General features: G+C 42.3%; 38 protein-coding genes (1 of these 38 cut by a window edge). 26 read left to right on the forward strand and 12 right to left on the reverse strand.

The window, feature by feature from the left end; translation table 11 throughout:
* From VB694_RS06140 to VB694_RS06150, 3 genes are all read right to left on the reverse strand, one after another.
* Nucleotides 1–315, reverse strand: partial view of a type II toxin-antitoxin system RelE/ParE family toxin gene (locus VB694_RS06140; protein WP_323359428.1) — the 5' portion only. It extends 15 nt beyond the left edge of the window; the window shows 315 of its 330 coding nt (coding positions 1–315); its start codon is at nucleotides 313–315; its stop codon lies off the left edge, out of view.
* A complete protein-coding gene (locus tag VB694_RS06145) occupies nucleotides 299–562 on the reverse strand; it encodes a hypothetical protein (protein WP_323359429.1) in 264 nt (87 codons plus the stop codon). The genes VB694_RS06140 and VB694_RS06145 overlap by 17 nt, the downstream gene beginning before the upstream one ends.
* Nucleotides 563–625: 63 nt before the next feature.
* Nucleotides 626–1,162, reverse strand: a complete 537-nt coding sequence (locus VB694_RS06150; protein WP_323359430.1) for a Uma2 family endonuclease — start codon at nucleotides 1,160–1,162, stop codon at nucleotides 626–628.
* Nucleotides 1,163–1,792: 630 nt separating this feature from the next.
* Between VB694_RS06150 and cysE the strand changes: the two genes are divergently transcribed.
* From cysE to VB694_RS06195, 9 genes are all read left to right on the forward strand, one after another.
* Nucleotides 1,793–2,524 (forward strand): serine O-acetyltransferase, encoded by a 732-nt coding sequence (gene cysE, locus VB694_RS06155; protein WP_323359431.1) that lies wholly within the window; start codon nucleotides 1,793–1,795, stop codon nucleotides 2,522–2,524.
* Nucleotides 2,525–2,527: 3 nt separating this feature from the next.
* The gene (locus VB694_RS06160) at nucleotides 2,528–2,764 is read left to right on the forward strand and encodes an Asr1405/Asl0597 family protein (RefSeq protein WP_323359432.1); all 237 of its coding nucleotides are present in this window, start codon (nucleotides 2,528–2,530) and stop codon (nucleotides 2,762–2,764) included.
* A 300-nt stretch (nucleotides 2,765–3,064) separates the two neighbouring features.
* Nucleotides 3,065–3,262 carry a DUF2949 domain-containing protein gene (locus tag VB694_RS06165; protein ID WP_323359433.1) on the forward strand — a complete coding sequence of 66 codons (198 nt, stop codon included), beginning with the start codon at nucleotides 3,065–3,067 and terminating at the stop codon, nucleotides 3,260–3,262.
* 464 nt (nucleotides 3,263–3,726) lie between these two features.
* Entirely contained in the window at nucleotides 3,727–4,860 is a 1,134-nt protein-coding gene (gene nifV, locus VB694_RS06170; protein ID WP_323359434.1) for a homocitrate synthase, read from the forward strand.
* Nucleotides 4,847–5,134, forward strand: coding sequence for a nitrogen fixation protein NifZ (locus VB694_RS06175; RefSeq protein WP_323359435.1), 288 nt, complete (start codon nucleotides 4,847–4,849; stop codon nucleotides 5,132–5,134). Before nifV ends, VB694_RS06175 begins: the two co-directional genes overlap by 14 nt.
* Nucleotides 5,109–5,312, forward strand: coding sequence for a putative nitrogen fixation protein NifT (gene nifT, locus VB694_RS06180; protein ID WP_323359436.1), 204 nt, complete (start codon nucleotides 5,109–5,111; stop codon nucleotides 5,310–5,312). The genes VB694_RS06175 and nifT overlap by 26 nt, the downstream gene beginning before the upstream one ends.
* Nucleotides 5,313–5,457: 145 nt before the next feature.
* The gene (locus VB694_RS06185; protein ID WP_323359437.1) at nucleotides 5,458–5,994 is read left to right on the forward strand and encodes a (2Fe-2S) ferredoxin domain-containing protein; all 537 of its coding nucleotides are present in this window, start codon (nucleotides 5,458–5,460) and stop codon (nucleotides 5,992–5,994) included.
* Between the two features lie 432 nt (nucleotides 5,995–6,426).
* A complete protein-coding gene (locus tag VB694_RS06190; protein WP_323359438.1) occupies nucleotides 6,427–7,560 on the forward strand; it encodes a hypothetical protein in 1,134 nt (377 codons plus the stop codon).
* 32 nt (nucleotides 7,561–7,592) lie between these two features.
* The gene (locus VB694_RS06195) at nucleotides 7,593–8,357 is read left to right on the forward strand and encodes a hypothetical protein (RefSeq protein WP_323359439.1); all 765 of its coding nucleotides are present in this window, start codon (nucleotides 7,593–7,595) and stop codon (nucleotides 8,355–8,357) included.
* A 279-nt stretch (nucleotides 8,358–8,636) separates the two neighbouring features.
* Here the strand turns inward: VB694_RS06195 and VB694_RS06200 are convergent, their stop codons facing one another.
* Nucleotides 8,637–9,866 (reverse strand): transposase, encoded by a 1,230-nt coding sequence (locus VB694_RS06200; protein ID WP_323359440.1) that lies wholly within the window; start codon nucleotides 9,864–9,866, stop codon nucleotides 8,637–8,639.
* Nucleotides 9,867–9,926: 60 nt separating this feature from the next.
* Here VB694_RS06200 and VB694_RS06205 point away from each other — a divergent pair, with 60 nt between their 5' ends.
* Nucleotides 9,927–10,121, forward strand: a complete 195-nt coding sequence (locus VB694_RS06205; RefSeq protein WP_323359441.1) for a hypothetical protein — start codon at nucleotides 9,927–9,929, stop codon at nucleotides 10,119–10,121.
* A gap of 285 nt (nucleotides 10,122–10,406) precedes the next feature.
* On the opposite strand, the gene mnmA is transcribed toward VB694_RS06205, so the two are convergent.
* A complete protein-coding gene (gene mnmA / locus VB694_RS06210; protein ID WP_323359442.1) occupies nucleotides 10,407–11,462 on the reverse strand; it encodes a tRNA 2-thiouridine(34) synthase MnmA in 1,056 nt (351 codons plus the stop codon).
* A 364-nt stretch (nucleotides 11,463–11,826) separates the two neighbouring features.
* On the opposite strand from mnmA, the gene VB694_RS06215 reads away from it, so the two are divergent.
* The 6 genes from VB694_RS06215 (at nucleotide 11,827) to VB694_RS06240 (ending at nucleotide 15,789) form a co-directional block, all read left to right on the forward strand.
* A complete protein-coding gene (locus tag VB694_RS06215) occupies nucleotides 11,827–12,597 on the forward strand; it encodes a hypothetical protein (protein ID WP_323359443.1) in 771 nt (256 codons plus the stop codon).
* Between the two features lie 63 nt (nucleotides 12,598–12,660).
* The gene (locus VB694_RS06220) at nucleotides 12,661–14,184 is read left to right on the forward strand and encodes an NAD(P)H-hydrate dehydratase (RefSeq protein WP_323359444.1); all 1,524 of its coding nucleotides are present in this window, start codon (nucleotides 12,661–12,663) and stop codon (nucleotides 14,182–14,184) included.
* A 108-nt stretch (nucleotides 14,185–14,292) separates the two neighbouring features.
* On the forward strand, nucleotides 14,293–14,748 hold the full coding sequence (locus VB694_RS06225) for a DUF29 domain-containing protein (protein ID WP_323359445.1): 456 nt from the start codon (nucleotides 14,293–14,295) through the stop codon (nucleotides 14,746–14,748).
* Nucleotides 14,749–14,771: 23 nt separating this feature from the next.
* On the forward strand, nucleotides 14,772–14,996 hold the full coding sequence (locus tag VB694_RS06230; protein WP_323359446.1) for a type II toxin-antitoxin system HicB family antitoxin: 225 nt from the start codon (nucleotides 14,772–14,774) through the stop codon (nucleotides 14,994–14,996).
* Nucleotides 14,997–15,157: 161 nt separating this feature from the next.
* Nucleotides 15,158–15,370: a type II toxin-antitoxin system HicB family antitoxin gene (locus VB694_RS06235; protein WP_323359447.1), complete on the forward strand. Its 213-nt coding sequence runs from the start codon at nucleotides 15,158–15,160 to the stop codon at nucleotides 15,368–15,370.
* Nucleotides 15,371–15,576: 206 nt separating this feature from the next.
* Nucleotides 15,577–15,789: a type II toxin-antitoxin system HicA family toxin gene (locus VB694_RS06240; protein WP_323359448.1), complete on the forward strand. Its 213-nt coding sequence runs from the start codon at nucleotides 15,577–15,579 to the stop codon at nucleotides 15,787–15,789.
* A gap of 296 nt (nucleotides 15,790–16,085) precedes the next feature.
* On the opposite strand, the gene VB694_RS06245 is transcribed toward VB694_RS06240, so the two are convergent.
* The gene (locus VB694_RS06245) at nucleotides 16,086–16,421 is read right to left on the reverse strand and encodes a hypothetical protein (RefSeq protein WP_323359449.1); all 336 of its coding nucleotides are present in this window, start codon (nucleotides 16,419–16,421) and stop codon (nucleotides 16,086–16,088) included.
* A gap of 299 nt (nucleotides 16,422–16,720) precedes the next feature.
* On the opposite strand from VB694_RS06245, the gene VB694_RS06250 reads away from it, so the two are divergent.
* The 10 genes from VB694_RS06250 (at nucleotide 16,721) to VB694_RS06295 (ending at nucleotide 23,532) form a co-directional block, all read left to right on the forward strand.
* On the forward strand, nucleotides 16,721–17,035 hold the full coding sequence (locus VB694_RS06250; protein ID WP_323359450.1) for a DUF4258 domain-containing protein: 315 nt from the start codon (nucleotides 16,721–16,723) through the stop codon (nucleotides 17,033–17,035).
* Between the two features lie 87 nt (nucleotides 17,036–17,122).
* The gene (locus VB694_RS06255) at nucleotides 17,123–17,365 is read left to right on the forward strand and encodes a YgiT-type zinc finger protein (RefSeq protein WP_323359451.1); all 243 of its coding nucleotides are present in this window, start codon (nucleotides 17,123–17,125) and stop codon (nucleotides 17,363–17,365) included.
* A gap of 68 nt (nucleotides 17,366–17,433) precedes the next feature.
* Complete coding sequence (locus VB694_RS06260) at nucleotides 17,434–17,895, forward strand: DUF29 domain-containing protein (RefSeq protein ID WP_323359452.1); 462 nt, start codon at nucleotides 17,434–17,436, stop codon at nucleotides 17,893–17,895.
* Nucleotides 17,896–17,987: 92 nt separating this feature from the next.
* On the forward strand, nucleotides 17,988–18,206 hold the full coding sequence (locus VB694_RS06265) for a hypothetical protein (RefSeq protein ID WP_323359453.1): 219 nt from the start codon (nucleotides 17,988–17,990) through the stop codon (nucleotides 18,204–18,206).
* Nucleotides 18,207–18,447: 241 nt separating this feature from the next.
* Nucleotides 18,448–18,735 (forward strand): DUF5132 domain-containing protein, encoded by a 288-nt coding sequence (locus tag VB694_RS06270; RefSeq protein WP_323359454.1) that lies wholly within the window; start codon nucleotides 18,448–18,450, stop codon nucleotides 18,733–18,735.
* Nucleotides 18,736–18,799: 64 nt separating this feature from the next.
* Complete coding sequence (locus tag VB694_RS06275; RefSeq protein ID WP_323359455.1) at nucleotides 18,800–19,336, forward strand: HMA2 domain-containing protein; 537 nt, start codon at nucleotides 18,800–18,802, stop codon at nucleotides 19,334–19,336.
* A 100-nt stretch (nucleotides 19,337–19,436) separates the two neighbouring features.
* Nucleotides 19,437–20,510, forward strand: coding sequence for a dihydroxyacetone kinase subunit DhaK (gene dhaK / locus VB694_RS06280; RefSeq protein WP_323359456.1), 1,074 nt, complete (start codon nucleotides 19,437–19,439; stop codon nucleotides 20,508–20,510).
* A gap of 1 nt (nucleotide 20,511) precedes the next feature.
* The gene (gene dhaL, locus VB694_RS06285) at nucleotides 20,512–21,141 is read left to right on the forward strand and encodes a dihydroxyacetone kinase subunit DhaL (protein WP_323359457.1); all 630 of its coding nucleotides are present in this window, start codon (nucleotides 20,512–20,514) and stop codon (nucleotides 21,139–21,141) included.
* 64 nt (nucleotides 21,142–21,205) lie between these two features.
* The gene (locus tag VB694_RS06290) at nucleotides 21,206–22,549 is read left to right on the forward strand and encodes a condensation domain-containing protein (RefSeq protein WP_323359458.1); all 1,344 of its coding nucleotides are present in this window, start codon (nucleotides 21,206–21,208) and stop codon (nucleotides 22,547–22,549) included.
* A 167-nt stretch (nucleotides 22,550–22,716) separates the two neighbouring features.
* Nucleotides 22,717–23,532, forward strand: coding sequence for an SAM-dependent methyltransferase (locus VB694_RS06295; RefSeq protein WP_323359459.1), 816 nt, complete (start codon nucleotides 22,717–22,719; stop codon nucleotides 23,530–23,532).
* A 317-nt stretch (nucleotides 23,533–23,849) separates the two neighbouring features.
* On the opposite strand, the gene VB694_RS06300 is transcribed toward VB694_RS06295, so the two are convergent.
* The 6 genes from VB694_RS06300 to VB694_RS06325 form a co-directional block, all read right to left on the reverse strand.
* Nucleotides 23,850–24,746: a phytanoyl-CoA dioxygenase family protein gene (locus VB694_RS06300; protein WP_323359460.1), complete on the reverse strand. Its 897-nt coding sequence runs from the start codon at nucleotides 24,744–24,746 to the stop codon at nucleotides 23,850–23,852.
* A gap of 13 nt (nucleotides 24,747–24,759) precedes the next feature.
* Nucleotides 24,760–25,692 carry a phytanoyl-CoA dioxygenase family protein gene (locus tag VB694_RS06305; RefSeq protein ID WP_323359461.1) on the reverse strand — a complete coding sequence of 311 codons (933 nt, stop codon included), beginning with the start codon at nucleotides 25,690–25,692 and terminating at the stop codon, nucleotides 24,760–24,762.
* A gap of 52 nt (nucleotides 25,693–25,744) precedes the next feature.
* Nucleotides 25,745–27,121, reverse strand: coding sequence for a cytochrome P450 (locus tag VB694_RS06310; RefSeq protein WP_323359462.1), 1,377 nt, complete (start codon nucleotides 27,119–27,121; stop codon nucleotides 25,745–25,747).
* A 166-nt stretch (nucleotides 27,122–27,287) separates the two neighbouring features.
* Complete coding sequence (locus tag VB694_RS06315; protein ID WP_323359463.1) at nucleotides 27,288–51,161, reverse strand: SDR family NAD(P)-dependent oxidoreductase; 23,874 nt, start codon at nucleotides 51,159–51,161, stop codon at nucleotides 27,288–27,290.
* Nucleotides 51,162–51,224: 63 nt separating this feature from the next.
* Nucleotides 51,225–82,238, reverse strand: coding sequence for an SDR family NAD(P)-dependent oxidoreductase (locus tag VB694_RS06320; RefSeq protein WP_323359464.1), 31,014 nt, complete (start codon nucleotides 82,236–82,238; stop codon nucleotides 51,225–51,227).
* 66 nt (nucleotides 82,239–82,304) lie between these two features.
* Nucleotides 82,305–95,729 carry an SDR family NAD(P)-dependent oxidoreductase gene (locus VB694_RS06325; RefSeq protein WP_323359465.1) on the reverse strand — a complete coding sequence of 4,475 codons (13,425 nt, stop codon included), beginning with the start codon at nucleotides 95,727–95,729 and terminating at the stop codon, nucleotides 82,305–82,307.
* Nucleotides 95,730–95,811: the final 82 nt, after the last annotated feature.

Here is a 95,811-nt window from a genome sequence, read left to right on the forward strand (position 1 = left end):
TAAATCATCCACAGTCATAGGTGCTTGAGCAGCATGACGAACATATAAAACAGATACTATCGTGTCTCGAATTGTAAATAGAACTCTATAAATATTCTTAGATTTGCCATAAAGCAATTGACGGACTTCTTCTGGAAAAATCTCATGTTCAACTGCTAAAGCACAACGCTGGGGTTTATCTTGTAAGGTAGCAATAGCATTCATCAATCCTCGAAACCAGGTATCAGCAAATTCAGGATTACGTTCTCGATACCAAAGATATGTTTGCTCAATCTGCTTTTCAGCAATTGGAGTAATTTCAACTTGAAATGTCATATTTCTGTTGCATTTCCTGAATAAAATCTGAAAGAGGACGAGTTTGTCCACTGTTGAGTTCTTCAAAACCCTGCTGAATACCAGCAATAGTTTCCAAATGCTCAATTAATTGACGTATCTTGCTAGGATCAATTTTACCAGGATCGAGAAAAGTAATGAGAACCTGGGTACTATTATTGACATTTTCGGGAATTTCGGTAAATTCAATCTGTCCGTCTCGATAAATACCTTCGACTGTTTTTAGCATAAGTCTTTTGGTGTTTATTATTTTTTAGATTATACCACGATTATTAATACATCTGTTAATAAATCATCTTTGCTGAGTCATTGCCATCACATTTGCAACAGTTAATTCTAAAATATTACCAAGGCTAGGGAGTATATCATTATCAGCATAAATAAGAGGTAATTCTTGATTTTCCCATACCCAAATTTGCTTTCTTTGAATATCAATCAACCAAGCAAGTTTTGTATCATTACTCAAACAATGCAGGATTTTGTGTTGTATATCTAAGGTACTTTGATCAGGAGAACGAATTTCAATTAACCAGTCCGGTGAACCTTGTAGGAGTCCATCTTCATTAGAAAGACGCTCACTCTTAACAACCGAAATATCAGGTACAGGAGACATGGGAGGTACAATACACCGCAATTCTTGAATAGCTTCGTAGGCGGTAGTTTGCCTGTTGATGGCGTTAACAAGGTTACGTTGGAGGCGGGAATGAAACAGCGTTAGCATGGGTTTTTGCTGGGCTTTTCCCTGGATAAACTCCCAAGCAGGAGAAGCTTCAATATTGGGTTGCTGAAGAAAATTGTCTAATGGGTTGGTGAGGGTAGTAAATTGCATAGTTGCTGTTATTTATTATTCACATTTTTGGGTATTTCAGTAAATTCAATCTTTCCTTTTCAATAAATTTAAAATGGAATATTCTCATCCTGTAAATCCTTTAATCCTGGACATCCTGATTCAGACAAAAATTATAACACAAGATAACTCAATAACATCCATCTCCCTATATTTCTATTTTGTATTCCCACATACAGCAAACAAAATCATAAAACAAAATAAAGAAATCGGTTTTTTAACTACCAAAACTCTACACTAATAATAGTAACAGCAAATACATAAAAACTATATTTCCTGTCATTAATGCGACGTTTCTGAGCATCAGAGTACAACTTAATATATCTCAAAAAATCTTGCCTAAATCGCTACTAGTCTTACAGGTAAATGGATTTATCATGAGTACAAAAAAGCTCAAACCCTACCCTAAAAATACCAGTACCTCTATCATAAAAAACTAGAACCCCTCACCCTACAGAAAATGTAAAGTTCTGTTAAATAGTGGTTTAAACCTATTGAGTACAATCGTAATAAATTCAATAAATTTAATCGGTATCTGTGGTTTTGTCTGCTTTCGAGTCACCTGATATAAGCAGAAAAATACAACATGGCTCTTTTAACCAGACAGTACCGATGCAACAGTCTTTAGACAGTACCAAAACCCAAACTGCAAATACAGACTCGCGGAAAAATCAACGTTCTGGCGGTTTTTTTGAGCCATTAATGAGTGATTTTCGGATCATATTTGAGCGTGATCCAGCCGCACGTAATTGGTTGGAGGTTATATTTTGTTATCCTGGATTTCATGCTCTTTGTTTCCATCGTCTTGCACACTGGTTACACATCCGTAAAGTGGGTTTTATCCCTCGCTTAATTTCCCATTTGGGACGATTTTTAACAGGTATTGAAATTCATCCAGGTGCAAAAATTGGTAAAGGTGTATTTATCGATCACGGTATGGGAGTTGTCATTGGTGAAACTGCCATAGTTGGCGATTATACACTCATTTATCAAGGTGTAACTCTCGGTGGAACTGGGAAAGAAAGCGGTAAACGTCATCCTACCTTGGGTAATAACGTTGTTGTGGGTGCGGGTGCGAAAGTGTTGGGAAATATTCAAATTAGCGATCGCGTGCGGATTGGTGCAGGTTCAATTGTCTTGGGTGATGTTCCTCCAGATTCCACCGTAGTTGGTATTCCTGGCCGCATTATTTCCCATAAACAAAGCAAACGTCTTTCTCCTTTAGAACATGGAAAACTACCCGATGTGGAAGCAGGTATAATTCGTTCCTTGCTTTCCCGAATTGAAAAACTTGAACAACAACTGCAAACCATGAATAGTCATCAGCAGAACGAGGAACATTAAATTATGTTCTCACTAGGTGAACAAGTTTTGCAGATTCCTTTAAGTGATAGATGGCAAATTTATCACCGTTTGCAAGAATTGATGATCGCTTGTTCCTGTCCTCCAGATGGTTCTTTACGCGTGCAAGTAAATAGTTTACAAGAAGCAATTCTTGTCCGCAGTGCAGTCATGCAATTTTTAGCTTCGCGTTGTGAGTTAGTGCAATGGTTAGAAGTTTGTTGGAGTCATAGTATTGAGTGAAAAGTGCATAACTGACTACAATTTACAACTTCTCAAATGTCTAATCAATACAATATCAGAGCAGAATCCATGATGCAATCTTGATTTATCATCTCCAAAAGTCGAAGTTATTGTTTACTCACAATTTAGCTTGCGGACTGAAGGAAATTAACCTAAGCTTAGGTTTCACTCTCTCTACCAAATCTGCTAAATCTCATATTTCTCTGACATATTCTATTCCTGAACAGAGTGAAATTAGCAGTTAAATCTGGGGATAGCATTTTGTCATCTTGTCTAGCTTGATATTTTCAAATTTAAATTATGGTACACCGTAACAACGATAGGAAATTACTACAATTTTTGCATCATGAACTGGAACTTTCAAAAGCCGATATTGCTGTTGCTTTGCGACATCGTGAGTTTGATAAAGGACCTATTCCTATGTTGCTTTGGCAGTATGGTTTTATCGACTTAGAACAGTTAGACAAGATTTTTGATTGGTTAGCGGATCATGCTTAATCAATGAAAAAATCAATATTAAAATTGAAAAAATCTGAGAAATATTTATAAGTATTCTGACTCCTCTATAGACATTCCACCATAATGTCTTCACTAACTCCTGAATTCTTCCCAATGAGGTAAATACTATGATTGCTAGTTTAATTGCTGGATTGAGTATCTTATTAATTACGGGACTTGCTAATAGCTATATTAGTTACTGGCTATTTGTAGAGCATCCCCATCATGGCAGAAAAAACTCTTCTTAAATTATACCAAAATTTGGTTTCATATCATACAGATGTGGTGTGAGTTATTGAGCAATAATTAAATATTATAAAATTAAATATTATAAACTGTCTTGAATAACTCGTGTGATTTTAGCAGTTATCTAAAAATTTTTAATATTTGTTTTATATCTCTGATGGCTAGGAATTGTAGCGTTAAAGGGTATTAGTAAAAACTCGGCTAGAGGGATATTTGGGATGAGTCAAATTAGTATTAATGATACTACGTTACGTGATGGTGAACAAGCGGCAGGTGTTGCTTTTAACCTAGAAGAAAAAGTAGCGATCGCCAAATTTCTGGATGCCATTGGTGTTCCCGAATTAGAAGTCGGTATACCCGCAATGGGAGAAGAAGAAATTCGGGCAATTAAAGCAATTTCTAACTTAAATTTAGATGCTAAATTACTAGGTTGGAATCGCGCCGTAATCTCCGATATTAAAGCCTCTATTACCTGTGGATTAGAAAGAGTACATATCGCTATCCCCGTTTCTGGTATCCAAATTGCTGCTAAATTTCATGGACAATGGAGAGTCAGTTTACAACGACTTAAAGACTGTATTAACTTCGCTCTTGATCATGGTCTTTGGGTTGCTGTCGGAGGAGAAGATTCTTCTCGAGCAGATGAAAACTTCCTCGAAGATGTAGCTTTGTATGCTCAAGAATGGGGTGCGTCAAGATTTCGTTTTTGTGATACAGTTGGAGTTCTTGATCCCTTCGGAACTCACCTCAAAGTTAAGCGTCTTGTATCTACTTTATCAATTCCCTTAGAGATTCACACTCATAATGATTTTGGACTAGCAACTGCTAACGCTATTGCTGGTATTAAAGCTGGTGCAGTTTCTGTGAATACCACCGTTAATGGTTTAGGTGAAAGAGCAGGAAATGCAGCTTTAGAAGAAGTTGTCATGGCCATCAAATGTATCTACGGTGTTGATTTAGGAATTGACACTCGACATTTATTAGGACTGTCTCAATTAGTTGCTGCTGCTTCCGGTGCAAACGTCCCACCTTGGAAAGCAATTGTGGGAAAAAATACCTTTGCTCACGAGTCGGGAATTCATGCTGATGGTGTACTGAAAAACCCAGAAACTTATGAACCATTTTCACCAGAAGAAGTAGGTTGGGAACGTAGTTTAGTAGTAGGTAAACATTCTGGAAGGCATTTATTATCTAACTTATTAGCACAGTATGGCATCTTTTTGAATTCAGAAGAAACCCAATCTGTTTTAGATGCAGTCAGACATGAATCAACACTGAAAAAACGCAGTATCACTACAGAAGAATTGTTGAATTTAGTCAGTGAACAGAGGTATTCCCATGCAGCGCGATGAGATAGAACTGAATTCTCAACCAATTTTTGAAATTGGTCAAAAAGTCCGAATTAAGAAACTCATCAAAAATGATGGTACTTTTCCTGGTCGAGAAATTGGAGAAGTTTTAGCAAGAATTGGAGACGTTGGTTATGTATCCAGCATAGGAACTTTTTTACAGGCTTACTATATCTATGCTGTGCATTTTTTAGATACAGGGTACATCATCGGTTGTCGAAAAAGAGAACTAGAATCTGCTGAGGAAACACATGAAAGTAATGCTACGGATGAATGATGCTGGAACTTTGGTGGCCTACGTCGCTAAAAAAGACTTGGAAGAAGAAGTTGTTAAACAAACAGATAGTGATGCAGGTAAAGTTCTCACTTTAGCTAATGGTTGGGAATTAGAATTTAGTGAAATCCCAGCTAAGGAAAATTTACCTTTAACTGTGGAAGCTAAACGCCTCGCATAAAATTATCACAAGTTAGTAAAGATAGAAGGTAACAGGTAAAAACATATAAAAATATATTTTTCCTCTTCCTTCTGCCTTTCAATGAGCAAAAATACCCCAGTAATGTGGGGTTTATTATTTTATATTGCAAAATTGGGTTATCATTATGGGTAAACAGCATCAGACTGTATCAGAATTGAATTTTGAAGGACAGTTTTTAGGTTTTGTTGGTGATCAACCTAAAAAGTTTAAACATTTGCGTTTAGCAATTCCTTCAGGAAATGTGAAAATTAAAATACCTAAAGATTTGCGTTGTTCTCTGGTGACATCTTTAGTACCTGGTGAACAAATTCATATTGGTGCTATTAGTAAATTCAATCCCCGAACAAGTAAACTTAAATTCACAGCTTATCAAGTCCAAGCATCTGGTTTTTGTCCAATTCATCATCGACTCCCGGAAATAACAGCTAAGATTATGGTTTGTCAAAAATCTGGTTGTATGAAACGGGGAGGGAAAAATTTATTATCAGAGTTAGAAAAAACTTTGTGCGATCGCGGTTTGTTAGATAAAGTAAAAATTGAACATACCGATTGTCAAAAAAGTTGTAGCAGCGCCCCAAATTGTGTTTTAATGTTGGGTAAAAAGCAATACAAAAAAATTCATCCAGATGCGATCGCTTCTTTATTAGAGAATCATTTATGAAGATTATTTAAAGGTGCTAGAAATAGTGTAATAAAAATAAAGCTCACAATTATTCATCTGAAATTTGAAGATACCAGCCTTTTGTGAGCATAGAAAATTACTTTACACAAAATACATAATAAATATTTAATAAAAACTAAATTTGTGTTGTAAATGACTTTTTAAAAAATAGTAATAATGTAGCAGTTTTCGTCTTTAATTCTTGTCCGGAGATGTTGAATTAAGGTCTGTAGGAATGTTATATTAGAGGATATTTTAAAAGGGTCTTTTACTATCATAATTATCACAGTTAAGCATCTCTGTACATTGGTGAAACTTTAATTTACCGTTGTATTTAAACTCAGTGATAACTATCAAATCTACCTTTCGGTACTTTACAAACATCCTCTTAGTTCAATAATTAGATTGTATAAGAGTGTGAGGACTATAACTTTGAATAAATGCCAATTTGCCAATGTAATTACTGCTAATTGGCTGCTGTTGATGGGAATAAATCTATTAGGTGGTCTTTTCCTATCTACATCTGTTGCCATTAAAGCTGCATCTGCGGTTGATAAATCAGTTGCTGATACCACAAGCAAGGAATTAACGACCAAGCAAAAAGTAGAATCCACTGAAAATATTAGCCAAAAATCCCAACATTCAGCTGCTGAATTAAAACAACGTTTAATTCAAATCAAACAACCACAAACTATCATCCAAAAGATAGATGCTTCTAGTAATTTAGGTGATACATTTGGTGAAGCTAAGAAACTTTATCCTACTCAGCCCCAAACTATCACTCAACAGATAGATGACTCTGAAAATTTAGGTGATAAATTAGGGGATATTAATCAATTACGCCAGGATTTATTAGTTGAACCTCTTGTTAAAATAACTCCTCTACCCAAACGCACCTATCAGCCTGGACTCAGTTTTGGCGCTCCCAGTGCTTTCGGGGCTGCCTGGGGTGACTTATTTATAGTAGGATCGGGCGCTACAGCAGGTAAAAGTAGGGCAGGAAATCCAGACGCAAGTATGAGTGCAGGTTTTGGTTTAGGAGATGCCTACAACCTAATTGGTTTGGAACTTACCTTCAACAACGGTAGTATCAAAAACTTCGGTTACAACGGTACTTTTGACTTCAAAGCTCACCGCGTTGTTTATGCAAAAGGCAACACACAAGTTGCTGTAGCTGGTGGCTTGAATACCTTTGCTCAGTATGGTAATGAAGGTATTAGACCTTCCAGCGCCTATGGTGTCATCACAACATACTCTCTTTTACAGCCTAACAACCCCTTCAATCCCCTGGCCATCTCCTTTTCTCTAGGAGCAGGTGGTGGCGACTTCCGACAAGGCGATGAGAGTACAGGTATATTTGCGGGAATGGGTCTACAAATTCATCCCCAGGTGGGTATAGGTGTAGGTTGGAGTGGAGTAGGTTTAAATGCTGGTATATCAGTAGTTCCTGTGCCTACCATTCCCTTAACAATTACCGCCCAAGGTGCCGATCTCACAGATAATAGTTTCGGCGGTTCCGTATTTGTTCTGACTGTGGGCTATGGTTTCAATTTTTTGCCTAGATAAACGCTTCAATATCTTCAATGTAGAGAATAACCATGTTAAAAATCAGAACCTTGATTATCGCTCTCGTTTTTGCACCTTTAATTTCACTTTCTTTGCAGTTAACGAATCAAGCTCAAACTAATTCACCAAGTAAAGGTGTAGCAGGATCTGGAAGTGGAGGTGGAAACACTGGCTCAAATAATACCCCTGTTTCATCACCGAGTAAAGGTACAGCAGGATCTGGAAGTGGAGGTGGAAACACTGGCTCAAATAATAACCCTGTTTCATCACCGAGTAAAGGTGTAGCAGGATCTGCAAGCGGTGCTACACCTAATATCATTGTCACAAAGGCAGCGGATGGTTCTGTAAGTATTAATCTTTCACCTATGGCTGTACGTGAGTTGCAAGTTGTCGTTGATCGTCTCATTAGCAGTGGTAGTTTGAGGATATTCTTACCGATTAACGCTAATAGACTGGAAATATCCTTAATTTTCAATGGGCTTCCTTCACAATTAGCAAAAGACTTAACAGGTGCAGCATCTCAGATTGTCCAATTTTCCCGTACTTCCAGTCTACCTTCACTTGAGTTACCACAAGCACGGCTAGTAGCCAGTATTAAAGCTGCAAAAGCCGATTCAACTAGCAATGAAGCAAATGAGTTAGTAACTGTGAACGCTAACAAACTGAACGAAACTATTAATATCTATAACAAGATTGTACTGGAGAGCGATCCAGCAACTCTTCAGAAGCTTTCACGCAACTCCAACTTTGTGGAAATTGGTAAAACTCTAACAACATTAAGGTCTGCAATCAATTAGAGAACTCCACAAAAAACATGATCCAATAGTGTAGGGGTAATTCATGAATTACCCCTACTTTCGCGGAAGCTTTAGGGGAATGATATTAAAACAGGATCAATCATTCTATGGAGTTCACTTAGTATAGCAATGGACAGGGTGGTTAGGACATTAACTAATGATCAAACTCAAATACAAATAGACTTTCAACCCAGTCCCCAGTCCCCAGTCCCCAGTCACCTGCTATATTAGACATCTTCGTTGACACTCTCCGGGCTAAAGCCACGGAGATTCTACATTCTACGTCAGAACTTGCTCAACCAGATTTGCATCAAGTAGAGTAGAGGTTTCAACTCCTGTAGCGTTACTTTGGGGATGCCCTCCCCTAGCTGAGACAGCCGCTTGTGAGGGTTTCCCGACTTGTGCGGACTGTCGTTGCTGGGCAAGATTTAAAATATTTACTGCTGCATTCACGTCTCTTTGAAGTTCGCAACCACAACTACATTTATGAGTACGGGTTGAAAGAGATTTTTTCACAATTGCCCCACAATTACTGCATTTTTGTGATGTGTAATGTGGAGTAACAGCAACCACAACACTGTTAAACTTCACAGCAAAATATTCTAACCATTGACGAAAACTAGACCAAGCCGCATCATTAATTGACTTAGCAAGACAATGATTTTTTACCATGTTCTTAACACTTAAATCTTCATAAGCTACTAAAGCGTTAGCTTTGTTTACGTTACGCGCTGTTCTTTTAGCGTGTTCATGACGTTGCCTACTTACTTTTAAATGTTTTCGAGCATATCTAGCCCGTGCTTTACGTCTTTGGTTTTTACCTTTCTCTTTCGTGTAGATTCGACGTTGAGCGTGTTTGATGGATTTTTCTGCTTTTCTTAGAAACCGGGGATTTGGTTCATGATGTCCATTAGAATCAGAGTAAAAATACTCCAAACCGACATCTAAACCGACTTCACCATCAGCTATTCTAGGTTCTTGTTTAACTTCTGTATCTACACAGAATTGAACATAGAAACCATCAGCACGTTTAACAATTCTGACTCGCTTAATTAACTTAACTGGGTATGTATGAATATCCCATTTACCCAATAATTTAAGCTCACCAATACATTTTTTATCAGTAAAGGTGATACGTCTTTTTGTTGGGTGTAATGACCATCCAGAAGTCTTATATTCAACTGAACGGTTATCTTTTTGGAATCTAGGATATCCCTTTTTACCTACAACTTTCTGTTTACAGTTGTCGTAAAATCTCTGAATTGCTTGCCATGCTCTTTCAGTTGCAGACTGACAAGCCATTGAATTTAATTCTTCTACAAAATTAAACTCTTTCCGTAGTGCTGTTGAGTAATTATTTAATGCAATTCTGTTAACTTTTGATTCTTTTGGTGAGTCCATCCAGTAACGAATAGCTTTATTTCTGACAAACTGAGTTGTCCTGATTGCTTCGTTAATAGCTTGTTTTTGACATTGGTTGCATTTGACTTTGTACTCTAACACCAGCACTACTTCATCACCTCCTGAACCTATGCTAAACTAAGTTTAGTTTATGCTGATATTCTAAATATGTCAATAGGAAAAGGACAAAAGAGAGTTAAAAATACACCAGTTTTTTATGATGAGATGAAAAAACGAAGAGGTATTAACTTAACTGATACAGCTTGGGAAATTTTGGCTAGACAAGCCAAAATAGAGAACATTAGCGTCTCTGAATTAATTGAAAGATATGCTAGAAGATTGAATCAGTCTAACTGCCCCTAAAGGGGCGAGCCGTTCGCCTACATCCACTGTCTCAAGCACAATAAAGTATCAACGCCTTGCTCATACCATTTCTTTATGAGGCTGCGCTGAATTTTGTAACCTTGTCTTTTCCTCCTCTGTGTTCTCTGTGTCTCTGTGGTTCGTTCCTTTCTAAATTTGGCGCATCTTTATACAGAATTGGTATCAGATACTTTATTTCAGTGGTTTTGGCTCACTCGATTTTCTTATAAAAATTGTAGAGACGTTTCATGGAGCGTCTCTACAATTTGCTTAACTAGATATCTACTAACTAAACTGTTCAATTATTCCCCCACCCAATACCTTATCCCCTTCATACCAAACTGCTGCTTGTCCAGCGGTAATACTGAATTGAGGTTCATCAAACACCAACCGCACACGGTCATTTTCTAAGGGTATGACTGTCACGGGTACGGGTTGGGAACGATAACGAATTTGCACTTCTGCACGGATGGGGGTTGCTGGTTCAGCAATAGACACCCAATTTACTCGGTTTACTGTACATTCTGCTTGAGTTCCTTTGGTGCGATCGCCTACAATTACTTTGTTATTAACTGAATCCAATTCAATCACATACAAAGGTTCAGCCGCAGCAATTCCTAAGCCTTTTCGCTGACCAATAGTGTAATGATGGACACCATCATGTTGTCCTAAAACCTTCCCAGTGGTATCCACAATATCACCGGGTTTTGGCGCTAAATATTTATCTAAAAATGCCCGCATAGAACCGTTACTTTCTACTAAGCATAAATCTTGACTTTCTGGTTTATCGGCTGTTGTTAAACCATATTCAGCCGCAATTCTGCGGGTATCGGTTTTATTCAATTCTCCCAAGGGAAAGATAGAAGAACCTAATAAATCTTGAGATAAATCATACAGAAAATATGACTGGTCTTTATTGCGGTCAACTGCACGTAACAATTGATAACGTCCAGTATTTGCATCATAGCGAATTTGGGCATAATGACCTGTAGCGATCGCATTACTTCCCAATTTTTCCCGCGCATATTCCACCATTGGTCCAAATTTTACCGTCTTGTTACATTGCGAGCAAGGTAAGGGCGTAATTCCCATACTGTAACCAGACACTACATAATCAATAATATTGGCTTGAAAGACATCCCGAATATCGACAATTTCGTGGGGAATGCCCAATTGTTCGCAAATACTAGCCGCGTCGATCATTCCTTCAGAGCAACATTGCCCTTTGCCTTTCATTAGCCAAAGGGTTAAACCAATTACATCATAGCCCTGATTGTGTAACATAGCGGCAGCTACAGAACTGTCCACGCCACCAGAAAGACCAACGACAACTTTTTTCATAATTCACACTTTTAACAGTGCTTGCTACTGATTTTTAATGGGAGATAGTTTTCTACCCTAAACAAAGCGCGAGACTGTTAAATTGTAGCATAAGTTCCTGAAAAGCTTTGTTAGCAAGCAACTTTTAGTTTTAGTCCTGTAAGCGTTGAGCAATGCTGAATTCTTCTATGTTGGGGTTTTAACCCTCTCGGTAATTTTCCCTTAGCTGATTACAATAATAGCTAGTACCGCTTCGCGGAAGTCAAAAGTCAAAAGTCAAAAGTCAAAAGTAATATGGAATCAGCTTTTGAACGATTGAGAATAGTCCCTTAACTTACGCCGCAGTGTACTAATAGTAAATTTCTGCTCTACTTGGTTACAAAATATGGCTATTTTAACAGCACATCAAAGAATTCCCGTATCCATACTTTCCCTGCTTGTAAGTGGATGCTTGGCTCTAAATTCTCAAAATAACCCAGCACAGGCGCAAACAGTTAAAAATCAGTTTTTATTAACACAAACAGCATTACCGCAATTGCAACCAACGGGAGCAGTGGAATTTTATCAAAATAACCAAAATTATCAACCTTCCCCAACTACAGAAATTAGTCAATATGGGCAAAACTTAGAGCGATATGTTGTCTATGTTAATAGCGATAATAATCAAGTTCTACAACGAGTCCGTCAAATTGAAAGTAGTGCTTATATTCGGCAATTTAATGGACGTAATATCATCCAATCTGGCGTTTTTAGCAAACCATCTCATGCCCAACAGCGTATTAGAGAATTAGAATCAAATGGTATTCGTGGTGCAGGTATTCTTAACTTCTCTAACCCAGAGCAAATATCCTATTATTCTGCTAGGGAAATACCCTATTCTACTGGAGATAATTTTCGCACTGTTAGTCCTAGTGTTCAACGAGAACAGGCTAAATCGTACTATGTTATCATTCCCACTAGCATTAATAATTTACGCTATTTAGGGCAAGAAATTCAGCAGAAAATAGCTAGAAATACCAATGTTTTTCTGAGAACTCAGCCACGAGGAGCGCATATAGCTGTAGGGGGTTTTAAAGACCGCTCGGAAGCAGAACAATGGAATAATTATCTGAAAAATTTAGGTTACAGTAATGCTAGGGTTTATTATGGAAAATGAGGGATTGGGGATTGGGTAAAAATAATTAATAACTAATGGCTAATGACTAATGGTTAATAACTAATGAATAAAGAACAAATAGTAGTTACATCTGTCCAAATGCGTGACATTGAAGGGCGAATATTTGCTGCGGGAATGCCTGTAGCAGCATTGATGGAAAAAGTAGCAGGATTAATTAGCAACAGGTTAAAATCTATCATTCCCAAAGGTCAAACTGTAGGAATTTTAGTGGGTTCTGGACACAATGGAGGAGATGCTTTAGTTGTCGCTCGTGAATTACATTTTCGTGGTTATCAAGTTTGGATTTATCAACCTTTTTCCAAACTCAAAGAATTAACTTCTCAACATTTTCAATATGCTCAAAGTTTGGGAATTCCTTGTTTTCAAAAACTTGCCGAATTACCAAGTTGTGATTTTTTTGTTGATGGTTTATTTGGTTTTGGTTTAGAAAGAGAAATTACTGGGAATATTGCAGAAGCAATTAATCATTTTAATGACTGGAATAAACCAATTTTTAGTATTGACTTACCTTCTGGTTTACATACAGATACAGGTGAGGTTTTAGGTACTGCTATTAAAGCAACTCATACATTTTGTTTAGGTTTATGGAAACAGGGTTTATTGCAAGAACAAGCATTAGAATATATTGGACAAGCGGAATTAATTGATTTTGATATTCCCTTAGCAGATATTCATGCTGTTTTAGGTGAAGTTCCCAAAATCAAACGCATTACTAAAACCACAGTAATCCAAACTTTACCTTTACCCCGTCCCCCAGTTACACATAAATATAAAGCCGGACATTTACTATTAATTTGTGGTTCACGACGTTATGCTGGAGGAGCAATTTTAACAGGTTTGGGTGCGCGTGCTTCGGGGATAGGAATGTTATCAATTGCTGTACCGGAATCTATTAAACCTTTGTTAGTTTCCCATTTACCAGAAGCTTTAATCATTGAATGTCCTGAAACAGAAACCGGGGCAATTTCCCATTTACAATTACCAGAAAAAACAGATTTAAGTTCATTTACTGCAATTGCTTGTGGACCCGGTTTAACAAAAGATGCAACCCCAATAGTTGAACAGGTAATTAATAGTGAAGTTCCTTTAATTCTCGATGCTGATGCTTTAAATATCTTGGCAGAATTAGGAACTATTGACACTTTACAAAAACGCAAAATCACAACAATTCTCACTCCCCATACAGGCGAATTTCATCGTTTATTTCCTGATATTGATTTTCAAGATAGGGTAAAAGCAGTACAAACAGCAGCATCACAAACGGGGTCTATAGTGCTGTTAAAAGGGGCTAGAACAGCTATATCTAATCCTCAAGGTGTATTTTGGATAAATCCTGAAAGTACACCAGCTTTAGCCCGTGGTGGTAGCGGCGATGTTTTAACTGGTCTAATGGGGGGAATTTTGGCGCAGGTTGCTAATAAACAAGTTAATATTGAAGATGTGGTAGCAACTGCGGCTTGGTGGCATTCTCAAGCAGGTATTTTAGCAGTAAAAGAAAGGACAGAATTAGGTGTTGATGCTTTTAATTTGACGCAATATTTGATGAGGGTTTTAGTAACAATTTAGGTGAGGTGATAAGATCCCCGACTTCTTTTGTTTATTGTGTCCATAAATGATAAATTGATCTTAGAAGTCGGGGATCTGGGGATTGATCAAAAACTAGGAGGGATATAAATGATAAATCAATCTTTCGTCAATACTCAAACTCTCTATGATCAAGATTTTTATTTATGGACAAAAGCAATTGTCGAGCAGTTGCAAGAAAATAGATTTAATGAAATAGATATACCTAATTTAATTGAAGAAATTGAAAGCATGGGTAGAAGTGAAAAACGGGAGTTAAAAAGCCGTTTAATTGTGCTATTGATGCACTTACTAAAATGGCAATATCAACCTGAAAAACGCAGTGAAAGTTGGCGCAGTACGATTACAGAACAACGTATTTGTATTGAAGCATTATTGGAAGATAGTCCTAGTTTGCAGCCTTTACTTACAGAAGTATTTGCAGATTGTTATGAAAAATCTCGTCTGAAAGCATCTGAAGAAACAGGGATTAAGTTGAATTTCTTTCCTAAAGAATCTCCTTTTACTTTAGATGAGACTTTGAATGATTATTTTTTAAATAATTGAACTATATTAACAGGTAAATATCAATGAATTTTTACACAGTTGTACTCAGACAAAGTTCTAGTTATTGGGTGGGTTTATGTTTAGGAAATGGTATTGTTGGACAGGGAGATACTCAAGAAGATGCAGTTAATAAATTAAAGGAAGCAATTGAATCTTTTGAAGATGTTTATGAATCAGAAGATAATGTTTATAAATCGGCTGTTTCTATAGATGAATTACATGAATTTTTGTTATTTGAAGGAAAATAAAAAACAATCATAAATCTATGAAGTAAGGAAAGTTTCTTTATAAGAAAAGCGCTTTCCTAAAATTAAAAGATATAATTAAGCTTTTAGTAGTTACCATACTTTTAGAGAGTATGCTATGATTGATTAGCAAACTAAAAAAACAACTAATCAGGTCTTTGCATATGATATCACTGCAAGACTACACAAGCGTTGTAACGCTAGATGATAATGGAACATTTTTAGCTTATGTTCCTGCTATTCCTAGTTGTCATGCTTGGGGAACAACTAAGGATGAAGCATTGAGAGAGCTTGCCTGTGTTTTTGAGATGATTCAGGAAGAATATGAAGAAGAAGGGCGATCACTGCCGTCTGATGTAGAACTTATGGTAGCTTAAGAAAAATACTTTTACTATGTAACTTACTGCTTACACTCTCAATAACCAATAAAAATTGGAACATGAAGGGTCAACAGTATATGTTGACACTGTATTTCTTTTGAGTTACTATTTACTTAGTACCTAGCTGCACCTTGGCAAGTTAATAGTGTGTTTGAAGAGATTGATGACTTCTAACCGTCCATTAACGTCGTAGAGGTAACACTATGCCACAAAAAGTCAAGGTTATTGAGAAAGTCCTCAAGACTCTCGGTTTTGAGCAAACAAGGAAGAAGTGTTCCCACTCTCGCTGGAAGCATCCAGATGGACGAGCAACTACAGTATCAAGTCATGGTTCTAATGAGCTTGGAACTGGACTATTTAAGAGAATCCTTAAAGATATTGACATAACAGAAGAAGAATTTAATAAATTAATTTAAAGAACCACTATTATTGTAATCCGAGTAAAATATTAAAAAATTTATGATAAGGAAAGGAGTAAAGGGATGATATAGTATTTCTAAGTATATCCGAGTATATCCGATGTTGTCGGGGTGAAATTAGGAATATCTTGTTAAAGCATCATCTATCAAGCACACTAAATAAGCTAGAAACACCATAGTATGTTTAACGATGGTGTTTTTTGTATCCTAATTCAGTACAATCACTTAATTCGCATATAGTAAAATTATCTACTTTGCTTTATATCTACTATACGCTCTGATTTCAATAGTTATTAGCAACCTATAGCATCCCTAAGTTTCCGCTTCAAATCACTAGAAATAGGTAAATCATTAATTTCTTTACACAATTTTGCTACTGGCTCTTTTTTCTTGCGTTCCAGATATATTCCTGTTAAAAGACCATCAATACCATATTTACTGAGAGCATCTGCTACTAATCCAGCAACTCCAAGAGCCGCAATACCACCTATCATTCCAAAAGGTCCACCCAAAGCTGCTAAGGCCGTAGTTATAGCAGCACCTCCTGCAAGACCAGTAGCTGCCATCGTCACTACAAGCAATACACCAGGCATACCTAAAGCAGCAACCTTTCTGACTACTTCATCCATATACTTATTAATTTATTTACTTAACTCATGACCATTTTATTTTACACGCAGAACCAGCACAACTGACCATAAATATATGTAAAGGAAATATGTTAATGTGATAGCTTTTCGTTTAGCTGGTGATGTACCATAGCAAAGCTAACCAAAGGTATAACTTCTTGGCTGTGGGGTATGAAAGGCGATTGCTTCATATCTAGCTTAAAAAATGACACATCTTCTACCCACAAATCTGACAAAAGCGTGTTATAATTAAAACTATATAGTATAGTAACCTCTTTTATACTCACTCACCCTAATTTATGATTAACAATATTATTGCAGCGATTAACTTGAATCAGGTTGTCGTAACTCGTCATGCAAAAGAAGAAGCAGAGAACGATAACTTAGTCATAGACGAAATTAATCTTTCTGTCACTCAAGGAGGAGAGATAATCGAAGATTATCCAAATGCTACCCCCTATCCTAGTTGCTTGATTTATGGACTCAATGGGAAAGGTGATCCTATTCATAGTGTGTGGGCATATAATAAAGATACAGGGTTCGCAGTGCTAATTACTGTCTATTGTCCTGATCCAAATAAATGGATTAATTGGCGAATTAGAAAAAAAGACTGAGAATCTAAATCAAACTAAATTACTACCCTAGATAGGACTGTCTAAGTCTTATCTAGTAACAGTTCCAATATATAGGAGTTAATAATTATGCTTCCCATTGATAAATGTGTTGTTTGTAATGGCAACTTATTAGAAACTAAAGTTACAGAAATTATTAAAGGTGGTGGTAATACCGCAACATTAAAAGTTAATGCTTTAGTTTGCCAAAATTGTGGAGAACGTTTTTATCATGCAGATACAATCAGAATATTTGAAACTATTAAACTGAAATTAGAAAGACAAGAAACTCAAGATTTAATTCCCGTTGGTCAATCTTTTGAAGTTGCATGATAAACAAGTTAACATGGAATCTTTAAAGATATAATATTGGTAAGGAACCAGAGGAGGTTAAAAAATATATGACAGCACCTCAACCAACAGTAACCACAAACGCTAATCTTTACGAACAAGATTTTTACCTGTGGATAGAAACAACAGCCAAACAATTAACAGCAGGGAATTTTGCAGAAATTGATTTAGTAAATCTGATTGAAGAAATCGAAAGCATGGGAAGAAGTGAAAAAAGAGCATTAGAAAGTAATTTAGTAGTGCTTTTAATGCACCTGTTAAAATATAAATATCAGCCAGAAAAACGCTCTAAAAGTTGGCTTTCGACTATCTTTGAACATCGTCGGAGATTAAATAAACATTTCCAAGATAGTCCTAGTCTAAAAAAATATTTTTTAGAAACGTTTGCAGAGTGTTATCAAGATGCACGTCAGCAAGCATCTATAGAAACTGGTTTAGAGTTAGATATTTTTCCCTTAGAATCTCCTTTTAATACAGATGAATGTTTAAATCAAGATTTTTTACCTGATTAAATAGGGCTTGCTGTTCGCGGAGCGTACCGTCAGGCATATAAATGTAAAACCTAGATAAATCAAGGGACTCAGGGGTAAAAAAGGTTAAGAAGGTGCAAGGAATAGATATTAAACCCATCAAAAACTTATCACTTTTCCCCCAAAGCAACTATTCAGATGATGAGTCTAAAAAGCTGCGCTCTATCCGGCTTACAGATACCGCTTGGGCAAAGTTGGATGAATTAGCACAGGAAAATAATCTGATACGCAGTGAGATGATTGAAGTTTTTGCTCGTCAAGGTTTGGGAAATAGTCAGGAGTCAGGAGAGTGATTTTGTATATACATGGCTTGATTAGCGCAACGTCCTGGTTTCTCAATACTGCTCGGTTAAGGCTTCTGCACATTATTGTATTGTAAAAACTGATCTGCATAAAATTTAAAAATTTAAATTTTAAATTTTATGCCTTTCTACTAAAAACATCTACCAACAGCAAGAGAAAATAACTCTGGAAATAAGGGTAAATTAAAAGACTTATTCGACATTCTCCAATTTACTGGAGGTTGATTTAATTATGGCAAAAATTACTGATTTTGTTGAAGAAGCCGGCGCTCCTGGAATTATAGCCGGAATTGGTGCAGTTTTACTTGCACCTGTGCTAATTCCTGTTGTTGCCGGAATTGGTAAACCGATAGCCAAATCAATCATCAAAGGTGGGCTTGTTGCTTATGAAAAAAGCAAGGGAGCTTTTGCAGAATTAGGTGAAACTTGGGAAGATATTGTCGCTGAAGCTAGAGCCGAAATAGCAGAAGAACAACACACACCAGCATTTGAATCCGGTGAAAATCAACCTAATTCGTAATTTGTAATTCATAATTCGTAATTTAATTATGAATTATGAATTTTTCAGGGTAAAGGTTTAAAATATGCTCCAAATTCCAGATAAAACAAATTTAAATACACCATTTAATCCCATAGCTACAAAAATTGTCAGTGATACTCCAGGAAGACTAAGGTTGAGAATTGCACCGGAAAACCGTCAAGCTGAAAAAATACAACATATCGCCAATTTTTTAACAGCACAACCTCACATTACTCAGGTGCGAACTAATATCCATCATGGTAGTATTCTGATCAATCATGATGCTCAAACTGGCACTTTAGCAGAGATTTTGGCAACACTGAGAGATATAGGTGTGATTTTTGCAGATATTTCCCAAGGGAAAACTGAAGCAGCAACGGGTATATCTCATGCAGTTATTGACTTAAACCAACGAGTTGAACGTGCTACAGATGGTACTGTTGATTTACGTTTCTTGTTTCCTTTTGGATTGAGTGTTTTCGCAATGAGACAATTAATGATTAAAGGTCTGCAATTAGAAGTAATTCCTTGGTATGTTTTAGCTTGGTATGCTTTTGATAGTTTTTTGAAATTAAATAATGTTGTAGCAAGTGACAAGTAACAGTATTTTCTGTTCCCTGTTCCCTTCTATGAGCAAAAATGCTGATTTTTGGTGCTGTAAAAGTTTATCCTGATTTTTAGCACCTTTGCCAACAGAAATCATGAAAAAGTTGATTAATGAACCAGAAGACTTTGTAAGGGAAAGTCTAGCAGGAATGGCTGCGGCTCATACCGATTTAATTAAGGTAAATTATGAGCCGACTTTTGTCTATCGAGCCGATGCACCTGTACAGGGAAAGGTAGCAATTATTTCTGGTGGTGGTAGCGGACACGAACCGATGCACGTGGGTTTTGTAGGGAAGGGAATGCTTGATGCTGCTTGTCCTGGAGAGGTTTTTACCTCACCAACTCCTGACCAAATGTTAGCAGCAGCGCAACAGGTAGATGGAGGTGCTGGTATTCTTTATATCGTTAAAAATTATAGTGGCGATGTGATGAATTTTGAAATGGCGACGGAATTAGCCAGAAGTGAAGGTATCCGCACGTTAAATATTATCATTGATGATGATGTGGCGGTGAAAGATAGTTTATATACCCAAGGAAGAAGGGGTGTAGGAACAACGGTACTGGCTGAGAAAATTTGTGGAGCCGCAGCAGAACAAGGCTATGATTTGCAGCAGGTAGCTTCTTTGTGTAGAAAGGTGAATTTGCATGGACGCAGTGTCGGGGTAGCGTTGAGTTCTTGTACTGTTCCTGCTAAGGGGACACCGACTTTTGCTTTGGGAGATAATGAGATAGAGTTAGGTATTGGCATTCATGGGGAACCGGGAATAGAAAGGGTGTCCATGATGTCGGGGGATGAGATTACAGAGGTTTTAGTGCGATCGCTCATTGATGATACCGTCTATAATCGCACAGTGCGGGAGTGGAACGAAGCCAAAGCGGGATGGATAGATGTGGAACTGTTAAATAAACCCTGGCAAAAAGGCGATCGCCTCTTAGCTTATGTTAACAGTATGGGTGGTACTCCCGTTTCTGAACTTTATCTGGTCTACCGCAAACTAGCAGAAATTTGTGAGATGGAAGGACTGCAAATAGTGCGTAATCTAATTGGACCCTACATGACATCATTAGAGATGCAAGGTTGCTCCATCACGCTGCTGAGGTTAGATGAGGAAATGCTAAGGTTATGGGATGCACCAGTTAAAACGGCAAGTTTACGCTGGGGAGTTTGAAATGGTTACTCAGGTGCAAATTGTTGAATGGTTAATGGTGTTTGCTTCTGTGATTGAGCATCATAAAGAAGATTTGACGGAATTAGATGCAGCCATAGGTGATGCTGATCATGGTATCAATATGGATAGAGGTTTTAGAAAGGTCAAGAGTATTTTACCGAGTATTGCAGGTAAGGACATCAGCAGCATTTTTAAAACTGTCAGCATAACTTTGATATCCAGCGTTGGTGGTGCAAGTGGTCCTTTGTATGGAACTTGGTTTTTAAGGGCTAGTTCTGCTACTGCTGATAAGCAGGAATTAACTGCAAAAGATATGTTAAATTTGCTCCAATCTGGTTTAGATGGTGTAGTTGAGCGTGGTAAGACGCAGTTGGGAGATAAGACGATGGTAGATGTACTGTCTCCATCTGTAACTGCTTTTGAGCAAGCTGTAAATGAAGGTATGGAGACTGTGGAAGCTTTGCGCGTGGCTGTAACTGCTGCGGAAGCTGGGTTAAAGGCAACTATACCCATGTTAGCAAAAAAGGGTCGAGCCAGTTATTTGGGCGATCGCAGTATTGGGCATCAAGATCCAGGAGGGACTTCTGCTTATTGGATGTTGCGGAGTTTGTTGGAGGTGGTGGAAGGTTGAGGGCTAGTAAAGGCTCAATAATTTGTGCTATACCGAAGAGTTAATTGAAAACTGCACAAAACTAATGAATCACCCTCAAGAAATTTCAGTTTATCGCTCCCTTGGTGCTTGGGAGTATTCAACATGGTTGTATGACCAATTTCATCCTGCACATTTTTCATTAGTTGCACAGGTTACGGGAGAATTTAGCCTTGAGAAACTAAAGCAAACACTTTACCATCTGCAACAACGACATCCCCTGCTCAGAGTCCGTATTGCGGTCGATGAGACTGAAAAGCCGTGGCTTGTGGAAGATGCGGCTCAAATTCCGCTACGGGTTGTGCAGCGACAAGGTTCTCAACACTGGGAACGGGAAGTTGAGCGAGAGCTTGGTATCCCATTTATCTGGACGCAAGCTCCCTTAGTACGCTCTGTTGTAGTTCATTCTCCCCATATTTCGGAATTAATTGTCACTTGCCATCACGCAATTGCCGATGGATTATCCGCCTTATATCTGATTCGGGATATTTTATCAGCACTAGCTAACAAAAATGCTGATCCACAACTAAAGCCTTTACCTCTCCTTCCTCCCCTACAAAACTTGGTTTCAAGGGAATTACATCACAATTCTCCGTCCCTAGATCAAAGCTCTGATAACCTCAACTTACTTAACGAGGAAAATATCCAGAGTCAAAAGGCTCTCCAAAAACCAACCTTCAAAAATTTTGACCATCATGCTATTCGCCCTACTTCAAGTTACGCTCACCTCTGCTCTGGTTCTTTTTCACCAGAAACCACACAATTATTAATTTCCTCTTGCAAGCAAAAGCAAACTAGCGTTCATACTGCCATTTGTGCAGCTTTTTTGATGGCAATTTACCGCCAAAATTGCTCAGAACAGGCGCTGACTCTCAAGTGTGTATCACCTATTAATATTCGCTCCTATTTAACACCTGTGCCTGAAGAAGATTTTGGTTTTTATGCTTCAGTCACATTAACTTTACATACCTTAACCCCTGATCTGACTCTGTGGGACATTGCCCATTCCTTAAAGGAGCAACTCCATCAAGCAACGACACCGGAAACAATCTTGGCCATTATTGCTCACAGTCAGGCAGAAATAACCCCAAATTCAAATCCCCAAGAGGATAGGCCAAATATGGCAGAGCCGTTTGGCTATGAACTAGCAGTCAGCAATTTAGGACGTTTAAATATCCCTCAAAAGTTCGCGGAGCTTGAGCTTCAAGCAATCTATGGACCCGTTGGGCAGAATGGGGCGAAAAGTGCGCCAATAGTGGGAGTTGCAACTTTAGGAAAGCAGCTATTTTTTACTCTCGCCTGTTCTAAACTTACTCTCTCATCAACAGAGCTTGAAGACCTGAAGAAAGAAGCTATAAAGTTACTGAATTTAGCATTTGAAAGTTGGTGAACAGCATTTTAGTATAGACGCGGCACTAGTTAAGGTTTGCTGAATAAATGTAAAACCTAGATAAATCAAGTGATTCAGAGGTAAAAGAAGACCAGCAAGATTTGCAGACCTTATTGGAGGATACTACTAATAAATGGAGCCAAAAGAATTAGGAAAACGGAATAACCATGAGTAGTCTTAAATCGGAAAAAGTAGCAGAAATGTATGATGCAACCGGAGAAATAGGATTGTATCTTATCTCTGACAACCAGTTACATTTTGGCTATTGGGATGAAAATAATCGTGATGCCAATGTTGGTGAGGGAGCCGAGCGGCTGACTCAGATGATGATCGATAAGTCAGAAATACTTCAGGGGGAACGTTTCTGCGATCTTGGATGCGGTGTAGGTGTCCCAGCCATGCGGATTGCAAAAGCGAAAGGATGTTTCGTTGATGGAATTACAATCAGCAAATACCAATGTAACAAAGGGAAGGATCTAGCCGAAGAAGCTGGTATGTCCGATCAAGTTCGCTTCATCCAGGGCAATGCCTTGGAAATACCCTGCGACGATGCAATCTATGACGGAGGCTGGTTTTTTGAAAGCATTTTTTACATGGGACATAGCGAAGCCCTACGAGAAGCTTATAGAATCTTGAAACCAGGGGCAACATTATTAATTGCGGACTTAATAACAAGGCCAAACACTACTGAAGAATTCAAGAAATTTGCTAAAGAAGAACTAGATTCAGATCATATTCCCAAGGAAGATTATCCAGGGCTATTGGATGAGGCCGGATTTGACTTGATCGAAATTGATGACATAACCGAATTTGTGATGCCTTTTATGTTTTCGAGGCTTAAAGCCGGTTTCAAACAGCATGAAGCCGAAGTTTTGCAATACGTTAAGAGTGAAGAGATCAACGGTTGGCTCCAAGTATTTGAGAATGTGTGTGATAATCTTGGGTATATTTTAGTAAAAGCAAAAAAAAGAGTTCGTTCTTAGAAGTTAAAGAGGCTTCCAGAAAATAAAGTATACGCTTGTTCAATACCTTGTTCAAATTGGAAAAGCCTTGATTTGTAGGTTTGGTTGAAGCATGAAACCCAACAAATGCGTTGGGTTGCGCTGTCGCTTAACCCAACCTACAGAAAATGGACAAGGTATTGCTTGTTAAGAAGGGTAATCATCAAAGAAGGGAAGATTTTAGCTTAGAGGCGGGACAATATTCCAAAGGAAGCTCATCCAGGGCTATTGGTTGACCAAAAATAATGGGATACAAGCCCCGCCCCTTGCAGGGCGGCTTTATTTAGGGCTTGCTGAATTTATGATGCCTTATGAGGAACAAGTGCGTCCTGACAATAAAGTTCCACCATTGGAGTTCGATAACCGTTAGGAGTCCAGAGAATGGGAAAAAAGCTTTCATCCATTTCCAGGCTACCAACCATTCTATAGCGCCCAAAAATATATCCATATCCAACTCCAGGCGGTTGAAACTGAGCATTCATTGGGAAACTGCTGACTGCAAAGCTCCGGCTTGTTTGTTCTTGAGTTGTGTTTTTCCCTAAACCACGCCATAAATCCCCGTGTAGAAATACACATCCTCCCCTGGGAATTGTGAGTTGGATAATTTTCGGATGCTCCACACCTGCTTGATTCGCAGCCGTCCGCAAAGGTTGGCGATAATCCTCCACAGGTGCATACAGAAATCTTACCTGGTCAGAACATACCCATTGATGAGATTGACTTACCAACTCTAAAGTCCCTGCTTCTGGAATCAAGTCTGTCAGCGCAATCCAGCAAGTTATAACCGAACATGGGTCAATAGAAGACACATAAGCGCGATGATGATGAAACGGGACTTCTGAGGAGCCAGGTGGTTTAACCCAGCAGTTATCTAGGGCAAAACGAGCATCAACCCAACCTCCCAAAGTTGCATTTAACCGAGCAATCTCTGCTGAAAATGAAAAGCTGGCAATGGTGCGATCGCATCTCCACACATTGGTTATTTGTTGAACTGCATTAGGTTGACTTGTTCCTGCTCGTCCATGAGACTCATCTGGAAAAACACCTGTTTCATAATGACCTGTAACAATGAGGTCTAGCCTAGTATTGATTTGATCCACTAGCTCCAAATCCAAGAACTTATCGAGAATCAAAAACCCTTGCTCACGGAACTGATGAATTTGTTCATCACTTAATTGGACTGGTTGATGTACCATTAGCCTAATATCCTCAAGAAGTAGCAGTTTTTGCTAGTGCATCATCACAATAATCAGCTAGGAAAGGGCTACGGTAGCCATCTTGCCGCCAGACAATCGGGAAAAAGCTCTCATTGATTGAGTCATCTCCGTAACGCTTATAGCGTCCGGCGTGAAAACCGTTTGGGAGATGACCTCCTTCTCCAGCTGATATAAATCGAGATTCTGCCGGAATGTAAACACAGGCAAGAGAACGCCTCATGGTTTTGGGCATAAGGTTTCTACCTGATCCATGCCAAACACGACAATGATGAAATGTACAACTTCCAGGCTTTAGTTTTATTTGCGACACTTCTGGATGCTCTACACCTGCTTCTTTAGCAGCTTTTTCCATTTGCCAAAGATAGCTTTCACTTTCAATTGTGCTTGCACCTGGAAAGGCAGTTGGTACAACATCCATAGGTATCCATCTATGAGATCCCTTAACATATTCAATTGTGCTTGCACCTGGAATAGCATCACTGAGGGCAATCCAGCAACCCACAAATTCAAGAGGTTGATGATAGAAGGGATACAAGGGGTATATTAGATCCTGATGTAAAACTGTTTCACAAGCTCCGTAAGGTTTTAGAAAAATGCTATCTCCTAAAAAACGTGATCCATTCCAGCCTCCAAGTAAACTCGCCATTTGACCGAGCTTTTCGGAAAGAACAACTGATGCCAAAGTCAGATCGCTTCTCCAAACTCCTACCACTTGTCTAGTAGAATTAGGAGTTCCTGAATTGGGGTTCCAAGTCAAATCATCGGGGTAAATTCCAGTATCAAACTCACCTGAAAATAGAGGTTCAAAGCGATTAACTAGACGATTAACTAATTCTTCGTCAAGCAGGTTTTCCACAACTAAAAACCCATCTTCATAAAACTGAGCAATTTGCTCATCAGTAAGCAAAGGCAATTTGTTAGTCATAAAACTTCATCCTAATTTAGCACTTGAAATAGCACGACAATTCTTTGACAAATTAGCGAAAACCAGTGACAACTAAAGGAACTCCATTTGAAGGTACGATAGTAGCACTGCGACGTATTGGTTTGATAGGTTTATTATCAGCTAATTCTAAATTGTATTTAGATATTATTGTAGCTATTACCAGTTTAATTTCTAGCATAGCCAAAGCGTGACCCAAACACATCCTCACGCCGCCACCAAAAGGAATAAATTCATAGGAAGTATATTGACGCTCCAAAAATCTTTCTGGTTTGAATTGTTTGGAATTTGGATACAAATCCTCTCGATGATGAACTGAATAAATGCTGGGCATCAATGTTGTTCCAGCTTTAAAACAGCGACCCATTATTTCTATATCTTGTTTTGCAAATCTCGGCAAGGTAACTTCTACGATGGGATACAGCCGCAATATTTCTTGACAAACAGCCGTTAAATAGGGAAGACGAGATATTTCAATGGGGTCGGGATTTTTGCCTAAACTATTGATTTCTTGTGATAGTTTTTCCTTTATTGAGGGATTTTTTACAAGCCAGTAAAAACCCCAAGCTAGGCCATTAGCAGTCGTTTCATGTCCAGCAGATAACAAGGTAATGATTTCATCTTTTAACTGCTCGTCACTCATTGATTGACCCTCTGAGTCAGTTGCAGATAGCATTAAACTGAGGATATCATTGCCAAGTTTTTCAGGGTGATTTCGTTTATCGTCTATTTCCGCTTGGAATAAGTCGTAGATTTTTTGTTTGGTTCTGATAAAGTTGCCCCAAGGACTCCAAGGTCCTAAGTCTACTTGCAGAGGTTTCAAGAATATAAAACTCAATCTTAATGGAGAAGAGGTCATGTGTAACCAATGAGCTATCAGGGATCTAAGTCGTTCGCATTTTTCCCCTTCACTGAATCCAAATAGCACCTGCATAATTACCTTAAGTGTAATTTCTTGAGCGATATCTCTAGCCAGAAAAGATTGATCGATCTTCCAAAGAGAAGCTACTTTTTCAGTTATTTCACGGATTGACTTGGCATAGGATTTTACTTTCTCTCCATGAAAAGGAGGCATAAGTAATTTACGTTCTCTTTCATGACGAGGTCCTTCCATTAAAATTAAGGAATTATCGCCCATTATAAGACGACCACCCCCATTTTTGTTGGTATGTGTAGCATCAAAATACTGACCATCAAGGGTGAAAATATCTTTAATTCCTTGAGGATTGGCTATGAGTACAAGTGGAGGAAATCCTAATAACCTCATGGTAAAGATATCGCCGTATTTATCGGTGCAGTCGTCTAGATACTCTAAAGGTCGAGTAATCCAATTGATCAATTGAAACAATGGAGGATCTTTTGGACCATCTGGTAATTGATTTTCGTTAAAAGATGTCTTTCCGATTATCATATTAAATCATTCCGTATTATTTTTAGGTGAGAGGAGCGTGAATTGTTGCAGTCTCATTGAAATAGGAAGAAGGTTTCAAAGGTATTTCAACATTACAAATCCAGTTTTAACTACCTTGTATTTCCCTAGCTTTTTCAATAAGTAACTTCAGTAGTGTATCCGAAAGTCATTTTTCAGAATACAAAGTTTCACAAAATTCAATAATCGTCTGCCGTGACTTCTCTTCCGAAAACATGGTCATGTGACTGGACGAATCAACATCAATAATTTGTATATTCGGCAACTTCTTTTGCCAATGTCGAGAAGCGGCTAAAGGATCGGTTATGGCAAATTTTTCTCTGTCCTCTAGTGTTGCAAAATAATAGGGAGTCTGATCACCCAACATTGATCCGTTTTTGTTGCGGAAATAATAACAGTTAACCGCGTTGGGATCAGGAAGCGACATAAAAGTAAAGGTATCGGTTTGATAAAATTCATCTAGGTTTGTGGCCTGTTTAAGACTGGCAAATATTTCTGGCTCTGTTTTCACCAACCCGCGTTGTTTAGCTAAAGCAATTAGTTGAGTTAAATATTCCTCATCACTGAGGCTTGAATCCAGTTGATCTGAATTAATCAACATTTCCTGGACAGTTGTTTCTGATTCCTGCCATGCAGATAAGGTCAAAGCTCGGTTCAAGGCAATCAGATACTCTGTTTTATGTGAGTATTTATCCATCTCACCAGGCTTATACTGTAAGGTATCCACCATGACAATACTCTCAACACTCTCACCAAGTTCCTGTAATTGACGGGTCGCTTCATAAGCAAACATCCCACCTAGTGAATAGCCACCAAAATCGTATGGTCCTTGTGGCTGTACGGAGCGTATAGCATCAAGATAACGCTTCACCATCGTTTGTATATGAGAAGTGATCTGGGTTTCATTAATCCAACTCCAGGGCTGAATGCCATAGAAGGGACGCTGGCTTTTTTCAGCAACGGGCTTATAAACCATCACGCCCCCAACAGCATGAAACCAGAATACAGGTCTGCCCTTGGTACTTGAATTCATCTGGATTAGCTCTGGGAAAAGAATATTGTTTGTTGAGGAGAAACCTACTACTGGCTGATTTGCCTGGTCTGGCTCAATTTGTGAATCTCTCGGCGACTTCAAATAGAGCAGCATTTCCTGCATTGTGCGGCATTCCAGCAACTGCTCTAAGTTAATATCAGTATCAAAATGAGATTTTATTTGTTGGAAAATTTGGATGAACATAATCGAATCAACCCCATATTGAACCAGTGGGGTATTGAGATTGATTTCTTCTTTCGTTAGCCCTAGTGTGATCAGCATAATATCCGTAAGTATTACCTCTATGTTTTTACTAGAGGGGCTTTGATGATCAACGCTTTCAGAAATCGACTCTATCTGACCCTTGGAATCAACTTGAGATGTAACTTTAATCTCCGGGTTAGTCTCAACCCAGCAGCGCCGCTTGGCAAAGGGATAAGTGGGCAGGGAAATTATAGAAGCCTGACCTTTTTTATGCAGTGACTGCCAGGGAATGTTACCTCCTTTAACCCAGTAAAGTGCGATTTTCTCCAGGTTATTTTCGTCTAAAAGCACTTTCATCATTGCTTCCCCGGCTTTACCAGAAAGTAGATGCTTCACTTCTGAGTTATCTGCTTCCAGATTACCCATATATACGGGCAGAGAGGTATCTATCACCGCATTTTGTTCTAAGCAATTCAACGCCTCTTTGATTCCCTGGATTAATTCTGCTGAATTATTTACCAGAATTGCGATTCGATGGGTCATCGCCATCCGTCCCACTTGCAGGGTATAAGCCATATTCTTTAAGGAAAGTTGTTCATTGGATTGAACAAAATGGCTCATCTGTTGTAGCACTGCCTGAAGACGATCGCTACTTTTGGCAGAGAAAACAATCAACTGGCGATCGCCTCCAGCAGTGCGCTCCACGCGATCGCCCGGAAAATTAATATCAGAGGCTACCGGGTTTTTACTGAGAGAAGGAATATATTCTTCGACAATCAAATGTGCATTAGAACCCCCAGCCCCAAAGGAGCTAACCGTTGCCCTTCGGGGAAACTCTCGCTCTTGTCCATCAATATTTAATACTGGTCGCTGCCACGGTTGCAGTTTTTGTTGCAGATAAAAAGGTGAGTTGTCAAAGCTTAAATTCGGATTTAGCGGTTCGGCATTAATCGACGGTACAAGCTGTTGATGCTGAAGCTGTAAAATCACTTTTGTTAGTTGGGATATTCCCGAAGCCGCTTCTGCATGGCCTATATTTGATTTCACCGAACCGATCGCACAAAATCCCTGATCCTGAGTGAATTTTTGAAAAGCTTGATTGAGGGCATTAAGTTCAATCGGATCTCCCAAGGGCGACCCATTGGCCGCCGATTCAATATAAGTAATTGTGCGGGGATCAATGCCAGATTTACGGAAGTTATCTACAAGTAATTGGGTTTGTGCATTCGGGTTCGGTACATGAAAACCGTAAGTATGTCCACCATGATTGGTATTAATGGATTTAATAACTGCTAAAATCGAATCACCATCTTCTATGGCCTTGGCTAAGGGCTTTAACAATACCGTACCAACACCTTCTCCGGGAATATAACCATCACCTTCACCAAAACTTTTGCTGGTATTTTGCCGACTAATCATTTGACTCAGGCTTAAGCCAATGTATTTATGGGGATGAATGGAAAGATTCACACCCCCTGCGATCGCCATCTGACATTCACCTTTAAGCAGACTGTCACAAGCCAACTGAATCGCGATTAAGGAAGAGGAACACATTGTATCAATCGCCATACTCGGTCCCTGGAAATCAAAAAAGTAAGACACACGATTGGCGATCGCACTATAAGAAGATAAGGACAGGATTGACTCTTGTACGGGGTCAGCCGCTAAGGCTTGATACTGCTGGTACATCGCCCCAACATAAACCCCCACTTTATTATTGTGTTGTTCCTGTATTCTTGCCGGCGTATATCCCGAACGTTCTATCAAATCCCAGACTGTTTCCAAGAACAGGCGCTCATTGGGATTCATCAACTGAGCTTCACGAGGGGAAATATTGAAAAACAAGGGATCAAATTTGTCCACATCGGCCAAAAACCCGCCCCACTTGCTATTAGCCTTACTGGAATTAGAAGACTCAAGATCAAAATACAAATTATAATCCCAGCGACTCTTGGGAATTTCAGTAATACAGTTTTTACCCTGAGATAAATTTTCCCAGAATGTTTCTATGTCTGGAGATAGGGGATAACGTCCAGAAACTCCGATAATAGCAATATCCTGGGTTTGTGTAACGGGCAATAGTGATGAGTTTACGGCATGAGCCAAAAAGCGAGATTGTTGATTTACTTGCTGACTAGCTACATCAACAACAGCCACAGGATGATTTTCCGCTACTTTTGTGTTACCTAAACCGAGAACCTCTTGAAGTTTTTCTCTATAAGATGATACAAAATACTGGCTTATTTCCTCAATCGTTGGATACTCAAAAAAGAGAGTTTTTGATAAAGAACCAAAAACTTTTTCCAACTGATTAGTTAGTTGCATAATCACAACAGAATCAATGCCATACTGCTCTAGCAATTCGTCGTTTTGAATTCGATGGGCAGGAATCTTTAAGATCGAGGAAATGAGATTTTTGAAATAATTAACTGACCTGCTTTCAAAATTGTTTTCATCAATGCTTTCCTGTTGAATATTGATTTGAGATGGTAGCGATGATGAACGTGGCTGCTGGGAAGCTTGCAAGCGTTTCCTCTCTCCTGTCACCACCATGATTTGGCTTTGTCCTGAAGAAAGACCTTGAATCAGGGCTTGAATTCCCTGCTTTGTCTGCATCGGTACAAGTCCCGAATTTTGCAGAATGGTATGACTCTCTGGATTGATTTGCATACCGCCCTCTTGCCACAGCGGCCAATTAATAGCCAGCGTTTGTCCAAAACGTTTTTTGGCAGCAACCAATTGATTCCGGTAATGAGAATAAGCATCCATGAAAGCATTAGCACAGGCATAGTCTACCTGTCCCACATTGCCGTTATTGCCAGCCAGAGAAGAAAATAAAATGAAAAAGTCGAGATTTAAATCTTTGGTCGCCTCATCCAAATGAATCACGCCATCGACTTTAGGCGCAAGTACCGATTGAAACTCACTCGTTGTTTTTCTGATGATGAAATTATCCCGAATAATACCAGCACTATGCAAAATCCCTTGAAGTGATCCGATATTATTTTCGATGTCTTCAATTAAGTGTTTTATTTCCGGCTGCTGACTGACATCAATCTGCCGATAGTCTACCTTTGCCCCCAAAGATTCCAGTTCTTGAATTTGCTGATGTCGGCGCTGATCCAACGCAGATATCCCTGTCAGAATCAGAGAAACTTGCTTTGTTTGCTGGGCAATATGTTTGGCAAAGATGAATCCCAGTCCACCCAAGCCGCCTGTAATCAGGTAAACACCGCCTTCTTGCCAGGGAATTGGCATGGACTGTTCTGAAAGGGAAAGTTCTTGCCACGAAATAGTCTGGCGCTTTTCTTGTTGATAACGGATAAAAGTGTCTTCAGGGCAATGACTATTGCGCTGAATTTTATCAATTAGACCTGCCTGAGTTTCATTGGACTCCAAGGCGATCAGTTGTCCTAGAATCCCTGGGTTTTCTAAGTTAGCTGTTCTGAGTAAACCAGTGAGCGCACTAAAAAGCTGGGTTTCTCCCGCAGCAGGGATCAAAATCTGGATCAATGTTGTCCCTTGATTCTTTTCCTTAAGTAAGGATTTTATGCGCTCAAACACCTGAACCGAAATTTCTTGAATACGGGTTGCCAGTGTTTTGGCTTGAGTTGTCAAATGAATACATATCGCGCCTGGGATTTCCGATGCAATTGTGCGATCGCTACACCATTCTAGATCACACAACATCACAATCCGTTGAGAATATTCAGAATGTTCATGTTCAGACAATGCTTGTTCTTTCCAGACGGGGAAGCCCATCCAAGTGGCAATGGATTTACTTTCTTGTCTGGCAATCATACGACTAGAAAATCCTTTGATCCGAACGCAGATTTTACCGCTTTCATCACACAAGTCAATATCAATCTTGGTCACGGGATGACCAGATGTTTGGCTGCTGGCAGAACTATCATCACCAGAGCGTATCCAAGCCCACATCATCCCTTGACATTTGTCCATGATTTCCAGTCTGTCTAAGGCAAAGGGAAGTGAAATCTGCCCAGACTCAGACGCGGATTGTCCAACCGTGAGTCCAATACAAGCCTGTAAGGCTGAATCCATAATACTGGGGTGAAGAATAAATTCACTGTCAGTCCCAGCCACAACAGCAGGTAATTTGAGTTTCGCCAGCACTTGGTTATGACTAACATAGATATCTTCTATACCTTGTTGCCCTTGACCGTATTCAATCCCCATGGCTTTAAAAGCATCATAACATTGCTGCCGACTGAGATACTTCTGATTTATCTTTGTCTGCAAAGCTGATAAATCCAACGCCGCGACTTCCCGAACCTGACTGAAAGTTGCCACACCCTGACTATGGACAATCACCTCATTTGCTGTGTTTGTCTGGGAATAGATTTCATAACCAATTTCGGCAAAACTGACATTGTTGGCGTTGCTGTCTGCAAAAGTACCTGGAAAAACCCTGATATGAACGGTTTGCGCCTGACTGTTAAAAATAAAGGGATTTGCCCAGATAATGTTTTGAAGTTGAATGTAGGTTTTTTCCCAACTTGCTGAAGAATGTGGTAGCGATCGCTCTACAGCCACCCGCGCCATTTCCAGATAAGCCACACCGGGTAACATCTTATCCCCATTGACGCGGTGGTCTGCTAGAAAAAACTCCTCTCCGCTAAAGGTCGAACTAAAACGTTGTTCTCCAAGATCAGAAGTATTTTTATGTACCAGAGGATGAATCATCTCTGCGTTTTGATGATTAACTATTAACGCAGTAGATGCCAGTGACAGATCAATTGCTTTTGCCCAATAGCGTTCTCGCGCAAAAGGATAGGTTGGTAAATGAATACGAGACGGCTTCTTATCGCCATACAGTTTGTTCCAGTCGAAAACAAAGCCTTTGACCCAAATTCCTAATATTTTGCCATACTTGCGTTTGTGAATCCAGCTATCAATAGTTTCTGTAAAGTCTTCATCACTAGCAAGTACCGACATAGCTTCTTTATTGCGTTTTACCTGTCCTCGATAGAGGTCTTCCACATCGTTTTGACCGTCCAAAAATCTCTGGAGTTTTTCGCTGAGTTCAGCAAAAGAAGTCACAACCAGTCCCAGCCGTTCTTCCATAGCTTCCCGTCCCACCTGGAGAGTATAAGCGATCGCTTGCAGTTGTGCTGTTTGTGTTTCATCCTGATCTGCCTGACTGCAATCTCTAGCGTAAAGACACAGATTTTTGGCAAGTTCTCTGAGTCGGTCTTCGTCTCTAGCAGAAACAATAATCAAGCTATCCTTATTAACTTCCTGTTCATCAGCACGAGTCGCCAGACCCTGATCTTCATTCATATATTCTTGGATAATAACATGAGCATTAGCACCACCAGCACCAAAGGATGATATACCAGCAATTCGTGGATACACTCTGGTTTCCCCATTAATCGTCACCACTGGTCTTTCCCAGGTTTCCAGTGTTTGCTGGACAACAAAGGGCGTATCCGCAAAATTGATCTGGGGGTTTAGCTGCTGGGAATGCAAGGAAGGAACTAATTGACGATGCTGCAATTGCAATAAAACCTTGGTTAAACCAGCAATACCTGCCGCGCTTTCGGTGTGTCCGATATTTGATTTAACCGAACCTATGGCGCAAAATTGCTTATCCTCAATGTGTCCAAAAGCTTTACTCAAGCCAGTAATTTCAATCGGATCACCTAATGCTGTACCCGTGCCATGAGCCTCCAGATAACTAACTGTTCTGGGGTTAACTCCAGCCCGCTCCAGGGCTTCCTGAATTAACTGAGATTGGGCTATGGGATTAGGCACGGTATAACCATTGGTTTTTCCACCTGCATTGATCATACTGCCTTTAATAATGCCGTAGATAGCGTCCCCGTCTTGTTCCGCTTTGGCCAAGGGTTTTAAGACCACCGCTCCCACACCTTCCCCATCGACAAAGCCATCGGCCTGATCACCAAAGGACTTACACTCGTTGCCGGCAGACAGCATCATCATGGCGCTGAGACTCAAATATTGAATCGGGTCGAGAATCAAGTTCACACCACCGACAATCGCGCATTCGCTAGTGCCACTATGCAAACTCTCTACTGCCAAATGTAGGGCTGTTAATGAAGATGAACAAGCTGTATCCACTGACAAGCTCGGTCCTTGAAAGTTAAACAGGTAGGAAACCCGATTGGCCATGGACCAGTCGCTCGGCTGACGGGGATAAGTGCTATTCATCACCCCCACAAAAACCCCTACTTTGCGGCTATTACAGAGCGTTGTCGGCGTATAACCCGCATCTTCAATAGAGTTATAGGCGGACTGCAAAAATAATCTTTCTTGAGGGTCCATACGCTCGGCCTCTCTGGCCGATAATTGGAAAAATAAAGGGTCAAATTTGTCTACATCATCAATAAAGCCTCCCCACTTAGTGTAAAGCTTTCCTTCTTTACCTTTTTCTGCATCAAAATATTGCTTCCAATCCCAACGCTCTTGGGGAATTTCGGTGATACAGTTTTTCCCGGCTTTTAAATTCTGCCAAAAATCATGGATATTATCAGCCTGGGGATAACGTCCGCTCAGTCCAATAATGGCGATATCCTGATTAGCGGTTGATCCTTTTGCTGGTGATTCAGCTACGGCATTAAACCGTTGGGCAGTTCTAAAATCTGGTTTCAGTAAGGGTCGATTGTTCCCGCTTGTTGGGATTTCGGTTTTGGATGGCTCAATTTTTACGCGCGATGTTTCAGTGATAGACTGCTTTTCCAGCCCTAGCAAGGCTATAAATTCCTGGGACTGACTTGCAAGTAAATAATCAACAACACCATCAATTGTTTGGACTTCAAAAAATAATGTGTTGCTGATATTTTTAAATGCTTTTCGTAAGGTGCTGGTCAATTGAACCACTAAAATCGAATCTAAACCTAATGTTTCTAAGGGTTGTGCAGAGTCTATCTGGTCAGTTGCCAGTTGCAACGTTGAGGCAACTAGTTTTTTGATGTAAACCGTAGCTTTTTCCCGTAGAGTTGCAGTGTTTACTGTCTGAGGAGATTTAGATAGAGGCTGTGTCTGCTGGATTTCTGTTTTTTTGATCTCTAAGCTTGGTTTTGTGGGTGCAGACTGTGGCAATGGTGATATTTGGCGACGAGACTTTTGCCGAACAATACCATCGCTTTGGGCAATAATAATCTGCTGGCCAAAATCATGGGCAGATTTCGCTGCCAACAATGCCGGAAACGTAACGGAACTAAAACCTTCCTCTGTCAAAATATCAGACCAACTTGCCGAACTTAATGCCGGACTGCCAGTTATTCGCAAAGCTGCATCCTCATACAACCACCAACCTGCTAACAAACCAAAGGTTAAATGGGAAAATAAGGGCTTATTACTCATTTCATTCAGGAAGATTAAGCCATGTTTACGTAAGGTTGCTTTGGCATTACGGAGAGTATGGCGAATATTTTTTGTGGCGTGTAGTACATTAGCCGCAATCACTACATCGTAATGATTAGTCTGTATACCCTGTTCAGCCAGAGGTTTTTCTACATCAAAAATCCGCGTGACAATATAGGGGTGTTCAGGGGCATACTCTCGCAAACCATGTTGTAAAAAGGCTTTTGAAAGATCCGTGTAACAATACTCGACGATATTATTCTGAAATGGACGGAGTTGTTCTAGTAAGCCGGCTGTAGTTCCACCTGTGCCGGCACCGATTTCCAGTATCCGAATTTGTGTCCTGGGGTCTTGCGCCAATCGGGCTTGAACATAAGCCACTACGCTATTTTGAAGCGTTTGATTATAAAAGTCGGCAACGGCGTTACCTTTATAAACATTTTCTACTAGTGTCAGAGCGGAATTGGGAAATATAACATCGGTTGCCTGTTGTTTTCCTGTGAGAATTTCGGGTAAGGCACGCAAACAGGTTTCCACCAGAGTCACCAGTGCTTTTTGATTGCTATCTTGCAACCAGAGAATTTTTACCCTATCCCACTCTTGCCATAAGTCTGCGAGGTGAAGAGATGACAGCTTGTGCGTATAAATCTGTCCGTTATACTCAAGATACCCTTTTCTCTGCAAGACTGCCAAACTTTCTTCTAGCCATTGTCCATAGAATTCTGCGATCGCTGCTAAAATATTTGCTTGGGAATGCCTCTTTAATAAGCCTAATGACTGCAAAGTAGCTAAAAGTAATTTAGCCAGCATTTCCTCCATTGTCGTGGCTTGTTCAGCAGCCGCAGCTTTGATATTGATCACAGGCTGGGGTTGTTGCCGAAGATATGTTTGCAACCTGTCTATAGAGGCAGGAAGCTCTTGTTGATAAATTGTGATCCATTCCTCTAGGTCTTGATGCTGAGTGTTGCTGACTGAGGGTAATTGTTTGAATAATGCTAACTGATTCAGTGGCGATCGCAGTAGACTTTCTATGGCTGCCATCCCCTCTTGCGGTTCTATTGACCCCACTCCCGCCCGTACCATGCGATCGCGATATGCGTTTGTTGCCACAATACCTACACTACCCCAATAGCCCCAGTTGATGATTTTCACCTGACAAGACCACTCTTGCGCCATCAGGCTGGCAAAGGCATCTTTAAAGGTACATCCGGCCGCATAATTACTTTGCCCCGGCATTTTGGCAACGGACTGAATAGAAGAGAAAAACAAGACAAAATCTAATGCTTCTGCCGCGAATACTTGCGCCAGCCGCACACTGACATCGACTTTGGCCTTCAGCCCGGCTTGAAATTGCTGTTCATCCATGTTAGCCAGACTTTTATCTGCCAGGACAATTGCCGAATGAATGACACCATGAATATTACCGTAGCTACGTTTAATTTCCTGATATGCTGTTTGTAAAGCCTCTAAGTTGGTAGCATCGGCTTCGATATAGATTGGTGGAGTACCAAGTTTTGATAAAGCGTCCAGTTTTTCCTGAATCGTAGCATCTTTTTTTCTTCTGCCCAGCCAGATGATCTGCCCTTGATATTGTTCAATCATCCACCGACTCCAGACTTCACCAATACCACCCGCGCCGCCAATCACCACATAAACCCCCTGTGAACGGTAGCAGGGTTGTGATGAAATATCGAGATCAAAAACAGGCACTAACGCTTGTTTAAACCACTCCCTTGACCGATAGGCGATCGCATCGCCATTTTTATCCGCAGGTAATGCCAGCATCTCTTCCACAGGACAATCCTGATCTGCTTGCATATCCAATAAGCGAATTTGCCAATGGGGATATTCCTTCGCAAGTGAACCGATTAATCCATGTACACTGGCATGAATAGGGTTAACGATATCCTTTTTGCGTACCGCTTGTGTTTGCGTAGTAATCACAGTCCAATGCAGTACCTGATCGCCGTAACCAAATGCCAACAGCATTTTCAGCAGACGGAAGAGATAAAGCACTCCTTGGTTTTGTTCCCTAATCAATGACTCTTCCCTCACAGAAACAAGAGGCTGATCTGGTGCTATCCAGATAATCTGCACTACATTCGGCTGAGAAGATAATGCTTCAAGTTGGTGGCTGATCTCTTCCAACTCATTTGCCGCAAACCACAAAGCATGAGGATACACCTGATTAATAGCAGCTTTTTGTTGTTCGCTGCCACCAATAACAAGCACGCGATAGCTAGAAAAAGCATTATCCTGATCTTCTTTTTGCTGGACTGAGATTAGATTCCATACCGGGTGGAGCAAAGTTAAACTGGCATCTGGCGCTACTAATGCTCGCGACGAAAACCCCCGTATACTCACACAAATTTGCCCGTGATCATCGCACAGATCGATATCAAGTTTTTGCATCTCTGCGCTGCTATGGTCAGATTCACGAATCCAAGACCAGCTAGGCATTAACCCCCCATCGCATATTTCCAGGGATTCCAGCGCATAGGGCAAGGAGGGTTTGGGATCAGAGGAAACGTCACCACCTATACCCAGACCAAGGGAAGCCTGTAAAGCAGAATCCAGCAAACTCGGATGCAAAACAAATTGATTGGCTGTGTTGGCAACAGAATCAGGCAGACGTAGTTTTGCCAGTACCTGCTGATTTCCTACATAGACAGTATCAATACCCTGGTGTCCTGGGCCATATTTAATCCCCACAGATTCAAAGACCTGATAACATTGAGCAGCAGAAAGATGGCTTTGCTGACACTGGTTTTGTAAATTCGCCAGATCCAACCCTGGCCTTTTGTCGAAACAACACAGTTCAACGCTGCCTTGGCAATGTAAAACAGCATGATCATCACCTTCGTTTTCTGCTATGTCTGCATTGGTGTAAATTTCAAAGCTAATGGTTGTGCTATCTTCTACCTGCAACATGGTATGCACTCTGAGCGGCCAATCCTCAACCACAATTGCTCTGATCCAAACGACATGAGCAAAACGTAAATCACACTCCGATTTATCCACTGCCAGCATGACTGCCATGCGAACCATTTCTAAATAAGCCACCCCCGGTAGAATTCGTTTATCTTGCACCAGATGATCGGCTAGGAAAAATTCTTGACCAGTAAAGCTTGAGCTAAAGCGTTGTTTGCGAAAATTTGAGGTATTTTCGTGGATTAACGGATGTAATTTGACAGCGTTTTGCGCTTCTGGCAAAGCTGAACTTTTGGGTTGGGAATGAAACGCCGTTTCAATCCAGTATTTTTTTTGTTCAAAGGGATAGGTCGGTAGAGTAATGCGCTCAGGTTTTGGTTCGCGGTAAAGTTTGCTCCAATCAACCGCTAGTCCCTGACTCCAAAGTTCCACTAATTTGGCAAATTTTCGGCGTTGAATCCATTTTGCGATCGCCTCCTGAAGTTCATCATCGTCAGTAAATAAAGCCAGTGATTTTTTATGTCCTTTCACCTGCCCAATATACATATCTTCAATGCCGGTTTCTCTGGCCACAAAGGCATGAAGCTTTTGTTTCAGTTCATCCAGTGAACGGACAATTAAACCTAAACGTTCTTCCATGGCTTCACGTCCCACCTGGAGAGTATAGGCAATGTCACGTAGTTTTAAGCTTTCTCCTGGCTGGGAATTCAGGTAATCATGTAAATTTTTGGCAGCACAGTAGAGCCTATCTTCATTTTTCGCCGATAAGATCACGATTTGGGCATCGTTGTCCAGCCCCTCATAATCGCCTTCTCTAGTTTCTGCAATGTACTCTTCCACAATCAGATGGGCATTTGACCCACCGGCACCAAAGGAAGAAATTCCCGCCCTTCTGGGGTATTCTTTGGTCTCACCGTCAATATCAATCAACGGCCTTTCCCATGATGATAGTGTTTGTTGCAACACAAAAGGAGTTTTGGCAAAATTGATATTGCTGTTTAATTCAGTGGCATGAAGACTTGGTGCAATTTGCCCGTGTTTCAGTTGCAGGATAATTTTAGTCAGCCCTGCTACACCTGCGGCTGCTTCCAAATGCCCCAAATTGGATTTAGCCGAACCCAAGGCACAAAAATTAGTAGCATTGGTATGTTGCTGAAAAGCCTTGGTCAAACCGCTGATTTCAATCGGATCGCCTAATGCAGTTCCCGTTCCATGTGCCTCAATATAACTGATTGTGCGTGCATCCACCCCGGCTTTGTTCAAAGTTTCCGCAATCAATTCTGCCTGTGCATTGGGATTAGGTATGGTATAGCCATTGGTTTTACCGCCGTGGTTTACACTTGATCCCCGAATGACAGCATAGATATGATCGCGATCGCTAATAGCTTGGGTGAGTGGCTTCAGCAATACCGCGCCTACGCCTTCACCTGGGACAAAACCGTTACCGCCTTGGCCAAAGCTTTTACATTTCCCATCCTCAGATAGCATCTGGGCTGCACACATTTGCACATAGGAAGACGGATGTAGGTATAGGTTCACACCACCAGCAATAGCCAATTCACACTCCCCACGACGGATATGTTCGCAAGCTTCATGAATAGCCGTTAACGAAGACGAACACATCGTATCTATGGGCAAACTTGGTCCGCGCAGGTTTAAAATATAAGAAATACGATTGGCTACTGAGCTAAAGGATGTATGCGGATAGACAATTTCACCACGCTGCCATAGCTCTGGTCCATATAAATTAAAACCTGTTTTGGTAATACCAACAAATACTCCAACTCGTTGTTGAAACTGATCTCGCAGTGTTTCTCTGGTGTAACCTGCATCTTCTATTGCCTCCCAAGCACTTTGCAGAAACAGGCGCTCCTGTGGATCAATCCCCATGGTTTCGCGAGGAGAAATTGCAAAGAATAGCGGATCAAAGTCAGCAAAACCGTCAATAAAACTTCCCCATTTGCTGTAACTCTTACCCTGAGTAATCGCCTCTTCCACATTCTCATGATAAAAGCCTTCCACAGACCACCGTTCTGGAGGGATTTCTGTGACACAATCCTTACCTGATTGCAAATTATCCCAGTAATCTTGCGGTGTTTTGGCTTGAGCATATCGGCCAGCCAATCCGATAATAGCGATTGGTTCGGATGGCAAGGGTGTCAATTGTTGGGGTGAGGCAGGAGTGATGAAATCTTTGTCCTGTAAGACTTGCAACTTTTTATTTTCTTTCCCTTCTGCCTCCTGCCTCCTGCCTCCTGCCTTATCTGTTGTGGAGTCAACAGCCAAACCTGTCCAAGTCAGGCATTCTTTTTTATACTCTGTCGTTAAATAACTGGCCAGTTCTCCCAAAGTCTGATATTCGTAGAGCAAAGTTTTGGATATCTCCCCAAAAATCCCTGCCAAATGATGATTCATTTGGGAAATAATCATTGAGTCAATTCCATAGCGTTCCAGCGGTTCTTCTGTCTCGATGCGATCTGCGGCTAATTTGATAATGCTGCCAAACAGAAGTTTACACTGGTGCAATGTCTTAGCCAGAAGGCGTTTTTCATCAACTACAAAATTGGCAGATGCAGATTCATCGTGACGCACCTCTGTTGATGCAGCCAGCAACCCTTGGCGGATTTTAGTAACATTACCTTCTACGACCATGACCTGGTTCGATTTTAAACTCAGCGCCCGAAACAGAGCTTCTACCCCACTGTCGGTTTGTAACGCTTTTATCCCTGAATTTTGCTCTAACGCTTTCAAGGTCTGCTCATCCACATTCATACCGCCTTCTTGCCAAAGCGGCCAATTAATAGAAAGACTGCGACCAAAGCGTTGATTTGCTACAAACAAACCATGACGATAATCGGCATAAGCATCCATAAAGGCATTAGCAGCAGCATAGTCTGCCTGACCAGCATTACCTAGCACTGCAACACCAGAAGAAAACAAGATGAAGAAATCCAGGTTGATTTCCTTGCTTGCCTGATCTAAATACACAGTACCGCAGACTTTGGGAGCTAGTACCTGTTGAAACTGTGCAGCAATTTTTTGAATCATAAAACTGTCACGAATCAGTCCAGCAGCGTGCAGAATCCCATCAAGTTTAGCGAAGTCGCACAGAATACCCTGAATCAGTTCATCCACTTGTTTCTGTTGGCTGACATCGGTTTGTCGATATTCGATCCGCGCACCTAGTAGTTTAGCTTCTTGTTGCAGTTGTGACTGTTTTTCCTGACTTAAACCAGAGCGACCTGATAGAATGATGGTTGGGTTTTGGACACGACGAGCAATTTCTCTGGCAAAAATTAAACCTAAACCACCAGCGCCGCCAGTAATTAAATATACCCCCCCTTCTTTCCAAGGGATGTGAGGAAGTTTAGGTTCTGAAAAAGGAATTTCTTCCCAGGAAATTACCTCACGTCGTCCATGGCGGTATCTCACCTGCACATCTGCTGGCGACTGACTATTTTCCTGTAAACGCTGAATCAGCTGATCATCAGTATCAATTTCAATCAGTTGGCCGATGATTTTGGGATTTTCCAAATGGGCGGTTTTAAGCAATGCTGCAAGACCTGTAAACAGGCAACTTGCGCCTTGATTATCGTCCTTCCTTGGGCTGGGAATCACAATCTGCACAAATACCTTACCCTTTGGTTTGTTGGCGAGAATCTCCTTTAGATGGGTAAAAACCTGTTCACACAGGGACTGATAACTTAGCGCCAAATCTTCACCTTGAGCCTCAAGTGCATGACAAACGCCGCCTTGAGATAAACGGTCTTGTAAACCCGCAGGTGCGTCCATTTCACAAAACAAAATCAGGTGTTGGCTATAATCCAGAGCAGCAAGAACAACTGAGTCGGGTTTGACAGGGGCTGCTTTTTCTTTCCAGACTGGCTGACACATTAATACCCCGGTAGTTGCCTCGCTTAAGGCGGGAGATACTGAGGATTGATCAGGTATAGGTAAGGGTTGAACAGATGCAGGAATCCAGTAACTTTCACGCGCAAAGGGATAGCTAGGCAAGCTGATGCGGCGGGGTGATTTGCCGTGATTAAGTTGATTCCAGTTCACCGACAGTCCTTTTACCCAAAGTTTTAAGATTTTGGCAAATTTCCTGTCTTCAATCCACTTTGCCAGCATTTCCTGTAAATCATCATCGGATTCAAAAGCCTCTAAGGTATCCTTGTTTCCTTTAGTGTTGCCTTCGTATAGGTCTTGATTTTCTCCTTGGGTGCTGGTAAAAACGGCCAGCTTTTGTTCAAGTTCGGCAATGGAGGCAGCCACAAAGCCTAAACGATATTCCATCTCTTCACGTCCTATCTGGAGCGTGTAGGCGATATCACAAAGCCGTAATGGTTCTAGGGCTGATTTATGGCTGTCAATCAAAAATTCATGCAAATTTCTGGCAATTTCCACCAGACTCTGTTTATTTTTGGCTGACAAAATAATTAACGCAGGTTCGCCACTGTCTAGTTTAGCGACTGGCTCGGCAACATATTCTTCTAAAACCAGATGTACATTACTACCACCAATGCCAAAACTACTCACCCCTGCACGTCGGGGGATGGGGTTTTGAGTCTCATCGTGTAAAGCAGTCCAGGCTTGAGTGTCCTTGGCTAGATAAAAGGGGCTACCAGTCAATTGTATGTAAGGGTTTGGCTCTTGAAGATGACTATTACCAGGAATGAGGCGATGTTTGATCATTAATAGAACTTTCAAAACACCGGAAATTCCCGCAGCAGCTTCTAAATGTCCGATGTTGGTTTTCACTGACCCCAAGGCACAATGAGGTTTGTCAGCAGGGGATTTGCCGTTTTGTTGATAAAGCTGGGCAAAGGCACTTTTTAGCCCGTTAAATTCAATGGGATCGCCAAGTGGTGTTCCTGTACCGTGGGCTTCAATATAACCAACGGTTTCCGGGGCTACTCCTGCCTGGGTATAAGCCGAAATCAGTAACTCCTGCTGCGCCACGGGATTAGGTGCTGTGGGCGAAGTCGCTCTCCCTCCATGATTTTCGGCTGAACCGCGAATAACTGCGTAGATAGAGTCTTTGTCTGCTATGGCTTTTGCCAGGGGTTTTAATAAAATAGCGCCAACGCCTTCACCTCTAACATAACCATTGGCGCTTTGATCAAAGGTTTTGCAGCGTCCGTCTTCACTCAACATACCGCCTTGAGCCGCTGCCATTACCAGTTGTGGGTTGGCAATAATATTTACACCTCCGGCTAATGCCATCTCACAGCTACCCTGACGGATGCTTTCTATGGCACGATGAATAGCGACTAAGGAACTGGAGCAAGCGGTATCAATTGCTTCGCTTGGACCGCGAAAATTTAGTAAGTAAGAAACTCGGTTGGCCAGCATAAATGGAAACATTGCATAATATTCTGCGGAATTTTCCTTGATTCTGGCCTGCTGCATTAGGTCTTTATAGTCTGTGGTAGTTACCCCTACATAAACTGCGGTTTTGCTACCAGACAGATTACTGACTCGATAACCTGCGTCTTCAATTGTTGCCCAAACTGTTTCCAAAAAGAGACGAAATTGAGGGTCCATTAATTCGGCTTCTACTGGAGAAATACCAAAAAATAAAGGATCGAAGCGATCAATGTCTGTCAGGAAACCGCCCCATTTAATCTTGCTTTTGCCGTCTTTGTGCTGGTGGTCACTGTCGTAATCTCGCCAATTCCAACGGTCTTTGGGTATTTCGCTGATTAAATCGCGGTTATTCTCTAGATTATGCCAAAAATCTCTCAGATTCTCTGATCCAGGAAATTTGCCGCTCATCCCAATAATGGCGATAGCGTCAGTTTTAGTCTGATGTACTGGAATTCTCGTTTCTGGAGTAGAGTTTGATGGAACAGGTGCAGCTGGTGAAGATACAAAGGGCTGGCTGTTACTCATCTGCTCTGCTGGGACTTGGGTTTGAGCTTGGCTGGGTAAAGTCGCTTTTTTGGTTGAAAGTTTGTATTTTTTCAGCAACGCTTCCTGATGATTCTCTAGCAGGGAGTTAGCAAGCGATCGCACGTTGGAATACTCAAAAAAGAGCGTAGGCATTAATTCCAAGCCATACATTTCGTTTAAATAATTGGTAAAACTGGTAAAGCTAATGGAATCAAACCCATAGTTGAAAAACTCGGAGTCAATGTCGATTTCTTCGGGTTTCACTTTTTGCAAGCGACAGATAAATGCAGCCAAATCTTTATGCAGTAACCGCGTTAGCGATGCTAGTTGGTTTTTTTCATCTTTGCTTTGCTGAACTAATGTCTCGGTTTCATCTGCTGGAATCTGGCGCTGATTTTCCGTACTTGGTGAGGACGACAACAAGCGGGAGCGGATTTTTTCGGTTTCACCCTGAGCTACGAAAATCTGGTTAAATTCAGAAGATAAAGCCCTGTCAAATGCGTTTAACCCTGCGTCGGTTGTCAACGCTATCATGCCAGTATTTTTCTGCATCAGAGTTTCATTTTGTGCATCCACTCCCATGCCTCCGTCTCTCCATAAAGGCCAATTTATGGAAATTGTTTTACCAAAACACTTTCCTGCTTTGACACGTAGATTCCGAGCTTCGGCAAAACTGTCTAGAAAAGCATTCGCTGTTGCATAATCGACCTGGCCAATACTGCCAAAAACCCCTGCGATCGAAGAAAATAAGACGATAAAATTCAGGGGAATATCTCGACACGCCGCCTCTATCGCTAAAATTCCTGCTACTTTAGGGCGCAATACGTTGCTAAATTCAGCACTCGTTTTATTCAGAATATAGGCATCCTGATTCACTCCAGCACTATGAATAATGCCATTTAATTTGCCATATTTTTTCTGAATACTTTGAACAAGATCCGCCACTGCTTTTTGATCGCTGATATCGCAATTTAAATAGCTAATCTCCGCGCCTGTCTGCTGAAGTTCATTTAATAATTTTGCTCTGGCAGCATTTAAGGTCGAACGCCCACTCAAAATCAGTTTTAAGCCTTTTATTTGACTTAGGTGTTTGACAAAAATTTGCCCTAAACCGCCCAGTCCACCAGTAATCCAAACAACATCACCTTCATGTAATAAATCTGCGTTGAAAACAGGCTTTTCATGGCTGTTGCCAAAATCGGATATTTCATTGAGCTTTTTAGTCTTTCTAGTTCCCGTTTGGGTATAACAGACTTCTACATCTTCTGCGGGGAGTTCCATTTCCGCTGCGACAAGTTCAGCAAAGCTTTCTGTTTGATCATCAACTGCGTAACGAATCAATTTACCTGCTATCTTGGCATTTTCAAATCTCGCTGTTTTCAGCAAGGCAGCAAAACCAGCGTGAAGATAAGCATTTTTGTTTTCTGGTACAAGTATAATAATTGGCTGGATCAGTTTAGGTTTTGATCCTATGCAGGTTTTGATGCACTCAAAAACCCGCAGGTAGTTAGCCTGAACAGTTTCGGTGATATCTGCGTCCACTGATGCCAGGGTTTCAATGCTTGCTGTTGGCCATCTCCGGCTCAATATGTGATTAAGCTCTGGATTTTCTTGGGTAAGAATAAAAATAGGGGCTGCTGCTGTTTGTGTCCCGTTTTTGTCACCAGACAAGGGGCTTTCTTGCCATTGAGTGGTTGCATAGATTACATTGCTTTGGACAACTGTTTTTTCTGGGTTTTTGTCCCTATTCCCAGAATCTGTCAATGCACCTGGAATGGAAGTGGTAAAGCCTTGAAATAAAACAACACTTTCGCCGTTTTCGTCCACTAGCTGAATATCGTGCTTGTTGGGGGAACTCAAGGTCACATAAGCGTAGACCCGCTCAGGTATTTCCTGATATATCCACAGCCTGTCTAAGACAAAAGGCATGGGTAGATGTTCCTGCGGCCTATTCAACAAAGAAAAGATGACACTGCTGAGGATCGCTCCATTCATTATACTTGGATGAAGCAGATAATCTGCGCGTGTCGATCGCATAAAATCGGGTAATTCAAGTAAAGCCAAGGCTTCAGTTTGATTGTGCCACAATTGTTTGATTGTCAGGAGGCTGCTTCCGTGGGTAGATTTTAGCAGTTGATGGCAATCGGCGGTTTTTACGCTGGCCGGACAGCGGGTGAGAATATCCTGAATATTCAGTCTGGGGGGTGTCGTTGGGTGCGAAGCCTGGTCAATAATAAGTTGACCCTGACAATGGATGTTCTCTAGTGAATCTTGATTGTGTGTTGTGATCGTAAAACGATGGCGAGGCGCTGCTGCAAGCGGTTCGCCTTCCTGATACAATTGAACAAATACATCCCGATCTGTCCCAGCAATGAACAGCAGCTGATTCCAAACAATATTTTTCAATCCCAGGATTTTCTGCCCCATACTCAACTGACCAGCAGCGCCGGCCATTTCTAGGTAAGCTGCACCCAGCATTACTTGTTGGTGATCTCGCAGAAAAAATTCTGCTCCGGTGAATCGACTGATAAAACTATCGCTCGCTGAGTTATCTGTGCGTAATTTTTGATGCAATAAGGGGTGCAGCAGTGGAGGTAATGTTGCTTCCTGAGCAGAGAAAACACGAGAAGAAAAACCTCTCATCAGCACACAAATTTTGCCACTGTCATCGCACAAATCTAAATCAAATTTCTGAATCGGACTACCAGCTTTATTGTTATCGGCATAGCGTATCCAAACCCACAGGTCAGTGCTGCATTTGGATTTGATTTCCAGTGTTTCCAAAGCATAAGGTAAAGAGGTTTGTGGTTCTGCGTCCGATGTCTGTGTTCCCAGCGCAAAACCAATTGCTGCTTGCAAGGCTGAATCCAGTAGACTGGGATGGAGTCCAAATTGTTGATGATTGTCTAAAACCGAGGCAGGTAGGCTGAGTTCTGCCAATATCTGATCATTGCCAACATGGACTGCCGCTATGCCTTGATGCCCTTCACCATAATCAATGCCCATAGCCATAAAAGCTTGATAACACTGATCCGGTGTGAAATGGTTGTGATCTGTTTTTTGCTGCAAATCTTCAAGATCCAGGTAACTTTCACTATCTGGTATTTTGAAAATGGCAATGCCTTGGCAGTGAATGGTGCGGTTTTGCTGATTAGGAAAGCTATCGCCAGAACTATCCTCTTCCCCGGTGTAAATTTCAAACCCAATTTGTGAGTTTTGTTTAGCAAACAAGCCAATATGAACTGGTTTCTCTGTACCATCAATCACCAGCGGTTGTTGCCAAATAATGTTCTTCAATCCTATTGTGCTGAAATCACTTGCTGAGGTTGCCAGCGCCACAGCGGCTCGTGCCATTTCCAGATAAGCAACACCCGGCAGAATTTTTTGGCCTTGCACCTGATGATCAGCGAGAAAAAATTCTTCCCCACTAAAAATAGAACTAAAACGCTGTTGACTGAGTGTAGAGGTATTACGGTGTAACAAGGGGTGAAGGGCAGCAAAAAGCGGTGCAGTTTTAACTTTCATCGGCACCCAATGACGCACTTTGGCAAAAGGGTAAGTCGGCAAACTGACGCGGGCTGGTTTTGCTAAAGAACTCTCCAACTCATAAAGGTCGTGCCAATTCACAGGTATACCTTGAATCCATGCCTGTGCAATTTGATCAAGCTTGCCTTCAAGTATCCACTGTTGTAACACTACCTCGCTATTCTCGCCTTGGCGGGAATGTTTTTGCTGTTTAACGTGTTTGTTCTGCCAACTATTTTCCTTGGTACTATCACCATCCACAAAAGCTTTGAGGTTTTCAATTAATTGCTGTTTGCTATCAACAAGAAAAATCAGCCGTGCTGCCATTGCTTGTCGTCCCACCTGTAAGGTGTAGGCTATGTCACGAAGCAGCGCAGTTTTCTGCTCTGCCAAACCCTCAGACGTGGAGACTAAATAGTCATACAGGTTTTGTGCAGATGCTCTCAGACGCTCTTCATTTTTGGCAGATAGAGGAATCAGCACGGGCATACTTTTGTTTATAGCTTCTGTAGGTGGCGCTAAAACGTCTGTGCTTTCCTCCGCAATATATTCTTCCAGAATTACATGAGCATTAGACCCAGTTGCGCCAAAGGAGCTTAAACCAGCCCGTCGTGGGTAATCTGAAGTCCCTTCCCAGTGCTGGGTTTGATGCTGAACATAAAAGGGCGATGTCTGCAAATCCAGGTGAGGATTAATTTCTTGGGAGTGTAGTGACGGAACTAGTGTTTTATAGTGCAGTTGTAAGGCTACTTTGCTCAAACCACTAATGCCAGAAGCCGATTCGGTATGACCAATATTGGATTTAACAGAGCCGATCGCACAAAATTGTGTATCGTTGGTGTAGGTTTTAAAGGCTTTGGTTAAGCCCTGAATCTCAATCGGATCGCCAAGGGAAGTTCCCGTCCCGTGAGCTTCGACATAGCTAATCGTGCGCGGGTTAATGCCAGTTTTCTCCAGGCATTGTAAAATCATATTACCCTGTGCTACCGGATTTGGCACGCTGATTCCGGAAACTTTGCCAACGTGATTTATAGTGCTACCTTTGATTACCGCATAAATATGATCTCGGTCTTGGATAGCCTGTGCTAAAGGTTTCAAAACCACAGCACCCACTCCTTCACCGGAAACATAACCATCCCCACCGCTGCCAAAAGTTCGACAACGGCCGTCGCTGGAATACATATCCAGCACACCATAGGTAATATATTTATTCGGGTGCAATGATAGGTTTACTCCTCCCGCTAAAGCGATATCACTTTCTCCGTGTCTAATACTTTCCAATGCTAGGTGTAAGGCCGTGAGTGAGGATGAACATACGGTATCAATGACCATCGAGGGGCCATGAAAATCACAAAAATAGGAAACCCGGTTAGCGATTGACGCATAGTTTAATGACAAAAGAAACTGCTCGCCCCGGTCAATAGCTTCTGCGCCAAGAAAGACATAATCTTTGTGCATCACGCCGACAAATACACCAACACTGGACTGGCGATGTTTGTCTTGCTGACCAGATACCAGGGTTTCGGGCGTATAGCCAGCGTCTTCAATGGATTCCCAGCAGGTTTGCAAAAATAGGCGTTCCTGCGGATCTAACACTTCGGCTTCCCGTGGCGAAATCCGAAAAAACTGATGATCGAAGCAATCGGGGTCTTGGATAAATCCACCCCATTTTGATACGCTTTTACCTGACGGTGATTTGAGTTCGGCCAGACTGCGCCAGTCCCATCGCTCTTGGGGTATTTCTCTAATACTGTCTTTACCTGCGATTAAATTTTGCCAGAATTCATTGATATTGTTGGCATCAGGATACCTCCCAGCTATGCCAATAATGGCAATATCACCCTCATTTTTAGACTGTGTTTTAATAACATTGGCCTGCACTGGATTAGCAATCTGTTCGTTGATAAAGCTTTGATTTGTTAAATTCTCATCTACCAGGTGAGCGGCCAGTTCCTCGATGTTTGTGTATTCAAATAACAGAGTGGGAATTAATTTAACAGCGAATTTTTCCTCTAATGCCGTGACTACTTGCAACAACATTGCCGAATTCATACCGAGTTCATAATAACCAGCATTAGTATCTATTTGATCCGGCGCACATTCTAAGTATGAAGCAATGATTTGTTTAAGCAAGTCTTCCATGCTTTCAACGGACTCAGATTTGTCAATCTGAGATGGGCTTGCTGGTAGGTTGCTAGATTGTTCCTGATTCGGCTTAGGCGCTGGTACATTGTCTGATTTTTTCAGACTCGGATTAATAAAACCGGACTCTCGAACCAGCTTATTAACAAAGTTTTTTAGTTCCGCAATTTTTTGCCCAGAGTCGTTAAAAAACTCCAAGTCTATATAAATCATATCTTTTTTTCGGCGTACTGATGCTGTTTTTACCCTGACAATGCACTTTTGCCGGAACAACGAGTCAGCGCGAAAACTTTCATAGAATAAAGGTAGAAACAAGCGTTGTTCACCTTCAACCAGCGTAGCAAACAAATTTGATGAACCTACACCACTACCATCTATCAGGGTGGGGTGAAACATAAAATTAGCAGCAGTAGCAGCGGCGGCGGCTGGCAAAGAAACCTCGACAATTTGTGTATCATCCAAGGTGTAAACTGTTCCTTCTGCCTTCATCATTCCCGAATGAATCAAACCCTGAGAACTGCACTGGGCATAGATATCATGCAAGCTGATTTGTGTTTTACTGGCAGTCTGGAGAGATGGAAAATCTAGATAGTCTTTAAAACCGGGCGCTTCACTACAATGAAGCATTTCTGCCTTGATATAAAGTAGTGACTCTGTAGCCACCTGGCTATCTCCTTGCGGCCAGTCTTGCAATTGAATCGACCACAGCCCTTTTGATACTTCATCTGCTTGTAGTAAAAGCCTAAGACTCGCACCTTGATTAACTATTAAGGGACGATAAATGGACAAATTGCGAAGTTCCAATGCCTCAAAACTATGTCCATGTTCACGGAAAAACTGGTACAACAAGTCAATATAAGCCAACCCTGGCAATAAAGCCTGACCATAGGCTTGATGGTTTTTAATGATGGGATGGCTGGCATTTATAATAAGTTCTTTTTTCACTTTATTGATCCTGTTTCATGATTGTAAAAGTTGATAATCTCGGTGCGTTTCACCTACTGTAAATTAAGCCCCCCACCAGGGGTTATGATTAACTTCTTCTGTTTCTTGTGACACCTTTTTGTTAGCGACAGCCTCATGAATAAGCATATCGCCGCGAATATTTACCCGGTTTAGTTCGGGTGATTTGAGCGGCTGTCGTTGCTTGCCAGATTCCACCTGCGACCAATTTTCCATAACAATATGTGCATTAGTACCACCATCAGCAAAACAGTTGAGTGCCACAACAAGGGGGGAAGCTTCTGTCCATGCACTCGATTGGCGACAGAAATAAAACGGTGAAGCGTCTATATCGTAATGTGCCATAGGTATTTGCCCAGATAAAAATGGTACTCGCTGCTGATGCTTCAGCATACACACTAGTTTGATGAAGCCAGCAATACCTTCGGCACATAACGGATGCCCAATATTAGGCTTGATCGAACCTACGCTGCAAGGTGCTTGATTTTCACGGCGATAAACTGCTTCAATAGCTTTAATTTCTAGCAAATCAGTTACTTCAGAGCCAGAACCGTTAGCTTCAATATGAAGAATATCTTGCGGCTGTTTAGCACTTTGCACCAGGGCGCGTTGCATGACTTCTTTGATCGCTTTGATATTTGGTGTTGCCGGGCCTGCGGTGCGACCATCATTATTGATTGCCAAACCTTTAATGACTGCGTAAATCTGATCGCCATCGCGTTGTGCTTGCTCCAAGGTTTTTAATAATACTAAACCCGCTCCTTCACCTAAAGTCACACCGCCAGCCCGTTGATCAAAAATATGAAATGATGAATCCTGGTTTAACAGATGGCGCTGCTGAAATATCCGATGTGCATTTTCGTTGGCTAGGAGACTGACACCTCCGACTACCGCTGAGTCAATCTCGCCACTCAGTAGTGACTGGATAGCAAAATTCATCCCCACTAGGGCTGAGGAGCAGGCCGTATCAATGACCAAACTTGGTCCTCTGAGATCGAAAAACTGCGATATGTTGGTGGCCAGATAATTCTGTGCAGCTACAATCGGGTTTCTAGCTTGGTAAAGATCGGATTCATCAATATGATGTTGACTACGCGCACCTAAATAAACACCGATCGCCCTGCCTTTAATCTCTTCTAGTGTATAACCCGCGTGATAAAACAGGTTGAGGCTTTCTTCCAACATCACAAGTGCTTGAGGGTCCATCACCTTGACATCCTCTGGCGGAATCAGGAAAAAGGCGGGGTCAAAATCACTGACATTATCAATTAAACCTGCATAGAATGACACCTGACTAGACCAGCGGTCTACCGGAACAGGACGGATAGCATTTTTACCTGCTGACAATAAAGCCCAATATTCATCGAGATTTTTTGCGCCTGGAAAACGGCAGGACATCCCAACTACGGCGATATCTAATGCCTTTTTTGATGAAGATATGGGTAAAGCACTGCCAGAAGCGGGAGACTGGCCGGTTTGCATCGGTGGGGATATCTGCACGGCCTGATTATGGGTTTTCGCTTTTAAAGCAGGTGCGTGTTTACTGGACAGCCAGGCAGCCAGGGCATTTAACGAGGAGTATTCGTATAAGACGGAAGGACTCATTGGTGCAACAAGTTGTTGATTGATTTTGCTGGCCAGTTGGGATAGCCAAATAGAATCCAAACCATAATCTGCAAAGGATTGATCTAGATCCAGTTTCTGCACAGCGATGCCCAATTCTTGGGAAAATAAATCAATTAAGCCATCTAGACTCAACTGGCTGTCAGCGTTGCTATGTATAAAGGATTCTCCCTTCAAGGACACCTGATGGTTTTGACTCAATACTTGCAAATCACTGAGTCGTCGGCGCTGATGCTGCATTAGTTGTTGTGGATTCCACAATCCACCATTAACAAAGGCGGGTAGAATCACGGACGCAGTTTTATTGGCAAGTATATTATCTAACATTTGGAGACCTTGGCGATTACTTTGACAGAGCAAGCCCGTCTCTTGATATGCCCTGCTGTTGGCTGCACCCATGCCGGTTTCTTGCCAGCTTGGCCACTGAATACTAACTAGCACACCTGTCATGGCTTCTGCTACATAATCCATATAGGTATTGGCCATGGCATAGTCACTTTGTCCGCTGGCTAAACTGGGAATAATAGCCGACACAGAGGAAAACAAGACGGCGAATTTTAATGGCTGCTGTTGGCATTGCATTAACAGCGATCGCAATCCTGCTACTTTAGGTTCTAATACCTGTGCCACACTGGCCATTGATTTACGCACAAAGGCGGGGGTTTCTGAGTCGACTATTCCCGCACAATGCAGAAGACCGCTAATAGTTCCAAAGTTCGTTGTTATTTGGTGCAATCTTTCTTGCACGGCTATCGGATCACTTAAAGTCAACGATAATACCTGCACCCTCACACCCTGGGCTTCCAGCGCCTGAATAGCAGATATCTTTTGCTTCACCTTGTCAGTTTGGGGCGCAGTCCATTGGTCACGCGGTGGCAGCGCTTCCCTTCCTGTCAGCACCAAACGTTTAACTCCGTAATGTTCAACAAAATGTTGAGCAAATAAAAGTCCCAGACCGCCTGTACCTCCAGTAATCAATAACACTTCTTCTTCCACAAACTGAAGTTCTGGATTTTGTCTGTTTGTGACTTTCAGCGAAGTTTCTGCTAAATATGCAACATAGCGTTTTTGATCCCGGTAACAAATTTCACAATTATCGTCTTTGAGCCAAAACTCATGAGCAATCTGTTCTGCCAAAGCTGCTGTTTTCAGGTGAGGATCGGTATCAATATGACGGGATTGCAGATGGGTATACTCACTTTGCAACATCCGATAAAGTCCTACACGGGATGCACCCGATAAATTCATTTTGCTGTTTTGAAAGGATTCTAAGCCTCTGGTGACACCAAGGAGGGTGATTCCAGTTTTTGATCCTTTTTCAATCAGGCGCTGAAGCCACGGCATCCAGTCAAGGGCATCTCTGGCTGCTTCGCCTTGACCACAGCCAGACAAATCTATGCAGCCGCTATATTCATTTTCATCTGTGTCACTCTGTTCCCGATATAACCCTATATGATCAAGTTCGATGACATGACTGTTAGGAAGTTCCTCTGCCAGCAAAGTTGCTAGTAATCGGGTTTCATGGGTGCTGAGAATGGCAATTTTTCCCGTTACTGTTTTTTGACACTGATCAGGTTGTGGTTCATCAGCCATCCACTGTTTTTGCAGATAATGAACTATTCCTGATGCTTGACTATCTTCAGTTGCGTTTTGGTTGTGATCAGAGTTACTTTGAGCAAATCCTGGTTGATCAAACCAATAATACTCTTTGGCAAAGGGATAGGTGGGAAGACTGATCAGCCGTGGTTGAAGCTGGGTGTAGAATTTCTGCCAATCAATGGTGAAACCTTTCACCCACAGATTTAGCAGTTTATTCATTTTCTTTGATCTCATCCATTCGTCGATGATGGGGGAAAATTCTTCCTCAGTGGCAAAATCTGACCATAATTCCTGATCCTGTCTGATATGTCCATGATAAAGCGACGGAATATTTTCCTGGCCTTCAATAAAGGATTTGAGTTTGTGATCAAGTTCTTCTAAACTGCTCACAATCAAAGCCAGACGTTCTGCCATGCCCTCGCGTCCTGTCTGAAGCGTGTATGCAATTTCTGCTAGTAGGGTTGGCTGGGTTGCGGTTGTGGTGATTAAAAAGCTTCTCAAATTTTCGGCCATTTTCATCAGCTGATCGGGATGTTTTGCCGACAATACAATCACCACAGGCTCGTTAACATTTTCTTGGGTATACTCATCGGTTTCAATATACTCTTCAACAATCAAATGTGCATTTGACCCGCCAGCACCAAAGGAGGAAATGCCCGCTCTTCTTGGGTATTCCTTGGTTTGTCCGTTGATTTCGATGATGGGTCTTTTCCATTCGGAAAGAGTCTGCTGCACCACAAAGGGCGTTTTATCAAAAGCAATATGGGGATTTAAGTTGTCTGTGTGCAAACTGGGAACAAGCTGACGGTGTTTTAGTTGCAGGAGAATTTTGCATAGTCCGGCTATACCCGATGCAGCTTCTAAGTGTCCTAGATTGGACTTTGCAGAACCGATCGCACAAAAGCCTGTATCGGCAGTCTCTTTTTTAAAGGCTTGGGTTAAACCGGTAATTTCTATGGGATCGCCTAATTCTGTTCCTGTGCCGTGGGCTTCTATATAGCTGATGCTACGGGCATCAATTCCTGCTTTTTTCAGTGTTTTGCTAATTAAATCTGCTTGTGCATTGGGATTAGGCACTGTGTAACCATTGGTTTTGCCGCCATGATTAACATGACTGGCACGAATAACGGCATAGATATTATCGCGATCGCGAATCGCTGCGGACAGTGGTTTGAGTAAAACCACGCCCACGCCCTCCCCAGGGACAAAACCGTTACCGCCCTGGCCAAAGGCTTTGCACTTGCCGTCTTTCGATAACATCCGCAACGCACACATCTGCACATAATTGGAGGGATGCAGATATAGGTTGACACCGCCGGCTAAAGCAAGTTGGCAGTCTTGGCGACGTAAACGTTCACAAGCTTCATGAATGGCAACTAATGACGATGAACACATCGTATCAATCGACATACTTGGACCTTGCAGATTCAAAAAATATGATATGCGGTTGGAGACTGAGCTAAAAGAGGTGTGGGGAAAAGCCTGTTCGCCACGTTTCCATAACTCAGGACCATACAAATCAAAGCCAGTTTTAGTAATACCAGCAAACACACCAACCTGCTGTTGATATATCTCACGTAAAGTGTCGCGGGTGTAGCCAGCGTCTTCCAGTGCTTCCCAAGACGATTGGAGAAATAAGCGTTCATGGGGATCAATACTGAAGGCATCACGGGGAGGAATACCAAAAAACAGAGGATCAAAATCCGCAAAGCTTTCCAGGAAACTACCCCATTTACTATAACTTTTGCGCTGGGCGATCGCTTTGTCGGCATCCTCAACAAAAAAGCCTTCTAATGGCCAGCGATTAGCAGGAATTTCGCCAACGCAGTCTTTTCCAGCTTGCAGGTTTTGCCAATAAGCTGAGAGTGTATCAGACTGAGCAAAGTGGGCGCTGACACCAATAATTGCGATAGCTTCCTGAACCTGTGGATTTGATGATGGCAGCAAGGTCAGACCGACTGTTTCATTTATTACCTGTGATTCAGGTAAAGCAGCCTCAGTTTTCAACCCAGTCCAAACCATGCACTCCTGCGGGTATTCATCAACCAAGTAAGTAACGAGCGCCTGGGATGTTTGGTATTCAAAAAACAAAGTCTTGGAGATTTCTGGAAAAACCTTTGCTAGTTCCTGATTCAACTGCGTAATCATCACGGAGTCTATACCATAACGCTCAAAAGCATCATGGGTTTTAATCCTATCCGGTGCTAACCGGAAAGTCTCTCCCAAAAGAGATTTCAGTTGCAGCAAAGTTTTTTCATGAAGGCGCTGTTTTTCCACTGATGCCAGTGAGTGTTGGCGACTATTGACATTGTCCTTGGGCTGATTTGATGTTTTGTGTGCTGATGGCTCTGGGAACAACCATTGTCTAAGTGTGGGAAGATCGCCGACTGCCACTAAAATCTGACTCTGTCCCGAAGCCAGCCCCTGAACCAATGCCTCAACCCCTGATGCTGTATCGAGCATCTCCAGCCCCACGCTTTGTTTCATGGCGGCTTTGCTGTGAGCATCTAATTGCATTCCACCAAATTGCCAAAGTGGCCAGTTAATGGCAAGAGTTTGTCCGCATCTTTGTCCAGCATTGACCAGATCATTGCGATAGGCTGAAAAAGCATCCATAAAAGCATTAGCGGTGGCATAATCTGCCTGACCGGCATTGCCCATTGTCCCCGAAATTGAAGAAAACAGGAGCAAGAAATCAAGATTCAAATCTTGACTAGCGGTGTCCAAATGAACTACACCCGCTACTTTCGGGGCTAACACCGTCTGAAACTCAGCCGCTGTTTTTTTGATGATAAAATTATCCCGCGCCATCCCGGCACAATGGAGGATACCATTCAGGGAGCCATATTCTGTTGTAATACGTTTAATTAGCGTATCGACATCTTTTTTATTGCTGATATCAGCTTGCCAGTATTCTACCCTTGCACCAAGGGTTTGTAGGCGATTAAAAATAGATTTTTTCTTTTCCAGACTTAAATCTGAACGTCCGCTTAAAATCAGAGTAGAATTCTGGGTTTTACTAGCAATTTCTTCAGCAAAAATTAAACCCAAACCACCAGCACCACCGGTAATTAAGTAAACACCGCCTTCTCTCCAAGGCGTTTTGCAAACATCATCAGCAACAGTAAGCTCTTGCCATGTCAGCACTGTCCGTTGTCCCTGATGATACCGAATCTGTTTGTCTTCAGGGCATTGTACATTTTCAGTGAGCTTGTGCAGCAGACTACCTTCTGTCTCGGATACAGAAACTTCGATCAGCTGTCCTGATACTTTTGGGTTTTCCAGTTGAGCCGTTTTCAGCATACCGGAAATAGCCGAGCAACATTGTTGCTTTGTCTGCTGGGGAACAACACATTGAATAAAAATTTTCCCCTTGGTTTTACTGAGAAGAATTTCCCGAATAGTTTCAAAGGTTTGGGTAAAACTATCCTGATAGATTTTTTCTAACCCTACATTGGGTAAAGTCTTAGCAGCGTCAAAATGTACACATTCAACACCTGGCATTTGGGCTTGTATAACTGCCGCAGAGATATGATCGATACCGTATAATAAAACCAGATGCCGGGAAAACTCCCAGGATGCGCCGGTTGTGGCAACGGTTTTTTCTTGCCAGTACGGGTAGCAGATTAAGGTTTCTGCTGAAGATAAAATATTACTCCTTTCATGACTGGGCGCTTGTTTGGCCTCTCTATCTTGAACATCCCCAAAATACTCACGGGCAAAAGGGTAAGTAGGCAAACCTGCTAATCTAGGGAATAGTCCCAATTGATCAAAGACGCTCCAATCCACCGAGACACCCTGCTCCCACAATTGTGCCAGCTGATTTACTTTCTGGGCGGATATCAGGCTTTGCAGAAATGCTTTTTTGTCTTTACTGTTGTCAATATCTGGTTTTTCACTATTTCCGGTTGTTTTACCGCCATCTGCCAGCCACTGCGCCAGTTTTTCTATGAGATCCTGCTGATTGTCAACAATTAGGGCTAAACGATAGGTAAACGCTTCTCTTCCCATTTGGAAAGTATACAGAAACTGCTCAAATTGAATGCCAGGATGATCTTCCAGATATCGCTTGACATTGTGGGCATAGTCCTGTAGGGTTTGCTCACTTTCGGCAGAAAGCAGGAATACTTGGGATGTAAGTAAGCTAATATTTACGTCCGATTTGGGAATATACTGCTCTAGCACCAGGTGAGCATTAGTACCACTAAAACCAAATGAACTGACCGCCGCCAAACGAGAACCTTGTGCATTTTGCGGCCAGGGTTTGAGCTTGGTGTTGACGTAGACAGGACTATTTTCAAAATCAATGTGTCTGTTGGCTTCGTTAAAGTGAATTGACGGCGGCAGTTGTTGATGCTTGATACTCAACAGGACTTTAATCACACTTAACACACCAGCAGCGGCTGTTGTATGACCCACGTTAGCTTTTAACGAACCAATGGCGCAGAATTTCTGTTTTGAGGTCAAGGCTTGAAAGGTTTTATTCAGCGCATGAATTTCAATCGGGTCGCCTAGTTTGGTGGACGTTCCATGAGCTTCAATATACTGGAGGTCTTCAACATTAATGTTGGCTTTTTGATAGACTGAAGTTTCTAGCTCGCTTTGGGAAAGGAAACTGGGTACAGTCATACTGGAGGTTTGCCCGTCCTGGTTAATACCACAGCTACGGATAATACCATAAATTGTATCGCGATCGCGTTCAGCGTCCTGCAAACGCTTGAGAATAACCACACCCACCCCGTCACCAACAACAATTCCATCAGCAGCGTTATCAAAAGGACGACACTGACCGGTGGGGGAAAGCATACCTGCATTGTGCATGGCAATAAATGTACCTGGATGCTGATAAAGCGTCACGCCTCCTGTAATGGCAAGATTAATCTCACCACTTTTTAAGGCTTGGCTGGCAACATCTATGGCCACCAGGGAAGAAGAACAGGCTGTATTAATGGTCAGCGCAGGTCCTTTTAAGTCTAGAAAATATGCTATCCGGGCTGAGAGGATACTCGTTTCTGAACCTAGCATATCCAGATGTGAAAACCCTTTGCCTAGTGCAGAGCCGCCCATTGCACCTATATAAGTTCCCACGGCTTGTTTCTTTAATGACGAAGGTTGATAACCCGCGTCTTCTAAGGCTCGGTAACATTCTTCTAAAAGCAGACGCTGGGTGGCATCCATCGCTTCGGCTTCTCTAGGTGAGATATGAAAAAAGAGCGGGTCAAAATAATCCAGATCCGGCATGATGCCATAGCGAATTGGAAAAGTTTCTGAACAATGGGCAGCAATATAGTCAAGCCATTGGGGTTTATTCAGGTCTTGAATACAATCTTTACCTTGACTGACTACCTGCCAAAACTGCTCTTGATCTTTAGCACCGGCACAACGGCAGGAGATGCCGATAATAGCAATATCATCGTTTGTTATTGGTGCTTTTTTTTCTGTAGGTGCATCTGTAGGTGCAGCGGTTTTTGGAATTGGTACTGAAGCTTTTGGAGTTATGGGTGCAATGGGCTTTTGATCCAACTCAATCTGAATATGCCCGACTAAATCCTGCAAACTATGGCACTCAAATATTAAACTGGTGGGCAAATAAAGGTCAAACTCTGTGTTGATGGCTTCTAGTAATTCCACTGCATTCACGGAGTTAATTCCCAACTCACTTAGTTGCAGTCGCTCTATGGATGCGAGTTCCCCCGCTGCAAAACCTAAGACGTTGACAAAAATGCCTTTCAGGGTGTTTTTTAGTTGTTCTGGGTTATACAAGCTCTGATCAAGGGCGGGGGGTTGCTGAATCTGCACAGACTTGTTCACAGCCAGATTAACCCTTTTGATCCCACCAATGGGAGGATAAGGAATATGCCCGATCTGCAACATCTCCTTTAATGCCTGAGCATAGGGTGTTTGATGGGCGATTTGTTGGGCATTATGTTCGCGTCGCGCTTGTTCACTCAGCCGAGTATCTTTTTTCAGTTTTAATAAACAATAACTAATCCAGCCTTTTTCTAGGGATATAGCTTGATTGGCATAGTTGCGATAGCTATCCTGGCTGACTTTTGGCAGATGTTTGGTATGTTCGGCGTGTTCGGGGTCATAGAGATAGTTAGCAATTTCGGTTGATACATCAATAATTTCATCAATAATCAAACCGTGTACCGATAACAGGTCAATCCACTGTTGCTGAGTGGGGATGCTAATCTCTACGCTGGGGTCGATAATGCTGCCTCGCAGATTACCGATATAATCCATAAGTAGAATTTTGCCGTTATCACTGAGAGCGTCTGCCATTTTCTGAAATAAGGCATCTTTGTCACGAATATGAAAGGTGACTTCGACACCTAGAATAATGTCACAATTATCGGGAAATTTATCTTTTGAACTATCTTTGTGATAAATTCGCGCCTGAGAACCTAAATTCATGTTCTCAATGCGGCGGTTGCCCAAAATTGCTTGAGATTCTGTAATGGTAAAACCGTGAGTTTGTATATGAGGATAAAGGGCGGCTACCTGAATTACATCTGTACCGTGACCGCAACCAATATCAAGAAAAGTGTGAATGCGATCAAAATGCTCACGATAAAACAGCACCTGACGCACTTCGCGCTGTCTTTCTTTAATCATTTCCAGTTCTTCTGGATACTGGTGGGCATTCATGGCTAGACGAGTCATTGAGAAGCCAGGAATTCTTTGGGGGAAAGCGCCGAAAGTCAAATACTCTTCCTGAAATTCTTCGTCACAATCTCGTGACATTCGGGTGTAAAATTCAACGGCCTTATTTTCATCAAGGCTTTGATTGATGTTCTGTGTGACATCGCTTTTTTCTAGGCTGGGTTCACTCTCTGGATGTTCGTTGTGATGGCGAATAATCGAGCAGGTTCTTTGGGCAAAGGGATATGTCGGTAAGCCAGTGATTCTGCCTAGAGTCTGGCCACCATGCCATTGATCCCACGGTATGGTATTACCTTGCACCCATAATAAAGCCAGTTCACTGGCATGATTGGCATCACCTGCTTGGACTAATGCTGCCACCGCTGCTGGGTTCTTGATTTTCTCCTGTGTGACATCACCGTAAAAACCTAGTTCACTCAGTTCACGGGTTTTCAACCAGCGTGTTAGATGCTGCTCAATTTCTATTGTTTGTTTAATTACAAAGGCTAGGCGACAGGCCAGGCTTTCCCGTCCTACTTGCAGGGTGTATGCTATGGACGGTAAATCGAGGCTGTGATTATTTTTCAGGTAAATCAGCCAGTCTTGAACATATTGTTCTAGGCACTCTTGATTTTTGGCTGATAAAACAAAAAGTACGGGTTCTTGCTGATTATTAACAGGCTTGGGATTACCCAGGTATTCTTCGACAATGATGTGAGCATTTACCCCACCAGCGCCAATGTTCATCACTCCGGCTCTTCGCGGTACTTCTATGCCATCTACGCGAACGGGTTGCCATTCGCTGAGGTCTGGCTGTAACTCAAAGGGTAGGCGTTCAAAGTCAATGCTGGAACTGAGTTCTCGCGATCGCAAAGTTGGAACTAGGGTTTGATGCTGCAATGATAAAATTACTTTGGTAAGTTGGGACATTCCCGATGCTGATTCGCTGTGACCGATATTGGGTTTGACTGAGCCAATGCGATAGGTCCCTTCTACATTGGTGCGATCGCTGAACACCTCTGTTAATGCGGTTGCTTCTATGGCATCACCCAGATCAGAACCTTGTGCTGCGGCTTCAATATAGCTGATGCTACGCGGATCAATATTACTATGTTGCAAAGCCTGACGAATAACATCTGCTTTTGGTCCAGGGTTAGGGGTTTTATAGCCATTTGTTTTCCCATCGTGATTGACTGCGGTTCCACGAATTAGGGCATAAATGCGATCGCGATCTTGAAGCGCCCGTTCATAAGATTTAAGGATGACGACTCCCACCCCTTCTCCGGGAACAAAGCCATCGCCATCGGTTTCAAAGGCGGCACAGGTTGAACCGCTGGCCACAAATTGCCCTAAAGAAAGTTCAAAATAGGACGATGGGTGTAAATATAAGTTTACGCCCCCAACCACGGCCATATCTCCTTTGCCAGAGCGAATATATTCACACGCCTCATGGATGGCGACTAATGAAGAGGAACACATGGTATCAACGGAAAAACTCGGTCCTTGGAGATTGAGGAAATAAGAAACCCGGTTTACCAAAGAGGCCAATGATGTGGCTGGACAATCTATTTGACGAGGGGCATTTTGATCACTCTGTTGGGGTTGTGTGCGGTATAAATTAAAGCCTTGTTTTGTGATTCCTGCGAAAACGCCGGTTCTGGGGCGTAAATCAGCTGGCAGGTTGGAGGGTGAATATCCCGCGTCTTCCAAGGCTTTCCAACTTTCTTGCAGAAATAGGCGTTCTTGGGGATCGATATTTGCCGCCTCACGCGGTGTCATATTAAAAAACATGGGGTCAAAGCGATCGCAGTCTTCTAAAAAACCACCCCATTTACTATAACTCTTGCCTAATTTAACAGCTTCACTTCGATTGGCATGATAATGAAGTTGCCAATCCCAACGCTGACTGGGAATTTCACTGATACATTGTGTGCCGTTTTTCAGATTCTGCCAAAAATCTGCTATGGTTTTGGCTTGTGGATAACGGCCACTCAATCCAATAATGGCTATAGGTTGTTGTGTGTCAACATTCGATATCTGCGCGGAGTTTTCGTTGGACAGATGGCTTTTTATAGTTGCAGTTTTTACAGATTCGACTTTTACATCAGGTGCAGCCGGGGAGGTATCCAGATCAGTCCATTTTAGACAAGCATTACTATAATTGACGGCTAAGTGCTGCGCTAAATCTGCTAAGGTTGGGAATTCATAAAACAAGGTTTTAGATACAGAACCTAACCCCTCTGTCAACCGTTGATTCAACTGGGCGATCATGATCGAGTCGATACCATAACTTTCCAGCGGTTCTTCCTCATCAACTCTATGCAAAGGTAACTTAGTCGTTTCGGCAAATAAAGCTTTTAATTTGTCGAGGGTTTTTTGTGGCAGTTGATCTGCACCCAACACAGACTTAACATCGCCTCTTGTCGAGGGAACTGTTTTTTCCGGCCAGTTCAAAAATGATGGTTTTAGTTTGGCCAAATCGCCCCATAAAACCATTACCCGCTCCTGATTGCTGGCAAAGGCTTGATACAAGGCACTAATGCCGAATTTGGTGGGCATGGCAATTAGGCCAATACTTTGCGCCATCATTTTCTCGGTCGCTTCATCAACCCGCATACCGCCCTCCTGCCATAGAGGCCAGTTGATCGAAAGAGATCGTCCTTGACGCTGATGGGAATGTAAAAGGTGATTCCGATATTGTGCATAGGCATCCATAAAGGCGTTAGCACAGGCATAATCTGCTTGTCCAACATTACCAATACCACCTGCTAGTGACGAACAGAAAAAGAAAAAGTCTAACGGCTGGTCTTTGGTGGCCTGATCAAGATTCACTAAGCCTATGACTTTGGGTGCAAGCACTTTGTCTAACTCTTGCGGTGTCTTTTTAATGATGAAGTTGTCATGAATCACACCAGCAGCGTGAATAATACCATCGAGATGACCGAAATCTTGGTTAATATCCCCGATTAATTTCGCCACCTCCTGGGGATCACAAACGTTCACCTGTCGATATTCCAGATGTGTGCGATTTTGTAAACAGAACTGCTGTAGGTTTTGCAATATCTGTTGTTTCGTTTCATCCAAGCTTGAACGTCCAGCCAGAATAATTGTGCCATCACAAATTTGTTGGGCAATTTCCTGACTGAAAATTAGTCCTACGCCACCTAGCCCTCCGGTGATTAGGTACTTACCTTTTTCCTTCCAGGGTATACTCACTTGCTCATGAGAAATCGGTATTTCTTGCCATCTGGCAATCCGGCGTTTTTCGTTGTGATAGTTAATATTTTGGTCTAAGGGCGTTTGAGCATTCGCTTTTAGTTTATCAACAATAATTTTCGCATTGTCATTAGCGCCTACGTTGATAATCTGGCCAACTAGGTGGGGATTTTCCAGGTGCGCCGTCATTAGCAACCCACCAAGACCTGCAAAAATCTGCTGTTCTGGTAAATCACGAATTACTAACTGAAGTAAGATTTTTGTCTCTTGTTTGTCTTTGAGAAGCTGTTGAATTTCTGTAAATAGCTGGGACGCATAGGAATGGAAACGTTCAGCGATGTTTTTTGATGATGATTGCAGCACGAGACAATCGACTGTATCCATTCTGCTAGTAATACTTGCCTGGTTGATGCCGTCAGGTTCACAGAGAATTACCAAATGTCTGCTGTACTGCGTGATTGAGTTGGAATTTTCAATGCTTTGCTCAATCCAAGAGGGTTGTAGCAAAAGCGTTCCGCAGTTTACATGGCTTGTTTCTGAAGTAGTGGTTTTCTGGGTAATGCTTTGCTCTTCCGGCTTCCAATAATGTTCCTGGGCAAAAGGATAGGTCGGGGTATGTATTTTATTTGGTATGCGATCGCGATCGCGATAAAATACAGACCAGTCAATGTTCTGTCCCTCTATCCAAGCAGCAGCGACTTTTTCCAGTTGTCCTTGTTCTATCCATTGGCTGATAATTTGCTGAGACTGATGATCAGAATTCTGTCCATGTCTGACTCGCCCATACCAACTCAAATCTTTAAGAGTTTTGTCTTTGGCAAAAGCGTTTAATTGTGCAATTAAATCTGGGATATTTCTAGCTAGGAAAATGCAGCGTTCTCGCATTGCTTCCCGTCCCAGCTGGAGGGTAAAGGCTAAATCAGTCAGGCTAATTTCTTCATTTGTCATGTTACTTAAAAGTCTATTCTCCAAAAACACCGCTAATTTTTCCGCATAGGCTTGAAGGCATTCGGGTGTTTTGGCAGACAGTGGAATCAGCACTGAATCAGCTGCCATTTTTACCCGCTCTCCCGACTGATGCTCCCGAATTACAAGGTGAACGTTAGTACCACTATGGCCAAAAGAATTCAGTGCAGCAGTTAACAGACCTTCTTTGTTCGTCCATTCAGCATTTTGAGTATTAATATAAAACGCCGAATTTGCCAATTCAATCGCCGGATTGATTTCTTGAAAATGTAGCAGTTTCGGCAGTTGACGATGGCGGATGGACAATAAAACTTTAATTAAACCAATCACACCGGAGGCAGCGCCAGTATGTCCAATATGGGATTTTGCACTGCCCAGCGCACAGAATTGCGTTTTATTTGTAAACTGTTTAAAAGCTCGTTTGATCGCATTAGCTTCGACTGTATCTCCCAATCTTGTACCGGTTCCGTGGGCTTCAAAATAACTGATGGTTTCTGGGTTTATTTGATACTGTCGGTAAACGGACGTGATCAGTTCTTCCTGAGATAGACCACTGGGAGCCGTAATCCCATTACTAGCACCGTCCTGATTGGCACCAGAGGCTTGAATGACACCGTAAATAGGATCTTTGTCTCGGATGGCATCGCTAAGTCGTTTTAAGACAACGATACCGACACCTTCGGATAACACTGTACCATCACAAAATCTGTCAAAAGTACGACAGCGGCCTGTGGTACTCAACATATCAATCTGTGACAATGTAATCAGTGCTTTTGCTTGCATAGCCGCAAAAACACCTCCTGCTAGTGCCATGCAGGACTCGCCACTGCGTAAACTTTCGCAAGCTAAATGAATGGCTAAAGCAGAAGAGGAACAGCCAGTATTGACCACCACAGCGGGTCCTTTAAGGTTGAGGTAGTAGGATAAGCGGGAGGCAACAATGGCATCAGAAGCACCAGTAAAGGTTTCATGGGTATAGTTGGTAGGTTCAGCACCAATAAATACGCTGACACGAGAGTTTTCCAGGTCTTGAGGATTGCAGCCTGTATCTTCTATTGCTTTCCAACTTTCACTCAGAACTAGGCGCTGATGAGGGTTCATGGACTCAGCTTCTCTGGGAGTGATGTTGAAAAATAGCGGGTCAAAACAATCTCGCTGTTCTAAAATACCGCCCCATTTACAATCAGTTTTTCCTGGTTGTTTGTGTGGACTAAACAAATCCGGGTGGAGATAATTCGCGGGTAGTTCAGCAACGCCATCATGTCCCTGAATCAGGTTTTGCCAAAATGCATCAATATCTTGGGCTTGGGGAAATTGTCCTGACATACCAATAACGGCAATTTCTTTGCCTATTTCGGCTTTATGCTCGTTAGATGTCATTTTTAACGGTGGATTTTCTGGATGTTCTTCTGTATATATACTTAGATTGCTTGTATCTTTATCATGATTTGATTGCCCGTTATTTTTTGCTAGTTGGTTTTGAATTTCTGCTGTATAGGTATCTACCAAATAATGGCTCAGACGTTTAATGTTTGTATAATCAAACAAAATTGCCGTATTCATGCTAATTCCCAAAGCTTTGGCAATTTGTTCAATAAAACCCACACCCAGGATGGAGTCAATCCCATAGTCAGAAAATGATAACTGCGGGTCAATATTAGTTTCTGCCATATCTAAAGTTGCAGCCAGATATTTGAGAATTATCTGAGCCACTTGTTCCCTAAGTATTGCGGGAGAAACTGAAATTTCTGGTTTTGGTTCGGGATGTGTACCGATGTTATTGGTATTGATCTTATTATCCAGCGATCGCCCACTATTTTTTGTTAGTTGGTTTTGAATTTCTGCTGTATAAGTATCTACCAAATAATGGCTCAGACGCTTAATGTTTGTATAGTCAAACAAAATCGCCGTATTCATGCTAATTCCCAAGGCTTTGGCAATTTGTTCAATAAAACCCACACCCAGGATGGAGTCAATCCCATAGTCAGAAAATGATAACTGCGGGTCAATATTAGTTTCTGCCATATCCAAAGTTGCAGCTAGATATTTAAGAATTATCTGAGCCACTTGTTCCCTAAGTATTTCGGGAGGCATTTCCTGGACTGGCTTTCTCGGTGCTAAAGGCTGCTGTTGAGTTAAAGTCACTGCTTGCACTACATTTATGGCAGAGTTAGCGGATGATTCCACCTGGTCTGGTAAGTTCTTTCTTTCTAGTCTGACAAGACCATCACTTTCTGCAACTATGACTTGCTGCCCCAATTCATACGCAGCTTGCGCTGGTAACAATATTGAGTGAAATCCTTCTGCTTTTAAAATCTTCAGCCAAGATTCCAGTTCGATGAGTGGGGAACCGGGAATGCGTAACTCTTCATCTTGGTAAAGCCACCAACCGTCTAATAAACCAAAAGTTAAAGTCCCAATTAGGGATTTTTCCACGACTTCATTGATTAATAACAGTCCATTGCGTTTCAGGGCTGTTTTAGCATGGCGGAGTGTTTCCCTGATATTTTTTGTCGCGTGTAATACGTTGGTAGCAATGACAATATCATAAGTACCAGGTTCTATTCCTTGAGGCGCTAGAGGTTGTTCAACATTTAGCTGCTGATAATTTAGATAGGAATAATGTACACCATAAGTTTTTTTGGCGTGCATTAAAAAGGCTTTGGAAAGGTCAGTATAACAATATTCGTCTATGGCATCTTGAACCTGACGCAATTGTGGCAAGACTAAAGCGGTAGTTCCCCCCGTACCTGCACCTATTTCCAATATGCGAATTCTGGTTTGTGGAACCGCCTGAATTCGCTGACGAATATAAGCCTCGGCGCTTTTAGCGACAAAGGTATTAAAATAATCAGATAGCGAATTCCTTTGGTACATATTTTCTACTTTTTCCATTGAAGATTTAGGAAAAAGAATATCTGTAGCCTGGATGCTACCACGCAGAATTTGAGGCAGGTTTCTTAAGCAACTATCCAATAATTCCAGCGCAGTTTTCTTTTCAGGTTGGTCAAGGAATAAGTTTTGGTAGTTTTCCCAACCTTGCCAGAGTTTCTCCGCCTCGTCTATGTTGATATGAGTGGCAACTTTAACCCACTCATCTTGACATTGTACATAGCCATACTCTTCCAGCAGCCCTAAGCAGCATTCCTGCCACCAGCGCCCATATTTTTCTATCACCCCGGCTTGTGTTTGCCAATGCTTACTTTCTTTCTGCTCACCAGAGGTTAAAAATATCCCCAGTTGTCGCATTTGTGAAAACAATAGACGTAGCAGCCAGTCGTTGAGTTCATTTCGGAAATCTCTATCCAAAAGACTTGCTATTTCTGGCTGCTCACCTGCATCTTTATCTGCCTGATTCTCGTTGAAAAGATAGTGAATAAAAGAATCTGCTGCGGGTTTGTTCAGGGTAATTATTTGCTGGGGATTGCAGCCCATTAAACCTTCTACCGCTTTGGATGCGCCTAAATAAAGCGTTTGTTTCACAACTCCTGCCCTGAGTAGGGTAACAAATTCATCAAAAAACTGACAACCTTGATGATCAGAGATTAAATCATAATGACCTGCCAAACGCTTTTCTGTCTCAGTTCCTGCCAGTGATGCTTGCCAATAGCCCCAATTAATCATACCTACAGGGAAGGCTGCACTGTTGTCGATAGAATGTGCAAAGGTATCCGCACTGGTGATTCCTGCTGCATAGCCCGCACTATCACGAGAGGACAAAAAGGAAAATGCTTGCACCGATGAGAAATAACAGATAAAATCTAAGGCTTCATTTTTGAATGCCGTATAAAAATGTGGTGCGCCTTTTTTCTTGGTATCTAAGACTTGATTAAAATCTACCTCGGTGGTTTGGGCTATGGAGTTATCAAACTTAAATACGAGTGCGGAGAAAATAGCACCATTGATAACAGGATAATGTTGTTTGATTTTTTCAACGGACTGAACCATTGATGACTCATCGGTGACATCAGCCTGAATATAAATTGGGACATTGCTTGCGTCTATTGTCTGGAATGCTTGTAGTTTTTCCTGCACAGATGCAGATGTCAACGGACTACGCCCCAGCCAAACTACTTTGGCCTGATATTTTTGGATGAGATAGCGGCTCAGAATTGTACCAACTGTTCCTGCTCCTCCCATCAAAACATAGACACCACCTGTTTTTAAACCCGCCGCTTGTGGATACGCTGCTAATAAGGACTGCCAATCAAGTTTGGAAAAACGCTGCTTGTAGCGCCATCCTGCTTGTAACTTGGTAATCTCACCTCTATTAGATGGAGCTTCGCTGAATATCATGGCTGGGAGGAGGCGCTGTTTTTCAACGTTGGCCATATCTTCCCGCGATAGGTCAATGTTTCTGACTCGGAAGCGGTGGTCTCCCTGGGCTACCGAATACCCAAGTCCACTAATACCACCATTGTGTGGACTGGTGACGCTGTTATCTACGCGATAGTTATCCAGGGTCAGGAGGGTGCAATCAATAAAGGCATTGTTCTGTAGACGTTGTTTAATTGTTTTAACAAGACGCAATAATTGAATCTCGGTTTGTTGCTTACTGCTCTGGGGACTATCAGCACAAATAAAGTAAAAACTATCAATGGTTTGTGTGTATGCTTGTAGGCAGATCCCAAAGCCGTTGGGGGCATTGACATCGCAGTACCATTTGTTTTCTGATACCTGTTTGGTTTCCAGACCTAATTGAATTTCAATCACCAGGGATGTACATTGCACCTGTAAGAAGTTGGCCAGGGTTTTTTCAAATTGCGATGTAGATTCAAAGTAAACTAGCAAAACCACCTGATTTGCTTTGATTTCAGGTTTTAATTGTGCCTGTTGCTCCCATTGGAGAAGATAGCTAAATTCTTTAAATGTTTTTTGTGCATCGACTGTTGATTTCTGTGGTTCGACAACAGGAATTTTGGTAGTAACAGGCTCATCATGGGACTCTGGGGAGAAATCCAGCCAAAAATGCTGTCTGGAAAACGGATAACCAGGAAGATTAATCCGACGTGGAGGTGTATCTCCATACAGAGTAGACCAAGGAATATCATAGCCCTGACAATAAAAATCAGCTAACCCAAAGAGGTTTTCCCGATACAAGTTGTCATTATCAGCACAGAGGCGAATTTTTTGCAGTAATTCGTTAATATAATTGCGAATCACCTTTTGACCACTAAATTCAGTAGGAACTTTACCCTGAAAAATATGGGGTTTTTGCTCTGAATTCCCTGATTGTGACCAAGTGTAAATAGCATCAGCTATATCTTCAACCACAATGGCCAGACGGTATTGAAAGTGGTGGCGACCGGCAAACAAGGTATAACTAATATCAGCCAGTGTGACATTATCGACTAGTCCCTTTTGCAAGAACTGAATCATGGCTTTGACTTTTAGTTGCAGCGCCTCTGCGGTTTTTGCTGACAATACCAGTAAGGCATAAGGTGAGGCTGGCTGTTCTTTTCTATTGCATTGATAGTCCTGAACGAGCAGATGGGCATTTGTGCCACTCATACCAAAAGCACTGACTGCGCCAATGCGTTTTTTACCTGGTTGATAAGGCCAGGGCTGATTGGCTGTATTCACATAGAGAGGACTTTTATCCCACAAAACAAAGTCGTTTTTCTCAGCAAAGTGCAAACTTTGAGGAAGTGTTTGATAACGAAGTGCCTGTACTAAACTGACAAGACTCACAAGACCCGAAGCTGAAAAAGTATGTCCAAAATTGGTTTTGCTGGAAGTGATAGCGCAGGGGCGGTCACTGCCCTTAAAGACTTCGTTCAGTGCGTTTAGCTCAACCGGGTCGCCTAATTTAGTACCAGTACCGTGTGTGACAATATAATCAATATCCTGCGGACTAACCTTGGCTCGTTGATAAACATCTTTGACTAACTCGGTCTGAGAAACGCCGCTAGGTGCGGTGATGCCATTGGTTTTACCATCATAGTTAATGCCGCTGGCCAATATCAGCGCCTGAATAGGATCGCCATCAGCTAAAGCTTGTCTAAGTCGTTTCAGTACCACTACTACTACTGCTTCACCAGGCACTAAACCATTAGCCCGTTCATCAAAGGCATAACAATGTCCATCGTTGGATAACATACCTGCTTGTGCCATACTGATATAGCCGTAGGGTGTGAGCATCAGATTCACACCTGCCACGATTGCTGTATCGCATTCGCGCTGTCGTAAACTCAGACAAGCCTGATGAGCCGCCACCAGTGAGGAGGAACAGGCGGTATTAATTGTCATTGTTGGACCTTTCAGGTTTAAGAAATAGGCCAAACGGGCAGCGAGAATACCTGAGTGATTAGAGGTGACGTTGCCCTCTTTAACTCGTAGATGATAATCTCCTTCTTCAGCGCCAACAAAAGTACCGATTTTTTGATTATTAAGATGATGCGCCCCGTATCCAGCATTTTCTAGAGCATTCCAGGATTCTTGTAACAAGTGTCGTTGACGGGGGTCTATGTTTGGCGCTTCTCGTGGGGAAATCTGGAAAAATAAGGGGTCGAATTCGGCAACGCCAGGAATAGAGGCGCACCATTTGCTGTTGGTTTTGTTGGTGTCCTGATTTGGGTTGCCATAATATTTGCGCCAGTCAAAATAATTGGGCGGAATTTCGGCTACCGCACATTTACCCTCTGCCAAGATATTCCACATTTGTTCAATATCGTAGGCGTTGGCAAATCTGCCACTCATGCCAATAATGGCAATCGGCTCGTTGTCTATCGGTTCATCTGTTTTTTCTGCTCGCACTTCTTCAGGTAAGCTAGGGATAAAAGCGTTTGCTTCCGCAGGAAGTTGGGCTGAATGCTCTTGTGTCTTTGTCTGTTCTTGATAAAAGGCTGGGATAAAGTCGCTATGTTCGCTTAAAAAATACTCTGTGAGATGTTCCAGAGTCGAATACCCAAAAAACAAGGCGGGTGTGATTTCAAGTTGATAATATTCGCTCAGGCGAGTGGCAAAGTTTAATAAGCTAATTGAATCAAACCCAAAATCGGCTAAGTTGGTTTCTCGCTCCAGCTGTTCCCAAGGCACTTTCAGTTGTTGGACGATAATATTTCTTAAATCCCATAATACTGACTCTTCCAAACTCAAGCCTCTTAGCTCTGGCCGTTTCAATACTTTATTTACGGGTATTGGATTCACAGGTGATGGATTTAATGGGGCTTGAGTCAGCCCTAAAAAGCTATGAATTCGGCTGGGCTGTCCAACCAATACCAAATGCTGTGTTTTATTTTGGCTCAGGATTTTATCCAAAACCGCTAAACCTTCCCCGGTTTCCAAAACTCGCTGGCCGCTGGAACGCAAATACATCTGGGTATTTTCGTCTGTACTAAAGCCCATGCCGCCTTCCTGCCAAAGTGGCCAATTAATTACCAAGGACTTACCTTGACGCATACCCTGTTGTTGTAGTTGATTACGATAGGTGGCATAGGCCATTTGAAACCGATTCCCAATGGCGTAGTTGCAAGCACCAAAGTCTCCTAATATAGCCGCAGCAGAGGAAAAATAGCAGACAAAATCCAGTGGTTCATCACGACACAAATCGTCAAGCATCAATGTCCCGGCAATTTTAGGACTAAGCACTTGTTGAAAGTCGTCCATATTTGTATCTAGGATAGTTGCACTGGCAGCAATCCCAGCGATATGAAAAATACCGTGGATGTCTCCAAAACGGTTTTTAGCACTGGCAATGCCATTTCTCATGGCTATGGAATCGCAGACATCGGCTTGAATATAGTTAATCTTGGCTCCCAGTTTTTCCAGTTGCTTTATTTTGTTTTGTATCTTTTCATCTAGAGAGGAGCGACCTGTGAGAATTAAATTAACGGCTGTACCTGCTATGGAAGTTGTAGGTTGGTGAAAATAGGCTGCCAAGTGTTGTGCAACTAAAAAACCCAAGCCCCCACAGCCACCGGTAATTAGGTAAGTTCCTCCAGGTTTTATTGCCGATGCTATATCATTATCCGGTTTTGTCAGCACGGTTTTTTGAATCTGACAAATGTAGCGTCGCTGTTTTTGGATTAGCACTGTCTGCGCTTTCGGCGTTTTGAGTGCAGAATGAATGTTTTGACTCCATTCTGTCATGGAGATAGTTTGGCCTTGTCCTGGGTTTTCTTGATAGAGTCCAGCTACTTGGATTCCTGGCATAATCAGCTTTAAAGAACGTTCAAAGCCAATCCAGGATTCAAGATAACAACGCTCTAAGGCAGTGGTAAAGGCAGCCACAAGTAATAACCGGGAAGGTTTTAATGTACTTTTGCCAAGAGCTTGTAAAATATGAGCGATCGCAGATGAATTGTACAAGCAATGCAAATCCTCAGTAGGCCACAGATAAACTAGTGCATCCACTTTGCCTTGATTCTGGCTAATATCTGCAAAAACTTGACGATAGCTCTGTGTATCTTCTGAGTTAATTGTATAACTAGAAGCTGAATGTTTTGTATAAGCATCACCTTGGGCAATGAAAATAACATTGATGTTCGGGTCAATGGCTTGTATTGCCTGAAGCATTATCTGCTGATTTTCTGACTGGGAAAGAAAATAAATAACGTTTTTGTAGCTGACAGAACCAGAAGTGTCGCTAAAAGGCTGTTCGCACCAGATTTCCTCAAAAGTCATTAGCTCAGTGTTTTGTACAATTTGAGTCGTGGGCATCTCTGCTTTTAGCTGATTTTTGGTTAAATTTTCTACCTTTGTTGCTTCCACAGCATCCAACCAATAACTTTCGCGTGCAAAAGGATAACTAGGCAGGGAGATGCGGCGGGGGCGGTTTTCAATATAGAGTAAATTCCAATCTAAGCCTGTTCCAGCCACCCATAATGCGGCTAACTTGCGGTAATCCTGTTGTTTTAAAATCGTGTCAATAAATGCCTGTCCAGCATCACCTTCCAAAAGCAAATCGGTTTTATCGCCTGTCGGTTTAACTTTACCCCGGTATAAATTCTCGGTATTGGCTTTGCCGTCAACAAAATCGCTTAAATGTTGTATTATGTCCTGCACACTTTTGGCAACAAATGCCAGACGTTCTGACATTGCCTGTCGGCCAATCTGAAGCGTATAAGCCACATCTACCAGTTGTAAATGGCTCTCTTTTCTATTTAAATGATCCTTCAGATTGCTGGCTAAATTTTTGAGACACGCCTCATTTCTGGCCGACAATACAATCAGCACAGGATTATGATGTCCGGCAGTATTTGTTCTAGTTTCAACAAACTCTTCCACTACTATATGTGCATTAGTGCCGCTATATCCAAAGGAACTTACAGCCGCACGTCTGATACCCTGCTGATTACCCGGCCAGTTTTTTGTCTGGGTATTGACATAAAAAGGAGTTTGTTCAAATTGAATGTTTTCGTTGGGTTGGTTATAGTGTAGGGACGGTACAAGTTTTTGATGTTTCAAACACAGCAATGTTTTAATTAGACCGCATACTCCAGCAGCAGTAGTGGTATGTCCAATGTTGGTTTTTACCGAGCCGATGGCACAATACTGGGTTTTGCTGGTGAATTTTGTATAGGCATCAGCAAGAGCGTTTACTTCTATAGGATCACCTAATTGAGTTCCTGTACCATGAGTTTCGATATAACTAATCGTATTGGGATCTATTTGGAATTTGCGGTACACTGACTCAACTAAGGCGGTCTGAGATGGACCATTTGGTGCCATAATCCCATTGGTTTTACCATCTTGGTTAATCGCTGAACCAATAATTACACCATGGATGGAATCCCCGTCGGCTAATGCGGCAGACAGCGATTTGAGAACGACAACGCCAACCGCTTCGCCAAGAACAAAGCCGTTGGCCTCCTGATCAAATGCTTTGCAAAGACCATCAGGAGATAACATTCCGGCACCTTTGAGACCGATGTGCAAGGCAGAACCAATGAGCGCGGAAGCACCGCCAGCTAGAGCCATGTCACTTTGCCCAGAACGGATTTGTTCACAGGCCAGATGAATAGCAACCAGAGACGAGGAGCAAGCGGTGTTAATGGGAATGCTGGGACCTTTTAAGTCGAGAAAATATGAGATTCGGGCGGGTAATATGGCCTCGCTATTGGTCATTGCATAGGGTACATAACCTGCCCGTTCGCCCTCTTTGACACCATATCCTGTTGCAGAGCAGCCCACAAAAACAGCGCAGGAACTGCCTTCTAGGCTGCGTGGATTATATCCGGCATCTTCCAAGGCAGACCAAGCTTGCTGTAAGAATAGCCTCTGTTGTGGGTCCATCCACTGCGCTTCTTGGGGAGAAATAGCGAAAAATAGCGGATCAAATTCGGCAATGTTATCCATGTATCCGGCTGGCCGCTGGGAGATATCTGACTCCCGTTGCTGACGCTCACGGGGAAGCTGGGTAACAGAATTTTTACCTGCAACTAGGTTTTCCCAGAATGTATGCACATTATCAGCACCTGGTACACAGGCAGACATTCCTATCACTGCAATCGGTTCTTGGCTTGTTTGCGGCTGGTTTTGTGGCTTAACCGCAGTTTGTATGTTTTGAGGGGTGGCTGCTGGTGTGGGCTTTTCTACTTTTTCTGCTAAGGACTGTGTTAGGCGATCGCTAAAAGTTGTGACGATATGCGTCGCCATGCTTTCAATGGTAGTATAATTGAACAAATCAGGGCGTTTAAGACGAATCCCTAAGCGTTTGTTTAATTGGTTAATAATCGAAACAGATAGAATCGAGTCCACGCCGTACTCAGAAAACGGTACATCTAGTTCCACACGAGTAGATACTATGTCCAATGTTTCTGACAGGGTTTCCACAATCTCCGATGTGACTTTTTTAACTAACTGTGCTGGACTGTAGGCGTTTTTAACTTGGGTAACAATGCTCTCTGGTTCTGAAATTTGCGGCTCTGTCTGCTTTTCCTGGGTTTTATCGTCCAGCGTATTTTTACGCAAGCTCCAGCCATCACTTTGACCAACAATAATATTTTGTCCCAACATTTCACCTTCGCTTTGCTCACCCAGGGAGACGACGTTGGTAAAACCTTCTTCTTCGAGCAAAGTATGCCACAGAGACTCGCTTAATAAGGGACCGCCAGGCATCCGCACTTCGGCATCTTGATAGCGCCACCAGCCTTCTAATAACCCAAAAGTCAATGTAGCAAAGCTTGTAGGCATTGTGACTTCGTTTAAAATTAACAGTCCGTGCCGTTTTAGCAGGAATTTAACGTGTTGTATTGTCTGGCGAATTGATTGGGTTGCATGAAGTACATTCGCTGCTAAGACGATATCACAGGCACTAGGCAAAACATCACTTAGCAGTTGAGGCTCTTGTTCAATGTCTAAACGTTGAAATCTCACAAAGGGGTAATCATTACCATAGCGACTGCGGCCGTAGTGGACAAAATGCTCGGAGATATCGGTGTAATAATATTCTATATATTGTCCATAGGGTGCCAGACCTTGGAAAATATCACTACTCATGCCACCAATTCCAGCCCCGACTTCTAAAAGGACAATTTTTTCTGGCATGACCGCACCTGAAAGTTTTTGGCACTCAGCGACCCGTGCTTTTACGTAAGCTACTACAGCATCTCTAGCTTTAGTATTCAGCGCCTCGGCGGTATTGCCTTGATAAACACCTTCGACCAATTCCATTGATGCTTCTGGAAACATAATATCCGTTGCTGCCACAGATCCGTGGATAATATCTGGGTAAGCTTGCAGACAGGTTCGCAATAATTTTTCGTGGGATGTCAGTTCGGGATATGGTTTTAACCAGTTGTGATTTTCGTTGTTGTCTGTTGGTAAAGTGTTTTTAACTGCAATGTGCAAACCATTGATGGCAATAAAGCCAGCTTTCTCTAGCAAGTTCAGCCATTCTCGATACAGCTGATGATAACTTTCTGGAATAGCTAATTTACTAGCCAGTGCTTGTTGCTGATATTGCTCACCGGGCTGACAAAACACACCCATTGTCTGGAATGCACGCAGAAGTAGGTAACAACCAAGACGATCTAATTGTTGCATAGCCTGTTGATAATGCTGTCTGTCTTGCAGGGAGATTGATGGAAATTGGGTGGCAGCAATTACGGTATCCATCATCGCAGGGGAAGCACTTTTTTGGCTTGCAGACATGATGATTGTGTCATCCAAGCCCAAACGGCTCAAGGTACTTGGTTGGGCTTTGAAATAAGCGACCTGTGTAGCGTCAGATGCCAGACATCGCTCAACGACCTGCATTCCTTCTTGGGGATTAATTGATAGTACACCCTGTTTGGCCATTCTTTGACGGTAGTCAGCGGTGGCGACAATGCCCACCTCGCCCCAATAACCCCAGTTGATAATTTTGACCGGGTAGTTTTGGTGCTGATTTTGGTACTGCGCCCAGGCATCTTCAAAGGTACAGGCAGCGGCGTAATTACTTTGCCCGGCATGACTCATAAAGGACTGCCCAGCAGAGAAAAATAATAGGAAGTCTAAAGGCTCATCAGCTAGGACTTGCTGGAGTACCACATTGCCCTGTATTTTGGGAGCAAGCACTTTGTGTAGGGTTTTTTCATCCATATCTGCGATCGCTCGATCTTCCAAAACTAAGGCAGAATGGATTACACCGTCAATATGGCCAAAATTTGCTTTACTTTGTTCTAGCACTCGCTGCATAGATTCAATATCGCAAATATCTGCTTGCTGGTACAATATTTCAGCACTTTGTATTTTTAATAGTTTTAGTGCCTCCTCTGATAAAGCCTCGACGCTGCGCCGTCCCACCCATATTAATTTTGCTTGTACAGTTTCTAGCAAGTATTGGCTGAGGACAAAACCCAAACCGCCAGCGCCACCGATAATCAGGTATACGCCGTTGGTCTTGAATGAACTGCCCTGAATGCTGCTTAGATGAGCCTGGGTGAGAACATTGTCATAAAAACGCCCTTCCCGCCAGCAGAGGACGCGGCCATTCTGTGGTGGCTTCAGGGCTGTCAGTGCCTGGGCAAAGTTTTGGCTTTGCTCGGATGTCCACAATGTCTGCCGATTAATATCTACGCAGCTTACCTGCCAGAGGTCATATTCTTTGGTTAACGACTGCACAAAACCAACCACATCTGCGCCATAGGGGGCAATTTGCTCACAAGGTTTGCACACCTGTGTTTGCTGAGTCACGATTTTTAGAGTCAGTTCACTAGCATAGCAATGATAGTCTAATAGTGTTTGAATTAAGTGGAAAAGTGCCATTAAACCCAGCGATTGGTTATGTTCAAGGCGTTTGAGGTTTAACTCTAAGCCTACAGCTTGATCGGGTTCGGGCATGATAAAATAGACTGTTAAAGCTTGACCTTGCTCAAGTAAAGCCGCCAATCCCAGATGGGGAGATGCTAGGGCGAGTTTAAAGGCATTGCGATCACACACATTTAATTCAGACTCAGGAGTGTTGCCAACCTCAAAACTAACAACCTGGCTTGCAGCTTGCTCATGGCACTTTTGTATCTCATCTTTCACACCAGACATTGTTGGTGGATAAAAAATTACAACTGTGCTAGATGCTACTCCTGGCTTAGTGTTATCACTGGAACTGGAGAGGGATATCTTTTGATCTAGGCGTTTCCATTGTGGCAAATAGAACTGTCCACCTAGCGTCCTTTGCTCTTGTTCAGGCGGCTGATGGTTCTCGCTGGCTGTTTCGGGTTTGGTAACAACAGGCTCGGTGGAGTTAATTATTGGTTTGTGAATCCAGTAAGCATCTTTAGCAAGGGGATAGGTAGGCAGGGATACACGATGATAGAATTGTCCTGTGTAAATTCGCTGCCAGTCTAAATCAAAACCTTTGAGATACAGCCCGGAAAGTGTCATGAGGTGATCTTTATAAGCAGTTTGATCAATTCCACTTTCGAGATTTCCTGTATGATTAAGGTCTGCCACTGTCAAATCAAAAACTTTCTTGCAAAAAGCCTGTTCTTGCAGACTCATTTTTTCCGCATTGCTCACAAGACCATCTAATGGTTGCGTCAGGGCAGCGTGCAAAGCCGCTAGTGAATCAACCACAAAAGCACAGCGTTTTTTGAAATGGGCGCGGCCTGTATTTAAGGTATAAGCTATTGCTCCTAAAGTTACCTGCTTGTCGTTACGTGTCAGATACTCACTCAAATCACTGATTTTATGTTTTAGTGCTTCCTCAGTTTTAGCCGATAAACAGATTAAATAAAATGGTTTATTGCTGTCGCTCATCATCTGCATCGGTGAAGACTGAATCACGACGTGGGCATTAGTTCCACTGTGTCCGAAAGAGTTTATAGCCGCCATTAACGGCTCACCAGGTTCTGCTTCCCAGTCCTGTAATTGCTCAACAATATATAAACCTGTGTCGTTAAAATCAATCAAAGGGTTAAGTTGATGAAAATGCACCAGTCCTGGCAACTGGCGGTGTTGCATACATAACAGAATCTTCACTACACCTATTGCACCCGCCGCCGCCGCTGCGTGTCCTATATTCGATTTAACCGCACCGACTCCACAATGAAAACCTGACTCTGGGTTGATTGCAGAAAATACTTTCTTCAACGCATTCGCTTCCACCGGGTCGCCCAATTTAGTGCCAGTGCCGTGGGCTTCGATATAGCTAATTTTACTGGCATCAATGTTATATTTTTGATAAATTTGCTTGATTAATTTTTCTTGTGCTAACCCGTTAGGTGCAGTAATGCCATTACTTCTGCCGTCTTGATTAATACCACTGCCTTTGATGACACCATAAATTAAATCACCATCATCCAGGGCAGCCTGTAATTTTTTTAATACTAGCACGCTGACACCTTCACCCAGAACCGTACCATTGGCAGTTGCATCAAAGGCGCGACATTTTCCAGAGGATGATAACATCTCAATGGATGACAGACAAACCAATAACTCGCTATTGAGATTAGTGAAAACCCCTCCAGCCAGGGCGATATCGTTCTCACCATGACGCAGACTTTCACAGGCTAGATGAATAGCCACTAAAGACGAGGAACAGCCGGAATTAATGACCACAGCCGGTCCTTGCAAATTGAGAAAATAGGAGATTCTGGAAGCAATCAGGGCTTCGGATGCACCGGTGAAACCCTGTTGGCTATAACCGTTGGGTTCGCAACCAACATAGATACCGCATTGCAATTGTGAAAGCTTTTCGTTGACAATCCCAGCATCTTCCAACGCTCGATAGGCTTCCTGCATAAATACCCGCTGAGAAGGATTCATCTCCGCAGCTTCTTTAGGAGAGATTTCAAAAAACAACGGGTCAAAAAAGGACTGTTCCTCTAAAATGCCGCCCCATTTGCAATAACATTTTCCTGCTTCTGGCTGGGGACTATACATTTGAGAATCAAGACGGCTTTCGGGCAGAATACCCACACTATCTATACCTGCTTGCAAATTTTGCCAAAATTGCTGGGTGTTGTTTGCACCGGGAAACTGACCCGATATGCCAATAATTGCTATGTCACGAAGATTCTGATTGTCTTTTCTGTCAGATAATGCTGGTAAGGAGTGATCAGAATTATTGTTTTTTACTTTTTCTGTTACTTTTATTTCAGTGTTATTTTTGTGAATCTGAGCCGGTTGTTTTTCTGGAATTTCTTGTAATAGGGAGAGTTCATTGCTATATCGATCAACAATAAATTCAGTCAGACGTTCTACGGTGGTATAATTAAATAATTCTGAGGGGTTTAAATTAATTCCCAGAGTCTCATTAATTTTATCGACAAAAGCCAGCATCAGAATTGAATCCACACCATAATCTGAAAACGTGGTATGGGTGTTAAGCCGACTTTGTTCAATCTTGATGCACAGGCTCAATTGCGTCATCAGACTGGCTTCGACTGAGGCGGCGATTTCTAATGATGAGAGCGTTGCTTTTACCTCTTCCCTGACAGGATTGATGGGGGTGGCTACCTTGTGTGTCATCAGGGGCGCGTCTTTGATGTTACCGTCGCTTTTGGCGATGATAATTTGCTGCCCCAGCATCTGGGCTTTTTCATCCAATAGCATCACTTGGTGAAAATGCTCTTTTTCCAGCATTAACTGCCAATTTTTGGCTGATAGAGCAGGTGAACCTGGTAGACGAATGTTTTCGTCATCATACAACCACCAGCCATCTAACAAACCGAAGGTCATGGTCAGGAAAGATGAAACTTCCGTTAACTCATTTAATACCAGGAGTCCATTGCACTTGAGTAATGTTTTCGCATTTTGTAGGGTGATGCTAATGTTGCGTGTGGCGTGCAAGACATTAGCAGCCACTACAATATCAATACTAGCTGGCTCAAATCCTTGTTTAGCTACAGCTTGTTCGATATTTAACAGTTGCGTCTCTATAAATGAATATTCCTTACAGAAGGTTTCTTCAGCATGAATCAAGAAGCTTTTTGATATATCTGTATAAATATAGTGTAACTTATCTGCATAAATATTAAGTGCTTTAAACAAAAATGTACTAGTGCCACCAGTACCTGCACCTATTTCCAGAATGTGTATTTTTTGCCCATGAGTGAGGCTGGGTAGCGCCTGTTCTACGGTAGCTTTCACAAAGTCAGCTACCCGGAGATTAAAATATTCAGCGGAGGGATGTTCCTTATAAATTGCTTCCACCCTGGCCATTGAAGAATGTGCAAATAGAACTTCGGTAGCTTGTTTACGACCAGTCAAAATCTTCGGTAGTTCCTTGAGGCAAGGTATCAGGACATCCAATTGCGGCTTTAACCGGGGATAGGATGCACACAATCTGTCTGCTTCCCCATCTATATCGATGGAGTCAATTTGTTGCTCAAGGAGATCATATTCTTCTTTTAACAGAATTGCTCGTCCGTGATCTTCTATTTTTTCGGCTCGAATGAGAATTTGAATAATCTCACCCCATAAACGACGATACTTATCCAGAACACCGGACTGCTTTCTCAGTGCTTCGATATCAGACAAATTCCTCATAGACTCCAAAACACCAAGGGTTTTGAGGGCTTGAAAAATCCCATGAATGATTAATACGTCTGTCAATTTACGAGGGTGAGTTGATGATGCTTTCACTAGATAACTCTCTTTTCTCTGAGGTTTGGCAAAAAATAAATTGAGGATAAATTGAGGGAACAGGGATTAAAACTTGTCAGCCTCTGCCAATAAGCGGTTCAGCATGGAGGAACGATCTGGCAATGAAGCAATTAGAGGATTTTCGATGGACGCAACCCCTAAATTTTTGAGGATTTCATCGGCTGCCTTTGTCACCACTACTTGTGCCGATTTGTGCGCCAATATTCGCTCCAAAGATTCCATTCCTTCCTCAGCATTGAGGCTGTAAATCCCTTTCTTTTTAAGATAGGCTTCGTACTGTTCATGTGTTCCCTCGAAATCGTGTTGTTGTTTATGTGACCAATAACCCCAGTTAATGGTTTTGACAGGATAGTTCACCTGCCTGTTCATTTCATGGACAAGGGCATCTTGAAATATACATCCTCCTATGTAACTACTCATATTCGCTGACATAAATTTTAAACGTTGAGCAAAACTTTGCATGGAGGAGAAGAAAACTAGAAAATCCAGTGGTTCGTTTTTCAACACAGAGTAAAGAGCTAACGCAGATTTGACTTTGCCGTCAAATGAACCTGCCCGAAATTGTTCTTCACTAAGACTGCGGATGGGGATACCTTGAGCAACCATGACTAGATTAAAGACACCATGAATGGTTTTGTGTTCTTGTTTAATCTGATCAAAAACGGCTTTGGTTTCTGGCTCAGACCAATTTTTCAAAGTAATATATTGGGGGCGAGGACCAAATGTACCGATCGCTGCTATTTTTTTGTCTATGGACTCATCCTGCTCTCGTCTTCCTAGCCAGATAACTTCTGCTTGATAGGTTTCTACCAGGTATCTAGTTAGGATACCACCTACGTGACCTGCGCCGCCAGCCAGTACATAGATGCCTTTGTTGCGGAAGGGACTTTTTGACCGGTGGGGTAAATCTAAGGATTCCAGTTTTCTCACGTAAGCATTCCCATTTCGTTCCACAATTACATTTAAACTTTGATCATCACCGTTGCCATTTACCAACAATGGGGGAAAAAGAAAATCCTCGCTACTCCTAGAAGACGGTGATATATTGATATTGTGGCGATCGCAGAGATTAACCTGCCAATGGATATGTTCTTGAGCTAAAGAAGTTGCCAAGCCTACAATTACGGATGTATAGGGGTCAATTTGCTCTTCTGGGTGTAAGGCATAGGCACGATTTGTTAATAATGTCCATTGTAAGGCTTTCTCCGCATATCCCAACTGTGCTAATTTTCTCACCAAAGTCAGTAACCCCATGACATACCAAGGCTCAGGAACAGTTTTCCCAAAACTATGTGGGGATATTGAGGTAGCGAGGAAACAAATATGCAACAGCGGTGAGGTAAGTTGCTTTAATTGATTTTCCAGGTGGTCGAACTGATAATTATCCGTTTCTGGAAGACAAATACAGAGAACCTGCTGTGACCGAGCTTGATAGATTTTTAACAGCTTTTCCGCTTCTGACCTGTTTTCTTGATCATAGACTAGCAGCGTAGTACCCTGGGTGTGTTGTTCCTGAGCAGGGATATTGCTATCAGCTAAACGTTGCCAGACCGGAACGTAAATCAACTTTTCCAGGTTAACTGTTTTCAAGGTTTTGAGCTTAATCCCACTATAACGAGCCGCCACTTGCCCCCAGCGATCTAATATTTGTACATCGAGTTCCTGCTGCGCTCCTTGCACAACATAAGCATAAGCTGGTTGTTCTACGTCATGCCATCGTTCCACTTTTTGGATGAAAAAGGGAATGCCAACTTCTTGTTGAGAGGCATCAAACCAACGACAAGCGAGTAAGGCGGCCACAAAGGTTGCCGGATGGAAAAGATATTCAGTACCCTGTTGCGGTATATCAATGGCGATTAATGCCTTTTTTCCATCAGCCCAGACTGCGGTTGCCCCTTGATAAAGGCTTCCCAACACAACTTGGTTGGTAGCAAATGAGCGGTATGGTGCTTCGGGAAATACTTGTTTGGGGATGCTGTTTTTTAAGTGCTTGATATCTACAGCAGGAAGTGCTGCCTGAGATTGCACCCAATAACCATTACCACGACAATACACTGTGTTTTCATCTGCTTCATCACCAATAAAGCGGTATTTAAATGTATCTTGTTTTACTTCCACCACAATTTGAACGGAGTATTGATCAAGGACATAAAGTGGAGTGAGCCAGAATAAATCTTGTAAAACCGCAGATTGATGAGGCATGATCTGGTTTAAACAGTCCAGCAACATTTCTAGGAAACCCACGGACGGAAAAACAGGTTTTCCATTGATAGTATGTTGCGCCAACAGCGGTTCTGTGGATTTTAACTCTTTTTGGAAAATATAGTCTGTTTGGGGTCTAGCTATTTTTACGGACGCGGCTGAATCAAACCAGTAACGGTCTAGGGAAAAAGGATAGGTGGGCAGGGGAACTCGCTGGGGTTTAACCGTTCTCGGTAATTGACTCCAGTCCAGAGTCATACCTGATACCCACCAGGCAGCAAGTTTTTCCAGTTCCCGGTTGTTGAGGGCGGCTAACAGATCGACAGAAGAAACTGTAGAGGGGTTTACTTCTCCTCCCTTAACCTCACCCAAATAAAAATTTTCATCATTCGTTTTGTCTGCGATCAAATCCAACAATTTTTGCAGCAAGGCATCTTTGGCATTAACGATAAAAGCTACCCGTGTTTCCATCGCTTCGCGCCCCACCTGGAGAGTATAGGCTATATCTGATAGAGTATAAGATGGACTATCCAGCATAAAACGATACAGATTTTCAGCAACTTGCTTGAGGCGATCGCTATTTTTGGCCGAGAGGAGAATTAAAACGGTTTCTTCTTCCTTGCTGGCATTTTCTTGTTGATATTCTTCCACTACTATATGTGCATTAGTGCCGCTAAAGCCAAAACTGCTAATAGCGGCTCGCCTTAACTCTCCTGGCTCAACTGGCCAATTTTTGAGTTCCCTATTCACATAAAAGGGGCTATTCTCAAAATCAATATGTTCGTTGCTCTTTTCAAAATTCAACGATGGCACTAATTGGCGGTGTTGCAAACATAATAAAACTTTGATAAAACCGACAATCCCCGCTGCTGTAGCGGCATGACCGATGTTACTTTTAACTGAGCCTATAGCGCAATAACGTTTTTTATCGGTATAGCTTTGAAAGGCTTTAGTAAGGGCATCAATTTCGATGGGATCACCTAATTTTGTCCCCGTACCATGTGCTTCAACATAAGTGATTGTAGCTGGATTGATGTTGGCTTTTTGGTATACACTCTGTTCCAACTCACTTTGGGAAGCAGCACTGGGGGCGGTGATACCATAGGTGCGTCCGTCTTGATTGCAACCAGAACCCAGAATTACCCCATAGATATGGTCGCCATCTTGACGAGCCGCTTCTAGGGGTTTGAGGACTACAGCCCCTACTCCTTCCCCAGGCACAAACCCATCTGCGTTCTGATCAAATGTTTTACACTTGCCATCGGGTGCAAGCATCTTGGCATTACTGGCTACAACATGGAAATTAGGGGTTGTACCAATATAGACACCACCAGCGATGACCATATCGCTTTCACCCTGGAGAATACTTTGACAACCCAGATGGATGGACACCAGGGATGATGAGCAAGCTGTGTCAACTGTAATACTAGGACCTTTGAGGTTTAAGAAATAGGAAATCCGTCCAGCGATGAGTGAACCGGCGTTACCCCAAAAGGATTGGGGTTCAGATGGTACTCCGGCTTCGCGCATCTTCACGCGATAATCTCCAGGGTCTGCACCAACAAAAACACCACATTTAGTGTTGGAGATGGAGGCATTATTGGCGTAACCGGCATCTTCTAGGGCTTTCCAAGCTTCTTGTAAAAAAAGTCTCTGTTGTGGATCAGTGAGTTCTGCTTCTCTACCGGAAAGTTTAAAAAAGAGTGCGTCAAATTTATCAATATCGGTTAAAAATCCTCCCCATTTGCAATGGGTTTTATCGAGATGTTGGGGATTAGGATCGTAGTAGGCGTTGATGTCCCATCGCTCGGCGGGGACTTCGGTAATGCTATCTTTACCATGGGCTAGGTTATGCCAAAATTCCTCAGTGTTAACAGATCCAGGAAATTTACCGGACATACCAATTACTGCGATCGCTCCAACTGACTGCTTTTTTTGAGTATGATCCTGATTAACACCGGAAATTGTCTGCTTTTTCTCAGTATGATTCTCAAAACCTGGCTGTTTTTCTTCATTATCAAAGGTAACAACAACTTTGCCAATGTTTTCCCGTTGTTGTAAACATTGATAGGCTTCGCGAATCTGAGCAAAGGAGAAACTATGACTCAATGTTGGTCTGATCTTTCCTTCTGCAAGCACTTGCTCCATCAGTGCCAAATGTTCCCTCAACAGTTTTGGCTGCTTGGTATATAATCTGCTCATATCAATGGATTGAAAAATCTGATTATCAACCAAGTTGGATAAGTCAAGTTGTCGGGAATTCCTCAGACCAGTCATCGCAATTTCGAGATAACGTCCACCGGGAGCAAGAAGATTTAAACCCTTTTGGATTGCATCATCTGACAAGGTATTAAAAATCACGTCAACACCTTGTCCATTGGTCATCTCTAAAATTCTGGCGGCGAAATCCTCTGTCCGATAATTAATCAGGTTATTAACGCCTTTCTTGTTTAAATATGCCAATTTTGCGGCTGAACCAGCTGTAGCATAAATCTCTGCACCTTTCAATGCCGCTAATTGAACCGCAATTAATCCCAGTCCCCCCGCTGCGGTTTGGATGAGAACCTTATCACCTGGTTTGACGTTGGCCAAGTTAAAGGCGTGGTTCATGGTTAAAAAGACCACGGGGAAAGAACAAGCCTCTGCGTGGGTTACATTGGCAGGTTTCTTAACTACATTCTCCTCCCTGACTAAAACCAGTTTGGAGTGTCCTCCCATAGCTGGACCCATGACGGCAATTACTTCGTCTCCAGGTTGAAACCGCTGTACCTTCGACCCAGTACGCAACACCACCCCAGAGACTTCCGATCCCGGCGTAAATGGATAAGGCGGCATATTGGGATATAATCCACGCAGAGATAGAAGATCGGCAAAGTTGAGAGAGCAAGCCCTGACCCCAATTTCCACTTCTCCCTCACCAGGAGCAATGGGTTGGATGGCACGAATTTCTAAATCTTCAGGAAAACCGGGTTTAGTAACAAAAACCGCCTGATAGGGAGAGGGTAATTGCTCTTGTTCTTGCTCTTGTACGTCCCTTATACCATTTCTTTGTGAGGCTGCGCCGAATTTTGTAAACTTGTCTTTTTGTTCTCTGTGCCTCTGTGGTTCGTTCTTTTCTGAATTTGGCGCATCTTTATACAGAATTGGTATTATCTCTGCGGGTGTGTTATTGACTGAGAAGGAATCAACAGTCTCCCAAGGCTCATGGAAAACAGATGTTGAAGTTTCCACTGTTTCTGATGTTTCCGATGCTAACAGCGTCTGAATTTGCTCGCTATATTCATCAAAAATGGCATTGGCAAAACCTTCTATATTGGCGTGGTCAAAGAGTACAGTAGTTCTTAGCTGAAGTTTGAGAGTTTTATTAATTCGGTTGATGAGGTCTACCCCGGTAATTGAATCTACGCCGTATTCAGAGAGTGGTTTTTTGATGTTGATATCTTCCTGACTGACATCTAATGCTAGAACCAGGTTCTCAGCAATGCTCTCCTGAATATAGGTTTTCACATCTGGTTTTTTTCTGACTATTTCAGGTTTAGTCTGCCGCATTGATGGGGGTTGTGACTTGACTGAATTAGGTTTTGTGACAGTTTTTGTGACGGTTGGAGTCTCTACGGTTTTTCTATGGCGCTTGATTATACCGTTACTTTCAGCAATAATCACATCTTGCCCAAAATCCAAACGCGTCTGAGAAGATTCGTTTAAGCTGAAACTAGAGCCAAACCCCTCTTCGTGTAAAACATTTCTCCACATAGCTAAACTTAAGTTGGGTCCACCTGGCAACCTTTCCTTTTCATCATCGTATAGCCACCAGCCTTTCAGTAAACCGAATGTATAGGTTAAAAAGTCTAGATTCTTCACCCCCTCATTAATAATCAGCCAGCCATTAGTCTTAAGCAGGGCTTTGGCATGACGAAGGGTATTATTGATTGCGCGTGTTGCGTGAAATACATTGGTGGCAATAACGATGTCAAAATCAAATAGTTCATAACCTTGAGCTTCCACATCCCTTTCCACATCTAGGATTTTGAAATCCACAAAAGGATGATCTGCCCCGAAAGTTTTCCTGCCATAGTTGATGAGTCCAGGGGAAATATCGGTATAAACATAAGCAAGATGTTCACCGTATGCTCCCACGGCATCAAAAATCATCGTACTTGTAGAACCTGTTCCTGCCCCCACTTCCAGAATCTTGATTTTTCCGTTTTTGCCTAACTTTGAAATCTGGTGACGAACGTAGGATAAGACGTTACGTGCCACAGCTTGGTTGTAATGGTCTACTTGGGAGTTACCTTTGTAAATACCTTCAACCCGTGCCATGGAGGAATTGGGAAACATAATGTCTGTGCCGGCGATTTCTCCACGCATTACATCCAAACATTCACGCATACAAAACCATACCAGATTAATATGAGTTTGCATTGTCGGGTAAAAGGAAAGTAATCGATTTTTTTCCTCTTCCACATTTTTAATTGTTTCCTGCACCGCAGCACTTTCTACTGCGATGGTAGAGACAATTTGTTCTCCTTGAATCCGAATCCAGCCGGCACGGGCGAGAATGTTTAATAATTCATCGAATAAACGCGAATAGTCAGGCGTGATGGATAACCTTGTTCTCAGCTGTTGTTTGTCGTATCGTTCATGAGCGTTATGGAACATCCCTGCTTGATGAAAACAGAGTAGGGTGAGATGTAATCCCCATCGCTCAATTTCCACAAAACAGTTTTTGGTATTTGCTGATTCGTTAAATCCCCCCAATGTTTGGTCTATGACGGTTTGTAGGGTAGAAGGATTTTCTTGGGGAGAGATGACTAAATCGTAGCTGAAGTCAACGTTAATCCCTGCCAGAAATTTCTCATTTGCGTTGATAGACATGACCTGGGGCAATGGATGGGATAGCAGCCGGGAAATCGACTCCATACCCTGTGGAGGTTGAATTGAGTAGAGTCCGGCAGCAGCCAGCTTTCTGTTAAATTCCTGGGAGGCGACAATGCCGACAGTTCCCCAATAACCCCAGTTGATGACCTTGACAGGATAATCTACTTTCTGGGCGAGGCTGTGAGCATAGGCATCTTTAAAGGTACAACCTGCTGCGTAATTCGCCTGACCTGCGTTGCCCGACAAGGAGATTGCTGATGAGAAAAACAACATAAAATCAAGAGATTCATCTGCAAAGATTTTATGTAAGATCACGCTACCCCGGACTTTGATATCCACAGCCATCCGTAAAGTGGACTCATCCATGTTTTCCAGGGTCTTATCCTTGAGGATAATAGCCGAATGAAAAACTCCATGAATTTTTCCATATCGGTGGCGAGCTTGTGCCAGGGCTTGTTTCATGCTATCCAAATCGGTGGCATCGGCTGTTAAGTACAGGACTTCGCCACCTTTGGATTCTATGGTGCGGATTGTTTCTTGCTTTTGTGCATCTAATTCACTCCTGCCCACAAGAATGATTTTGGCTTGGACGGTTTCTGAGAGATAACGACAAAGTTCTAAGCCAATACCACCAGCCCCGCCGAGAATGAAATAGACTCCTTGGGTGCGAAAAGGTATTTTGGCAGTGGCTGGTAGGTTAATAGAAAGCAATTTGCGTATATAACGTCTTCCTCTCCTAATGGCTACGGCTTCACCTTGAGGATGAGGTGGTTCGGTGAGGATAGGAGCTACCCACGCCTGTCTGTTTGCTGCTGTTGCCTCACCTGTAAAATCGTCAAGGTCGATGTCTAAGCAACTTACTTCTAGTTGGGGGTATTCTCTAGCTAGGGAAAAGGTAAAACCTTGTAAGCTGGCATTACGAGGGTCGATTATTTCTGTCGGTTTTATTTCATATACTCGGTTGGTGAGTATTTTCCAGCGCAGACGACCAGTAAAGTTGGATAAAGTAATGCTTTTGAAGAGTCGAAAGAGTGACATTATGCCCTGTTGCTGGCTTTGTTCCAGAATTTCCAGGTTTTCATCATCTGCCCATTTGGTTTGATTGCCACTTAAAAAGTAAATGGTGAGTGGAGAAGAACCGACCTTTTCCTTTAAAGCTAGGATGCAGTTATGCCAAGCTAGGGAATCATCGGCTTTCACCTGCCAAAGATTTTCCCCTTGTTTTGCAGATGTTGATCCCAATTGCCATCTTAAACATTCATGACTGCTGTGGGCATGGGCGAGAGTATCTGCCAAAGGTAAACAAGACAAGGGATACACCAATAAAAAGATTTCTGCGGTTGTGGTGGGCAGAGGTGGGTAATTTTTGGCTTCTAGCATCCAACTAGGGGCATAGAAAAATTCAGCTAAGGGATCTTTAAGTGTTCTCAGGACTACATCACTCAGCTGCAAACAAATCTGACCCTGTTCATCTGCAACCACGACGTTATACCGCGATTTGCCCATAATTTTGACGTGTGCATAACCACGGGTTGGTAAAGGACGAATCTGTTCCACTTTTTCTACCGCATAAGGTAGCATTGGTTGTCCACTGTTTTTTTGCCGAGGGTCAAATAGTCCGGCGATCGCCTGGAGAGCGCTATCCACTAAAGTAGGATGTAGTTGATATTGTTGAAAGTCCCGGTCACAACAATTGGGTAACTGAAATAAACCCAGGGCTTCTTCATCGTTTCCCCAGATTTGTTCTAGTCCCTGAAAATGAACTCCATAATCAACACCTTTTTCCCGGCAAGTGTTGTAATGGTTAAGTTTGTCTATCTTCCGGGAGCAACGTGTTTTAATCTCTTCTATGGATAATGGTGGTTCTTGGGCAGCCTCTTTTTCCTTAGCTAAAATAAACTCACCCTGGGCGTAAATTGTATCTTGGCAACGAATTTGAAAACCGAAGTCTTGATCTTTTTGGGTAATGACGATCTTGATTTTTTTGCCTTCTTCAGTGACTATTATGGGTTGTAGCCAGAGAACTCTAGCGAGATTGTATTGTTCATTATCTCGCACTGAAGCAAAAGCTGCGATCGCAATTTCCAAGACTCCTACACCTGGGAGAACGGGCTGATTTTTAACTTGATGATCGCTGACAATCCAATCTGTATAGGATAAAGTTTTGTCAAACACGACTCCAGTGCCTACACTCTCTTGAACATCAAATCCATCCAATAAAGGGTGGGAGTAAATAACCTGGGATTTTGTCTCTTCAGACATCTCCACATTAGGTATCCAATAGCGTTTCTGAGCAAAGGGATAAGTCGGTAGGGAAGACCGTTTTGGTTTGGGTTCGCTGTACAGTAACTGCCAATCAATGTTTACACCTTTAGTCCACAGCGCCGCTAATTTACCTAACTCTTGATTAGCCAACAATTGCCGGACAAAAATTTCTCCGCTTTCTCCTTGCAGGAGTGTCTCCATTTCTGTATCTGTGGTTTGCACCGTACCCCGGTAACAATGTTCGTTCTCTGCTACACCTTGGCAATAATGCCATAATTTTTGACAAAGTTCTTCCCGACTGGAGGCAATCACGGCTAAACGTTCCTCCATGGCCTCACGCCCTACTTGTAAAGTATAGGCAATACTTGGCATCGACGGATGAACATCCACAGATGAAGCGGGAACAGAAATAAACTCAAATAGCTTCCTCGCATATTCCTGGAGAAGATTTTCATTTTTCGCAGACAAGAGGAATAATAACGGCTGCCCTGCTATATCTGCATTGGATTTGTCGTTATTTCTACCTTCTACATATTCTTCCAAAATTAGGTGTGCGTTTGCCCCACCTGCTCCAAAGGAACTGATACCTGCTCTGAGAGGATAAATCCTTTCTACATCCCCTTCCTGAATCACTGGCCTTGCCCATGTTTCCAGTTTTCTCTGTAGACTAAAGGGAGATTGTTCAAACCGGATGTTGGGATTTACGGTTTCCGAGTGAATTGAAGGTGGCAGTTGTTGATGTTTTAGTTGTAAAACCACCTTGGTTACAGCTGCTATACCAGCAGCGGCTTCCAAATGGCCGATATTAGCCTTTGCAGAACCGATCCGGCAAAATTGCTTTTCATCTGTTGTTTGCTGGTAAGCTTGCATTAAACCGGAAATTTCAATGGGGTCTCCTAATTCCGTACCGGTGCCGTGTGCCTCTAGATAACTAATGGTTCTAGCCTTGACATTGGCTCGTTCCAGAACCTCTTGAATCAGTAGACCTTGGGCTTTGGGATTAGGTACAGTATAACCGTTGGTTTTGCCGCCGTGATTCAGAGAACTCCCTTTAATGATTGCATAGATATGGTCTTCATCCTTGATTGCTTGATCTAGTGGTTTCAGTAAAATTGCCCCTATACCTTCCCCTGGCACGTAACCATCGCCACCCTCGCCGAAACTGCGACAACGCCCGTCACTGGAAGCAAATCCATTTTGACCCAATTGCAGATATTTATTCGGGTGCAGAGCTAGATTAACCCCGCCCGCTAAAGCTAAATTGCAGTCCCCATGTCTGATTGATTCACAGGCTAAATGGATAGCAGTCAGAGAGGAAGAACACATGGTATCTACAGCCAAGCTCGGACCGTTAAAGTTAAAGAAGTAGGATACCCGGTTAGCGATGGAGGAAAGAGAGTATCCCAGGAACATCGGCCTACCCTTGGCTGTTTCTTCAACTCCCAGTAACTGATATTCCAGGTAAAGCGCCCCAACAAAAACGCCGACTTTTTCTGTATGCAGTTTATCTCTGGTATAGCCGCTATCTTCAATGGTTTCCCAGGCTGTCTGTAAAAACAGGCGTTCCTGTGGGTCCATAATTTGGGCTTCTTTGGGAGCTATGTTAAAAAATAAGGGGTCAAACTGATCAACGTTATTGATGAAACCTCCCCATTTGCAATAGCTTTTTCCTCTTTTATTCTTCTGGGGATCATAATATTGACGATAATCCCAACGTTCTTGGGGAATTTCGGTGACACAGTTTTTTCCTGTCTTCAGGTTTTCCCAAAAGGTTTCCAGATTGTCTGCTTGTGGATAACGACCGCTAATGCCGATGATGGCTATTTCCTGGCATTGTGGTTTGCCAAGCTGTTGATTAACATTAACCGCAGATATGGGTTTTGAATCGACATCAAGCTTTTTTGTGCTAGGACTGGAACTGACATCTGATTTTTTAGCTGGTATTTTTGCCCACTTTTTTAGCAATGCGGTTTGATGATGTTTAATAAAATATTCAGCCAGTTCGGATAAGTTTTGGCACTCAAAAAATAAGGTGCTTGGCAATTCGCCAAAATGGGATTCTAATTCCCGATTTAAGCTGAGGATCATCACCGAGTCAATGCCATACTTTTCAAAAGGTGCTGAGGCTTGAATTTTGGCGGCAGGTATTTTCAGGGCTGTTGACAGAATATTTTGCAGATATGTCTCGATTTCTGTCCGCGAATGCTCTAAACCTTTGTCAGTAATATGCTCAGAGGGCGGGTTGTTTTTCTCCCCAGTGTCTTCGGGTGCGGCTGGAATCCAGTACCGTTCTCTAGCAAAAGGATAGGTCGGTAGAGAGATGATTTTGGGAGTGGCATCTGGATATAGTATCGACCAATCTATCTCTACTCCTTTGACCCATAGTTTAGCCAATTCGTCAAGTGAAATTTCTTCTCGTGACCAGGACAGTCTGCCGACTCCTGCCTGTATACTGCCATGATAAACTTGAGAGCGGCTGCGTCCGGCGATATAGTCCATCAACTTTTCTCTTAATTCTTCACTATCGAAGACAATTAAGGACAGACGTTCCTCCATAGCCAGTCTTCCAACCTGGAGGGTGTAAGCTAAACGCGATAGGTCGATATTGTGGGAATTTTCGAGATAACGACAAAAATTGGCCGCCATTTCTTGGAGTCGGTCTTTGTTTTTGGCGGATAAGACGATGAGTACGGGTTCTCCCTTGCGAGGGGAAAAAGAACTGGGATTTAACTCCTCTTGATATTCTTCCACAACGATATGACAATTTGAGCCACTCAGCCCAAAGGAATTGATCGCGGCTCTTCTGGGATCAGGGGAATTCGGCTGCCAGTCACTTAACTTTTTGTTGATATAGAAGGGGCTTTCGTCAAAATCATGATGGGTATTCTCCTGTTCCACATAAAGGGTAGGCGGAATCATTTTGTGACGTAACGACAGCAGCACTTTGATCAAGCTCACGACCCCAGCGGCCGCAGTGGTATGTCCGATATTACTTTTGACTGAAGCAATGGCACAATACTGCTTCTTTGTAGTATGGGTACGGAATGCCTGTGTTAGCGCCTCTACTTCGATAGGATCACCTAATTTAGTACCTGTTCCATGGGCTTCAACGTAGGAAATACTTTCAGGGTGAATATTAAACTGTTGATATACTGCTAATTGCAATTCTGACTGAGACTTGCCACTGGGAGCGGTAATGCCGTTGGTCTTGCCATCCTGATTAGTACCAGTTCCTTTAATAACCCCATAGATAATGTCTCCATCGGCTATAGCCCGGTCTAAACGTTTTAGAGCTACGACACCGACGGCTTCACCCACAACAAGTCCATCAGCAGAGTTATCAAAAGCTCTGCACTTACCTGTAGGCGAAACCATCCCGGCTTTACTCATTTCTACATAAAGTTGTTCTGATAGGTAAAGTGTGACACCACCGGCTAACATGATATCTGTTTCTCCTTCCCGGAGACTTTTACAAGCTAAATGAATAGCCATCAAAGAGGAAGAACAGGCAGTGTCTATGGTCATCACCGGTCCTTTCAGGTTTAAAAAGTAGGCCACACGAGAGGCCAGAATCGAGTTGGCGTTGCCTAGCATGACTTGGCCATGATTCTTGATGAGACCATGTTTATATAAAAGTGCTTTATAATCGTTATAAATAACCCCTGCGAATACACCACATTTGACACTATCCAGTCGCTGCCCAACATATCCAGCATCTTCCAGGGTATGCCAACAGCTTTCCAGAAACAGACGTTGTTGCGGGTCCATGACTTCCGCTTCTACGGGGGAAATATTAAAAAACAGGGGATCGAATTTATCCACATCCCGCAGAAATCCACCCCATTTACTATAGCTGCAATTGGGTTTCTGGGGATCGGCATCATAATATTTGTCCACGTCCCAGCGACTTGACGGCACTTCTGTGATCGAATCTATACCTTGTTGCAGATTCTCCCAAAACTCGGATAGATTATCTGCGCCTGGAAAACGCCCGGACATTCCAATCACGGCAATATCGGTTGTGCTTGTGGCTGGAGGAGTCTGTGTTACTACTGGGGTAGGGACTTTAATTGCTTCCTGTTTCAGTGTCTCGCTTTTCAGTGTTTGTCCATAGTTAGTAACCAAAAACTGGCTGAGATCCCTAATGCTGGAATAATCATAGATGACTTGGATTTTCAGTTTCAGGTCAAACTCACGGTTAATTGCA

The sequence above is a fragment of the Anabaena sp. UHCC 0451 genome (assembly GCF_034931405.1).
GTDB lineage: Bacteria > Cyanobacteriota > Cyanobacteriia > Cyanobacteriales > Nostocaceae > RDYJ01.

Bases quoted from the DNA above. Each gene is read 5' to 3' on its own strand.
- VB694_RS06300 (WP_323359460.1), bottom strand. From the start codon at position 24,746: ATGGTACATCAACCAGTCCAATTAAGTGATGAACAAATTCATCAGTTC.
- VB694_RS06220 (WP_323359444.1), top strand. From the start codon at position 12,661: ATGAATAAAGAACAAATAGTAGTTACATCTGTCCAAATGCGTGACATT.
- VB694_RS06175 (WP_323359435.1), top strand. From the start codon at position 4,847: ATGCAGCGCGATGAGATAGAACTGAATTCTCAACCAATTTTTGAAATT.
- VB694_RS06295 (WP_323359459.1), top strand. From the start codon at position 22,717: ATGAGTAGTCTTAAATCGGAAAAAGTAGCAGAAATGTATGATGCAACC.
- VB694_RS06205 (WP_323359441.1), top strand. From the start codon at position 9,927: ATGTCAATAGGAAAAGGACAAAAGAGAGTTAAAAATACACCAGTTTTT.
- VB694_RS06215 (WP_323359443.1), top strand. From the start codon at position 11,827: ATGGCTATTTTAACAGCACATCAAAGAATTCCCGTATCCATACTTTCC.
- VB694_RS06145 (WP_323359429.1), bottom strand. From the start codon at position 562: ATGCTAAAAACAGTCGAAGGTATTTATCGAGACGGACAGATTGAATTT.
- cysE (WP_323359431.1), top strand. From the start codon at position 1,793: ATGCAACAGTCTTTAGACAGTACCAAAACCCAAACTGCAAATACAGAC.
- VB694_RS06270 (WP_323359454.1), top strand. From the start codon at position 18,448: ATGGCAAAAATTACTGATTTTGTTGAAGAAGCCGGCGCTCCTGGAATT.
- nifT (WP_323359436.1), top strand. From the start codon at position 5,109: ATGAAAGTAATGCTACGGATGAATGATGCTGGAACTTTGGTGGCCTAC.
- VB694_RS06245 (WP_323359449.1), bottom strand. From the start codon at position 16,421: ATGGATGAAGTAGTCAGAAAGGTTGCTGCTTTAGGTATGCCTGGTGTA.
- VB694_RS06230 (WP_323359446.1), top strand. From the start codon at position 14,772: ATGAATTTTTACACAGTTGTACTCAGACAAAGTTCTAGTTATTGGGTG.
- mnmA (WP_323359442.1), bottom strand. From the start codon at position 11,462: ATGAAAAAAGTTGTCGTTGGTCTTTCTGGTGGCGTGGACAGTTCTGTA.
- VB694_RS06305 (WP_323359461.1), bottom strand. From the start codon at position 25,692: ATGACTAACAAATTGCCTTTGCTTACTGATGAGCAAATTGCTCAGTTT.
- VB694_RS06275 (WP_323359455.1), top strand. From the start codon at position 18,800: ATGCTCCAAATTCCAGATAAAACAAATTTAAATACACCATTTAATCCC.
- VB694_RS06260 (WP_323359452.1), top strand. From the start codon at position 17,434: ATGACAGCACCTCAACCAACAGTAACCACAAACGCTAATCTTTACGAA.
- VB694_RS06160 (WP_323359432.1), top strand. From the start codon at position 2,528: ATGTTCTCACTAGGTGAACAAGTTTTGCAGATTCCTTTAAGTGATAGA.
- VB694_RS06185 (WP_323359437.1), top strand. From the start codon at position 5,458: ATGGGTAAACAGCATCAGACTGTATCAGAATTGAATTTTGAAGGACAG.
- VB694_RS06225 (WP_323359445.1), top strand. From the start codon at position 14,293: ATGATAAATCAATCTTTCGTCAATACTCAAACTCTCTATGATCAAGAT.
- dhaK (WP_323359456.1), top strand. From the start codon at position 19,437: ATGAAAAAGTTGATTAATGAACCAGAAGACTTTGTAAGGGAAAGTCTA.
- VB694_RS06240 (WP_323359448.1), top strand. From the start codon at position 15,577: ATGCCACAAAAAGTCAAGGTTATTGAGAAAGTCCTCAAGACTCTCGGT.
- VB694_RS06250 (WP_323359450.1), top strand. From the start codon at position 16,721: ATGATTAACAATATTATTGCAGCGATTAACTTGAATCAGGTTGTCGTA.
- VB694_RS06165 (WP_323359433.1), top strand. From the start codon at position 3,065: ATGGTACACCGTAACAACGATAGGAAATTACTACAATTTTTGCATCAT.
- VB694_RS06310 (WP_323359462.1), bottom strand. From the start codon at position 27,121: ATGATAATCGGAAAGACATCTTTTAACGAAAATCAATTACCAGATGGT.
- VB694_RS06255 (WP_323359451.1), top strand. From the start codon at position 17,123: ATGCTTCCCATTGATAAATGTGTTGTTTGTAATGGCAACTTATTAGAA.
- nifV (WP_323359434.1), top strand. From the start codon at position 3,727: ATGAGTCAAATTAGTATTAATGATACTACGTTACGTGATGGTGAACAA.
- VB694_RS06235 (WP_323359447.1), top strand. From the start codon at position 15,158: ATGATATCACTGCAAGACTACACAAGCGTTGTAACGCTAGATGATAAT.
- VB694_RS06150 (WP_323359430.1), bottom strand. From the start codon at position 1,162: ATGCAATTTACTACCCTCACCAACCCATTAGACAATTTTCTTCAGCAA.
- VB694_RS06290 (WP_323359458.1), top strand. From the start codon at position 21,206: ATGAATCACCCTCAAGAAATTTCAGTTTATCGCTCCCTTGGTGCTTGG.
- VB694_RS06195 (WP_323359439.1), top strand. From the start codon at position 7,593: ATGTTAAAAATCAGAACCTTGATTATCGCTCTCGTTTTTGCACCTTTA.
- dhaL (WP_323359457.1), top strand. From the start codon at position 20,512: ATGGTTACTCAGGTGCAAATTGTTGAATGGTTAATGGTGTTTGCTTCT.